General features: G+C 67.9%; 111 protein-coding genes, 16 pseudogenes and 2 riboswitches (2 of these 129 running past the window's edge). Of the genes and pseudogenes, 74 read left to right on the top strand and 53 right to left on the bottom strand.

The genetic code is table 11. The features are described 5' to 3' along the window. The 6 genes and pseudogenes from ACHMW8_RS05835 to ACHMW8_RS05810 all read right to left on the bottom strand — a co-directional run. Positions 1–281, bottom strand: the 5' portion of a protein-coding gene (locus tag ACHMW8_RS05835) for an acetyl-CoA C-acyltransferase (RefSeq protein WP_395445013.1). The gene continues 907 nt to the left of window position 1, outside the view; only the first 281 of its 1,188 coding nucleotides appear in the window; the start codon lies at positions 279–281; its stop codon lies beyond the left edge, outside the window. 95 nt (positions 282–376) lie between these two features. Then, positions 377–809 (bottom strand): annotated as a pseudogene (locus ACHMW8_RS05830) (DUF1330 domain-containing protein). Positions 810–939: 130 nt separating this feature from the next. Then, positions 940–1,641, bottom strand: a complete 702-nt coding sequence (locus ACHMW8_RS05825; protein ID WP_395445012.1) for a TPM domain-containing protein — start codon at positions 1,639–1,641, stop codon at positions 940–942. Positions 1,642–1,752: 111 nt separating this feature from the next. Further along, a complete protein-coding gene (locus ACHMW8_RS05820) occupies positions 1,753–2,445 on the bottom strand; it encodes a TPM domain-containing protein (protein ID WP_395445011.1) in 693 nt (230 codons plus the stop codon). A 1-nt stretch (position 2,446) separates the two neighbouring features. After that, on the bottom strand, positions 2,447–3,082 hold the full coding sequence (locus ACHMW8_RS05815; RefSeq protein WP_395445010.1) for a LemA family protein: 636 nt from the start codon (positions 3,080–3,082) through the stop codon (positions 2,447–2,449). 80 nt (positions 3,083–3,162) lie between these two features. Continuing rightward, positions 3,163–4,476, bottom strand: a complete 1,314-nt coding sequence (locus ACHMW8_RS05810; RefSeq protein ID WP_395445009.1) for an acyl-CoA dehydrogenase family protein — start codon at positions 4,474–4,476, stop codon at positions 3,163–3,165. 153 nt (positions 4,477–4,629) lie between these two features. Between ACHMW8_RS05810 and ACHMW8_RS05805 the strand changes: the two genes are divergently transcribed. From ACHMW8_RS05805 to sugE, 12 genes and pseudogenes are all read left to right on the top strand, one after another. Beyond that, a complete protein-coding gene (locus ACHMW8_RS05805; RefSeq protein ID WP_125155806.1) occupies positions 4,630–5,046 on the top strand; it encodes a hypothetical protein in 417 nt (138 codons plus the stop codon). Positions 5,047–5,327: 281 nt separating this feature from the next. Continuing rightward, positions 5,328–5,660 (top strand): CC_3452 family protein, encoded by a 333-nt coding sequence (locus ACHMW8_RS05800; RefSeq protein WP_125154981.1) that lies wholly within the window; start codon positions 5,328–5,330, stop codon positions 5,658–5,660. Positions 5,661–5,814: 154 nt separating this feature from the next. Continuing rightward, positions 5,815–6,054 (top strand): hypothetical protein, encoded by a 240-nt coding sequence (locus ACHMW8_RS05795; protein ID WP_125155807.1) that lies wholly within the window; start codon positions 5,815–5,817, stop codon positions 6,052–6,054. 192 nt (positions 6,055–6,246) lie between these two features. Further along, positions 6,247–6,801, top strand: a complete 555-nt coding sequence (locus ACHMW8_RS05790) for a F0F1 ATP synthase subunit delta (RefSeq protein ID WP_395445008.1) — start codon at positions 6,247–6,249, stop codon at positions 6,799–6,801. A gap of 49 nt (positions 6,802–6,850) precedes the next feature. Next, on the top strand, positions 6,851–8,383 hold the full coding sequence (gene atpA / locus ACHMW8_RS05785) for a F0F1 ATP synthase subunit alpha (protein ID WP_125154983.1): 1,533 nt from the start codon (positions 6,851–6,853) through the stop codon (positions 8,381–8,383). 10 nt (positions 8,384–8,393) lie between these two features. Next, positions 8,394–9,023, top strand: a complete 630-nt coding sequence (locus tag ACHMW8_RS05780; protein WP_395445007.1) for a pseudaminic acid biosynthesis-associated methylase — start codon at positions 8,394–8,396, stop codon at positions 9,021–9,023. Positions 9,024–9,030: 7 nt separating this feature from the next. Next, a pseudogene (locus ACHMW8_RS05775) lies at positions 9,031–9,907 on the top strand (F0F1 ATP synthase subunit gamma). A 46-nt stretch (positions 9,908–9,953) separates the two neighbouring features. After that, positions 9,954–11,582, top strand: coding sequence for a F0F1 ATP synthase subunit beta (gene atpD, locus ACHMW8_RS05770; RefSeq protein ID WP_395445006.1), 1,629 nt, complete (start codon positions 9,954–9,956; stop codon positions 11,580–11,582). Next, positions 11,582–11,833: a hypothetical protein gene (locus tag ACHMW8_RS05765; protein ID WP_125154987.1), complete on the top strand. Its 252-nt coding sequence runs from the start codon at positions 11,582–11,584 to the stop codon at positions 11,831–11,833. Before atpD ends, ACHMW8_RS05765 begins: the two co-directional genes overlap by 1 nt. Next, a complete protein-coding gene (locus tag ACHMW8_RS05760; RefSeq protein WP_066686484.1) occupies positions 11,833–12,093 on the top strand; it encodes an ATP synthase F1 subunit epsilon in 261 nt (86 codons plus the stop codon). The genes ACHMW8_RS05765 and ACHMW8_RS05760 overlap by 1 nt, the downstream gene beginning before the upstream one ends. A 225-nt stretch (positions 12,094–12,318) precedes the next feature. Next, entirely contained in the window at positions 12,319–13,071 is a 753-nt protein-coding gene (locus ACHMW8_RS05755; RefSeq protein WP_125154988.1) for a hypothetical protein, read from the top strand. A 132-nt stretch (positions 13,072–13,203) separates the two neighbouring features. Next, positions 13,204–13,527 carry a quaternary ammonium compound efflux SMR transporter SugE gene (gene sugE / locus ACHMW8_RS05750; protein WP_395445005.1) on the top strand — a complete coding sequence of 108 codons (324 nt, stop codon included), beginning with the start codon at positions 13,204–13,206 and terminating at the stop codon, positions 13,525–13,527. Here the strand turns inward: sugE and ACHMW8_RS05745 are convergent. From ACHMW8_RS05745 to ACHMW8_RS05730, 4 genes and pseudogenes are all read right to left on the bottom strand, one after another. After that, positions 13,524–14,273 carry an alpha/beta fold hydrolase gene (locus ACHMW8_RS05745; RefSeq protein WP_395445004.1) on the bottom strand — a complete coding sequence of 250 codons (750 nt, stop codon included), beginning with the start codon at positions 14,271–14,273 and terminating at the stop codon, positions 13,524–13,526. The genes sugE and ACHMW8_RS05745 overlap by 4 nt on opposite strands. 649 nt (positions 14,274–14,922) lie before the next feature. Then, positions 14,923–15,816: pseudogene (locus tag ACHMW8_RS05740) on the bottom strand (alpha/beta hydrolase); the annotation flags it as partial. A 23-nt stretch (positions 15,817–15,839) separates the two neighbouring features. Further along, complete coding sequence (locus ACHMW8_RS05735; RefSeq protein ID WP_395445003.1) at positions 15,840–16,328, bottom strand: RNA pyrophosphohydrolase; 489 nt, start codon at positions 16,326–16,328, stop codon at positions 15,840–15,842. 22 nt (positions 16,329–16,350) lie between these two features. Further along, positions 16,351–17,531, bottom strand: a pseudogene (locus ACHMW8_RS05730) (divergent polysaccharide deacetylase family protein). Between the two features lie 205 nt (positions 17,532–17,736). Then, a riboswitch (glycine riboswitch) is annotated at positions 17,737–17,827 on the top strand. Between the two features lie 383 nt (positions 17,828–18,210). Between ACHMW8_RS05730 and ACHMW8_RS05725 the strand changes: the two are divergent. Together ACHMW8_RS05725 and ACHMW8_RS05720 are read left to right on the top strand one after the other, a co-directional pair. Continuing rightward, a complete protein-coding gene (locus tag ACHMW8_RS05725) occupies positions 18,211–20,613 on the top strand; it encodes a TonB-dependent receptor (protein ID WP_395445002.1) in 2,403 nt (800 codons plus the stop codon). A gap of 56 nt (positions 20,614–20,669) precedes the next feature. After that, positions 20,670–21,890, top strand: a complete 1,221-nt coding sequence (locus ACHMW8_RS05720) for a dipeptidase (RefSeq protein WP_395445001.1) — start codon at positions 20,670–20,672, stop codon at positions 21,888–21,890. A 69-nt stretch (positions 21,891–21,959) separates the two neighbouring features. Here ACHMW8_RS05720 and ACHMW8_RS05715 read toward each other — a convergent pair whose 3' ends face one another. The 10 genes and pseudogenes from ACHMW8_RS05715 to ACHMW8_RS05670 form a co-directional block, all read right to left on the bottom strand. Next, the gene (locus tag ACHMW8_RS05715; protein ID WP_395445000.1) at positions 21,960–23,351 is read right to left on the bottom strand and encodes a S41 family peptidase; all 1,392 of its coding nucleotides are present in this window, start codon (positions 23,349–23,351) and stop codon (positions 21,960–21,962) included. Positions 23,352–23,464: 113 nt separating this feature from the next. Next, positions 23,465–24,521, bottom strand: a pseudogene (locus tag ACHMW8_RS05710) (murein hydrolase activator EnvC family protein). 118 nt (positions 24,522–24,639) lie between these two features. After that, a complete protein-coding gene (gene rlmH / locus ACHMW8_RS05705; RefSeq protein WP_395444999.1) occupies positions 24,640–25,104 on the bottom strand; it encodes a 23S rRNA (pseudouridine(1915)-N(3))-methyltransferase RlmH in 465 nt (154 codons plus the stop codon). A gap of 167 nt (positions 25,105–25,271) precedes the next feature. Further along, entirely contained in the window at positions 25,272–25,703 is a 432-nt protein-coding gene (rsfS, locus tag ACHMW8_RS05700; protein WP_125155808.1) for a ribosome silencing factor, read from the bottom strand. Positions 25,704–25,836: 133 nt separating this feature from the next. Then, complete coding sequence (locus tag ACHMW8_RS05695; RefSeq protein WP_099575446.1) at positions 25,837–26,487, bottom strand: nicotinate-nucleotide adenylyltransferase; 651 nt, start codon at positions 26,485–26,487, stop codon at positions 25,837–25,839. Next, a complete protein-coding gene (locus tag ACHMW8_RS05690; RefSeq protein ID WP_395444998.1) occupies positions 26,453–27,727 on the bottom strand; it encodes a glutamate-5-semialdehyde dehydrogenase in 1,275 nt (424 codons plus the stop codon). The genes ACHMW8_RS05695 and ACHMW8_RS05690 overlap by 35 nt, the downstream gene beginning before the upstream one ends. A 51-nt stretch (positions 27,728–27,778) precedes the next feature. Continuing rightward, positions 27,779–28,180 (bottom strand): type II toxin-antitoxin system RelE/ParE family toxin, encoded by a 402-nt coding sequence (locus tag ACHMW8_RS05685; protein WP_395444997.1) that lies wholly within the window; start codon positions 28,178–28,180, stop codon positions 27,779–27,781. Continuing rightward, positions 28,177–28,410, bottom strand: coding sequence for a type II toxin-antitoxin system ParD family antitoxin (locus ACHMW8_RS05680; protein WP_395444996.1), 234 nt, complete (start codon positions 28,408–28,410; stop codon positions 28,177–28,179). Before ACHMW8_RS05680 ends, ACHMW8_RS05685 begins: the two co-directional genes overlap by 4 nt. Before the next feature lie 52 nt (positions 28,411–28,462). Beyond that, the gene (locus tag ACHMW8_RS05675) at positions 28,463–29,302 is read right to left on the bottom strand and encodes an aldo/keto reductase (protein WP_395444995.1); all 840 of its coding nucleotides are present in this window, start codon (positions 29,300–29,302) and stop codon (positions 28,463–28,465) included. Between the two features lie 118 nt (positions 29,303–29,420). Next, positions 29,421–29,780: an MmcQ/YjbR family DNA-binding protein gene (locus ACHMW8_RS05670; RefSeq protein WP_395444994.1), complete on the bottom strand. Its 360-nt coding sequence runs from the start codon at positions 29,778–29,780 to the stop codon at positions 29,421–29,423. A 34-nt stretch (positions 29,781–29,814) separates the two neighbouring features. Between ACHMW8_RS05670 and ACHMW8_RS05665 the strand changes: the two are divergent. Continuing rightward, positions 29,815–30,666: pseudogene (locus tag ACHMW8_RS05665) on the top strand (NAD-dependent epimerase/dehydratase family protein); the annotation flags it as partial. Between the two features lie 6 nt (positions 30,667–30,672). Here the strand turns inward: ACHMW8_RS05665 and ACHMW8_RS05660 are convergent. The 5 genes and pseudogenes from ACHMW8_RS05660 to ACHMW8_RS05640 form a co-directional block, all read right to left on the bottom strand. Continuing rightward, positions 30,673–31,176 carry a YkgJ family cysteine cluster protein gene (locus ACHMW8_RS05660; RefSeq protein ID WP_395444993.1) on the bottom strand — a complete coding sequence of 168 codons (504 nt, stop codon included), beginning with the start codon at positions 31,174–31,176 and terminating at the stop codon, positions 30,673–30,675. A 78-nt stretch (positions 31,177–31,254) separates the two neighbouring features. Continuing rightward, positions 31,255–31,782 carry a hypothetical protein gene (locus ACHMW8_RS05655; protein ID WP_395444992.1) on the bottom strand — a complete coding sequence of 176 codons (528 nt, stop codon included), beginning with the start codon at positions 31,780–31,782 and terminating at the stop codon, positions 31,255–31,257. Positions 31,783–31,785: 3 nt separating this feature from the next. Then, complete coding sequence (locus ACHMW8_RS05650; RefSeq protein WP_125155008.1) at positions 31,786–32,139, bottom strand: VOC family protein; 354 nt, start codon at positions 32,137–32,139, stop codon at positions 31,786–31,788. Positions 32,140–32,185: 46 nt separating this feature from the next. Continuing rightward, positions 32,186–32,846 (bottom strand): annotated as a pseudogene (locus ACHMW8_RS05645) (class I SAM-dependent methyltransferase). A gap of 85 nt (positions 32,847–32,931) precedes the next feature. Next, positions 32,932–33,876, bottom strand: a complete 945-nt coding sequence (locus ACHMW8_RS05640; RefSeq protein ID WP_395444991.1) for a fatty acid desaturase family protein — start codon at positions 33,874–33,876, stop codon at positions 32,932–32,934. A gap of 66 nt (positions 33,877–33,942) precedes the next feature. Here ACHMW8_RS05640 and ACHMW8_RS05635 point away from each other — a divergent pair, with 66 nt between their 5' ends. Then, complete coding sequence (locus tag ACHMW8_RS05635; RefSeq protein WP_395444990.1) at positions 33,943–34,305, top strand: lysozyme inhibitor LprI family protein; 363 nt, start codon at positions 33,943–33,945, stop codon at positions 34,303–34,305. 3 nt (positions 34,306–34,308) lie between these two features. On the opposite strand, the pseudogene ubiA reads toward ACHMW8_RS05635, so the two are convergent. Next, positions 34,309–35,245, bottom strand: a pseudogene (gene ubiA, locus ACHMW8_RS05630) (4-hydroxybenzoate octaprenyltransferase). A 134-nt stretch (positions 35,246–35,379) separates the two neighbouring features. Between ubiA and ACHMW8_RS05625 the strand changes: the two are divergent. From ACHMW8_RS05625 to ACHMW8_RS05615, 3 genes are read left to right on the top strand one after another with little or no spacing between them, the layout of a single operon-like run. Continuing rightward, positions 35,380–35,625 carry a hypothetical protein gene (locus ACHMW8_RS05625; RefSeq protein WP_125155013.1) on the top strand — a complete coding sequence of 82 codons (246 nt, stop codon included), beginning with the start codon at positions 35,380–35,382 and terminating at the stop codon, positions 35,623–35,625. 38 nt (positions 35,626–35,663) lie between these two features. Beyond that, the gene (locus ACHMW8_RS05620) at positions 35,664–35,960 is read left to right on the top strand and encodes a DUF454 family protein (protein ID WP_125155014.1); all 297 of its coding nucleotides are present in this window, start codon (positions 35,664–35,666) and stop codon (positions 35,958–35,960) included. Between the two features lie 31 nt (positions 35,961–35,991). Next, on the top strand, positions 35,992–37,785 hold the full coding sequence (locus ACHMW8_RS05615; protein ID WP_395444989.1) for an ABC transporter ATP-binding protein: 1,794 nt from the start codon (positions 35,992–35,994) through the stop codon (positions 37,783–37,785). Here ACHMW8_RS05615 and ACHMW8_RS05610 read toward each other — a convergent pair whose 3' ends face one another. Further along, positions 37,786–39,576: a DUF4153 domain-containing protein gene (locus ACHMW8_RS05610; RefSeq protein ID WP_395444988.1), complete on the bottom strand. Its 1,791-nt coding sequence runs from the start codon at positions 39,574–39,576 to the stop codon at positions 37,786–37,788. It abuts the gene before it with no gap. 100 nt (positions 39,577–39,676) lie between these two features. On the opposite strand from ACHMW8_RS05610, the gene ACHMW8_RS05605 reads away from it, so the two are divergent. Then, positions 39,677–41,173 carry a S10 family peptidase gene (locus ACHMW8_RS05605; RefSeq protein WP_395444987.1) on the top strand — a complete coding sequence of 499 codons (1,497 nt, stop codon included), beginning with the start codon at positions 39,677–39,679 and terminating at the stop codon, positions 41,171–41,173. 67 nt (positions 41,174–41,240) lie between these two features. After that, positions 41,241–41,624, top strand: a complete 384-nt coding sequence (locus tag ACHMW8_RS05600; protein WP_395444986.1) for an iron chaperone — start codon at positions 41,241–41,243, stop codon at positions 41,622–41,624. On the opposite strand, the gene ppk2 is transcribed toward ACHMW8_RS05600, so the two are convergent. Beyond that, positions 41,621–42,382 (bottom strand): polyphosphate kinase 2, encoded by a 762-nt coding sequence (gene ppk2 / locus ACHMW8_RS05595; RefSeq protein ID WP_395444985.1) that lies wholly within the window; start codon positions 42,380–42,382, stop codon positions 41,621–41,623. The two genes, ACHMW8_RS05600 and ppk2, sit on opposite strands and share 4 nt — an antisense overlap. Positions 42,383–42,428: 46 nt before the next feature. Between ppk2 and ACHMW8_RS05590 the strand changes: the two genes are divergently transcribed. Then, the gene (locus tag ACHMW8_RS05590; RefSeq protein WP_395444984.1) at positions 42,429–43,145 is read left to right on the top strand and encodes a 16S rRNA (uracil(1498)-N(3))-methyltransferase; all 717 of its coding nucleotides are present in this window, start codon (positions 42,429–42,431) and stop codon (positions 43,143–43,145) included. A 133-nt stretch (positions 43,146–43,278) separates the two neighbouring features. Further along, positions 43,279–44,641, top strand: a pseudogene (locus ACHMW8_RS05585) (glutamate--cysteine ligase). A gap of 50 nt (positions 44,642–44,691) precedes the next feature. On the opposite strand, the gene ACHMW8_RS05580 reads toward ACHMW8_RS05585, so the two are convergent. Together ACHMW8_RS05580 and ACHMW8_RS05575 are read right to left on the bottom strand one after the other, a co-directional pair. Then, positions 44,692–44,829 carry a hypothetical protein gene (locus ACHMW8_RS05580; RefSeq protein ID WP_395444983.1) on the bottom strand — a complete coding sequence of 46 codons (138 nt, stop codon included), beginning with the start codon at positions 44,827–44,829 and terminating at the stop codon, positions 44,692–44,694. 84 nt (positions 44,830–44,913) lie between these two features. Continuing rightward, positions 44,914–45,441, bottom strand: coding sequence for a DUF427 domain-containing protein (locus ACHMW8_RS05575; protein ID WP_395444982.1), 528 nt, complete (start codon positions 45,439–45,441; stop codon positions 44,914–44,916). 91 nt (positions 45,442–45,532) lie between these two features. On the opposite strand from ACHMW8_RS05575, the pseudogene ACHMW8_RS05570 reads away from it, so the two are divergent. The 3 genes and pseudogenes from ACHMW8_RS05570 to ACHMW8_RS05560 all read left to right on the top strand — a co-directional run. After that, a pseudogene (locus ACHMW8_RS05570) lies at positions 45,533–45,601 on the top strand (hypothetical protein); the annotation flags it as partial. Between the two features lie 51 nt (positions 45,602–45,652). Then, positions 45,653–47,548: a peptide MFS transporter gene (locus tag ACHMW8_RS05565; RefSeq protein WP_395444981.1), complete on the top strand. Its 1,896-nt coding sequence runs from the start codon at positions 45,653–45,655 to the stop codon at positions 47,546–47,548. 276 nt (positions 47,549–47,824) lie between these two features. Beyond that, the gene (locus tag ACHMW8_RS05560; RefSeq protein WP_395444980.1) at positions 47,825–48,322 is read left to right on the top strand and encodes a GNAT family N-acetyltransferase; all 498 of its coding nucleotides are present in this window, start codon (positions 47,825–47,827) and stop codon (positions 48,320–48,322) included. On the opposite strand, the gene tldD is transcribed toward ACHMW8_RS05560, so the two are convergent. From tldD to ACHMW8_RS05540, 4 genes are all read right to left on the bottom strand, one after another. Further along, positions 48,319–49,764: a metalloprotease TldD gene (gene tldD / locus ACHMW8_RS05555; RefSeq protein WP_125155025.1), complete on the bottom strand. Its 1,446-nt coding sequence runs from the start codon at positions 49,762–49,764 to the stop codon at positions 48,319–48,321. The two genes, ACHMW8_RS05560 and tldD, sit on opposite strands and share 4 nt — an antisense overlap. 73 nt (positions 49,765–49,837) lie before the next feature. After that, a complete protein-coding gene (locus ACHMW8_RS05550) occupies positions 49,838–50,650 on the bottom strand; it encodes a GIN domain-containing protein (RefSeq protein ID WP_395444979.1) in 813 nt (270 codons plus the stop codon). Between the two features lie 19 nt (positions 50,651–50,669). Further along, positions 50,670–51,233: a DUF1700 domain-containing protein gene (locus ACHMW8_RS05545; protein ID WP_125155027.1), complete on the bottom strand. Its 564-nt coding sequence runs from the start codon at positions 51,231–51,233 to the stop codon at positions 50,670–50,672. Then, positions 51,230–51,556, bottom strand: a complete 327-nt coding sequence (locus ACHMW8_RS05540; protein WP_125155028.1) for a PadR family transcriptional regulator — start codon at positions 51,554–51,556, stop codon at positions 51,230–51,232. The genes ACHMW8_RS05545 and ACHMW8_RS05540 overlap by 4 nt, the downstream gene beginning before the upstream one ends. A gap of 368 nt (positions 51,557–51,924) precedes the next feature. Between ACHMW8_RS05540 and coxB the strand changes: the two genes are divergently transcribed. The 12 genes and pseudogenes from coxB to ACHMW8_RS05480 all read left to right on the top strand — a co-directional run bounded on the left by coxB (position 51,925) and on the right by ACHMW8_RS05480 (position 63,639). Beyond that, positions 51,925–52,842 (top strand): cytochrome c oxidase subunit II, encoded by a 918-nt coding sequence (coxB, locus tag ACHMW8_RS05535; RefSeq protein ID WP_395444978.1) that lies wholly within the window; start codon positions 51,925–51,927, stop codon positions 52,840–52,842. 25 nt (positions 52,843–52,867) lie between these two features. After that, entirely contained in the window at positions 52,868–54,535 is a 1,668-nt protein-coding gene (gene ctaD / locus ACHMW8_RS05530) for a cytochrome c oxidase subunit I (protein ID WP_125155030.1), read from the top strand. Between the two features lie 119 nt (positions 54,536–54,654). Continuing rightward, positions 54,655–55,677, top strand: a complete 1,023-nt coding sequence (cyoE, locus tag ACHMW8_RS05525; protein WP_125155810.1) for a heme o synthase — start codon at positions 54,655–54,657, stop codon at positions 55,675–55,677. Continuing rightward, on the top strand, positions 55,674–55,835 hold the full coding sequence (locus ACHMW8_RS05520) for a hypothetical protein (protein WP_199743331.1): 162 nt from the start codon (positions 55,674–55,676) through the stop codon (positions 55,833–55,835). The genes cyoE and ACHMW8_RS05520 overlap by 4 nt, the downstream gene beginning before the upstream one ends. Then, positions 55,813–56,478 (top strand): cytochrome c oxidase assembly protein, encoded by a 666-nt coding sequence (locus ACHMW8_RS05515; RefSeq protein WP_395444977.1) that lies wholly within the window; start codon positions 55,813–55,815, stop codon positions 56,476–56,478. Before ACHMW8_RS05520 ends, ACHMW8_RS05515 begins: the two co-directional genes overlap by 23 nt. Before the next feature lie 68 nt (positions 56,479–56,546). Beyond that, the gene (locus tag ACHMW8_RS05510) at positions 56,547–57,419 is read left to right on the top strand and encodes a cytochrome c oxidase subunit 3 (RefSeq protein ID WP_125155032.1); all 873 of its coding nucleotides are present in this window, start codon (positions 56,547–56,549) and stop codon (positions 57,417–57,419) included. Between the two features lie 127 nt (positions 57,420–57,546). Beyond that, positions 57,547–57,924, top strand: coding sequence for a DUF983 domain-containing protein (locus ACHMW8_RS05505; RefSeq protein ID WP_125155033.1), 378 nt, complete (start codon positions 57,547–57,549; stop codon positions 57,922–57,924). Beyond that, positions 57,917–58,603, top strand: a complete 687-nt coding sequence (locus ACHMW8_RS05500) for an SURF1 family protein (protein WP_395444976.1) — start codon at positions 57,917–57,919, stop codon at positions 58,601–58,603. The genes ACHMW8_RS05505 and ACHMW8_RS05500 overlap by 8 nt, the downstream gene beginning before the upstream one ends. Then, positions 58,603–60,000, top strand: a complete 1,398-nt coding sequence (gene thrC / locus ACHMW8_RS05495; protein ID WP_395444975.1) for a threonine synthase — start codon at positions 58,603–58,605, stop codon at positions 59,998–60,000. The genes ACHMW8_RS05500 and thrC overlap by 1 nt, the downstream gene beginning before the upstream one ends. 46 nt (positions 60,001–60,046) lie before the next feature. Next, positions 60,047–61,317 (top strand): annotated as a pseudogene (locus tag ACHMW8_RS05490) (M16 family metallopeptidase). Positions 61,318–61,357: 40 nt separating this feature from the next. Then, positions 61,358–61,936: a GNAT family N-acetyltransferase gene (locus ACHMW8_RS05485; RefSeq protein ID WP_125155037.1), complete on the top strand. Its 579-nt coding sequence runs from the start codon at positions 61,358–61,360 to the stop codon at positions 61,934–61,936. Between the two features lie 35 nt (positions 61,937–61,971). Continuing rightward, positions 61,972–63,639, top strand: coding sequence for a bifunctional diguanylate cyclase/phosphodiesterase (locus ACHMW8_RS05480; protein ID WP_125155038.1), 1,668 nt, complete (start codon positions 61,972–61,974; stop codon positions 63,637–63,639). On the opposite strand, the gene ACHMW8_RS05475 is transcribed toward ACHMW8_RS05480, so the two are convergent. Further along, complete coding sequence (locus ACHMW8_RS05475) at positions 63,636–64,235, bottom strand: YqgE/AlgH family protein (RefSeq protein ID WP_125155811.1); 600 nt, start codon at positions 64,233–64,235, stop codon at positions 63,636–63,638. The two genes, ACHMW8_RS05480 and ACHMW8_RS05475, sit on opposite strands and share 4 nt — an antisense overlap. A 129-nt stretch (positions 64,236–64,364) precedes the next feature. On the opposite strand from ACHMW8_RS05475, the gene ACHMW8_RS05470 reads away from it, so the two are divergent. Further along, a complete protein-coding gene (locus tag ACHMW8_RS05470) occupies positions 64,365–64,847 on the top strand; it encodes a peroxiredoxin (RefSeq protein ID WP_125155039.1) in 483 nt (160 codons plus the stop codon). On the opposite strand, the gene ACHMW8_RS05465 is transcribed toward ACHMW8_RS05470, so the two are convergent. Further along, positions 64,807–65,271, bottom strand: coding sequence for a MarR family transcriptional regulator (locus ACHMW8_RS05465; RefSeq protein WP_395445905.1), 465 nt, complete (start codon positions 65,269–65,271; stop codon positions 64,807–64,809). The two genes, ACHMW8_RS05470 and ACHMW8_RS05465, sit on opposite strands and share 41 nt — an antisense overlap. Before the next feature lie 195 nt (positions 65,272–65,466). Between ACHMW8_RS05465 and ACHMW8_RS05460 the strand changes: the two genes are divergently transcribed. Further along, on the top strand, positions 65,467–66,444 hold the full coding sequence (locus ACHMW8_RS05460) for an alpha/beta fold hydrolase (protein ID WP_125155041.1): 978 nt from the start codon (positions 65,467–65,469) through the stop codon (positions 66,442–66,444). A gap of 66 nt (positions 66,445–66,510) precedes the next feature. Here the strand turns inward: ACHMW8_RS05460 and ACHMW8_RS05455 are convergent. Beyond that, positions 66,511–68,269: pseudogene (locus ACHMW8_RS05455) on the bottom strand (acyl-CoA dehydrogenase). Positions 68,270–68,453: 184 nt separating this feature from the next. Here ACHMW8_RS05455 and ACHMW8_RS05450 point away from each other — a divergent pair. From ACHMW8_RS05450 to ACHMW8_RS05430, 5 genes are all read left to right on the top strand, one after another. Then, complete coding sequence (locus ACHMW8_RS05450) at positions 68,454–69,077, top strand: YceI family protein (protein WP_125155043.1); 624 nt, start codon at positions 68,454–68,456, stop codon at positions 69,075–69,077. Between the two features lie 72 nt (positions 69,078–69,149). Beyond that, positions 69,150–70,469: a YceI family protein gene (locus ACHMW8_RS05445; RefSeq protein ID WP_395444974.1), complete on the top strand. Its 1,320-nt coding sequence runs from the start codon at positions 69,150–69,152 to the stop codon at positions 70,467–70,469. Further along, positions 70,400–71,377 carry an L-threonylcarbamoyladenylate synthase gene (locus ACHMW8_RS05440; protein WP_395444973.1) on the top strand — a complete coding sequence of 326 codons (978 nt, stop codon included), beginning with the start codon at positions 70,400–70,402 and terminating at the stop codon, positions 71,375–71,377. Before ACHMW8_RS05445 ends, ACHMW8_RS05440 begins: the two co-directional genes overlap by 70 nt. Positions 71,378–71,433: 56 nt before the next feature. Further along, entirely contained in the window at positions 71,434–71,706 is a 273-nt protein-coding gene (locus ACHMW8_RS05435; RefSeq protein WP_395444972.1) for a 1-deoxy-D-xylulose-5-phosphate synthase, read from the top strand. 56 nt (positions 71,707–71,762) lie between these two features. Further along, positions 71,763–73,205 (top strand): FAD-binding oxidoreductase, encoded by a 1,443-nt coding sequence (locus tag ACHMW8_RS05430; RefSeq protein WP_395444971.1) that lies wholly within the window; start codon positions 71,763–71,765, stop codon positions 73,203–73,205. A 348-nt stretch (positions 73,206–73,553) separates the two neighbouring features. On the opposite strand, the gene ACHMW8_RS05425 is transcribed toward ACHMW8_RS05430, so the two are convergent. Beyond that, the gene (locus tag ACHMW8_RS05425; RefSeq protein ID WP_395444970.1) at positions 73,554–73,889 is read right to left on the bottom strand and encodes a hypothetical protein; all 336 of its coding nucleotides are present in this window, start codon (positions 73,887–73,889) and stop codon (positions 73,554–73,556) included. A gap of 290 nt (positions 73,890–74,179) precedes the next feature. Between ACHMW8_RS05425 and ACHMW8_RS05420 the strand changes: the two genes are divergently transcribed. Further along, entirely contained in the window at positions 74,180–74,578 is a 399-nt protein-coding gene (locus tag ACHMW8_RS05420) for a hypothetical protein (protein WP_395444969.1), read from the top strand. Here the strand turns inward: ACHMW8_RS05420 and ACHMW8_RS05415 are convergent. Together ACHMW8_RS05415 and ACHMW8_RS05410 are read right to left on the bottom strand one after the other, a co-directional pair. Beyond that, positions 74,575–74,871: a transcriptional regulator gene (locus ACHMW8_RS05415; RefSeq protein ID WP_395444968.1), complete on the bottom strand. Its 297-nt coding sequence runs from the start codon at positions 74,869–74,871 to the stop codon at positions 74,575–74,577. The two genes, ACHMW8_RS05420 and ACHMW8_RS05415, sit on opposite strands and share 4 nt — an antisense overlap. Next, positions 74,868–75,320, bottom strand: a complete 453-nt coding sequence (locus tag ACHMW8_RS05410; protein ID WP_125155050.1) for a hypothetical protein — start codon at positions 75,318–75,320, stop codon at positions 74,868–74,870. The genes ACHMW8_RS05415 and ACHMW8_RS05410 overlap by 4 nt, the downstream gene beginning before the upstream one ends. A gap of 126 nt (positions 75,321–75,446) precedes the next feature. Here ACHMW8_RS05410 and ACHMW8_RS05405 point away from each other — a divergent pair, with 126 nt between their 5' ends. From ACHMW8_RS05405 to ACHMW8_RS05365, 9 genes are all read left to right on the top strand, one after another. Further along, entirely contained in the window at positions 75,447–75,845 is a 399-nt protein-coding gene (locus tag ACHMW8_RS05405; protein WP_395444967.1) for a DUF1801 domain-containing protein, read from the top strand. Between the two features lie 42 nt (positions 75,846–75,887). Then, positions 75,888–76,655 carry a peroxide stress protein YaaA gene (yaaA, locus tag ACHMW8_RS05400; protein ID WP_395444966.1) on the top strand — a complete coding sequence of 256 codons (768 nt, stop codon included), beginning with the start codon at positions 75,888–75,890 and terminating at the stop codon, positions 76,653–76,655. Between the two features lie 88 nt (positions 76,656–76,743). Next, positions 76,744–77,541: a 3-hydroxybutyrate dehydrogenase gene (locus ACHMW8_RS05395; protein WP_395444965.1), complete on the top strand. Its 798-nt coding sequence runs from the start codon at positions 76,744–76,746 to the stop codon at positions 77,539–77,541. A gap of 10 nt (positions 77,542–77,551) precedes the next feature. Continuing rightward, positions 77,552–78,613, top strand: a complete 1,062-nt coding sequence (locus tag ACHMW8_RS05390; RefSeq protein ID WP_395444964.1) for a patatin-like phospholipase family protein — start codon at positions 77,552–77,554, stop codon at positions 78,611–78,613. Between the two features lie 11 nt (positions 78,614–78,624). Continuing rightward, positions 78,625–79,044 carry an NUDIX hydrolase gene (locus ACHMW8_RS05385; RefSeq protein WP_395444963.1) on the top strand — a complete coding sequence of 140 codons (420 nt, stop codon included), beginning with the start codon at positions 78,625–78,627 and terminating at the stop codon, positions 79,042–79,044. A gap of 33 nt (positions 79,045–79,077) precedes the next feature. Continuing rightward, positions 79,078–79,839: a site-2 protease family protein gene (locus ACHMW8_RS05380; protein WP_395444962.1), complete on the top strand. Its 762-nt coding sequence runs from the start codon at positions 79,078–79,080 to the stop codon at positions 79,837–79,839. 62 nt (positions 79,840–79,901) lie between these two features. Continuing rightward, positions 79,902–80,684 (top strand): SDR family NAD(P)-dependent oxidoreductase, encoded by a 783-nt coding sequence (locus tag ACHMW8_RS05375; RefSeq protein WP_395444961.1) that lies wholly within the window; start codon positions 79,902–79,904, stop codon positions 80,682–80,684. A 136-nt stretch (positions 80,685–80,820) separates the two neighbouring features. Continuing rightward, entirely contained in the window at positions 80,821–80,958 is a 138-nt protein-coding gene (locus ACHMW8_RS05370) for a hypothetical protein (RefSeq protein ID WP_199743333.1), read from the top strand. A gap of 138 nt (positions 80,959–81,096) precedes the next feature. Then, positions 81,097–82,062, top strand: a complete 966-nt coding sequence (locus ACHMW8_RS05365; RefSeq protein ID WP_395444960.1) for an NAD(P)H-dependent flavin oxidoreductase — start codon at positions 81,097–81,099, stop codon at positions 82,060–82,062. A 3-nt stretch (positions 82,063–82,065) separates the two neighbouring features. Here the strand turns inward: ACHMW8_RS05365 and ACHMW8_RS05360 are convergent, their stop codons facing one another. Continuing rightward, complete coding sequence (locus tag ACHMW8_RS05360) at positions 82,066–82,824, bottom strand: Crp/Fnr family transcriptional regulator (RefSeq protein ID WP_125155059.1); 759 nt, start codon at positions 82,822–82,824, stop codon at positions 82,066–82,068. A 122-nt stretch (positions 82,825–82,946) separates the two neighbouring features. Here ACHMW8_RS05360 and ACHMW8_RS05355 point away from each other — a divergent pair, with 122 nt between their 5' ends. After that, a complete protein-coding gene (locus tag ACHMW8_RS05355; protein ID WP_395444959.1) occupies positions 82,947–83,489 on the top strand; it encodes a hypothetical protein in 543 nt (180 codons plus the stop codon). Between the two features lie 4 nt (positions 83,490–83,493). Here ACHMW8_RS05355 and ACHMW8_RS05350 read toward each other — a convergent pair. Beyond that, positions 83,494–83,722 (bottom strand): annotated as a pseudogene (locus tag ACHMW8_RS05350) (hypothetical protein). Between the two features lie 159 nt (positions 83,723–83,881). Here ACHMW8_RS05350 and ACHMW8_RS05345 point away from each other — a divergent pair. From ACHMW8_RS05345 to ACHMW8_RS05325, 5 genes and pseudogenes are all read left to right on the top strand, one after another. After that, a complete protein-coding gene (locus tag ACHMW8_RS05345; RefSeq protein WP_125155062.1) occupies positions 83,882–84,322 on the top strand; it encodes a TIGR02301 family protein in 441 nt (146 codons plus the stop codon). Between the two features lie 86 nt (positions 84,323–84,408). Further along, positions 84,409–85,344 (top strand): SPFH domain-containing protein, encoded by a 936-nt coding sequence (locus ACHMW8_RS05340; RefSeq protein WP_395445904.1) that lies wholly within the window; start codon positions 84,409–84,411, stop codon positions 85,342–85,344. A 3-nt stretch (positions 85,345–85,347) separates the two neighbouring features. Next, positions 85,348–85,810 (top strand): annotated as a pseudogene (locus tag ACHMW8_RS05335) (NfeD family protein). Positions 85,811–85,937: 127 nt separating this feature from the next. Then, a complete protein-coding gene (locus ACHMW8_RS05330; RefSeq protein ID WP_395444958.1) occupies positions 85,938–86,864 on the top strand; it encodes an ABC transporter ATP-binding protein in 927 nt (308 codons plus the stop codon). Continuing rightward, positions 86,861–87,622, top strand: coding sequence for an ABC transporter permease (locus tag ACHMW8_RS05325; RefSeq protein ID WP_395444957.1), 762 nt, complete (start codon positions 86,861–86,863; stop codon positions 87,620–87,622). The genes ACHMW8_RS05330 and ACHMW8_RS05325 overlap by 4 nt, the downstream gene beginning before the upstream one ends. Here the strand turns inward: ACHMW8_RS05325 and ACHMW8_RS05320 are convergent. Both ACHMW8_RS05320 and ACHMW8_RS05315 read right to left on the bottom strand, forming a co-directional pair. Continuing rightward, positions 87,619–88,077 (bottom strand): recombinase family protein, encoded by a 459-nt coding sequence (locus ACHMW8_RS05320; protein WP_395444956.1) that lies wholly within the window; start codon positions 88,075–88,077, stop codon positions 87,619–87,621. The genes ACHMW8_RS05325 and ACHMW8_RS05320 overlap by 4 nt on opposite strands. Positions 88,078–88,139: 62 nt before the next feature. Further along, positions 88,140–88,985, bottom strand: a complete 846-nt coding sequence (locus ACHMW8_RS05315) for an SDR family oxidoreductase (RefSeq protein WP_395444955.1) — start codon at positions 88,983–88,985, stop codon at positions 88,140–88,142. A gap of 80 nt (positions 88,986–89,065) precedes the next feature. Between ACHMW8_RS05315 and ACHMW8_RS05310 the strand changes: the two genes are divergently transcribed. Further along, positions 89,066–89,467, top strand: a complete 402-nt coding sequence (locus tag ACHMW8_RS05310) for a helix-turn-helix domain-containing protein (protein WP_125155068.1) — start codon at positions 89,066–89,068, stop codon at positions 89,465–89,467. A 12-nt stretch (positions 89,468–89,479) separates the two neighbouring features. On the opposite strand, the gene ftrA is transcribed toward ACHMW8_RS05310, so the two are convergent. Further along, positions 89,480–90,433, bottom strand: a complete 954-nt coding sequence (ftrA, locus tag ACHMW8_RS05305) for a transcriptional regulator FtrA (protein WP_395445903.1) — start codon at positions 90,431–90,433, stop codon at positions 89,480–89,482. A gap of 87 nt (positions 90,434–90,520) precedes the next feature. Between ftrA and ACHMW8_RS05300 the strand changes: the two genes are divergently transcribed. Beyond that, positions 90,521–90,940: a rhodanese-like domain-containing protein gene (locus ACHMW8_RS05300; protein WP_395445902.1), complete on the top strand. Its 420-nt coding sequence runs from the start codon at positions 90,521–90,523 to the stop codon at positions 90,938–90,940. Positions 90,941–90,943: 3 nt separating this feature from the next. Here ACHMW8_RS05300 and rnhA read toward each other — a convergent pair. From rnhA to ispH, 3 genes and pseudogenes are all read right to left on the bottom strand, one after another. Next, positions 90,944–91,387, bottom strand: a pseudogene (rnhA, locus tag ACHMW8_RS05295) (ribonuclease HI); the annotation flags it as partial. Next, positions 91,384–92,337: a homoserine kinase gene (gene thrB / locus ACHMW8_RS05290; protein ID WP_395444954.1), complete on the bottom strand. Its 954-nt coding sequence runs from the start codon at positions 92,335–92,337 to the stop codon at positions 91,384–91,386. The pseudogene rnhA and the gene thrB, both read right to left, overlap by 4 nt. 42 nt (positions 92,338–92,379) lie before the next feature. Beyond that, a complete protein-coding gene (gene ispH / locus ACHMW8_RS05285) occupies positions 92,380–93,351 on the bottom strand; it encodes a 4-hydroxy-3-methylbut-2-enyl diphosphate reductase (protein ID WP_125155073.1) in 972 nt (323 codons plus the stop codon). A 142-nt stretch (positions 93,352–93,493) separates the two neighbouring features. Here ispH and ACHMW8_RS05280 point away from each other — a divergent pair, with 142 nt between their 5' ends. The 9 genes and pseudogenes from ACHMW8_RS05280 to ACHMW8_RS05240 all read left to right on the top strand — a co-directional run bounded on the left by ACHMW8_RS05280 (position 93,494) and on the right by ACHMW8_RS05240 (position 104,414). Beyond that, positions 93,494–94,210 carry a Tat pathway signal sequence domain protein gene (locus ACHMW8_RS05280; RefSeq protein ID WP_125155074.1) on the top strand — a complete coding sequence of 239 codons (717 nt, stop codon included), beginning with the start codon at positions 93,494–93,496 and terminating at the stop codon, positions 94,208–94,210. Then, positions 94,207–96,009: an arginine--tRNA ligase gene (argS, locus tag ACHMW8_RS05275; RefSeq protein WP_125155075.1), complete on the top strand. Its 1,803-nt coding sequence runs from the start codon at positions 94,207–94,209 to the stop codon at positions 96,007–96,009. Before ACHMW8_RS05280 ends, argS begins: the two co-directional genes overlap by 4 nt. 82 nt (positions 96,010–96,091) lie before the next feature. After that, positions 96,092–98,600: pseudogene (locus tag ACHMW8_RS05270) on the top strand (zinc-dependent metalloprotease). A gap of 58 nt (positions 98,601–98,658) precedes the next feature. Further along, positions 98,659–98,749, top strand: a riboswitch (glycine riboswitch). A gap of 163 nt (positions 98,750–98,912) precedes the next feature. Beyond that, positions 98,913–100,025, top strand: a complete 1,113-nt coding sequence (gene gcvT / locus ACHMW8_RS05265; RefSeq protein WP_395444953.1) for a glycine cleavage system aminomethyltransferase GcvT — start codon at positions 98,913–98,915, stop codon at positions 100,023–100,025. A 15-nt stretch (positions 100,026–100,040) separates the two neighbouring features. After that, on the top strand, positions 100,041–100,406 hold the full coding sequence (gene gcvH, locus ACHMW8_RS05260; protein WP_125155078.1) for a glycine cleavage system protein GcvH: 366 nt from the start codon (positions 100,041–100,043) through the stop codon (positions 100,404–100,406). A 69-nt stretch (positions 100,407–100,475) separates the two neighbouring features. Beyond that, positions 100,476–101,822, top strand: coding sequence for an aminomethyl-transferring glycine dehydrogenase subunit GcvPA (gcvPA, locus tag ACHMW8_RS05255; protein ID WP_395444952.1), 1,347 nt, complete (start codon positions 100,476–100,478; stop codon positions 101,820–101,822). Then, entirely contained in the window at positions 101,819–103,393 is a 1,575-nt protein-coding gene (gene gcvPB, locus ACHMW8_RS05250; protein ID WP_395444951.1) for an aminomethyl-transferring glycine dehydrogenase subunit GcvPB, read from the top strand. Before gcvPA ends, gcvPB begins: the two co-directional genes overlap by 4 nt. A 137-nt stretch (positions 103,394–103,530) precedes the next feature. Continuing rightward, entirely contained in the window at positions 103,531–103,950 is a 420-nt protein-coding gene (locus ACHMW8_RS05245; protein ID WP_125155081.1) for a hypothetical protein, read from the top strand. Next, the gene (locus tag ACHMW8_RS05240) at positions 103,947–104,414 is read left to right on the top strand and encodes a hypothetical protein (RefSeq protein ID WP_395444950.1); all 468 of its coding nucleotides are present in this window, start codon (positions 103,947–103,949) and stop codon (positions 104,412–104,414) included. Before ACHMW8_RS05245 ends, ACHMW8_RS05240 begins: the two co-directional genes overlap by 4 nt. A 429-nt stretch (positions 104,415–104,843) precedes the next feature. Here the strand turns inward: ACHMW8_RS05240 and ACHMW8_RS05235 are convergent, their stop codons facing one another. From ACHMW8_RS05235 to ACHMW8_RS05215, 5 genes are all read right to left on the bottom strand, one after another. Then, on the bottom strand, positions 104,844–105,353 hold the full coding sequence (locus ACHMW8_RS05235; protein WP_125155083.1) for a F0F1 ATP synthase subunit B: 510 nt from the start codon (positions 105,351–105,353) through the stop codon (positions 104,844–104,846). A 10-nt stretch (positions 105,354–105,363) separates the two neighbouring features. Next, positions 105,364–105,897, bottom strand: a complete 534-nt coding sequence (locus ACHMW8_RS05230; RefSeq protein ID WP_395444949.1) for a hypothetical protein — start codon at positions 105,895–105,897, stop codon at positions 105,364–105,366. A 125-nt stretch (positions 105,898–106,022) separates the two neighbouring features. After that, positions 106,023–106,247 carry a F0F1 ATP synthase subunit C gene (locus tag ACHMW8_RS05225; RefSeq protein WP_004615714.1) on the bottom strand — a complete coding sequence of 75 codons (225 nt, stop codon included), beginning with the start codon at positions 106,245–106,247 and terminating at the stop codon, positions 106,023–106,025. Between the two features lie 47 nt (positions 106,248–106,294). Further along, a complete protein-coding gene (locus ACHMW8_RS05220; protein WP_125155085.1) occupies positions 106,295–107,056 on the bottom strand; it encodes a F0F1 ATP synthase subunit A in 762 nt (253 codons plus the stop codon). A 5-nt stretch (positions 107,057–107,061) separates the two neighbouring features. After that, positions 107,062–107,442 (bottom strand): AtpZ/AtpI family protein, encoded by a 381-nt coding sequence (locus ACHMW8_RS05215; RefSeq protein ID WP_125155086.1) that lies wholly within the window; start codon positions 107,440–107,442, stop codon positions 107,062–107,064. A gap of 359 nt (positions 107,443–107,801) precedes the next feature. On the opposite strand from ACHMW8_RS05215, the gene ACHMW8_RS05210 reads away from it, so the two are divergent. Next, positions 107,802–108,191, top strand: coding sequence for a DUF6481 family protein (locus ACHMW8_RS05210; protein ID WP_125155087.1), 390 nt, complete (start codon positions 107,802–107,804; stop codon positions 108,189–108,191). Between the two features lie 84 nt (positions 108,192–108,275). Continuing rightward, positions 108,276–108,277, top strand: a 2-nt sliver of a protein-coding gene (locus tag ACHMW8_RS05205) for a TSUP family transporter (RefSeq protein ID WP_395444948.1). It continues 778 nt past the right edge of the window; just 2 of its 780 coding nucleotides fall inside the window; the start codon is cut by the window's right edge — 2 of its three bases fall inside, at positions 108,276–108,277; its stop codon lies beyond the right edge, outside the window.

The raw sequence follows: 108,277 nt of genomic DNA, 5'->3' as shown, positions 1-108,277 counted from the left end.
AGGCCCGACGAGCAGAAGCGGTTGACGGTCTGGCCCGAGGTGGTCACCGGCAGGCCGGCCCAGATGGCGGCGTTGCGGGCGACGTTCATGCCCGTGGCGCCTTCGGGGCCGCCGCAGCCCAGCACGACGTCCTCGACTTCCGGGCCGTCGAGACCCGCGCGGCTCACCGCGTGCTGAATCGCGTGGCCGGCCATGGCCGCGCCATGGGTGTTGTTGAAGCCGCCCCGATTGGACTTGGCCAGGCCCGTGCGGGCGTAAGAGACGATAACCGCTTCGCGCATAGAGGCGCACTCCCCGTTAAACGTTAGTTTGAATTGGCCTCACCCTAAACCGGCTTTCCGCGCGGCGAAAGATGACGCTTGCGTCAACGGCAGGTCTATTCTCCGAACCCTTCGCCTGGCTCCATCGGCGCCAGGCGGATCAGTCGCGAGTTCCTCGACCGCCGCCGTGCGATGCTGGACGAAGGCGCGGTAGTCCGGGTTCGTGACCATGGCCAGGAAGGCGCCGGCGTTCGGATATTCGGCGATGAAGGCCAGGTCCCAGCGCTCGTCGGTCGGTCCGGTGACCACGCCCTCGGGCCGTCCCGCCCAGACCTGGCGACCGCCCAGGCTGGCGAACAGCACGGCGGTGGTGCGGCCGTATTCGCGATAGGCCTCGAGGCCGCTCATGCCCTTGCCGTGGTTGGGATGGCTTTCGGGGTAGTGGGCGACCGCCCTTAGACGCACCAGGTTGAGCATCTGGATCGGCGTGTCGCGCGGCAGGGCCTTGAAGGCGTCGAACTGCTCGCGGGTGGGGTCGATGCTGGACAAGGGTTCCTCCGATGTCGGCGCCTCGGCGCTCTTGTTCTGGCCGCATGGGAGGCCAGAACCGGAACAACGCCAAGCTCAATATCGTGAGGGCGGCGGCTTCGGCGGAGCGCGGACGGCTGTCGCCCGCCCCTTATCGCTTCGGCAGGATGGTCAGGCCGTCGGGCAATTCGTTGCGGTCGTCGGAGCGAGGCGGGACGTGGGCGGCCAGGATGGTTCCGGCGCGGCTCACGGCGGCGACGAAGCCGTCGGCGATCTCGCCGCGCTTGAGGCCCGCGACCAGGTCGGCGACAACCTCGTCCCAGACCGCGTTGGGCGCGGCGGCGTAGATGCCCTCGTCGGCGATGACCTCGACCCGGTGCTCGGCCAGGGCGGCGAAGATCAGCACGCCGGTGCGGTCGCGGGTGACGTGCAGGCCGTGGCCGAGGAACTGCTCCATGGCCGCGCGCTTGACCCGGGCGGCCTTGAGCGAGCCCGGCGTGAGGGCGCGGCGGACGGGCGGGATCGACACCACCAGCGCGACGATGACGAAAACCACCAGCTGCAGGGTGATGTAGGTCGACAGGGCCGACAGGATCGCGCCGTCCAGCGCGGCCTGGTGGCCGATGCTCCAGCCGCCGAACAGGCGGGTCAGCATCTCGGGCCGGAAGCCGGCGAACAAGGCGCCGGCCGGCAGGACCAGGGCCGCGAACGCCGCCCAGGCCAGGGGCGTCTCGCGATAGTCCGACACCTCGGGCGCCAGCACGCAGAAGATCTCGCCGCTGGTGGTCTTCTCGGCCTCGGCCACCGCGCCGGCGATACGGTCGAGGTCCTGCGGGGTCATGAATTGCGCCATCTCACCAGTTCCCCGAACTGCCGCCGCCGCCGAACGATCCGCCGCCGCCGGAGAAGCCGCCGCCACCGCCGCCGCCACCGCCCCAGCCCCCGCCCCGTCGGCCGCTGTCGTTCAGCGCGCCCAGGATGATCCACGGCAGGGCCGAGCCCAGGCCGCCGCGACCGCGGCGCCCCTGAACAGGCTGGAGAAGACGAAGATGATGAACAGGAAGATCAGGAAGCCGACGATCGGCGAGCCCTTGGCCTTCTGCCGGTCGGGCTGGCTGGCCTCGGCGACGCGGGCCTTGGCCTGGTCGGCGGGCAGGCTGAGCTGCTCGACCAGCGCGTCGGTCCCGGCGACGACGCCGCCTTCCATGTCGCCGCTGCGGAACTTGGGCAGGATGACGCTCTGGATGATGACGCTGGACAGGGCGTCGGTCAGCACGGGCTCGAGGCCGTAGCCGACCTCGATCCGCACCTTCCGATCGTTGGGCGCGACCAGCAGGATCACGCCGGTGTTCTTGCCCTTTTCGCCGATGCCCCAGGTCCGGCCCAGCTGGTAGCCGTAGTCCTCGATCGGATAGCCGTCGAGGCTGGGCACGGTGGCCACGACCAGCTGGCGGCCGCTCGTGGTTTCGAGGTTTTCCAGCTTGCCCGTCAGGTCCTGCTCGACCTGGGGCGACAGGATCTGGGCGTCGTCGACCACCCGCCCGGTCAGGGGCGGGAACTTCGGTTCGGCGAAGGCGGGGAGGGCGAAGAGCATGGCCACTAGGGCCAGCAGCCACGTCCTCACGCGCGCCCGGACCTTGGGCGGGGCGAGTTGCAACCTAGTTGACCTTCGGGGGCGTCGCCGTCGGCGGGCTGGAGAAGTCCACCGTCGGGGCGCTCTGGGCCGAAGCCGTGGCCTGGAACAGCTGGGCCGGCTTCTGGCCGCTATAGACGGTCTTGGCCCACAGCACGCTGGGGAAGGTGCGCAGCGTGGTGTTGTAGGTCTGGGCGGCGCTGTTGTAGTCGCGGCGCGCGATCGTGATGCGGTTCTCGGTGCCTTCCAGCTGGCTCTGCAGGGCCAGGAAGTTCTGGTTCGACTTCAGGTCGGGATACTGTTCCTGGATGACCATCAGTCGGCCCAGCACGCCCGACAGCTTGTCCTGGGCCGCGGCGTATTGCTGGAACTGGGCCGGGTCAGTGATGGTCGAGGCGTCGACCTTGACCTGGGTGGCGCTGGCGCGGGCTTGCGTGACCTCGACCAGCACGCTCTTTTCCTGGGCCGCGTAGCCCTTCACCGTGGCGACCAGGTTCGGCACCAGGTCGGCGCGGCGCTGGTACTGGTTCTGCACCTCGGCCCAGGCGGCCTTGGTGGCCTCGTCCTGGGTGGGAATGGTGTTGATCCCGCAGCCGGCCAGCGTCGCGGGAATGGCGACGATCAGGGCGACGCGCGCGGCGTAACGGACGAGACGGTTCATGGAGCCTCCTGCGCGAACACGTATGTTCGCGTATCGCGGTTAGATAGCGCGTCCATTGATACACGTCAGGTCGCGACGGGTTAAACCTTATCCATGTCCGCCCGTTCCTGGGCGAAGGCCTGTTTGCGCGGACCCATATAGCCGAACAGCCAGGCGGCCACCTTGCGCATCTGGATCTCCTCGCTGCCTTCGGTGATCCGGTAGCGGCGGTGGTGGCGATAGATGTGCTCGAACGGTTTGTGGCGCGAGTAGCCGATCCCGCCGTGGATCTGCATGGCCCGGTCGGCGGCCTCGCAGCACAGGCGGTTGGCCCAGTAGTTACACATCGAGACCTTGTCGGAGAGGCGCTTTTCGACCTCCGGCTTGGTCATTTGGTCCATCTCCCAGGCGGTCTTGCGGATCAGCAGGCGCAGCATCTCGGCCTGGGTCGAGAGCTCGACGATCGGGAACTGGATGGCCTGGTTCTCGGCCAGGGCCTTGCCGAACGGCTTGCGCGCGCGCGCGTACTTGATGCTCTCTTCTATGCAGTAGGTCGCCGCGCCCAGGCTGGAGGCGGCCTGGCGGATGCGGTTCTCGTGCACGAAGTGCTGAGCCAGGGCCAGGCCGCCGCCCTCGGGTCCGAACATCGCCGACTCCGGGACCCAGACATTGGTGAAGCTGACGCGCGGGTGGTCGGTCGGCATGTTGAAGGTCCAGAGATACTCCTCGATCTTCACGCCGGGCGCGTGGGCCGGGACCAGGAAGGCGGTGATCCCGCGGGCGTCGCCATCCTCGCCGGAGGTGCGCGCGAACAGGCAGCAGTGGGTGGCCGCGTGCATGCCCGTGGTCCACATCTTCTCGCCGTCGATCCGCCAGCCGGCCTCACCATGGTGCTCGGCCCGGACCGCGCGGGTCTCCATGAAGGTGGCGTCCGAGCCGTGCTCGGGCTCCGTCAGGCCGAAGGTCGGGCGGAAGGCGCCCTTGTCGAGCATGTCGGTGATCAGCGACTGCTGATCGGGCCGGCCGAAGTCGCGGATCATCAGCACGAACGGATTGTTGCCGACGATCGAGTGCTCGTTCTGCAGATCGTTGAACAGCCCCAGGCCCTTGCTGGCCAGATGTTCGCGGATCACCGCCATCCACAGGTTGGAGCCGTCCTGGCCGCCATAGGCCTTCGGAAGGGCGAAGCGGTAGTGGCCGGCCTGGTCGGCCAGCTTGCGGGCCTTGGCCAGCAGCTCCTCCCACTCGTGCCGGGGCAGGCCGCCCATGTCCCAGTCGGTGCGGGCCCATTCGCGGCGGTGGTCGAAGAACCGGTCGTTGTCGTCGCGCGCCTGCAGGGGCGCGATCTCTCTGTCGATGAAGGCGTCGAGCTCGCCCAGATAGGCGGTCAGCTCCGGGGGCAGTTGGAAGTCCATGGCGAAGCCTCCCTAACCTGCGCTTCCTGGCGCGCATCTTGTGATTAGGGAGAGACTAAGCTCGGCGAGTGGCCGCGGCCAACCATGCCCCTGCGGAACGAGGTTTTAACCGGTCCTTGACCAGGGCGAGCCTAGGGTGTCGCCATGATCACCATGGCCGCCTTCGCGATCATTGGGGCCGCGCTCGGGCTGTTCGTCCGGCCGCGCTGGCTGGGCGTGCTGCTGCCGATCGTCCTGGCCGTGCTCGTCGAGGGCGGGGTCTACTGGGCCATCGAGGTCATGGAGCGCCAGCCGAACCGCGAGGTGCTGATCATGCGCCTGCAGGCGATCTTCGGCGAGGACTGGATCGGCATGAGCGGCCCGATCGCGGCCGCCGTGATCGGCGCGGTCATGTCCGCCCTGCTCGGCGCCTTCACCGAGCCCAAACCGGTCGCGCCGGTGCTCAGCGCCGAGGGCATTCAACGCCGCGCCGGCAAGGACGGCCGCTATGCCCGCGCCCAGGGCATGGTCGAGGAGCGCGCCATTCACGCCCAGGCCGAGAGCCGGATCGACCAGATTCTGGGGCTGTAGGGCGAGCGCCCTTTCACCGTTTCCGCGCGGCCTTCGCCGCGATCGATCCGAAATCCCCGTTTTCTGAAAATGCGAGGCGCGTGCGAATTTCCGCTTGCGCAATTTCTTATCACTGATATCTAAGCGATGCTTAGTTCGGATCCGAAGCACCGGTGGGGATACCGGTGCGGCCATGCCTAGATAGGGTGGCCCCAAGGAATTGGCAGGGTCCGGGCGGCCAGTACCGCTTTTCACCGATCAACGATCCGACCGCAACTTCCCCGATACCGGAGGGCTTTCCAATGAAGCTCCGTTCCCTGGCGGCCGCGGCCGCCCTCTCCATGCTCGCCACCTCGGCCTTCGCCGACGGTCGCATCGCCGCCGCCCTGGACGTTCCCGTGGCCGCCAAGACCAAGGTCGTCGCCGGCGGGGCCGTCTTCGTCTGCGAGGGCGCCGAGTGTGTCTCGGCCCAAGCTCCCTCGCGGGCTCTCACCGCGGTCGCCTGCAAGGCGCTCGCCAAGGAAGTGGGTCGCGTCTCGGCCTTCGGCGGCGAAGCCAAGTCGCTGGACGCCGACGATCTGACCCGCTGCAACGCCTCGGCCAAGGGTGGTTCGTCCCTGGCCTCGGCTAAGTAGGAACACGTACCGCGCTTTACCTGAGTACCAGACGCGTTGTGGGTCGCCGTTTCTCCGGCCCGGTCTGGCTGTTTCCTCGAGCATTCGCCTTCAAGGGCGGCGGAAACCTTCCGCCGCCCCTTTTCTTTTTCGGACCAGTGATTAGTTGACGCTGATGGACATGAGCTTGGCCGCCCAGCTGGAAACCGTTCTGCGCAAGGCCGCGGGCGAGGGAACGGCCCTGGCCTCGATGACCGTGGACTATGCCGGAGGCGGCGTCGAAGAGGGTCTGGAGCCCAAGGCCTGGATCGAACGGGGCACCCGCAGTCTGGTCTTCGCCCAGGGCGAATTGCGTCGTCCGGACGGCGCTCTGGCGGCTTCCGCCTCGGCCGTGTTTCGCCGCGCCGCGGACTGAACGGCTAACCAGCCTCGCCCCTTTGGTTGCGACTGCGAAAGGCCCGTGTTATCAGGCGCGCGGCTTCGGACAGGGCGGCGCGGACGCGTCGGCCGTCCATGTGCTTTTTATAAGCATGCTCAAGCCTTTAAGCCGCGATAAGGGTTAACCTTCTTGTTCGCGGCCATTTACAACGCACCGGGCGGATACCAAGTGGCGGACGAAACCAAGGCGACGGATGCGGGTCAGCGCTATGCGCAGTCCCTCTTCGAACTGACGATCGAGAACGGCTCCCTGCAGAAGGTCGAGGCCGACCTGAAGAGCCTGAAGGCCATGGTGGGCGACAGCGCCGACCTGCGCCGCCTGATCGCCTCGCCGGCCTTCTCCGCCGAGGACAAGGGCAAGGGCCTGTCCGCCGTCGCCAAGAAGGCCGGCTTCCAGCCGCTGACCATCAAGTTCCTGGGCCTCGTCGCCGCCAACGGTCGCGCTGGCGATCTGATGGGCGCGATCACCGCCTTCACCGAGCTTTCGGCCAAGCACCGCGGGGTCGTCACCGCCGAGGTCGTCTCGGCCGCCGCCCTGTCGCCCGCCCAGCTGAAGGGCGTGCAAGCCGCCCTGGCCGAGGCGCTCGGCAAGACCCCCGAAGTTTCCACGCGCGTCGATCCGTCCCTGCTGGGCGGCCTGAAGGTGCGCGTCGGTTCGCGTCTCTTCGATGCTTCGCTCCGTTCGAAGCTCGATTCCCTGAAATTCGCCCTGAAGCGCGCCTGAGCGTATAAGCGCGCCTTAAAAAATTAGATCGCAGAGAGCCCAGAAGACCATGGACATCCGCGCCGCCGAGATTTCGGCCATCCTCAAGTCGCAGATCGCCAACTTCGGCGAAGAAGCCGCCGTTTCCGACGTCGGCCAGGTGCTGTCCGTCGGTGACGGCATCGCCCGCATCTACGGCCTGGACAACGTCCAGGCCGGTGAAATGCTGGAATTCCCGAAGGCCGGCGTGAAGGGCATGGCCCTGAACCTCGAGCGCGACAATGTCGGCGCCGTGATCTTCGGCCAGGACCAGGAAATCAAGGAAGGCGACGAAGTCCGTCGCCTTGGCGAGATCGTCGACGTGCCGGTCGGCCGTGGCCTGCTGGGCCGCGTCGTCAACCCGCTGGGCGAGCCGATCGACGGCAAGGGCCCGATCCAATACACCGAGCGTCGCCGCGTCGACGTGAAGGCCCCGGGCATCATCCCGCGGAAGTCGGTGCACGAGCCCGTGCAGACCGGCCTGAAGTCGATCGACACCCTGATCCCGGTCGGCCGCGGCCAGCGCGAACTGATCATCGGTGACCGTCAGACCGGCAAGACCGCCGTCGCCATCGACACCATCCTGAACCAGAAGGCCGTGAACGCCGGCAAGGACGAGAGCGCCAAGCTCTACTGCGTCTACGTCGCCATCGGCCAGAAGCGCTCGACCGTCGCCCAGATCGTCAAGACCCTGGAAGAGCACGGCGCCCTGGAATACACGACCGTCGTCGTCGCCTCGGCCTCGGAGCCGGCCCCGCTGCAGTACCTGGCCCCGTTCTCGGGTTGCGCCATGGGCGAGTGGTTCCGCGACAACGGCCTGCACGGCCTGATCATCTATGACGACCTGTCCAAGCAAGCCGTCGCCTACCGTCAGATGTCGCTGCTGCTGCGCCGCCCGCCGGGCCGCGAAGCCTATCCGGGCGACGTCTTCTATCTGCACTCGCGCCTGCTGGAACGCGCCGCCAAGCTGAACGAAGACAACGGTTCGGGCTCGCTGACGGCGCTGCCGATCATCGAAACCCAGGCCAACGACGTGTCGGCCTATATCCCGACCAACGTGATCTCGATCACCGACGGCCAGATCTTCCTGGAAACCGACCTGTTCTACCAGGGCATCCGCCCGGCCGTGAACGTCGGCATCTCGGTGTCGCGCGTCGGTTCGTCGGCCCAGATCAAGGCGATGAAGCAGGTCGCCGGCCCGATCAAGGGCGAGCTGGCCCAGTACCGTGAAATGGCCGCCTTCGCGAAGTTCGGTTCGGACCTGGACGCCTCGACCCAGAAGATGCTGGCCCGCGGCGAACGCCTGACCGAGCTGCTGAAGCAGCCGCAATACGCCCCGCAGGCGGTGGAAGAGCAGGTCTGCGTGATCTACGCCGGCACGCGCGGCTATCTGGACAAGATCCCGACCTCGGCCGTCCGCCGTTTCGAGACCGAGCTCCTGGCCCGTCTGCACAGCCAGCACGCCGATCTGCTGGAAGGCATCCGCACCAAGAAGGCCCTCGACAAGGACCTGGAGAACACGCTGAAGAGCGCGCTCGACAGCTTCTCGGCGACCTTCGCCTAAGAGGCCGCAGATGGCTGACGCCCCCAAGACCCTGGACGCGTGGTCCGGCGAGTTCGGAGACCGCTACACCGAGCGGAATTCCGTGACCGTCGACGCCGTGCGCGGCCGGGCAAGGGCTTGGGGGCAAGTGCTGCCGCGTCTGGTCGGCGATCCGCCCAAGAGCATCCTGGAAGTCGGTCCGAACGTCGGGCTGAACCTGCGGGGTCTCCAGGCGATCACCGACGCCGAGCTGTGGGGCATCGAGCCCAATGGCGTGGCCCGCAAGCAGATCCTCGAGGATGGCGTCCTGCCGCCCGAGCGTCTGTTCGAGGGCTTCGGGCACAGCATCCCGCTGGCGGATGGCGCGGTCGACATGGCGCTCACCTCGGGCGTTCTGATCCATGTGGATCCGACCCAGCTCGAGGCGACGATGCGCGAGATTCATCGCGTTTCGGCCAAGTACGTCCTCTGCGCCGAGTATTTTTCGCCGAAGGCGGAAACGATTATGTACCGAGGCGAGACGGATCTTCTGTTCAAGAACGATTTCGGCTCGCTCTATTTGGATCTGTTCCCGGATCTGGTGCTGGTTGATTACGGATTCTTCTGGAGAAGAACGACCGTGATGGACGACACCACCTGGTGGCTGTTTAGGAAGGTCTGATAGGCGGATGGCAAGCCTAAAGGAAATGCGCAATCGGATCTCGAGCGTGAAAGCCACGCAGAAGATCACGAAAGCGATGCAGATGGTGGCGGCGGCCAAGCTGCGCCGGAGCCAGGACGCGGCGGAATCCGCGCGTCCCTATGCTCGGCGTCTGGCGAGCGTGATCGCCAACCTGGCCTCGGGCGTGTCCGGCGACGGCGCGCCGAAGATGCTGGCCGGCACGGGCCGCGACGAGCGACACCTCGTCGTCGTCGCCGCCGCCGACCGGGGCCTGGCGGGCGGCTTCACCTCGTCGATCGTCCGCGCCGCGCGGGTCCACATCGACAGCCTGATCGCCCAAGGCAAGACGGTGCAGATCATCTGCGTCGGCAAGAAGGTGACGGCCCAGCTCGCTCGCCCCTACGCCGGCAAGATCGTCGAGACCTTCGACCTGTCGGCCTATCGCCAGCTGACGCTGTCGGTGGCCCAGCCGATCGCCGACACCGTCACCCGCCTGTATGAAGCGGGCGAGACCGACGTGGTCACCCTGTTCTACAGCCGCTTCAAGTCGGTGGTGCAGCAGATCCCCGACCGGCTTGCAGCTGATCCCGGCCACCGTCGAGGGCGTCGAAGCCCCGACCGGTCCGGCGGCGGTCTACGAATACGAGCCCTCGGAAGAGGCCATCCTCGAGACCCTGCTGCCGCGCAACCTGACGGTCCAGATCCTGTCGGCCCTGCTGGACAACATGGCCGGCTTCTACGCCAGCCAGATGACCGCCATGGACAACGCCACGCGCAACGCCGGCGATATGATCAAGCGCTACACCCTCGAATATAACCGCTCCCGCCAGGCCCAGATCACCAAGGAGCTGATCGAGATCATCTCCGGCGCCGAAGCCGTCTGATCTAGCCTAACGACACAAGCACGCAGAGACCGAAAGACCGCAAGCCATGGCCAAGACCCCGACCGAAAAGCCGGCTACCGCCGCCGCCAAGAAGCCCGCCGCCCCCAAGGCCGCCGCCGCGCCGAAGGCCGCCGCGACCAAGGCTCCCGCCGCCGCCGCTAAGGCTCCGGCCGCCGCCAGGAAGCCGGCCGCTCCTAAGGCCGCCGCCGCGCCGAAGGCTCCGACCGCCAACCTGGCCGGCGCCACCGGCCGTCTGGTGCAGATCATCGGCGCCGTCGTCGACATCGAGTTCGACGGCGCCCTGCCGGCGATCCTGAACGCCGTCGAGACCGTCAACGAGGCCACCGGCCAGCGCCTGGTGTTCGAAGTCGCCCAGCACCTGGGCCAGAACACCGTCCGCGCCATCGCCATGGACGCCACCGAGGGCCTGGTTCGCGGCCAGCCGGTGCGCGACACGGGCGAAGCCATCCGCGTGCCGGTCGGTCCGGGCACCCTGGGCCGCATCATGAACGTCATCGGCGAGCCGATCGACGAGCAGGGCCCGATCCGGTCGGACATCAGCCGTACGATCCACCGCGACGCTCCGACCTTCGCCGAGCAGACCAACACCGCCGAAGTGCTGGTCACGGGCATCAAGGTCATCGACCTGATGTGCCCCTACACCAAGGGCGGCAAGATCGGCCTGTTCGGCGGCGCCGGCGTCGGCAAGACCGTGACGATGCAGGAACTGATCAACAACATCGCCAAGGCTTACGGCGGTTACTCGGTTCTGGCCGGCGTGGGCGAACGCACCCGCGAAGGTAACGACCTCTATCACGAGATGATCGAGTCGAACGTCAACGTCGACCCGAAGGCCAATAACGGCTCGACCGAAGGCAGCCGCTGCGCCCTGGTCTACGGCCAGATGAACGAACCCCCGGGCGCCCGCGCCCGCGTCGCCCTGACCGGCCTGTCGATCGCGGAATACTTCCGCGACGAGGAAGGCAAGGACGTGCTGCTGTTCGTCGACAACATCTTCCGCTTCACCCAGGCCGGCGCCGAAGTGTCGGCTCTGCTGGGCCGCATCCCCTCGGCCGTGGGCTATCAGCCCACCCTGGCCACCGAGATGGGCAACCTGCAGGAGCGCATCACCTCGACGAACAAGGGCTCGATCACCTCGGTCCAGGCCATCTACGTCCCCGCCGACGACCTGACCGACCCGGCTCCGGCCACCTCGTTCGCCCACTTGGACGCCACCACCGTTCTGTCGCGTGACATCGCGGCCCAGGCCATCTTCCCGGCCGTGGACCCGCTGAACTCGACCTCGCGGATCATGGACCCGCTGGTCATCGGCGAGGAGCACTACACGGTCGCCCGTCGCGTCCAGGAAGTGCTGCAGCAGTACAAGGCCCTGAAGGACATCATCGCCATCCTGGGCATGGACGAGCTGTCGGAAGAGGACAAGCTGGTCGTGTCGCGCGCCCGCAAGATCTCGCGCTTCCTGTCGCAGCCCTTCCACGTGGCCGAGCAGTTCACCAACACGCCGGGCGCCTTCGTCCAGCTGAAGGACACCATCCGCTCGTTCAAGGGCATCGTGGACGGCGAGTACGACCACCTGCCGGAAGGCGCCTTCTACATGGTCGGCCCGATCGAGGAAGCCGTGGCCAAGGCCGAAAAGATGGCGGCCGAAGCCTGATGACCGAAGACACGGAACTGGCCGGTTTCTGCTGCGAGGAGCTGGCGGAGGCGGTGTCTCCGGACACCTCCGCCGGTCTCATCGAGCATGACAGCGGCCTGATCCTGCTGAACCTCGGCGAGCGGGAAGAAGAGGGCGAGACCGGCCTGATGCTGGCCACGATCCACTTCTGCCCGTTCTGCGGGACCGAAATCCAGACCGACGAGGATATCGAGGCCGCTCTTGGCGGCGTCGAGGAGACCTTCAACTGATGGCCAAACTGCACTTTTCCCTGGTCGCGCCCGAGCGCGAACTGTTCTCCGGCGACGTGGACATGGTCCAGGCTCCGGGCGCGGAAGGCGACTTCGGCGTCCTGGCCAACCACGCCCCGTTCATGACCACCCTGCGCGAAGGCAAGGTGACCGTGAAGGACGGCGCGACGACCAAGGTGTTCGACATCCAGGGCGGCTTCGCCGATGTCGGTCCGGAAGGCCTGACGATCCTGGCCGAGCACGCCGTCGAAGCGGCCTGACGCCAAGCGCGATAGCCGAAAGTGGATACCGGTTTCGGCGACCATCGTGCGGCAAAAAGGGTTTCGCCCACGCGCTTTGAAACGCCCTCGGTCCCCCGGATCGGGGGCGTTTTCGCGTGCGGGGCGGCCGTCCATCGCGCCATGCGCGAGAAAATTACACTTGTGGCCCAATCTTGGTCTTAATCCGCACCCATAAGGGTTGCGAGGGACCGCCTGTCGGTTTTAATGCCGACCTCTCGTCTTGTTGGGGATATCCAGCCTATGCGCCTTGCGCTCGTCAGCCTGATCGCCCTCGGCGCGGTCTCGACCGCCGCCGTTGCTCAGGAGCAAACCACCGCTCCCGCCGCCACGCCCGCTCCGGCTCCGGCCGCCGCCCCGGCCCCGGCCCCGGCCGATCAGGCCGCTCCCGCCGCCGCCCCGGCTGATCAAGCCGCGCCGCCCGTCGCCGCGACCGCCGCTGGCGCCGCTCCGGCCGAAACCTACACCGCCCCGGTTCGTGGTCCGCGCACCACCGATCCGCTGTCGGTCCGCCTGATGGACGTGCTGGACAGGGTCTGCAAGCCGTCGGTGGCTGGCGGCGATTTCGCCCAGCTGGTCAAGGACTACGGCTTCAAGAAGAAGAAGGAGCAGTGGGTCTTCGCCCTCGAGAAGCCCTACAACATCACCCTGGACAACCCGGGTTCGAACAAGAACGTCTGCACGATCACCATCGACTACGCGCAGACTCCCGAGCAAGCCCAGGAACTGGCCAACGCCCTGCACGACTACGCCACCTGGGAAAACAGCCCGCAGCTGCGCCTGATCCGCAACGACCAGACGGTCGGCAGCGACTTCCGCCGCTTCACCGTGTCGTGGGACGACGCCTGGGCGGGCGGTCACGCCGGTCTGGTGTTCATGCGCCTGAAGAAGCTGGACGAGACCTCGGTCGGCAAGAACTTCGAACGCGCCCAGATCCTCTACAGCACCACCAGCCGCTAAGGCCGGTTGGTTGCCCTCCGGGGCGGCGCGATCTATCTAGGCGAGGCGCGGGGGACGACCCCCGCGCCTTTTGCTTGTCGCGAAGACCGATTGTCCGGGGACGACCCCACCTTTTCAGAAAAGGGGCTCGTCATGGCCTGGATCATCCTCCTTATCGCCGGCCTCTTCGAAGTGGGCTGGGCCGTGGGCCTGAAGTTCACCGAAGGCTTCACCAAGCCGATCCCGATGGCGCTGACCGCCGTCAGCCTGGCGCTGTCCATGGGCCTGTTGGGCTGGGCGGTGAAGACCCTGCCGCTGGGCACGGCCTACGCCGTCTGGACCGGCGTCGGCGCGGTCGGCACGGCCATCGTCGGCATCGTGCTGTTCAAGGAGCCGGCGACCGCGGCGCGGCTCGTCTGCCTGGGCCTGATCGTGGCCGGAATCCTGGGGCTGAAGGTCTTCTCGCCGACGGCCTAAGCCGCCGCCCGACCTTCGTCGCCGATGAACGCCAGGCAGCGCTCGGCGACCGCCTCCCAGCCGGGTTCTCCGGGCAGCCAGTGGCTCATCTCGGGGAACACCTCGACGCCGCCGCCCAGGCGCGCGGCTGTCTGGCGGACCGTGGCGGGCGGATGGATGACGTCCTGGCCGCCGGCGATCGCCAGCACGGGGCAGTCCGGCGCCGTGACCGAGGTGGTCATGAACGGATCCAGCCACCAGTTCAGCGTTTCCCAGAGGGCCCGGCCGCTCTCGGCTGTCATGCGCGCGAAGATGGCCTTGCGCTCGGGGCGCTGCAGGCGGTCGACGCTGTAGCGGCGCACGACGCCATAGTCCGGGGCGATGGCCTGCAGCCAGTAGGGGCCGAGAGTATAGAGGCTGACGGCCGAGACCGCCTCCTCCAGGCTCGCGCCCGAGACGCCCCAGGGCGCGGAGGGAGCCAGCAGGATCAGCTTGGAGGTCTTGGCGCGGCCGGCGGCCATCTGGGCGACCAAGCCGCCCATCGAGTGGCCGATCAGGATCGGCGGTGTCTCGCAGGTCTCGATCAGACGCGCGATCTGGCGTGCGTAGTCGCTCATCGAGGCTCCGGCGGCGCTGCTCTGGCCGTCATGCCCGATCAGGTCGGGCGTCAGCACGCGATGACCCGCCGCCTCGAACGGCGCGCGGAAAGCGTCGAAGGTCCAGCCGCCGCAGAAGGCGCCGTGGACCATGATCACGGGTGCGCGCATGAACGCCCTAAGAAAACCCCGCCGACGAAGCAGTCGGCGGGGATCAGCCTACACGCTCTACTTCGCCTTGGGCGAGGTTTTGGCGGGCGCCTTTGTCGCGGGCGCCTTGGCGGCGGCCTTCGGCGCGGCGGCCGCCTTCGGAGCCGTGGTCTTCGGGGCCGTCGGCGGCTTTCGGAGCGGCCGCCTTGGGCGCGGCCTTGGCGGCGACCGGCTTCGCGGCCGGAGCCTTCGGGGCGGCTTTCGGCGCGGCGGTCTTGGCGGGAGCCGGAGCGGCCTCGGCCTTCGGCTTGGCCGGAGCCTTGGGCTTAGCGGCCGGCGCGGCCTTCGCGGCCGGGGCCGGAGCGGCCTTGGCGGCGGGCTTCGGCGCGGCGGCGGCCTTGGCCGGAGCCTTAGGCTTGGCGACCGGAGCAGCCTTCGCGGCCGGCGCGGGTTTGGCGGCTGGCGCGGCCTTGGCCTTCGCGGCCGGTTTCGGAGCGGCCTCGGTCTTGGCGGGCGCGGCCTTGGCCGTCGCCTTGGGCTTCGCCTTGGCGGCGGCCTTGGGGGCCGCGGCCTTCTTCGGCGCGGGCTTCTCGGCCGCCGGAGCGGGAGCGGCCGCCACGGGGGTTGGCGCGGGGGCCGGGACCGGCGTTGGGGCTGGAGCCGGCGTCGGGGCAGGCTCCGCCGCCTTTACGGGCGTCGGCGCGGGTTCGGGCGGCTTGGCCGGAGCCGGAGCCGGAGCCGGAGCCGCGGCGGGCGCGGGAGCCGGAGCCGCCGTGGCGGCCGGAGCTTTGTTCTTGCCCGTCAGCCAGGCGATCACGTCGTCGAGGATCTTCATCGTGTTGGGCTCGTCTATGAGATAATGGGCGTTGTTGGGGTAGATCTTGAGTTCGGCCTGCGGGTATTTGCGGCCGAGACGCTGGACATCGTCCAGCGGCGTGGTGCGGTCCAGGGCGCCGGCATTGACCAGGATCGGCACGGTCACCTTGGTTTCATCGACATAGGCCGTCTTGTGGACGTCCTTGTGCGGCCAAGCCAGGTCGGCCAGCGCCTGGCCGCTGTCATAGACCATCGTGGCGTAGAGCGCGTCGTGACGCTCGGCCGGCACGGCGTTCATGACGCCGAACTTGAAGCCGGTCTTCCACATCTTGCCCGCCCGGGTCTCGGGCCTCGATTGGAGGGCCATGTTCAGGAAGGTGAAGACCGGAGAAAGCTTGGGCTTGCCGCGCGCATCGGCCGGCGAAGCCGGGGCGAACAGCACCAGAGCCGACGCATGGCCGGCCTCGGCGACCTTCTGGGCGATCAGCCCGCCCATCGAATGGCCGAAGACCAGCGGCTTCTTGCCGGTCTCCTTGGCCAGGGTCTGGGCCAGGGCGCTCATCTCGGCGACATAGTCGGCCAGGGAGAGGCCGACCAGGCCCGCGCGCGGCCCCTCGACCGTGCGCACCGCCGACCGGATGGTCGGCGCCACCACGCTATAGCCTTCGGCCTTCAGCCGCGCGGCGACGGGACCCCAGACATCCCCCGCGCAGCCGTAGCCGTGAATCAGCAGAACCGTATCCGCCATTCGGTACTCCCCAGCGCGGGAGATCAGCCGCCGCGCGCGAACCCCTGGAACGCGGCGACCACAGCTTCGTAGACCCCGCGCTTGAAGGGTACGATCAGTTCGGGTGCTTCGTCGAGCCTGCCCCATTTCCAGGCGTCGAACTCGACGTGCTCGTCCGCTTCCAGATCGATCTCGGCCTCGTCGCCGATGAAGCGATAGGCGAACCAGACCTGCTTCTGCCCGAGCCAGCCGCGCGAGCGCTTTTCGTTGGCCAGCACCTCGGGCGGAAAGTCGTATGTGATCCAGCCTTCGGTGCGGCCCAGGAGTTCGACGGAGCTGACGCCGGTCTCCTCGGCCAGCTCGCGGCGCGCCGCCGCCTCCAGGTCCTCGCCCTCGTCGACGCCGCCTTGCGGGAACTGCCAGTTGTAGGGCGGCGGCTGTTTGTGGCGACGACCCAGCCAGACGCGGCCGTCAGGATGGAACAGGACGACGCCGACATTCGGGCGGTGCTTGGGATGGTCGAGCTCGGTCATGCCGAGCCTTGTTCCACGAGTTCTAGTGGTGCGCCAGGGCCGACGCCGGGGCTAGCTGCATCCCGCGCGCCTGCAGGCCGGCGGCCCAGACGCGCACCTGGTTGATCGTCACCGGATAGGCGAAACCCGAGCCCAGCGACTGTCCGCGACCGGCCGCGCCCGTCTCCAGCGCCCTGAGCTGGGTGTCGATGGCGCCGGCCGACAGCTCATCGTCGATCACCCGGTCCGCCGAGGCGCGCGGGATCGGGCCGGCGCGGCGTGAGGCCAGGCCGTCGTCGACGAAGGCCAGGCCACGCGACTTGAGCACGCCATTGAAGGTCGCCATCGCCTGGTCGTTGTCGACAAAGCGGGCGCCCAGATAGTTCGACAGACCGAAATAGCCGGTGGCGCGCGACATCAGCCACTCCAGCTTGCGCACGGTGTCCTCGGGCCGGTTGGCGGCGATCAGGGTGTAGGGACCCGGATCGTTGGCCGGATAGTCGGCCGGCTCCATCGGGGTCTCGAGCAGGACCTCGTGGCCGTGGGCGCGGGCCAGGTCGATCCAGCCCTGCAGGCCCTCGGCATAGGGCGCAAAGGACAGGGTGATCTCGCCGGGCAGGGTCTCGATCGCCGCGCGGGTGGTTTGAGCGTTGAGGCCCAGCCCGCCGATGACCACCGACACCTTGGGGCGGCCGTTGGGCGTGAACGGGCGGGCATAGGCCTCGGCCGCGGTGCGGCCGTCGGCGCCGATGATCGGCAGCGGACCGCCGCCGGGGCCCGGCGCGGTCAGGCCGGCGATCGGCGCCTGGGCCAGGCCCGGGCCCTGCTGGATCGGCGGCAGGTTCTGAAGGCCCTCGGCGGTCGGGGCCTGGGCGTCCTCGGGCTTCACGGGCGCGAAGGGATTGGCCGACAGGCCCAGCTGGCCGGGGACCAGTTCGGCCTCGTGCGCGCCTTCGCCGCCCAGGCCTTCGCGCCAGCCTTCGGGCGCGTTCTCGTGGCGCCGATCTTCGTCAGCTCCAGCCGAATCACAGGCGAGCCGGCATGGGGGTCGCTGGTGATCAGGACCAGCGTCGCCAGCGAGGCCAGGAACAGGCAGGCCGCGCCGCTGGCGCCGATGAACGGATTGCTGACCGCGGCCATCAGCTTGGCGCGCAGGTCGCCGGACCCGCCCGGAGCGGGCGTGGCGGCGGCATAGGCGGGCTTACGCGAGAAGGAGACGGCCATGACCCGTTGAGGCTAGCGGGGAAGCTTCCAACATATGGTTAACGAGATATGGCCAGAGGACGTCCTGCCGGCCCTCGCGCTGCGACGCGGCGACGCGGGCGCCGCTGAAATTGGCGTTTTCTGCAATCGCGGCGGGCGCTGAACGATCACGGCGTTCGCGCGAGACCTGATCGGTTGACGGGCGCGCGCATGGCCCATCTCCTGAAGACCTCTCGCGGGAGAGATCGGGCCCCTGGCCCGGCGCTGAAGGCGAAACCACCCCGGAAACGCTCAAGCAGAAGGACCGCGCGAGACGTTGAACGCTGGAAAGCAGGGCGCGTACCGCCCTCGCCGAAGGAGCAAGGCGACCGCCCGTCCATCGGAGGCGGGGCGCTGAATCTCTCAGGCCCAAGGACAGCGGGGGTGTGAAGGCGAGCCGTCCCGGTTCGCTCAGACCCACGCGTGCGCCAATGTCGATCTAGCTGATCCCGTTTATCGATATAGCGAAATGTATTGAACGCGATCGTCATGAACGACTTTCGCGAAATATCTATTATAAGTTCACCTATCAATATTACCGATGTTCATAAATTCGGCAAAGCTGTGCAACGTTTTAACTTTGTGAATATTTGGCCCTATTCCTTACGTTTCTTGATTTACCGATGGTGTCGCCTTGATGACGTTGCCCTGGTCAAAATGATTGGGGATAGTCATGACCACTCACGGATCCGCACGCACCGCCGCCCGCCTTAGGGCGCTTCTTCTCGCAGCCACCGTCCTGGGGGGCGCGACGCCGGTCCTGGCCCAGGAGGCCGACAAGGCCGCCGAATTGGAAACCGTCGTTGTGACGGGCAAGCGCCTGTCGGAAGCCAGTGTCGCCATCGGCACCGACCACGCCACGGCCACCGTCTCGATCACCCGCGAGGCCCTGCTGTCGGCGCCGGCCGGGATCACCGGCCTGAAGATGCTGGAGAGCCTTCCGGGCTTCAACGTCCAGGCCAACGACGCCCTGGGCATGTACGAGTTCGGCAACTCGGTCTCGGTGCGGGCCTTCAACTTCCAGCAGATCGGCTTCCTGCTCGACGGCATCCCGATGGGCCGCAGCGACCAGTTCGGCGGCAGCCCGATCTATCGCTATGTCGACAACGAGAACCTGCTGCGGGTGACCGCCTCGGCTGGGGCCGGCGACGTCGCCCTGCCCAGCTACGCTTCGCTGGGCCCCATCGTCGACTACTTCACCCAGGCCCCGTCGCAAGACGCTGGCGGCGCGATCAGCCAGACCTTCGGCAGCGACGACCTGCGCCGCACCTTCCTGCGCCTGGAGTCTGGCAAGGTGGGTCCGCTGTCGGGCTATGTCAGCGGCTCGTGGATCAAGGGCGATCTGTGGCGCGGTCCGGGCACGATCGATCGCAAGCACTACGAGGGCAAGCTGAAGTACGACCTGCCCAACGGCGGCGACATCAGCTTCCAGACCGTCCACAACGACTATTTCGACTATGACAGCCCGTCGATCACCAAGGCCCAGTACGCCGGGACGGCGGGCGACGTGTTCGGCCGCCAGGGGCGCTATTTCGCCTATCTGGGCGCGGTGCCCACCTCGGTTCCGTTCGGTACGCCGCTGTCGATCCCGACGGGCAGCCTGCCGGAAGCCGTGGCGGGGGTGCCGTACTCCAACGCCAACTACGCCCAGTACTACAAGTTCGCCGTCAACAAGCGGAAGGACCACCTTTACGGTCTGACGCTGAACACGCCGATCACCGACAACTTCGACCTGACCACCACGGCCTATTACGAGGACAAGGGCGGCTACGGTGTCTCGCCCGAGGCCTATGCGACCTCTAAGTCCAGCTATGACGCCGAGGTCGGCAAGGTGGCCGGCATCGTCGCCCCGCGCGGCATCCAGTACGGCCTGTCGGGCATCGACGGGATCCGCAAGGGCGTCACCGCGAAGGTCGCCTGGCATCTTGGCTTCAACAAGATCGAGGCCGGCCTCTGGCTGGAGAACGACGACTATCACCGCACCCAGAACCGCTACAATGTCGAGAACGGCAATCCCGACGGCAAGCCGTTGTTCAACGAGCGGGTCCACGCCCAGCGCGACTACAAGTCGCTGCGCGAGACCCAGCAGTTCTTCGTCAAGGACACCGTCACCCTGCTGGACGCCAAGCTGAAGCTGGAGTTGGGCTTCAAGGCCACCGACATCGACTACAAGATCGCCGGCTATCGCAATCCGGCCGACTATATCAACGGCCGCCACCCGATCCTGAAGGACAACTGGAAGGACAGCTTCCTGCCCCAGGTCGGCGCGGTCTACAGCGTGACCGGCCGCGACCAGATCTTCGCCTCGTATTCGGAGAACATGGCCCTGCCGCGCGGCGCCGACGACATCTTCTCGGCCGCCAGCCCGACCGTCGCCGGCCCCGATCCCGAGACCTCGACCAACTGGGAACTGGGCTACCGCGCCAACCACAAGACGTTCAACGCCTCGATCGTGGCCTACCAGACCGAGTTCAAGAACCGCCTGCAGGCCTTCGCCTCGCTGGTGCCCGGCGGCGGCGGCACGACCGAGACCTTCTACCAGAACGTCGGGGCGGTGAAGGCCAAGGGCGTCGAGTTCAGCGGCCAGTGGAAGCCCGAACTGTTCGCCGGCAAGGCCTATTTCAACGCCAACGTCTCGTACAACGACGCCAAGTTCCAGGACGACGTCCTGAACTATCGCGCCAGCACCACGGCCGCGCCGACCACCCTGGCCGTCGCCGGCAAGAAGGTGCCGGACTTCCCCGACTGGGTGTTCCAGGGCGGCGTGACGCTGGAGCCTTTCGACGGCCTGCTGATGAACATCTCGGCCCGCCACCTGGAGAGCCGCTTCACCAACTTCATCAACAGCGAGAAGGTCGGCGGCTACACCATCGTCAACGCCTATATCGATATCGGCGACGGCTTCGCGGCCGGGCCGTTCAGCCAGGTCAAGGCGCGGGTCAACATCGATAACCTGTTCGACAAGGACTATCTGGGCACCATTAACACCACGGTGAACACGCCCGCCAGCTTCCGCCCGGCGCCGCCGCGCACGATCCAGTTCACGATCTCCGCCGACTTCTAGTCCCCGCCCTCCGGTCGGCCTCTGCAAAGGCCGGCCGGACCCTTTCGAGCGTACCCATGACCCGTTTCCTCCTCGCCACGACCGCCGTCCTGGCCCTGGTCGCCGCCACCACGCCGATGAGCGCTCAGGCCGCCGATCCGGCCGCCGCGCGCAAGCTGCACGAGGGCCTGCTGACCCTCGACACCCACCTGGACACCCCCGCCAATTTCGGCCGGCCGGGCTGGGACATCCTCGACCGCCACTCGGCCGACAAGGACGGCTCGCAGATCGACTATCCGCGCATGGTCGAGGGCGGGCTGGACGGCGGCTTCTTCGCCATCTTCACCAACCAGGGACCGCGCACGCCCGAGGCCACGCGGGCGGCCCGCGACGCGGCGATCATCCGCGGCGTCGAGATCCGCGAAATGGTCGCCAAGCACGGCGACAAGTTCGCCCTGGCCCTGAAGGCTGACGACGCCGAGCGCATCGCCGCCCAGGGCAAGCGCGTGGTGTTCGTCAGCGTCGAGAACAGCTATCCGATGGATGGCGACATCACCTTGCTGTCGACCTTCTATGCGCTGGGCGTGCGGATCTCGGGCCTAGCCCACTTCAAGAACAACGACATGGCCGACAGCTCGACGGACACGCCCGAGTGGCATGGCCTGTCGCCGCTGGGGAAACAGTTCGTCGCCGAGGCCAACCGCCTGGGCGTGGTGCTGGACGGTTCGCACTCGTCCGACGAAGTGCTGGATCAGCTGATCGCACTCTCGAAGACGCCGGTGATCCTGACCCACTCTGGCTGCAAGGCGGTGTTCAACCATCCGCGCAATGTCGACGACGCCCGTATCAAGGCCCTGGCGGCCAGCGGCGGCGTGATCCAGGTCGACGCCTATTCCAGCTACCTGATCGAGACGCCCAAGAACGCCGAGCGCGACGCGGCCATGGCGGCGCTGCGGGCCAAGGCGGGCGCGCGGGCCAAGATGACCGAGGCCGAACGCGCGGGCTTCATGGCCGAGATGAAGGCGATCGACGCCAAGTACCCCGTCCCGAAGGCGACCTTCGAGGACTTCATGAACCACCTGAACCACGCGCTGAAGGTGGCCGGTGTCGACCATGTCGGGATCGGCATCGATTTCGACGGCGGCGGCGGGGTGACCGGTCTGAACGACGCCTCGGACTACTGGAAGATCAGCGAGCGCCTGCTGGCCGAGGGCTACAGCCGCGACGATCTGGCCAAGATCTGGGGCGGCAATGTCCTGCGGCTGCTGCGCGCGGCCGAGGCGGCCAAGGCCGCGTAGGGCAGAAACGAAAAGCGCCGCCCCGGTTGCCCGGAGCGGCGCTGATTGGATCGAGGAAGGCGGAAAGCCTTACTTGTTTTCGCTGACCGGCTTGCCGGCCGCCGCTGCGGCGGCCTTGGCGGTGACCTCGGCGACCTTGGCCGCCGGCTTGGGCAGCTTCGGCGTATTGGCGACGCCGCCGGCGTTCAGCACGGCGATGGCGCGCTGCAGCTGGAAGTCGCCCTTCTTGTCGTCGAAGGCCGTCGGCGGGGCTTCGGCGGGCGTGTGGACGCCCACGCGGGTCTTGCCCTCGTCGGCGTTCAGTGCGTTCTTGAAGCTGGCCTCGCTGAACCAGACGCGGTTGGCGATGTCCTGGGCCTGGTCGCGGGTCTGGGCGACCTCGAGGTCCGGGGCGATGCCGGTCTTCTGGATCGAGCGGCCCGACGGCGTGAAGTAGCGCGCCGTGGTCAGTTTCAGGGCGCCGTCGGCCCCGCCGCGCAGCGGGATCACGGTCTGGACCGAACCCTTGCCGAAGCTGGTCAGGCCGACCAGTTCGGCGCGGTGGCGATCCTGCAGCGCGCCGGCGACGATTTCCGCCGCTGACGCGGAGCCTTGGTTGATCAGCACGACCATCTTCATGCCGTTCAGCAGATCGCCGGGGCGGGCGTTGTAGCGCTGGATATTGCGCGGATCGCGGCCGCGCTGGCTGACCACCTCGCCGCCGTCCAGGAACACGTCGGCCACACCGACCGCCTGGTCCAGCAGGCCGCCCGGATTGTTCCGGAGGTCGAGGATCAGGCCCTTCATCTTCGGGTTCTTGGTCTTCAGCTCGTTGATCGAGGCGACCAGGGCGTCGGTGGCCTTCTCGTTGAAGCCGGGCAGGCGGACATAGCCGTAGTCGCCTTCCATGCGGGCGATGGCGGCCTTGGGCTTGATCACCTCGCGGACCAGCTTGACGTCGAACGGATCGGTCTTGTCGCGAGCGATGGTCAGGGTGACGGCTTCGCCAGGCTGGCCGCGCATCTGCTTGACCGCCTCGTTGACGGTCAGGCCCAGCACGCTCTGGCCGTTGACAGCGGTGATGTAGTCGCCGGCCTGGACGCCGGCGCGCGAGGCCGGAGTGCCGTCCATCGGGGAGATCACCTTCACGACGCCGTCCTCGCTGGTCACTTCCAGGCCGAGACCGCCATATTCGCCGCGGGTGGTGTCCTGCATGTCCTCATAGCTGTCGGGCGACAGATAGCCCGAGTGCGGGTCGAGGCTGGTCAGCATGCCGTCCAGCGCCGCTTCGATCAGCTTCTTGTCGTCGACCTCGGTGACGTACTGGTCCTCGACCGTGCCCAGCACGTCGCCGAACAGCTCCAGCATCTTGTAGGTCTTGGTCTTGGGCGCGTTGTTCGCCTGGGCGATGGGACTGACATAGGCCATGGCCCCCGCGCCGAGGACGAAGGCCGAAACTCCGATGAGCAGATACTTGCGCATTAGGCCCAGAAGGCTCCCTGGCGACGCGCGGCGTCGCAAACCAATTTTAGCCCCATCCAACCACTGTCAGAAGCCGGAGGTATAATTACGGCCACCATTACTGAAAAAGCCGTCTACCGCGACTCCTGTTTGAGCCAACGCTCCGGATCGGCCGGCGCGCCGTTCTCCCTGACCTCTAGATAGAGTTCCGGCTCCGAAGATACATGATCCGGCATCTTGCCGATGGGGGCGCCGGCCGCGACAGATTGTCCGGGTGACGCGGTAATCTGGTCGAGGCCCGCCACGACCACGTGATAGGCGCCCTGGGCTCGAAGAATCAGCACCGCGCCCCAGCCGTTCAGCGCGCCGGCGTATTCGACCGTCCCCGCGACCGGCGCGTTGACGGTCAGGCCCTTCTCCGTGCGCAGGGTCAGGCCTGGCGACTTGCCGCCGGCCGGCATGTCCTGGCCAAAGCGGCGCACGATCTCGCCAGCCGCGGGAGGGCGCAGCACCAGCGGCCCGGTGGCCTCGACCCGACCCAGGCCGTCGGTCAGGGCGCCCAGGGTGCGCAGCTCATTCTGCTGGGTCAGGGCTTCCTGGGCATAGGCCCGCTCCAGCTGGGTCTTCTCGATGATCAGCCGCTCGATCTCGCCCTTGCGGTCGGCGACCGCGCTCTCGGCGGTGAACAGTTCCGCCGAGGCGGCGGCGGCCTCGCGGCGCAGGGTCCCGACCGCCACGGCCTGGCGGCCATAGGCCTCGGCGCGGCGCTGCAGCTCCGGTGTCATGGCCCGGATCAGGATCGCGGCCCGCACCGCGTCGCGCGCGTCGTTCGGCGTCACCAGCAGGGCCGGCGGCGGATCGCGGCGAAACAGCTGCAAGGCCGACAGCAGCAGCGACAGCCGCTGCCGGTTGGCGCCCAGGTCGGCCAGTATGGCGTTCTCGCGGGCGTTCAGGGATTCCAGCCGCGCCCGCTTGGCGTCGACATCGCCGCCGGCGGCGATGCGGGCGTGGTCCAGGCGGTCCAGCTCGGCCCGTAGATCCTCGATCTCGCGGCGGGTGTCGATGGCGGTCTGGCGATCCTTGGCCCGCTGGTCCTCGATCGCGCGATCGGCGCGCTGCCAGCCGACCACGGCCGTCGGGACGGCGAGGGCCAGGGCGCAGAGGGCGATGACGAGTTCGCGAGCGGGACATCGTCCAACCTCTAGAGCATTTCCCGACGAAGTGGATGCCGGTTCGTCGTCAGAAAATGCGCCAAAACAGAACGCTAGAGCATTTCACTGATCCAGTTGGATCGGAAAATGCTCTAGCCCTAATCGCGGTGATAGGGCGAGCCCGACAGGATGGTGGCGGCGCGATAGATCTGCTCGGCCAGCATGGCCCGGGCCAGGGCGTGCGGCCAGGTCTGCGGCCCGAAGGCCATGGTCTCGTGAGCGGCGGCCAGGATCGAGGGATCCAGGCCGTCGGCCCCGCCGATCAGGAACACCACCCGTCGCGCCCCGTCGTCGCGCAGGCGGGCCAGGTGATCGGCGAAGGCGCGGCTCTTCCAGGTCTTGCCATGCTCGTCGCAGGCGATGACGTGGGCGCCGTCGAGGTGCGGACGCAGGGCCTCGGCCTCGGCGGCCTTGCCGGGCTTGCGGGCCTCGACCTCGAGGATTTCGACCGGACCCAGGGCCAGGGCGCGGCCGGAGGCGGTGGCGCGGGACGCATAGTCCACGGCCAATTGCGCCTCGACCATGCGGCCGAGCTTTCCGACGGTGAGGATGGTGATCTTCATGAAGGAAGCTCTAGAGCCCTTTCCGATCTGATCGCATCAATCAGATCGGATAAAAAGGGCTCTATTTCAAAAGCTTAGAGCATTTTTCGATCCGATAACCGTTTCACACTTATCGGAAAATGCTCTAGGCCGTCACTCAGCGAAGAGCGACGGCCGAGCACGCGGGATCAGTTCGCCGCGGTGCGGTGCGGGGCGTCGACCGCCCAGATCTTCTCGATGTTGTAGAAGCTGCGCACTTCGGGACGGAACAGGTGGATGACGACGTCGCCGGCGTCGATCAGCACCCAGTCGCAGTGCGGCAGGCCTTCGACCCGCGCCTTGCCATAGCCGTTTTCCTTCAGCGCGCGCAGCAGGTGGTCGGCCAGGGCGCCGACGTGACGGTGCGAACGGCCCGACGCCACGATCAGGCTGTCGGCGACCGAACTCTTGTCCGCCAAGTCGATGTGGACGATGTCCTGGGCCTTGTCGTCATCCAGACGTTCCAGGATCAGGCGCTCCAGCGCCTTGAGATCGAGGGGCAAACTCAGGCCCGGGGATTCAGTCGAGGACTCGGCGCCGGCCGGGCCTTCGTGCGCATTAAGCGCGGGGTCGCTACGCAGCGGATTGCTCCTTATGGGGTCGCTGTGGATAGTCCTCATAGCACGGAATTGGGCGAACCGTGAGGGGGTGATGGTCGAACGCCGATTCGCCAGTGGCCCTGAGGCGTTCACGCAACGCTCGAAAGCTTGGCTTTCAGCCCTTTTGCCGCGCCCGCATGGCGGTCGAGGACGCGAAGTTCAGCGGTCCCGTGAGGTAGACCCAGGCCGGCGACTTGGCGTCGGGCAGCTTGGCCGCGGCGCTGGCGGGCCAGCGGGCGAAGGCGAAGCGGCGAGCGGCCGGCGAGGTGCGGGCTTTCAGCGCGATCCAGGGGCGGGAGATCACGGCCACCGGCACCTCGCGCATGATCTGGGTCCAGCCCCGCCAGCGATGGAAGGTGGCCAGGCTGTCGGCGCCCATCACCCAGACGAACTTCACGCCGGGATAGCGCGCCCGCAGCACCCGCAGGGTGTCGATCGTGTATTGCGAGCCCAGCCGCGTCTCGGCGTCGGAAACGATCATGCCCGAGCCGCGCGCCCAGCGGCGGGCGTTCGCCATCCGCTCGGCCACCGGCCGGGTTTCGTGCGACGACTTCAGCGGGTTCTGCGGCGACACCAGCCAGATGACGCGGTCCAGCTCCAGGCGGCGCATGGCCGTCTCGGCCACGTGGGCATGGCCCTCGTGCGCCGGGTTGAAGCTGCCGCCGAACAGGCCGACGCGCATGCCCGGCTCCAGATGGAAGCCAAGACGCTGAGCGTTGGGCCGGCCGGCCTCAGGGACGAGTCTGGCCGGTCCCGCGAACCACATATTTGAACGTCGTCAGTTGCTCGGCCCCAACCGGGCCGCGGGCATGAAGCTTGTCGGTGGCGATGCCGATCTCGGCCCCGAAGCCGAACTCGCCGCCATCGGCGAACTGGGTCGAGGCGTTGACCAGCACGATGGCGCTGTCGACCTCGGCCACGAAGGCGTCGGCGGCTGAGGCGTCCTCGGTGACGATCGCGTCGGTATGGCCCGAGCCATGGGCCGCGATGTGGTGCGCGGCGCCGGCCACGCCGTCGACCACGGCCACGGCCAGAATCGGGGCCAGGTATTCGGTGGTCCAGTCCTCAGGGGTAGCCTTCTTCATCGTAGGTTCGATGGCGCGGGCGGCGGCGTCGCCGCGCAGTTCGCAGCCGGCCCGGATCAGGGCGTCGGCGATCGGGGGCAGGAGCTTTTCGGCGGCGGCCTTGTCGACCAGCAGGGTCTCGGCCGAGCCGCAGACCGACACCCGCCGCAGCTTGGCGTTGACGACGATGTCGACGGCCTTCTTCACATCGGCGCCGGCGTGGACGAAGACGTGGTTGAGGCCTTCCAGGTGGCCCAGCACCGGCGCGCGAGCCTCGGCCTGGACGCGGGCGACCAGGCTCTTGCCGCCGCGCGGGATGATCAGGTCGATGGCCTTGTCCAGACCCGACAGGATGGCGCCGACGGCGGCGCGGTCCGGGGTTCGGACGATCTGGACGGCGGCGGCGGGAAGGCCAGCGGCCTTCAAACCGCGTTCTATCGAAGCGTGCAGCGCGAGGTTGGAGTGGATGCACTCCGACCCGCCGCGCAGGATCACCGCGTTGCCCGAGCGCACGCACAGCGCGGCCGCGTCGGCGGTCACGTTCGGGCGGCTTTCATAGATCATGGCGATCACGCCGATCGGGGTGCGGACGCGGCTGATATCCAGGCCGTTGGGCTGGGTCCAGCGCGCGGTGGCCACGCCGACCGGATCGGGGATGGCGGCCACGGCCTCGACCCCGGCGGCGACGCCCTCGAGGCGCGCCTCGTCCAGGGCCAGGCGGTCCAGCATCGGGCCGGAGACGCCGTTGGCCTCGGCGCGGCCCAGGTCCTTGGCGTTGGCGGTCAGGATGGCGACGGCGTCCTCGCGGATCGCGGCGGCCATGGCCTGGATAGCGGCGGTGCGCTGCTCTGGCGTGGCGAGGCGAAGCGCATGCGCGCCCTCGCGAGCCGTCCGGCCCATCCCCGCCATCGTCGCCTGCAAGCTGGCGCCCGCGTCGTCCATCGTCCCCGTCCTGATCCTGATGGTCCTGGTAAGTTATGCTCAGGTTGAGGCTTACCTAGGCGCTTTCAGGGCAGGATGAAACAAGGTTCGTCTGAAAACGGACGGAGTTTTGTTGGGCGGTCTCGCTTCAGGATCGGCGCCGGCCATCCAGGCCGGTATGTCGCTGGCTGGGTGCAGCACACGCCAGACGTCGATGTGATCCTCGCGGGCGATGTAGAAGACGACATAGGGATAGCCGCGCAACGGCCAGCTGCGCAGGCCGGGCAGGTCGAGTTCGTGGGCGTAGCGGCTCGAGCCGGCGTCCGGTCGTTCGCCGATCAACCGATAGGCCCGTTCGAGCGTGTCGATGAAGCCGAGTGCGACTTTCCGACTGGCTTCCGCCAGATAGAAATCCAGCGCGTCGTTGATGTCGCGCTCCGCCAGGGCGCGCGGTATGACGTCCTTGGACTTCAAGAGCGGTCGCGCACCCGCGCCCGAAGCGCGTCGAAGTACCTCGCGTCCGCCTTGGCGCCAGACGGCGTGGCCGCGCCGTCCAGCAGAAGGGTGCGGAGATGCTGGCGGTCCTGATCCTTGCGGATCAGGTCCCGGACATACTCGCTGCTGGTCCCGTAACCGCGGCCAGAGACTTGTTCGTCGACAAAGGCCTTCAAGGCGTCCGGCAACGAGATGTTCATCGTGGTCATGGGATCAGGATGCGGTTCTTGGCAAAAATTGGCAAGGGCCGCGCTTGACGTGCTACTCCGCGTCCCACGCATAAGCCTTGTCCAGCCAGTCCCCCAGCCGGCCGTCCGGCCGCGCCAGGGCGTGGATCCGGGTCATCTCGTCGTCGGACAGGGCGAAGTCGAGGATGTCGAAGTTCTCCTCGATCCGCGCCGGGTTCTTGGTGCGCGGGATGGCGATGATCCCCTGCTGGATGATCCAGCGCAGGGTGACCTGGCCGGGGGTCTTGCCGTGGGCGCGGCCGATCTCGACCAGCACCGGGTCCTGGGCGACCTTGCCCTGGGCCAGCGGCGACCAGGCCGTGATCGAGACGCCCAGCGCGTCGGCCTTGGCCTTCAGGGTCTTGATCGACAGGTAGGGATGGTACTCGACCTGGTCGTTGGCGATCGGGGCTTCCGACAGCTTCGCGGCTTCTTCCAGCAGGGCCGAGGGGAAGTTCGACAGGCCGATGGCGCGGGTCAGGCCCCGCGACTGGACCTCGTTCAACGCCTTCAGGGTTTCGGCCAGCGGCGCCTCGGGCTTGGGCCAGTGCAGCAGCAGCAGGTCGACATGGTCGACACCCAGCTTTTCCAGGCTCTTCTCGGCCGAGCGCTGCAGGTCGCCATCGTGGAACTTGTCGATCCAGACCTTGGTGGTCAGGAAGATCTCGTCGCGCTTGACGCCGCTGTTCCTGATGCCCGCGCCGACGTCGCGCTCGTTGCCATAGATCTGGGCGGTGTCGATGTGGCGGTAACCGACCTCCAGGGCCTTCTCGACCAGGGGGACGGCCGTGCCGTTCTCCAGCTGCCAGGTGCCGAAGCCGAGGGCGGGCATCAGGACGTCGCCCGAACGGATGGCGGGAACGAGCTTGGACATGGAGAACTCCTGGGAAGACGTCAGGCGCATATAGGCTCTGGCCTGGCCAGCGCCACCTTGGCTCGAACGCGCGAGAGGGCGATCAAGACCATGGCGAAGGCTCGCCCGGCGCGGATCCTCAAGGCGGGGCCGCCGTCGGATGGGCATCGTCCCAGGCCTTCAGCAGCTTCTTGGGCGCGGTCGCGCGCCATTGACGGAGGACCAGCCGCTCGACCGTGCCCGGATGAGCCTGGGCCAGGCGGACCAGGACATAGGGGTAGTTCCTGAAATGGTCGGTGAAATGGAAGACGTCCGGTTCGGCCTCGACCAGCATCTCGCGCTCGTCGAAGGGCACGGCGGGGCAGACCAGGCTTTCGCCGTCCTCGAACAGGCGGGTCAGAAACTTGCCGTGCGCCTTCAGGCAGGGCCGGCCATAGGCGATCCCATCCTCGACCCCGGGCAATTTGAACGCGAACGCTCTGACGTCGTCGTAGGTCATGGGCTCTCTTCCCCAGCGCGACTATATGTGGGGAATGGACGCTGAGAACACCCTGAAGACGCCGGTCCTGGTGCTGGGCGCGACCAGCCTGATCGGGGGGCACCTGTTGGCGCGGCTGAAGGCCGAGGGCCTGGACCCGACGGCGTTCAGCCGGCGCCCGCCGACCGAGGAGACCTGCTGGATCGGCGGCGACCTGAAGGATCCCGGTCTGGACGAGCGCCTGCCGGTGGCCGCGACGGTGTTCGCGTTGTCGCCTATCTGGCTGCTGCCGCCGGTCCTGCCGGCGCTCAAGAACCGGGGCATGGAGCGCCTGATCGCCTTCTCCTCGACCAGCCGCTTCACCAAGGTCGACTCGCCGGACGAGGGCGAGCGAGCGGTGGCGCGGACATTGGCGGAGGCGGAGGCGGCGGTCGAGACCTGGTGCGCCGAGCACGGTGTCGCCTGGACCGTCCTGCGGCCGACCCTGATCTATGACGAGGGTCACGACGAGAACGTCAGCCGCATCGCCCGCCTGATCCGCCGCTTCCACGTGATGCCGCTGTCGGGCGACGGCGCGGGCCTGCGCCAGCCGGTTCATGCCGAGGATCTGGCGGCTGGCGCGCTGGCCGCCGCCCACGCGCCGGCGACGAGGAACCGAGCCTATGACTTGGTGGGCGGCGAGACCGTGACCTACCGCCTGATGGTCGACCGGATCTTCGAGGGTATGGGCAAGACTCCGCGCAGCCTGCCGATGCCGACCTGGCTGTTTGGCCTGATCATGCGGCTGGCCAAGCCGTTCTACCCGGGCGCGACCGTGGCCATGGGCGCGCGGATGGGCCAGGACCTGACCTTCGACAGCTCGGCGGCGATGCGGGATTTCGGGTGGAGCCCGAGAAAGTTCCCACCCGCGGTTCTAGTCCGCGTCGGCCAGCACCATGGCGAAGGGCGTCAGGCCGCCGTCGCGTTCGACATAGCCGCTGACCAGCTTGCGATCGGGCGGCAGGACGCCCAGGTCGATCTCCTCGGTCGGGAACACCACGATGCGGCGGTCGCCGATGCAGACCACCAGCTCATACCCTTCCAGCGCCCGGCGCGACATGTTCTTGATGTAGGAATAGTACGGCTCGCGCCGCCAGCTGGCGGGCTTGCCGGCGTCGACCACCACGTTCAGGCGCTTGCCGTCGCGGTCGGAATACAGGACGAAGCCGGCCTTGTCCGGCCGCCAGGCGTCGCCCAGCCTTTCGGACGTGATCCACAGGCACATGAAGCTCCGGCACGCCTGGGGCCGTCGTTCGTAATTGCCGCAGCCGCCGCCCTTCCTGAAGTGCGAGCACCAGACGCCGTCGGCCTTGTTCAGGGCCTCGATGGCCAAAACCTTGCAGCACAGGCCGCAGTCGCCGCAACTCTTGTCGCCCATCCGCTCCTGCCCGAATTGAGCTTGATCGTCAGGAGGCGGACGGTAGCGACGCCGTGTGACGGTTTGATGGGGCGGCGGCTATGCCGGACAGGTCGTCCGGGCCAGGTCGTAGCGGGCGAACGGCGTCTCCTTGGCCCCGCTCTTCATCACGATCGTCCAGGTCAACTTGTCGCCGTCTCGCCGCCAGCGGTTGACGAAGCTGGCGTCCGGATAGGCGTAGGCGATGTCGAATCCGCCCGGCTGGGCCGCGCCCTGGCCGACGGCGGTGAAGTCGCCGCCGAAGCTGTCGGACCAGAAGCCAGACACGCCGGTGGGTTCGCCGCCTTTCGGCGCCGCGCCCCGACCGCCGAACACCAGGTGGGCGGCGTAGCGATCCTTGGGATCGGCCTTGGCGCGGCTGTCGGCGTCCACAGCCAACATCGTCCCCAGCGCGACGGGTTTGGCGGCGAGGGTGATCTCGACCGCCTTGCCCATGACGTCGCCTCCGCCGCGCCAGCAGCCTTGCAGCGCGCCAACCTCGGCCGGCACGGGCGCCGGCGGCGGATCTTCCGCCCAAGCGGCTCCGGCCATCGCCGACAGCAAGATGCTCACGCTCACCAGACGCATGGTCTACTCGATCCCCGTCGCGCTCCAGACGCCCAGCTCATTGCCGGACGGGTCGGTGAAATGGAAGCGGCGACCGCCGGGGAAGCTGAAGATCGGGGCGGTGACAACGCCGCCGGCCTTCACCACCTTGTCCAGCATGGCTTCAAGGTCGTGGGCGTAGAGGATCACCAGCGGACGGTCGGTCGCGCCCTCCTGCGGCTTGGCGAAGCCGCCATCGGCGCCCTGGCCCTCGAAGGCGACATAGTCGGGGCCGTAGTCGACGAAGCTCCAGCCGAAGGCGGCCGAATAGAAGCTCTTGGTCGCCGGCAGGTCGCCGCCCGGCCACTCGATATAGTCGATCTTGCCGTCCTCACGCATGGGTGCTCTCCCGAAAACGATGTTCTCTAAATGTTCTAGTTCGCCGCTAGGGCAGAGTCCAGACGCTCGTGCGCTTCACGGCGAAGTCCTCGAGCTCGCGGGTGGTCTCGACCTGATACTCGGCCAGCTTCACCAGGTCGTCCCTGCGGAAATAGGTGCGACCCGGGTCGCCGATAAACACCGTCGCGCCGCTGGCCCGGCCCTGCCGCAGCCAGTCCATCACCGCCTCGGCCATCGGCTTTTCGTAGCAGATGTCGCCGGCCAGCAGGACGTCGGCTTCCGGCGGCGGAGCGTCCAGAAGATTTCACATCGGTGAAGGCGACCACGACGCCATTGGCCTCGGCGTTCAGCCCGACGGCCGCCTCGCAGAAGACGTCGATATCGGCGGCCAGCACGCTGACCGCACCGGCCTTCATCGCCGCGATGGCGACGATGCCCGAGCCGGTGGCGAAGTCGATCACGCGCTTGCCGGCGACGGTGTCGGGGTTGTCGAGGATGTAGCGCGCCAGGGCCTGGCCGCCGGCCCAGGCGAAGGCCCAGAAGGGTGGCGGCAGGCCGATCTCTTCCAGCGCCTCTTCTGTCAGCTTCCAGATCGGCGTGATCTCGTCGGCCAGGTGAAGCGACAGTTCCGGCGCGTGTGGCGTCGGCTGGAAGCGGGTGTTGTCGCGGATGAAGGCCCGGCGGCCTTCCAGGGTCTGGACGATCATGCCGGCCTTAGAGCCTGTCCGGTTCAGATGTGAAACAGCGGAAACGGAAAAACAGGCTCGCCGACGAACAAGAGCGCGCCCCAGGCTAAGCGGCGACCGGTTTGCTCGAGGCGGCCTTCAGCACGGTCAGGTAACCCGGGGCGGTCAGCATGCCCGACGTCAGACCCTTCTTCTCCAGCAGCCGGTGCGCCATCGGCAGGTTCCAGCACGGGGTGTGCATGAACAGGTGGTGCTCGGCGTGGAAATTGACGTGATAGGGCGCGATCAGGGCGCGCTCGATCCAGTTGGCGTGGGTGGTGCGAGCGTGGCGGAACGGGTCGGGCTCGTCCTTGGCCACCAGGGCGTGCTCGGCGATGTTGCGCAGGCGGGTGACCAGCGGGAACCAGGTCGCCATCGGCACGATCCACAGGGCGAACCAAGCCCACCAGAGGCCGAGCGCCGACAGCACGATCAGGATGCCGAGGTTCCACAGCAGGAACGGCTTCTGCCGGGCCACCTCGCCGGCGAAGATCGCGCCTTTCGGCTGATCCCCCTTCATTTTGCCCAGCAAAGGCCCGAAGCGCTGCTTGAAGAAGGTCTGGCCGGTCAGGTCGCGGATGATCTTGCGGCGCAGGCTGGCCCGCGTGGTTGGGAAGGGCGCCGACAGGACGAGGTCCGGGTCCTCGGCCTGCTGGGCGTATTTGTGGTGGGTCAGGTGGTAGGGGCGATAGCTGGCGAGAGACGCACCGGTCGGGGCGGCGCACAACCACTCGCCCAGCCAGTCATTGACCTTGAGGTTCGGATGCAGCCCGCCATGCGCGGCCTCGTGCATCAGGATGGCCAGGCCCAGCTGGCGCGCGCCGATCAGCATCACGGCCAGGACGTAGGTCAGCGGGTTGGGAAAGAAGACGAACAGCGCCCCGGCGCCGATGATCACCGCCCAGGCGTGGACGACCATGAAGATCCCGCGCCAGGACGAGCGCGCGGAGATGCGCGTCCATTCGTCGGGCGTGAACAGGTCCTGCGGTTTGACGCGGGGTGCGACGGCCATGGAACGATCATCGCACATTCAGCTTAGGCCTGACAGGATGACCCGACGTCACTTTTTGGAGCCGCCATGCGCCGATTGATCCCCGCTTTCGTTCTGACCGCTGTCTGCGCCGGTGTTTTCGCCATTGGCGCGACGCCCGCCGCCGCCGCCAGCTTCGATTGCCGCAAGGCCCGCACCGCGGACGAGAAGGCGATCTGCGCCAATCGCGACCTCAACGACCAGGACGTGCGGATGGACCAGCTTTACGGGATCACCCGCCATCTCGTGCCGATGGGCGGTCGCGGCGCGATCATGGACGACCAGCGCGCATGGCTGGCGGCCCGCAAGGCCTGCGGCGGCAACCGGGCCTGCCTGGCGCGCAGCTACGACAACCGCATTCGCCAGCTGAACACGGTGATGGAGCGGGTGTACCAGCAAGGGCCGTTCTAGACGTCAGAACCGCACGCCCGGCTTCCACAGTCCGGCGACCAGTCCCGCGAACACGATCAGTCCCGCCACGGCGTTGGACTTGAACAGCTTCAGCGCGCCTTGGCCGTCGTCGACGCGGACGGCGGCCGCCTGCCGCGACAGGTGCAGGGCGAACAAGGCGGCCAAGGGCAGGAACAGTGGCCCGATATTGCCGACCCAGCCGGCCGCGACCACGCAGACGAAGCTCGCCAGGTAGAAGCCCGCCACGCCAATCTGGACGTGGTCGCCCAGGCGTCGGGTCGAGGACTTGATGCCGGCCAGGGCGTCGTCCTCGATGTCCTGGATGGCGTAGATCGTGTCGTAGCCCAGGGTCCAGAAGACGCCCGAGGCGTAGAGCAGGGCGGCCGACCAGGACAGGTGGTGAGTTCGCGGCAGCGTAGCCCAACAGGGCGCCCCAGTTGAAGGTCAGGCCCAGCCAGGCCTGAGGCCACCAGGTGATCCGCTTCATGAACGGATAGCCCGCCACCAGGCCCAGCGACAGCACGCCCAGCCCGATCGCCACCCAGCCCAGGGTCAGCAGGATCATCAGGCTGACCAGGCTGCAGCCGATCAGGAACAGCCAGGCCTGCTTGACGGTGATCAGCCCGGCCGGGATCGGCCGCATGGCGGTGCGGGCCACCTGGGCGTCGAAGTCGCGGTCGACGATGTCGTTGAACGCGCAGCCGGCCGCCCGCATCAGAGCCGCGCCGACGAACACCGCGAGAAGCAACAGCGGGTTGGGCCAACGGCCCTGCTCGGCGGCCGCCAGGGCGATGCCTTGCCAGCCCGGCAGCATCAGCAGCCAGATCCCCGCCGGCCGGTCGAAGCGTCCCAGCTTCAGCCAAGGGCGCAGGCGCTCCGGCGCGTGGCGGTCGACCCAGTTGGTCGCGACGGCGTCGGGGAGAACGGTGGTGGCGGTCATGTGGCGAGGCTTACCGCGCAAACCGCGCGGAATCCCATAGGGAAGATCGATCTCGTCCAGAGAAACAATCAATTGGATTTGTGGGCGCGACGAGACCAAGGTCTTTTTGCAAGTCATTCGCAGGAGCGACAATTATGACCACCGCCGCAATCCGTCTCTCCGGCTGGAGCCTGCTGCTGGCCGGCGTTGGCGCCGGCATCGTCCTGCCCCACCCTGTGACCACCCGCCTGTGGACCGCCGCCGGCAAGCTGTTCGCCCTCGCTGGCGACCACGGCATGGTGGCGCGGCTGACCTCGGCCACCAAGTTCGGCCCGAAGATCCGGCGCGGCCTGAACAGCCGTCCGCCGCGCCGCGTGGGCGGGGTGGCGGAGGCGTTCTAAGGCTTCCGAGCGCGAACGCGACGCGTTAGCTTGGGCGCATGACTCCTGAACCCGCCCGCAAGCCGCGCCGCCGCCTGAGCCGCGTCGAGCGCTGGGTGCTGGATGGCCTGGGCGGGGCGCTGCTGGCGACCGGCGCGGTGGGGATCGTCACGCCGGGCATGCCGACCACGGTGTTCTGGATCGGCGCGGTGCTGTGCTTCCTGAAGACCCGCCCCCACGCCGTGCGGCCGATGCTGCGCGTGCCGGTGGTCGGGCCGGCGATTGTCTGGTTTCTGCGATGGCGACCGTTCGGCGGCGGGCGCAAGCGTAAGCGTCGGGCCAAACGACAGGGCTGACTATGGGGCGGGAAACCCCTATCTCCCCGCCATGACCGACGCTTTCGAGGATGAAGACGAGATCGGCGCCCGCAAGCGCGCGCTGTCCAACCGCCAGGTGCTGGGCTTCGTGGCTCGGTTCTGGAAGCGGCGGCCGGTGCTGTTCGGCTTCGGCGTCAGCCTGACCCTGGTGGCGATCGCCTTCGACCTGGCCTTGCCCTACGCTTCGGGCCACCTGGTCGACACCGTCACCAGCAAGCCGCGCGGCGACGCCAGCGCCTGGTCGGCCCTGGCGATGTTCATCGGCGTCTATTTCGCCTTCGCGGTGATCCGCAACATCGCCCACCGGTTCTGGATCCCGCTGGCGGCCCGGAACATGGAGGAGATGACCAACGAGGGCTTCGCCAAGGTCCAGGCCTTCTCATCGGACTGGCACGCCGACAGCTTCGCCGGCGCGACCGTGCGCAAGCTGACCCGGGCCATGTGGGGCTATGACAGCGTCACCGACGCGGTGACCATCTGGCTGGGGCCGGGGATCATCGTGCTGGTCGGCCTGTCGATCGGCATGCTGCTGCGCCAGCCCCTGGCGGGCGCGGTGTCGCTGGTGGTGGTCGTGGCCTATCTGTCGGTAAACCTGTGGATCACCGAGCGCTATGTGCGGCCCAGCAACCTGCGCTCCAACGCCCTGGACTCCCAGATCGGCGGGGCCCTGGCCGACGCCGTGACCTCCAACCCGACCGTCAAGAGCTTCGGCGCCGAACAGCGCGAGGCCGCGCGCCTGGCCGAGGTCACCGCCGCCTGGCGCGACGCGGTGATGGTCACCTGGAGCCGCTTCACCGACGTCTGGCTGGGCCAGAACCTGCTGCTGGTCGTGCTGCAGGCGGGCCTGACCGGCGCGATGGTCTGGGGCTGGGCCAAGGGTACGGCCACGCCGGGCGACGTCGCCTTCGCCATCACCGCCTTCATGCTGATGAGCGGCTATCTGCGGAACCTGGGCGAGAATATCCGCATGCTGCAGAAGGGCATCGACGACACCGAGGACGTCGCCGCCTGGACGCGCCTTTCGCCGCAGATCGCCGACGCCCCTGGCGCGCCGGACTTCAAGCCGGGCGCGGGCGCGATCGAGTTCAAGGACGTGACCTTCCGCTACAAGGCGGCCGGCGCGCCGCTCTACGACCACTTCTCCCTGAAGATCGCGCCCGGCGAGCGGGTGGCGCTGGTCGGGCCGACGGGCTCGGGCAAGTCGACCTTCGTCAAGCTGGTCCAGCGCCTGCACGACCTGCAGGACGGGGCGGTGATCATCGACGGCCAGGACGTTTCGCAAGTGACGCAGGCCAGCTTGCGTCGCGCCATCGCGGTGGTGCCGCAGGATCCGGCCCTGTTCCACCGCTCGCTCTACGAGAACATCGCCTACGGCCGTCCCGGCGCGACCCGCGAGGAGGTCGAAGCGGCGGCGAAGAAGGCCCGCGCCCACGACTTCATCCTGCGCCTGCCCAAGGGCTACGACACCCTGGTGGGCGAGCGGGGCGTCAAGCTGTCGGGCGGCGAGCGCCAGCGCGTGGCCATCGCGCGCGCCTTCCTGACGGACGCGCCAATCCTGGTCCTGGACGAGGCGACCTCGTCGCTGGACGTCGAGACGGAAGGCCAGGTCCAGGCCGCCGCCGAGGCGCTGATGGAGGGGCGCACGACCATCGTCATCGCCCACCGCCTGTCGACCGTGCGCGGCGCCGACCGGATACTGGTCTTCCAGGGCGGCCGCGTCGTCGAGGAAGGCCGCCATGCCGAGCTGGCGGCGGGGGGCGGGGTCTATGCCCGGTTGAACGCGATCAGCGCGGGCGTGGCGTAGTCACTTCTTGTCGGGGTTGACACCGCCGTCCCTCGGCGGAGCGGCCGACGCGCCGCTGGCCTGGCAGTCCTTGCTCGCGGGCTGGAGGGGAAGGCGGCGACCATCGAGGATCAGGTCGCGACGGGCTACGGGCTCGCCCAGCGTGGGCGGGCCGGCCTTCATCCAGGTTTCGAGGTCATAGCTCTCGCAGCCCGCCAAGGCGATCGCAGTCAGGCTCCAGGTGTGATCCGCGCCTTCCGAGAACACCTTCAGGCGGTCGCCCTCGGCCAGCAGGACTTCGTCCCTGCCGTCGGCGTCGACATCGGCGACCAGGGCCGGACACTGCATGGCGGCGCCAGTGCAGTTCGAGCCGGACGGCTTCGACCAGTCCTGCGCGATGAAGCTCTTGGGCAGAGCCTTGCCGACCGGATAGACGGCCATCGCCTTGAAGTTGGGACGCGCTTCGCTGGCGGCGTAGCGCTTCTCCGTGCTGGCGGCGGCCTCGCGAGCACGCTTGGCGACCTCGGCGTCGGGATGGGCTTTCAGGCGTTCGAGCGCCAGGCGCCCGTACCGACCGCTGTCGAAGCGCAGGAACTGGAAGTCGAATTTCTCCGCCGCGACCTTGCCGCGCTCCAGTCGCTTCACCTGGCTCTCCACCGATAGGCGCGCCGGATCGGCGATCGGGGTGAACAGGGCGAGCAGCAGCAGCACCGAGACGGCGGCCATGATCAGGTTGGTCGGCTCCAGGGTCTTCATCCACGGGCCGGGCCTCAGGGCGGCGATCGCGTAGCCGGCCGTGAAGCCGATCGCGACCACCAGATAGGCGCCGGCGAACACCCGGTCGGGCGTCAGGCCGTACTGGTCGACCCGCAGCCACAGGGCGTAGGCGGCCAGGATCACGATCGGAATCAGCAGCAGGCCGGCGATCCGCGCCGCCCAGCGCGGGATTGTCGAGGGCGGCTCGACCCCGTCCTGATAGGCCGCGTTGACCAGGATGATCAGGGCGGCGGCGGCCGACAGCAGCAGGGACGCGGCGGCCTTGGTGCCCCACAGCGGGGCCAGGCCCGTGAAGGGCAGGGTGGCCAGGAACCCGCCGGCGATCACCACCATCAGCGGCGACAGCCAGGCCAGCAGGGTCAGGCCGACCGTGCGCACGCCGCGCACCAGGCCGGCGCGGGCTTCGGTCAACTGCACGGCCATGTGGACGGCGGCGGCGAACATCAGGCCGGTAGCCGGGAAGGCGAAGGCGGTCTCGCCGATCAGCTTCTGGATCGCCTGGACGCCGATCAGCTTGAACAGCGCTCCCGCCAGGAACAGCAGCAGCCAGAAGGCCCCGGTGAAAGCCAGCGACAGGAACAGCCGGATCAGGTTGGTGAAGGCCAGGTCGAAATAGTCCGCATAGGGCGCGAGCGGCTTGCGGGCGGCGTCGGCCGGCTGGACCAGGTGATGGGCGATGAACAGCAAGGCGGCCGCGGCGATGAAGATCGGCGGCGACAGAGGGCCCGCGCCCAGGCGTTGAGGCTCGGCTCCGGTCCAGGCGGCGTGGACGGCCAGGACCGCGGTCAGGCCGGTCGCGAGGACGGTCCAGGCGATCAGCGCCGCGCGTCGCATGGCCGACAGCGCGGCCAGCGGAATCATCGGGACCATCAGGGCGCAGACCAGCAGCGGCGCGTAGAGCATCGGCACGGTCGCCGGCCAGGCCTTCGACTCGTCGGCCTTCTGCAACAGGAAGAGGGCGATCCCCTGAGCCAGGCCGATGGCCAGGCGCGTCGCGGCCGTCTTTCGCGCCGTCATGGCGTCGGTCGAGCTCATCCGGCGTCTCCCCTTGTCGGCCTCAGACCATCACGCCCGCGCGCGGTTGTGAAGCTTCCCCGCTTGGCTTAGCAATTTCTCCCTCTTTGGAGGGGTAGTAATGAAAAAGCTTTTCCGGGCCGGCGTCGCGGCCCTTCTCGTCACGGCGGTGCTTGGCGGCGCGCCGGCCCTGGCCCAGGACAAGGGCGGCGACAAGCCGGCCGCCGAGGCCAAGTCCGACCTGCCGGCGTTTCCGGCCGACAAGTCCGTCAAGCAGACGGCGACGATCGGCGGCAAGGTGGTCGCGTACACCGCGACCGTCGGCGTGCTGCCGGTGCGCGACGAGAAGGGCAAGAAGGTCGCCGAGGTGGTCTACACCTCGTACATCGTCGACGGCCCGCGTGATCCCAACCGCCCCATCACGGTCGCCTTCAACGGCGGCCCTGGCGCGGCCTCGGTCTATCTGAACTTCGCCCTGGGCCCCAAGCGCGTGCAGTTCGGCGCCGAGGGCGACAGCCCCTCCTCATTCAGCAAGCTGGAAGACAATCCCGCCAGCTGGCTGGACTTCACCGACCTGGTGTTCATCGACCCGGTCGGCACCGGCTTCTCGCGCTCGCTGGTCGGCGAGGACGAGACCAAGAAGCGCTTCTATGGCGTCAAGCAGGACATCGACTACCTGTCGCGCATTGTCTTCGACTACCTGGTCAAGACCGAGCGCCTGGCCTCGCCCAAGTACCTGGTCGGCGAAAGCTATGGCGGCTTCCGCGGCCCGCGCCTGGCCTATGAGCTGCAGACGGACCTCGGCGTCGCCGTGAAGGGTGTCGTGCTGGTCTCGCCGCTGCTGTCCAGCGCAGGCCGCGCCAGCCAGGAGGTTTCGCCCCTGCCGGCCATGTGGACCCTGCCGTCCATCGCCGCCGCCAAGCTGGAGCGCGACGGCAAGCTGACGCCCGAGACCATCAAGGCCGTCGAGGACTATACGCGCGGCGAATACATGGTCGACCTGATGAAGGGCTCGGACCCCGCCGCCCTCGACCGTCTGACGACCAAGGTCTCGGCCATGACGGGCCTGGATCCGACCTATGTCCGCCGCGCTGGCGGCCGCCTGGAAACCCAGTCGTTCCTGCGCGAGGTGTTCCGTGACAAGGGGCGCCTGGGCAGCCGCTACGACAGCAACGTCACCGCGCTGGATCCCTTCCCCAACGCGCCCGAGCAGGAGGTCAACGACCCGATCCTCGACGCGATCATCGCGCCGACCACCAGCGCCATTGTCGACTTCACCACCCGCGTCGTCGGCTGGAAGCCCGAGGCCCGCTACGAGGCCCTGTCGGGCAACGTCAACCGCCTGTGGGATCGGGGTCGCGGCGCCGATACCGAATCGGTCACCGACCTGCGCAAGGTCGTCTCGGTCGATCCGAAGCTGAAGGTCCTGATCGTGCACGGCTACAACGACCTGTCGTGCCCGTTCTTCGCCTCGCGCCTGATCGTCGACGCCATCCCGGCGACGGCCAATGGTCGCGTGACCCTGGCCAACTATCCGGGCGGGCACATGTTCTACAGCCGCCCCGACAGCGGCGCCGCGTTCCGCCGGGACGTCATGGCGGTGTACGCCGGGAAATAAGGGCAAGCGATGTCGGCGGGGGACCGTCCCGGACGTTCTTTGGTCCAAGCGATCTGAGGAGCACCCGATGATGAAGCCCCCCGCCGCGTCCATCGACGACTATCTGTCCAAGCTGCCCGCCGAGCAGCGCCTGGCCCTCGAGACCCTGCGCGGCCAGATCCGCGCGGTGGTCCCGCAGGCCGAGGAGACGATCAGTTACGGCCTGCCGACCTTCAAGCTGAACGGCAATCTCGTTCATTTCGGCGCGGCCGCCAGGCATTGCGCTTTTTATCCGGGCGCGGTGATCGAGGCGTTCGCCGAGCGCCTGGCTGGGTTCGAGACCGCCAAGGGCACGATCCGCTTCCAGCCCGAGAACCCGCTGCCGCCGGAGCTTGTCCGGGACATCGTCACCTACTGCGTGGCGCGGAACCTCGAGATCGCCGCCGAGCGGGCGGCGCGAAAGGCGCGCTAACGCGCCAGCCGCCCATCCTTCAGCGCCGCCGGCTCGAACGAGAAGATCACGCTGGGATCGGGCTTGGCCACGCCCTTGGCCAGTTTCTTGTCGCCGGCCGCGTGCAGCAGCCAGCGGATGACGTTGAGCCGGGCTTCCTTCTTGTGGTCGGCGCGCACGCAGATCCACGGCGCGAAGTCGCTGTGGGTGCGCATGAACATCTCGTCGCGGGCCTTGGTGTAGTCGTCCCACTTTTCCTCGGCGACCTTGTCCAGGTCGCTGGTCTTGAACGCCTTCAGCGGGTCCTCGCGGCGGGCTTTCAGGCGCTGGGCCTGCTCTTCGCGGCTGATGTCGAGCCAGAACTTGACGTAGCGCAGGCCGTTCTCGACCAGCATCCGCTCGAAGGCGGGCACGTCGCGCAGGAACTGCTCCTGCTGCTCGGGCGTGGAGAAGTCCATCACTCGCTCGACCCCGGCGCGATTGTACCAGGAGCGGTTGAAGATCACCGCCTCGCCGCAGGCCGGCAGGTAGTCGACATAGCGCTGGAAGTACCACTCGCTGCGCTCGCGGTCGTTGGGCTTGGGCAGGGCCACGACCGTGGTGGCGCGCTTGGACAGGTGCTCGGTGACCCGCGCGATCGTGCCGTCCTTGCCGGCGGCGTCGCGGCCCTCGAAGACCACCAGGATCTTCCAGCTGTCCTTGATCGCCTTCTTCTGCATGGCGATCAGGGCCAGCTGAAGCTGGGCGAGTTCGTTCTCGTAGTCGTCGTGCTTGCTCATGCGCGGAGCCTACCCCCGGAAAGAGGAGTTGCGCTAGAAGAGCCGCATGATCCGTCTTTTCGTTCCCAACGATCTCTCCGCCGGGGCCGGCGTCGTCCCCACCGTCGACCAGTCGCGCTATCTGACATCGGTGATGCGTCTGGGCGTCGGGGCCGAGGTGGCGCTGTTCAACGGCCGTGACGGCGAGTGGCGCGCGGCCATCATCGAGTCGACCAAGCGCGGCTGCCTGCTGAAGGCCGAGGAACAGACCCGGCCAATGGAGACCGGGCCCGACCTCGATCTGATCATCGCCATGGTCAAGCGCGGCCGGGTCGAGACCATCGTCGAGAAGGCCGCCGAGCTCGGGGCGCGCCGGGTGCGGCTGACCGTCACCCGCCGCACCAACGTCGATTTCGTCAAGCTCGGCCGCCTGGACGCCATCGCCATGGAGGCCGCCGAGCAGACCGGCCGCCTGGACGTGCCCGAGGTCGCCGACCCGGTGAAGCTGGACAAGATTCTCGATGACTGGGATCCGGCCCGGCGTCTGGTGTTCTGCGACGAGGGCGGCGATGCGAAGCCGGCGATCGAGGCGCTGGCGGGAACAGGCGCGCCTGCGGCCATCCTGACTGGTCCGGAAGGCGGTTTCGCGCCGGAGGAACGCGAGCGGCTGCGGGGACTTTCCTTCGTCACGCCGGTGTCGCTTGGCCCTCGCATCCTGCGGGCCGACACCGCCGCGATCTCGGCCATGACCTTGTGGCAGGCGGCCGCGGGGGATTGGCGGTAAAAATATATGCTCAAGGTCGCCCCTTGAGGTTCGCAAAGAAAACGCCCAACTGGGCGAGACTGAAGTTCGCCGTCGGCGGAGAGAATGGGCCCTCTCCTCCCGCAGCATCGCACCCTGGGGAGGGACGGCTTGCATGGCCGACACCGCTAACGTCCAAGAGCGTCAACTGACGCTCGCTGATCTGACCGAATATTTCGCTCAAGGGTCCAAGCCCAAGGAGCGTTTCCGGCGTCGGCGCCGAGCACGAGAAGTTCGGCTTCTATCTCGGCTCGCACGCGCCGGTGCCGTACGAAGGCGACAAGGGCGTCCACGCCCTGCTGACCGGGCTTCAGCGCTTCGGCTGGAAGCCGGTGATGGAAGGCGAGGTCATTATCGGCCTGGAACGCAACGGGGCCAATGTCAGCCTGGAGCCGGGCGGGCAGTTCGAGCTTTCCGGCGCGCCGTTGGCGACCATGCACGACATTTGCGACGAGACCGGCCAGCACCTGGATGAGGTCAAGACCGTCGCCGACGAGCTGGGCCTGGGCTTCGTGGGCCTGGGGTTCTCGCCGCTATGGACGCGCGAGCAGGTGCCGGTCATGCCCAAGGGCCGGTACGTCATCATGCGAAACTACATGCCCAAAGTGGGCAATCTGGGTCTCGACATGATGCTGCGCACCTGCACGGTGCAGGCCAATCTCGACTTCTCCAGCGAAGCCGACATGGTCGCCAAGTTCCGCATGAGCCTGGCCCTGCAGCCCATCGCCACGGCCTTGTTCGCCAATTCCCCGTTCACCGAAGGCAAGCCGAACGGCTTCCTGTCAGCCCGGGCGAATGTCTGGACCGACACCGATCCGAACCGCACGGGCCTGCTGGACTTCGTGTTCGAGGACGGCTTCGATTTCGAGCGCTACGCCCGCTACGCGCTGGACGTGCCGATGTATTTCGTCAAGCGCGGCGACAAATACATCGATGTGGCTGGACGATCCTTCCGTGACTTCATCGAGGGCAAGCTGCCCGAACTGCCGGGCGAGATCGCCACGATCAAGGACTTCGCCGACCACACCACGACCGCTTTCCCGGAAGTGCGTCTGAAGACCTATCTGGAGATGCGCGGCGCCGACGCGGGCCCGTGGAGCCGCCTGTGCGCCCTTCCGGCGCTGTGGACCGGGGTGTTCTATGACGACGCGGCCCTGGCCGCCGCCTGGGACCTCTGCAAGGACTGGACGCTGGAGGATCGCGAGGGCCTGCGCCGCGACGTGCCGAAGCTGGGCCTGAAGGCGACCGTCGCCGGCCGCTCAGCCCAGGACGTGGCCAAGGACTTCGTGGCCATCGCCAAGTCGGGCCTGAAGAACCGCGCCAACCTGAACGGCGGCTTCCTGGACGAGACCATCTATCTGGGCGAGCTGGAGCAGATCGCCGACAGCGGCGTCACCCCCGCCGAAAAGCTGCTGTCGCTCTACAACGGCGCATGGGGCGGCGACATCAGCCGCGTCTTCACCGACTGCGCGTACTGAGATCGCGGGGGAGCGTGGCTGTCTCCAGCCACGCTCATGAGTCCGGCGCTCTAGAAAAGCGCCCGCGCGCCGACGATGAGGGCCGCCCAGAGGCCGATGGCGGCCGCGAGCGTGAAGAGCCGGCCCCAGGCGAGGTGGCGAACGGGATTGGTCGCGTGAACAGCCCGATCATATGAGACGTAGGCCATGGTTTCCTCCGCGCCCCTCTGACGGGAGCTGAACCGCATGGTCACGCTCCCAAAGGTTAAGGCCGGCTTAAGCTCGGCGCCGCGCTAGGGCGCGCCGACGCCCTTGTAGGGTTGGTCGATGTCCTGCTCGGTCCGTTCCGGATCGGGCATGTCGACGTTCGGCGGCCAATGATCGGCTTGGCTGCGGCCCGAACCGCTGTCGGTGTGACGGACCACGTCGTCGACACTGACCTTTTCGGTCTCGGTGGCCTTGAGCTCGCCCAGTTCGAACTCGACGTGCTCGGGATAGAAGGCCACGCGATTGGCGATCTGGCCGACCGCCGGGAACGGCGTCTCGTACGTCCAGACGGCGTTCTCGACCACCTTGGCGTCGCGATAGATCGTGAAGTAGCTGGCGTCGCCCTTGTAGGGACAGTGGGTTACCTTGTCCGTTCGGCGCAGGAACATCATCCGCACGTCCTCGCGCGGGAAGTAATAGACCGGCGGGTAGCTGGCTTCCTTCAGGACCAGGACGTCGTCGCTGTCAGCGATCTCGTGGCCCTCGAACAGGACGCGCACCGCGGCCGGCGATCGGTCGATGGTGATGGGGTGGCTTTCGTCGGGGATCTTCATGGCGGGTTCCCGTCTAAAGGGTTCGCCTAGCCAAACGCGCGGGGCGACCGCCAAGCTCCCGGGGCAAACATGGGGCCGTTCACGTCAACGGCAAGCCGTTGCTTGTGAAACCGTCAGCCGCGTGATCTTCTCCCCGCCAAATTGGGGTCGACGGGGATGATTTGACCGGGGGGTCAGGTTCCCGTCTCTCGTCATGTTTCAAGGCTAGCGTATGAATATCGTCATCGCCGCGGGGATCCTGGTCACGCTCGTGACCGGCATTCCCGTCCTGGTCCAGCTGCTGCGCGGCCACCCGCGCGGCCTGATCATCTGCTTCCTGGCCGAGATGTGGGAGCGCTTCTCCTACTACGGCATGCGCGCCATCCTGATCTTCTATCTGACTCAGCATTTCCTGTTCGACCCGAAGGTCGCGTCCGGTCACTACGGCTCCTACACGGCCCTGGTCTATCTGCTGCCGCTGATTGGCGGGTTCCTGGCCGACAAGTGGCTGGGCACGCGCAAGGCGGTCGCGTTCGGCGCGATCCTGCTCGTCGCGGGCCATCTGGCCATGGCGATCGAAGGCAAGCCCGCCGTGCAGACCCTGACCTATCAGGGCGCGACCTATGAGTTCCAGGCCGAGGGCCGCGGACAGGACCGCGTGGCCAGGCTGGTGGTGGCGGGCAAGCCCTATGACGTGGCCGCGACCAAGGCCGGCGACTTCGCGATCAAGGACCTGCCGGCTGGCGCGCCGCTGCCCGCGGTGCTCCCGAAGGCGGACTACAAGCTGGACGTGACGGGACGCGATCCGCTGTACCTGAATATCTTCTGGTTCTCGCTGTCGCTGATCATCCTGGGCGTCGGCTTCTTGAAGCCCAACATCTCGACCATCGTCGGCCAGCTGTACCCGCAAGGCGATCCGCGCCGCGATCCGGGCTTCACCCTCTACTACTACGGCATCAACCTTGGCTCGTTCTGGGCCTCGATCCTCTGCGGCCTCTTGGGCGTGAACGTCGGCTGGTGGGCGGGCTTCGGCCTGGCCGGCGTCGGCATGCTGGCCGGCTTCGTGGTCTTCGTGCTGGGCAAGCCCTGGCTGGAAGGCAAGGCCGAGCCGCCTCAGCCGAAGGTCCTGAAGGAAAAAATCCTGGGTCCCATCAACCGCGAACTCGTCATCTACGCCGTGTCCCTGTTGGGCCTGATCGGGATCTTCTTCCTCGTGCAGTTCAACGCCGTGGTCGGCGTCGCCCTGAACATCGGCATCCTGGCCTCGCTGGGCTACATCGGCTGGTTCATGTTCCGCAAATGCGACAAGCAAGAGCGCGAGCGCCTCGCCCTGGCCGTGTTCCTGATCTTCGGCGCGGTGGTGTTCTGGACGCTGTTCGAGCAGGCCGGCTCGTCGCTGAGCCTGTTCGCCGCGACCAATGTCCAGCTGGATCTCGTCCGCGAGCCCGTCCGGCTGTTCGACGGCGCGGTGACCCTGGCCACGCCCGAGCAGCTGGCCAAGGCCGGCATCGACGCGGCCTCGACCTTCTGGGTCAACACCAGCTTCAACGCCCCGCAGACCCAGGCCCTGAACGCCGGCTGGATCCTGATCTTCGCGCCCATCCTGGCCGCGCTCTGGACCTTCCTGGGCGCTCGCCGAAAGGATCCCAACCCGGTCGTCAAGTTCGGCCTGGCCCTAATCCAGGTCGGCGCCGGCTTCCTGCTGCTGCAATGGGGCTCCACCTTCGCCGACGGCGCCTTCAAGATGCCGCTGATCTTCCTGGCGCTAATGTACATGCTGCACACCACCGGCGAACTGTGCATGTCGCCGGTCGGCCTGTCCCAGATGACCAAGCTGTCGCCCGCGGCGGTGGTGTCGTTCATGATGGCCGTCTGGTTCATGGCCGTGGCCATCGCCCAGTGGGTCGGCGGCAAGATCGCCGGCCTGGCGGCCACAGAGACGGTCGGCGGCCAGGTGCTGGACCCCGGCGCGGCGCTCGCCGCCTCGCTGAAGGTGTTCAACATCATCGGCCTGGTGTCGGTGGTGATCGGGATCGGCTTCCTGCTGCTCTCGCCGATCCTCAAGAAGTGGTCGCACGGCGCCGACGACACCACCGCCCCGCAGGTCGCCGACGTCTCCGGAGCCTAGCCAAAAAGGAACGAAGGGCCCCAGCATGGACTGGGGCCCTTCTCACGAGGCGCGGAGGGGCCGCGCCTCGACCCCAGGTGGGACCGTCCTTCGCGGTGGCTCAAACCCCGAAGTCCGTTTCCGCTCCTACCCGAAGCTCTTTGGCGAAAACCTGGAGCCAGGGTGGCGCTCGCCGTGCCGCTAGGGAAGTTACAAGCCCGACAGGTGGATTAAACCTTTGCAAGGTTGCGCGGGGCGGGCCTGGCCCATAGGTCCGTGACTCGACGGAGGGGCCCGATGACCGACCTTGTGACGCCGCTGACGACCGACGACCTGACCGGCGCGGACGGCCAGGCCCTGCTGGCCCTGAACAACGCCCACGCCGTCGAGCTGTCTTGGCTGGAGCCCGAGGGCCTGACGCATCTGGTCGGCGAGGCCTTCGTCGCCCGCCGCGTGGGCGTGGCCGACGCCCTGCTGCTGACCTTCGACCAGGCGGCCGACTATGACAGCGTCAACTACCTGTGGTTCCGCGAGCGCTATCCGAGCTTCGTCTATGTCGACCGCGTCGTGGTGGCCGACAGCGCGCGGGGCAGGGGCCTGGCGCGCAGGCTCTATGACGCCCTGTTCGCGGCGGCCAAGGCGGCGGGCCACGACCGTATCGTCTGCGAGGTCAATTCCGATCCGCCGAACCCGGCTTCGGACAGGTTCCACGCCGCGCTCGGCTTCGTCCCCGTGGGGACGGCGGAGATCCACGGCGGGAAGAAGACGGTGATCTATCTGGAGCGGAGGCTCTAAACCGCCGTCCCGCCCACCGTCAGGCCTGTGATCTTCAGGCTCGGCTGGCCGACGCCCACGGGCACCCCCTGGCCGGACTTGCCGCAGACGCCGATGCCCGGGTCGAAGTCGAAGTCGTCGCCGATCATCGTCACCCGGGTCAGGGCGGACGGGCCGTCGCCGATCAGGGTGGCGCCCTTGACCGGGGCGGTGATCTTGCCGTCCTCGACCAGATAGGCCTCGGTGCACTGGAAGACGAACTTGCCGTTGGTGATGTCGACCTGGCCGCCGCCGAAATTGGCGCAGTAGAGGCCGCGCTTCAGCGAGGCGATCATTTCCCGGGGATCGTCCTGGCCGGCCAGCATGCCGGTGTTGGTCATGCGCGGCATCGGCATGTGGGCGTAAGACTGGCGACGGCCGTTGCCGGTGGCCTTCATGCCCATCAGGCGCGCGCTCATCCGGTCGTGCATGTAGCCGACGAGGATGCCGTCCTCGATCAGGATCGTGCGCTCGGTGGGCGTGCCTTCGTCGTCGATGGTCAGCGAGCCGCGGCGGCCGGGCAGCGAGCCGTCGTCGAACACGGTGACGCCCTTGGCCGCCACGCGCTCGCCGATGCGGCCCGAGAAGGCGCTGATGCCCTTGCGGTTGAAGTCGCCCTCCAGGCCGTGGCCGACGGCCTCGTGCAGGAGCACGCCGTTCCAGCCGGGGCCCAGCACCACGTCCATCTCGCCGGCCGGGCAGGCGACGGCGTCCAGATTGACCAGCGCCATGCGCAGGGCCTCATCGACCTGGTCTTGCCACTTGTCGGGGCTGATCCAGGCGGCGAAGCCGGCGCGGCCGCCGGCGCCGGACGATCCGCTTTCGCGGCGGCCGTCCTTCTCAACGGTGACCTGGACATTGACCCGCACCAGCGGGCGGACGTCGCGGAGCAGCTTGCCGTCGGCGCGCAGGATCTCGACCACGCGGCGCTCGCCGGCCAGCGAGGCCATCACCTGCACGACGCGCGGATCGCGGGCGCGGGCGAAGGCGTCGATCTCCTGAAGCAAGGACACCTTGTCGGAGAAGTCGGGCGCGCTGACGGGGTCGTCCTCGCCGTAGAGGCGCTCGTTGGTCGAGCGCGGACCCTCGGCGCTGACGCCGGCGTGGCCGCGCTTGGCCAGGCTGGCCGAATCGGCGGCGCGGCGGATGGCGGCTTCGGAGATTTCGGCGGCGTGAGCGTAGCCGGCCGTCTCGCCGGCCACGACGCGCAGGCCGAAGCCTTCGCCGCTGTCATAGGAGGCGCTTTTCAGGCGTCCGTCGTCGAAGACGAAGGCCTCGCTCTCCGAACGTTCGAGAAACAGTTCGCCATCGTCGGCGCCGGCGAGGGCTTCGCCGAGTATCGACTGGGCGCGGTCGCGGTCGACGCCGGCGGCGTCCAGAAGGGAAGGGGCGGCCAAGGAAGAGGCGGAGAGCGGAGCGTTCATAAGCCTACAGGTAGGCCTTCCGAACGCGTCCGTCACCCCGCCCCTTTTGTCGCGAGGACCTTCGCAGCCCTGATCAGTATTCGCGGCGGATCTCGCCCGAGCCGCTGATCTCGCTGGTCACCGTCTTGGGTTCGGTGCGCAGCTCGACGTCGCCGCTGCCGGAGATGTCGATCTTGGCCTTGTTGGTGGCGAACAGGGCGCCGCCGCCGCTGCCCGAGACGTCGAACACCGCGTCCATGGCCTTCAGGTCGGTCAGATTGACGTAGCCCGAGCCCGAATTGTCCACCGCGACGGTCTCGACCCGGCCGGCGGCCTCGACGTCGCCGCTGCCGCTGACCGACACGGCCAAGGCCGGGTGGTCGTACTTGCGGACTTCCAGGTCGCCCGAACCGCGGACGTCGAACTTGGTGACGTCCGGGGCGATGACCGTGATCCTCACCCGATCGGAGTCGCTTTCGACATGCACGCCGAACGCGTTGATCGTGATGCTGTCGTGGTCGACGCCGTCGTTGTCGGCCAGGGTGATGCGGCCGCCGTCGACGCGCAGGCGGTCGATGTAGCTCCTGGGGCCCGAGGCGACGATCTTGGCCTCGGCGCCCTGGACGAAGACCACGTCGACCGGCAGGTCGATGATCAGCTCGTCCTTGCCCGTCCAGGCGAAGGTGCGGTCGACGCTGGGCTCGGCGTGCCGGCCCTGGACGAAGTGTCGTCCGGTGCGGACCACCTTGCCGTTCTCGCGGATGACGATGGTCTCGTCATGCTCCAGCGGCAGGGTCCAGCCATTCTTGAGAATGTCGGGGCCGGCGAGAGCCGCCACCCCGGCGAAGCAGCCGACGGCGAGCACGAAGCTGGCCCCGGCGACGATGAGCGTATTGCGGATCAACATTGTCCCCTCCTAATGCCGCTCAGGCTTGGTCCATGGCCGGCTTCAACAGCCGGAAGTGAAGGCGGGCGTACCAGACGACCGCGTTGAAGACCCCGACGGTGGCCAGGGTCAGCAGGGCGCCGAGGCAAGTGGCCACGCCCATCATGCCCAGCCCCGCCAGGAACGCGGTGAGCGGTCCGCCGGGCGGTCCGGTCAGCGGGCCGGCGGCGAAGACGAAGCCGCCCGCGATGAAGATGGTCACGACCGCGACCAGCATCCCGAACAGGACGCCCAGCACGCCCATCAGCAGGGGCAGCAGGAACATCACGTCCAGGGCCCCCAGGCCCAGCAGGGCCAGGACGGCGGCCAGGGCGTTGGAGGGGTTCTTCTTCTCCTCCCACTGCTTGAGACCGTTCTCGGCGCGCAGTTCGCGGGCCAGGCGGTCGGGATCGCCGAGGGCCGCCGCCGTTTCGGCTTCGCTGCGGCCGGCGGCTTGCGCGTCGGCGAAGTGCGCCTCGTGATCGGCGACGATGTCGGCGATGGTGGTCACCGGCAGGCCGGCGAGACCCCGACGCAGGCGGGTGATGAACTCGGCGCGGTTCATGCGGCGGCTCCCACGATGTCGTTGACCGCTCGCGAGAACGCCGACCATTCGGCCTTCTGCTGCTCCAGGCTTTGGCGCCCGGCGGTGGTCAAGCGGTAGTATTTGCGCGGCGGACCACTCTGGCTTTCCACCAGGTAGGTCTCGACCAGCCCATCCGACTGCATGCGGCGCATCAGCGGATAGATCGTCCCTTCCCCCATATCGATGTCCCTCGTCAGCCTGCTGGCGATCTCGTAGGCGTAGCTGTCGGCGTGCGAGAGCAGGGCCAGCACGCACAGCGCCAGCACGCCTTTCTTCAGTTGGATTTCAATCGTTTCCGGCACGGCGTCCTTGCCTCCGTTGATGCTCTCTTCTACCGCCAGGTACTGAGTGGTGCAAGGTACCTACTTATGAAGGATACGTAATGATCCGGACGGACGTTTTTGGGCTTGATGAGAACGGTTCTCGACTGGAGCGGCCCTGGGCCGGGATAACGGGCAATCCCATGCCGCGCGCGTGGTCTCTGGCGCTTGGCAACCGCTAGGGATGCGCGTATGCAGCCTCCGGACCGATCCTTGGGCGGGCTGCCGTCGACGCGCGATTCTACGCAGCGCGTAGTCGATTGTGGGGCGCTCTGGGATCGTAATATGCAAGTCGGCGTGGCGCGGCCTTGATCGGGCTCAAACCGCCGCCGAAATGGGCCGTGAGGGATATGAAGGCGCAATTTTCGGGGATTCGGCGGATCATGACGGGCGCGTCCGCCCTCGCCGCCACGATGATGTTCGCGGGGAACGCCCTCGCCGAGGATCTGCTGGGCCAGCCGACGCCGGGAGCGATCGATCTTCAGCCGGCCGCCTCGGTCCTGAAGCACGACGCGATCCGCTTCCACAACCTGGTGCTGATGCCGATCATCACGGCCATCACCCTGCTGGTCCTGGGCCTGCTGATCTGGATCATCGTTCGCTATAACAAGAAAGCGAACCCGGTCCCGGCGAAGTTCAGCCACAACACCACGATCGAGATCATCTGGACGGTCGTCCCGGTGCTGATCCTGATGCTGATCGCGATCTTCTCGTTCCGCCTGCTGTTCGCCTATAACAACATGCCCAAGCCCTACATGACCGTGAAGGCCACGGGCTATCAGTGGTACTGGGGCTACGAGTACCCGGACCAGAAGATCAGCGAGATCGTGTCGCTGCCGCTCACCAAGGAGCAGGCCGACGCCAAGAAGGTTCCGTACCTGCTGGCCGCCGACAAGGCGATGGTCGTCCCGGTGGGCCAGGTGGTCCGCGTCCAGGTCACCGGCGCCGACGTGATCCACGCCTTCGCACTTCCGGCCTTCGGTCTGAAGATCGACGCCATCCCGGGCCGCCTGAACGAAACCTGGTTCAAGGCCGAGAAGACCGGCGTCTACTACGGCCAGTGCTCGGAGCTCTGCGGCGTCGACCACTCGAACATGCCGATCGAGATCCAGGTGGTCTCGCAGGGCGAGTTCGACGCCTGGGTCAAGGAAAAGGTGGCGCCGCCGGCTCCGGCCGCCGCGCCGGCCGCCGCCGTGACCCCCGCTTCCGCTCCCGCCGCCGCTCCCGCTTCCGCTCCGGCCGCGGCTCCCGCCGCGCCGGCGGCCTAAGATACGATCGTAGGATAGAAGTCCGATGGCTCACGCCGCAGACACTCACGACGCGCACGGCGGTCACGACGACGCCGACCACAAGCCGCCCTTCATCGCCCGCTGGTTCTTCTCGACGAACCACAAGGACATCGGCACGCTGTACATCCTGTTCGCCATCATGGCGGGCATCGTCGGCGGCGCCCTGTCGGGCCTGATCCGCTGGGAGCTGATGGAGCCGGGCATCCAGGTGTTCTCCGACACCGGCATGCTGGCGCAGATGGGCATCTTCAAGGGCAAGCACGGCTATAACGCCGTGGTCACCGCCCACGCCCTGATCATGATCTTCTTCATGGTCATGCCCGCCATGATCGGCGGCTTCGGCAACTGGTTCGTCCCGATCATGATCGGCGCGCCGGACATGGCCTTCCCGCGGATGAACAACATCTCGTTCTGGCTGCTGGTCGCCGCTTGGGTCCTGCTGGTCACCTCGATGTTCGTCGACGGCGGCCCGGGCCACGGCTTCGGCGGCGGCTGGACGATCTATCCGCCGCTCTCGACCATCGGCCACAAGGGCCCGGCCATGGATCTGGCGATCCTGTCGCTCCACCTGGCCGGCGCGAGCTCGATCCTGGGCGCGATCAACTTCATCACCACGATCTTCAACATGCGCGCGCCGGGCATGACCCTGCACCGCATGCCGCTGTTCGCCTGGTCGGTGCTGATCACCGCCTTCCTGCTGCTGCTGTCGCTGCCCGTCCTGGCCGGCGCCATCACCATGCTGCTGACCGACCGCAACTTCGGCACCCACTTCTTCGACCCGGCCGCCGGCGGCGACCCCGTCATGTTCCAGCACCTGTTCTGGTTCTTCGGTCACCCGGAAGTGTACATCCTGATCCTGCCTGGGTTCGGCATCATCAGCCATATCGTCTCGACCTTCTCCAAGAAGCCGGTCTTCGGCTACCTGGCGATGGCCTACGCCATGGTCGCCATCGGCTTCGTCGGCTTCGTCGTGTGGGCGCACCACATGTACACGGTCGGCATGAGCATCAACCTGCGCGCCTACTTCGTGGCCGCCACGATGATCATCGCCGTCCCGACGGGCGTGAAGATCTTCAGCTGGATCGCCACGATGTGGGGCGGCTCGCTGGACTTCAAGACGCCCATGCTGTGGGCGATGGGCTTCATCTTCCTGTTCACCGTCGGCGGCGTGACCGGCGTGGTCCTGTCGAACGCCGGCATCGACTACAGCCTGCACGACACCTACTACGTGGTGGCCCACTTCCACTACGTGCTGTCGCTGGGCGCCGTCTTCGCCATCTTCGCGGGCTTCTACTACTGGTTCGAGAAGATGTGGGGCGTGAAGTACAACGAGTTCCTCGGCTGCGCCCACTTCTGGGTGATGTTCGTCGGCGTGAACCTGATCTTCTTCCCGCAGCACTTCCTCGGCCTGCAAGGCATGCCGCGTCGCTACGTCGACTATCCGGACGCCTTCACGAAGTGGAACTACGTCTCGACGGTCGGTTACATGATCACCGTCGTCGCCGTCGGCATCTTCATGATCATGCTGCTGGAAGCCGCGATCCGTCGCCGCCCGGCGGAAGCCAACCCGTGGGGCGAAGGCGCCACGACGCTGGAATGGACCCTGTCCTCGCCGCCGCCGTTCCACCAGTTCAGCGAACCGCCGGTGATCAAGGAAGACGGCCACCACTAAGGCCGGCTTCGCTAAGGCCGGGCTTCCGGGTTTGACCTGAAGCAAAAAGGGGCGCGGTCGGGATCCTTAAGGGTCCGGGCCGCGCCCTTCGACCATTCAAGACCGATATGTTCACCCCGATGTCGAAGACCCTCGCCATGACCCCGGAGACCGTTCAGCCCGACACGACGCGGCCCGATCTGACTCAGGCCGCGCGCTGGCAGGACTACTTCCAGCTGATGAAGCCGCGCGTCATGTCGCTGGTGGTGTTCACGGGCTTGACCGGCCTGCTGGCCGCCCGCGCGCCGATCCATCCGGTCCTGGGCGCCATCGCGGTGCTGTGCATCGCCGTCGGGGCCGGCGCCTCGGGCGCGCTGAACATGTGGTACGACGCCGACATCGACCAGCAGATGCGCCGCACGCGCGGCCGTCCGGTCCCGGCCGGCAAGGTCAAGGGCGAGGAGGCCGCCTCGCTGGGCGTGGTGCTGTCGATCCTGTCGGTGATGTTCCTGGGCTTCGCGATCAACTGGTTCGCGGCCGCCCTGCTGGCCTTCACCATCGTCTTCTACGCCGTCGTCTACACGATGTGGCTCAAGCGCTGGACCGCGCAGAACATCGTCATCGGCGGCCTGGCCGGCGCTCTGCCGCCGGCCATCGGCTGGGCCGCCGCCACGGGCTCGGCGCCGCTGAACGCCTGGCTGATGGTGGCCATCATCTTCTTCTGGACCCCGCCGCACTTCTGGGCGCTGTCGCTTTACGTCACCACCGACTACGCCAAGGCCGGCGTGCCGATGCTGCCGGTGGTCAAGGGCGCCAAGGAGACCCGCAAGCAGATCCTGATCTACAGCCTGATCCTGATCCCGATCTGCCTGGCGCCGGTGCTGACCGGCCTGGGCGGCCCGATTTACCTGGCCGTGGCCGGCCTGGGCGGCGCGGTGTTCCTGATCCTCGCCTGGCGCGTCTTCGCCAGCAAGGCCGGAGACGCGGCCGATCCGCGCGTGGCCGACCGGGCCCTCTACGACGTCACCGAGGACGAGAAGGCCGCCGGCGCGAAAGCCGCCCGCAATCTGTTCGCCTTCTCGATCCTCTATCTCTTTGCGATGTTCGCCGCCCTGCTGGGCGAAGCCGTGTCGGGCGTCCACGCCCTGGAGCTGCTCAAGTGAATCAACCCGTCGACAACCAAACGTCCAGGGACGTCGCCAAGAAGGCGCGGGACGGGCGCAATATCGCGCTCGGCCTGGGCCTCGTGGCCTTCGTCATCATGGTCTTCGTCGTCACCCTCGTGAGGCTCGGCGCCAATGTCGCCCACCCGCACCCCTAAGCCGCGCCCGTCCAAGGCGGACCTGACCCCGCAGGAGCAGGCCGCGCGCCGTAACGGCAAGGTGGCCCTGATCTGCGCCGCCGCCTTCTTCGGCATGATCGGCGCGGCCTATGCGGCCGTCCCGCTGTATAAGCTGTTCTGCCAGGCGACGGGCTTCGACGGCACGGTCCGCAAGGCCGAGGCCAAGCCGGACAAGATCCTCGACCGCAAGGTCACCATCCGCTTCGACGCCAATATCCGCGAGCTGCCCTGGAAATTCCAGGCGGTGCAGTCCAGCCAGGACGTGCGGATCGGCGAGACGGGCTTGGCCTTCTTCAAGGTCACCAACCCCAGCGACAAGCCGATGACCGGCCGGGCGCTCTACAACGTGGTGCCGGAATCGGCGGGGCCGTATTTCCAGAAACTGGAGTGCTTCTGCTTCTCCAGCCAGACGATCCAGCCCCACCAGACGGTGGAGTTCCCGGTCGTCTACTTCGTGGATCCGCAATACGTGAAGGATCCCGAGACTGTCGGAAAGAACGAGATCACGCTCAGCTACACGTTCTTCCCCGTCGTCGATGACGGCAAGAAGACCAAAGTTGCCGCGGCGGCGACGCCTCGCATCGTGGAACCCCTTGGCGGCGCACCGTCGAGAGGGCTATAGCGTTCACAACGACCACGGCGCGGGGGACCAGCGACCGTGATCAGAGGGATATAAGGGTTAGCAGCAACATGGCCGGCGCCGTCAAACACGACTACCACATCCTTCCGCCCAGCCCGTGGCCCTTCGTGGGCTCGGCCGCAGCCACCGTCATGGCCATCGGCCTGATCGGCTGGATCAAGGGCGGCGTCCTCGGCATCGAGAAGGGCAACTGGGCCATCTTCGCCGCCGGCATCGCGGGCGTGCTCTACACCATGTTCGGCTGGTGGTCGGACGTGGCCAAGGAAGCCAAGGCCGGTGACCACACCCCGGTCGTCTCGATCGGCCTGCGCTACGGCATGATCCTGTTCATCGCCTCGGAAGTGATGTTCTTCGTGGCGTGGTTCTGGATGTTCTTCGAGATGGCGCTGTTCCATCATCACCGCACCCTGTCGGCGATCGAGGAAGTCCGCACCGCCTGGGCCACCTGGCCGCCCGCCGGCGTCGAGACCGTCTCGCCCTGGCACCTGCCGCTGGTCAACACCCTGACCCTGCTGCTCTCGGGCACGACGGTCACCTGGGCGCACCACGCGCTGCAGGTCGGCGACCGCAAGGGCGCCAAGTGGGGCCTGATCCTGACCATCCTGCTGGGCGTTCTGTTCACGACCATCCAGATCTACGAGTACAGCCACATCAACCACGAGAAGCTGTTCTACTCGGAAGCGGCCGCGAACTCGGGCCTCTATGGCTCGACCTTCTTCCTGGCCACCGGCTTCCACGGCTTCCACGTGTTCGTCGGCACCCTGTTCCTGCTGGTCTGCCTGATCCGCCTGCTGAACGGCGCCTTCACGCCCAAGCAGCACTTCGGCTTCGAAGCGGCGGCCTGGTACTGGCACTTCGTGGACGTGGTCTGGCTGTTCCTGTTCGCGTTCATCTACGTGATCTTCGGGGCCTCGCCCCACTAGAGCCCTTATGAGAGGGCTCTAGCCTCAAAGTTTGAGCGCGGCGACGCGCTCGGGGGTCGCAAGATCCTGAGGGGCCCGGAGCGCGGATCAGCGTTCCGGGCCTTTTTCGTTTCGGAGGCCCGCACTCATGACCCCTTCTTCCGCCCACAAGACCAATCCCTACGCCGCCGGCGCGCGCGGCCTCTGCCCCAACTGCGGGGAAGGCCATCTGTTCACGGGCTTCCTCAAGGTCGCCCCGACCTGCGAGGCCTGCGGCTTCGACCTGGGCAAGTTCGAGACCGGCGATGGCGCGGCGACCTTCGTCATCCTGATCGCCGGATCGGTCTGCGCCTTCGGGGCGCTGTTCTCGATGTTCGCCTGGAACTGGCCGATCTGGGCGCTGCTGATCGTCTGGCTGCCCGCGGTCGTGATCATCAGCCTGGGCCTGATGCGCCCCGCCAAGGGTCTGATGGTCGCCGCCCAGGTCGCCCACAAGGCCTCCGAGGCGGGGCGCGACCATGTCTGAGCCGCAAGCCGGCAAACCTGGTTTTCCGGTCGGTCTGACGATCGCCACGCTGATCGCCTTCGCCATTCTCTGCGGCCTGGGCGCCTGGCAGGTCCAGCGCCTGCATTGGAAGCAAGGCGTCCTGGCGCGGATCGAGGCCCTGAAGACGGCGCCGGCCTTGCCGCTGATCCAGGTGCTGACGGCCGAGGCCCGGGTCGAGGACCTGGCCTGGACCCGGGTGAGCGTCGACTGCGGCGACGTCGCCGGCCCGCCGCTGCCGCTGGTCTATGGCGTTCGCGACGGCGACGTCGTCTGGCGCGCCCAAGCCCCCTGCGCCGTCCTGGCCGGTCCCTACAACATGCTCCTGGCGGACCGAGGCGTCGTTCCGGCCCTGACGGGTCAGGTCGCGCCGCCGCCGCGGACTTTTGACGCGCCGCGGCATGTCGTCGGCGTGCTGATGCCGATCAAGCAGCTGGGCGGCGACCGGGCCGAGGTCCTGAAGCGTTTTCCTGGCCGCCAGCCCGCGCCGCTGGTGCTGATGGCCGAGAGCGAGACTCCCGCACCAGCCGGAATCACCCCTGCGCCGCTGCCGGCAGAAATTTCCAATCGGCACCTGGAATACGCCCTGACGTGGTTCGGTCTTGCCGTGACCCTGCTGTTTATCTATGCCGCCATGCTCTGGCGGAGATTGAAACCCTGATGCGCTATGTGTCGACCCGCGGCCAGTCCGCGCCCATCGGCTTCCTGGATGCGGTGCTGGCCGGCCTGGCCCCCGACGGCGGCCTGTACGTGCCCAACGCGTGGCCCAGCTTCTCGGCGGCCGAGATCGCGGGCTTCGCGGGCAAGCCCTATGCCGAGGTGGCCGCCGCCGTGGTCGGCAAGTTTGTCGGCGACGACATACCGGCCGAAGACCTGCTCGACATGTGCGAAGAGGCCTACGCCACCTTCGCCCATACCGCCGTGACGCCGCTGAAGCAGCTGACTCCGAACCGCTACCTGCTGGAGCTGTTCCATGGCCCGACCCTGGCGTTCAAGGACGTCGCGATGCAGCTGCTGGGCCGGCTGTACGACTACGTGCTGGAACGCCAGTCGCGGAAGATGACCATTATCTGCGCCACCTCGGGCGACACGGGCGGCGCGGCCGTCGAGGCGTTCCGGGGCCGCAAGAACGCCCGCATCGTCGCCCTCTTCCCGGAAGGCCGCATCAGCGAGGTGCAGCGCCGGTTCATGACCACGGCCGTCGACGCCAACGTGGCCTGCATCTCGGTGCTCGGCTCGTTCGACGACTGCCAGGCCATCGTCAAGCAGGCCTTCCAGGACGACCAGTTCCGCCACGCGGTCGATCTGTCGGGCGTCAACTCGATCAACTGGGCGCGGATCGCGGCCCAGAGCGTCTACTATTTCACCTCGGCCGTCGCCCTGGGCGCTCCGAACCGTGAAGTGGCCTTCGTGGTGCCCACGGGGAATTTCGGCGACGCCTACGCCGCCTTCGTGGCCAAGAAGCTGGGCCTGCCGATCCACTCGGTGACCGCCGCCACCAATTCCAACGATATCCTGGCGCGCGCCATCGAGACCGGCCGCTACGCGCGCGGCGCCGTGGCCGCGACCCAGAGCCCGGCCATGGACATCCAGGTCGCCAGCAACTTCGAGCGCCTCTATTTCGAAGCCGTCCGCCGCGACGGCACCGAGACCGGCCGCGCCTTCCGCGCCTTCGCCGACACGGGTCTGCTGGACATCCCGCCGGGCGCCCACGCCTGGATGCGCGAGCTGTTCCGCGGCGCCTCGGTCAGCGAGGCCGACACGGCCAAGACCATGCTCTCGACCCTGAACGAGACCGGCGAGGTCATCGATCCGCACACCGCCGTCGGCCTGGCCGCCGCGCGGGGCGTGGATGTCCCGGTCTCGGTCCCGGTGGTGGTGCTGTCGACCGCTCATCCGGCCAAGTTCCCCGAAGCGGTCCAAGCCGCCACGGGCCTGCTGCCCTCGACCCCGCGCGCCACGCCGGACCTGTCGAAGAAGCCGGAGAAGTTCGAGCGCTTGCCGGCCGACGGCGCGGCGGTGAAGGCCTTCGTGCGCACCTTCGCGGCGAATACCTGAGCCTGGGCTAGTGTTTAGGCGCGCGAGCGCCTAGATACCGCCGCTCATGACCACGATCCTCCGCACCCTGCCCAATGGCGTTCGCGTCGTCTGTGACCCGATGCCGGGCCTTGAAACCCTGGCCCTTTCCGTCGTCGCGGGGCGCGGGGCGGCCTATGAGGATCCGGCGCGGTCGGGCTGGTCGCACCTCTTGGAGCACATGGTGTTCAAGGGCGCGGGCGGCCGTTCGGCCCGCGACATCGTCGAGGTCATCGAGAATCAGGGCGGCTCGATCAACGCCGCCACCGGCTATGAGCGCACCAGTTTCCAGGTCCGGGCGCTGAAGGGCGGCCTGGACCTGGGCATGGACGTCATCGCCGACCTGGTCCGCCGCCCGACGCTCGATCCCGCCGATCTGAGCCGCGAGAAGCAGGTCGTCGCCCAGGAGATCGCCGAGGCCGCCGACGCCCCCGACGACTATGTCTTCGACCTGATCCAGCGCGCCAGCTGGGGCGACCACCCGGTGGGCCGTCCGATCCTGGGCAGTGACGCCACGGTCGAGGCGGCGACGGTCGAGGCCCTGTCCGACTGGCGCGGCCAGCTTTACGCCGCCGACCGTCTGGTGATCAGCGCCACGGGCGCGGTCGACGAGGCCGAGCTGATGGCCGCCGCCGAGCGCGCGTTCGGCGATCTGCCGTCGACGCCCGGCGCGCCCGCGCCGCCGCCGGCGGCCTTCATCGGCGGTCCTCAGGCCGAGACCCGCAAGCTGGAGCAGGCGCATCTGGTGTTCATGCTGCCGGCCTGCGGCGCGCGCGCGAGCGGGACTATTTCGCCCTGCGCATCTTCGCCGAGACCCTGGGCGGCGGCATGTCTTCGCGTCTGTTCCAGGAAGCCCGCGAGAAGCGGGGCCTAGCCTACAATATCGACGCCTATGCCGACACCTACGCCGACCACGGGGCGCTGGGCGTCTATGCCGGTTGCGCGGCCGGCGACGCGGTCGAGACCGCCAAGGTCTGCGCCGAGGAGCTGGTCAGGCTGGTCGAGCGCATCGACGACGCCGAACTGGCCCGCGCCAAGGCTCAGCTGAAGGCGCACATGTTCATGGCCCGCGAGCAGCCGCTGTCGCGCGCGGAGCAAGGGGCCGGGCAGGTGCTGCTGTTCGACCGCCTCTATCCGACATCGGAGCTCGCGGCCGAGGTCGACGCGGTGACCCCCGCCGACGTCGCGCGCCTGGGTCGGCGCCTCTTGGCCGGTCAGGCCGCCACCGCCGTGCTCGGCGCCAAGTCGGCGCTGAAGGCCGGCGAGGCGTTCAGCAAGGCGTTGTCCTCCAAGGCCTGACATTGGAAGGTGAGGGCGTGATTCAGACCGAGCGTTGTCCTTGTCCGCCCTGCTCCCATTCCTGAAGACCCGCCCCCGTCTCCAGTTGGAGGGTCGCGCCGTCTATCTGCGGCCGCCGCTTCCGCGGGACCATCACGCCTGGGCGGCCCTGCGCGCCAAGTCCCGTTCCTTTCTCGAGCCCTGGGAGCCGACCTGGCCCGAGCACGACCTGACCCGCGCCGCCTTTCGGGCCCGACTCGCCGCCTATGCCCGCGAATTGGAGCTGGGGGAGGCGTATCCGTTCTTCATCTTCCGTCGGTCCGATGACGTTCTGGTCGGCGCCGTGCGACTTTTCCACGTGCGACGTGGCGTCGCTCAGACAGGCTCGATTGGATATTGGATAGGTCAGTCCTTTACGCGGCAAGGCCTGATGAGCGACGCCGTTCAGGCGGTGATCCGCTTTGCTTTCACGGGTCTGGGCCTCCACAGACTTGAAGCCGCGTGCATGCCGCAGAACGCCGCCTCGGCCGCCCTGTTATTGAAATGTGGGTTTTCCGAGGAAGGATATGCGCCCGCTTATTTGAAAATTAACGGCGGTTGGCGAGATCATCGTTTGTTCGGCATGGTCGCGCCCGAGTAGCGCCGCGGCCCGACCGACGAGTTTTTGGGACGGGCATGTCTTTCAAGGCCACTGAACGACGGATCTGGGACACGACCGCCACGCTCGAGGCGTTGGGCGCGGCCGATGTCGCGCTGTGGATCTGGGAGCCCGAAGCCGATCGCCTGCGCCTGAACGGCGCCGCCCGCGCTCTGGGCCTGGGGCCGCTGGCCCCTGAGTGTTCTTCCGCCGCCTTCCGGGCGCTCGCCTTGCCCCAGGACCGCGCCCAGGCCGAGGAAGTTCTCAAGATGCGCGAGCCGGGCTGCGAGGTCGTCGCCCGCTTTCGTGTGCGCGGCGGCGAGACCTGCCTGTGGCGGGGCGTGTGGCTGGAGGAGGGCGTTCGCGCCGCCGGCGTCGTCGCCCCCGAAACGAAATTCTCGGCCTCGGAGCGCTGCGAGCTCACGGGCCTGCTGGATCGCCGCAGTTTCATCGCCCGCGCCCGCGAGCGCCTGCATCAGGACGGGGTTCACGAGTTGGTCGTCGCCGACCTGGATCGCTTGCGCCGCCTGAATGAGGCCCTTGGCCATGAGCGCGCCGACCTTGTTCTGGCCGCCCTCGGTTCGCGCCTGGCCGCCTCGTTCCCGGGCGACGCCCTGCTGGGCCGCATCGGCGAGGACGAGTTCGCCGTGCTGTGCGCGCCCAAGGGCTACGAGCCGGCCGAGATGCTGCGCTCGGCTCTGGAGCAGCCGCTGCGCGTGGCCGGGTTCGACATCCATCCGACCCTGTCGATCGGGGCGGTCTCCGCCGAAGGCGGTCTGGACGCGCCGGACGCCTGCGAACTGCTGCGTCGCGCTGAACTGGCCGTCGAGGCCGCCGCCGCCGCGGGCCGTGGCGGGGCCGCCGCCTACGGCCGTTCTATGGAAACCGACGGCCTCTCGCGTCTGGCCCTGGAGGCCGACCTGCGCGGCGCCATCGCTCGGGGCGAGATCAAGCCGTACTTCCAGCCCGTGGTACGCCTGTCGACCGGGGCCTTGTCGGGCTTCGAGGCCCTGGCCCGCTGGATCCACCCGCGCCGGGGCATGCTGCCGCCGGACGAGTTCCTGCCGCTGATCGAAGAGATGGGGCTGATGAGCGAGCTCGGGGCGCACATGATGCACACCGCCGCCAAGCAGCTGGCCACGTGGCGCGACAGCCATCCGGCGATGGGCGCCCTGACCGTCAGCGTCAACCTGTCGACCGGCGAGATCGACCGTCCCGGCCTTGTCACCGATGTGGCCGAGACCTTGCGCGTCAATCGCCTGCCGCGCGGCGCCCTGAAGCTGGAAGTGACCGAAAGCGACATCATGCGCGACCCCGAGCGGGCCGCCGTGATCCTGAAGACCCTGCGCGACGCCGGCGCCGGCCTGGCGCTGGATGATTTCGGCACGGGCTTCTCGTCGCTGTCCTATCTGACCCGGCTGCCGTTCGACACGCTGAAGATCGACCGCTACTTCGTCCGGACCATGGGCTCCAACGCCGGCTCGGCCAAGATCGTGCGCTCGGTCGTCAAGCTGGGCCAGGATCTGGATCTCGAAGTCGTGGCCGAGGGCGTCGAGAACGCCGAGATGGCCCACGCCCTGCAGTCGCTGGGCTGCGACTATGGCCAGGGCTTCGGCTATGCTCCGGCGCTGTCGCCGCAGGAAGCCGAGGTCTACCTCAACGAAGCCTATGTCGATGGCGCCGCGCCGGTGAAGGCGCGCGGCTAGGCCCGGCCCGCCGTCGCCGACAGGTGGTCGGCGGTGATCCCCAGTTTGGCTAGGGCCCGCGTCCACTTGTGTTCGTGGTCCTCGTCGAACAGCAGGTCCTCGTCGGCGTCGCAGATCAGCCAGACATTGTCGCGCAGCTCCTGTTCCAGCTGTCCGGGACCCCAGCCGGCATAGCCGAGCGCCAGGATCGCCCTGCGCGGGCGATTGGCGCTGGCCATGGCGTCCAGGACGTCGCGGGTGGCGGTCAGGCCCAGGCCGTCGGCCACCGGCAGGGTCGAGTCCGGCGAGGTGAAGTCGTCGGTGTGCAAGACAAAGCCGCGCTCGCGTTCCAGAGGCCCGCCTAGCAACACAAGATCGCTCGGAGCCTGGATCCGCGACTTCACGCCCAGGCGCGCCAGCAGTTCGAACACGGTCAGGCCTTCCACCGGACGGTTGACCGCCAGACCCATGGCCTGCTCCTCGTCATGGGCGCACAGATAGAGCACGGCGCGCTCGAAGCGCGGGTCCTCGATGCCGGGCATGGCCACCAGGAGCCGTCCGATCAGGAAATCGCCGTCCTCGTCGTCATGGGGCTCTTCGTCGATGAAGCTGTCCATGAGATAGAGCATTGGCCTTCGTCGCGACGGTTTCAAGTCGTCGAACGTTTCAAAGCGTGCTTGGCGTCCGCTCTCGCGAGGGATATTCGAGCAGGCGCGATTTCACACGCACACGAGGAAACACGGCCCATGGCGATCAAGGTTGGCGACACGCTGCCCGCGGCGACTTTCATGACCAGCACGGCCGAAGGGCCGGCGCCGATCACCAGCGACGACATCTTCAAGGGCAAGACCGTCGCCCTGTTCGCCGTTCCCGGCGCCTTCACCCCCACCTGCTCGGCCAAGCACCTGCCGGGCTTCAAGGAAAAGGCCGCCGAACTCAAAGCCAAGGGCGTCGATACGATCGCCTGCGTCTCGGTCAACGACGTCTTCGTGATGAAGGCCTGGGGCAAGGACCAGGGCATCGACGGCGAGGTTCTGCTGCTGGCCGACGGCAATGGCGACTTCACCCGCGCGATCGGTCTGGACTTCGACGGCTCGAAGTTCGGCATGGGCCCGCGCTCGCAGCGCTATTCGCTGATCGCCAAGGACGGCGTCGTGACCCAGCTGAACGTCGAAGAAGCCGGCCAGTTCAAGGTCTCGTCGGCCGAGTACCTGCTCGAGCAGCTTTAAGACCCGAAGGGCGCGGCGGTCCCGCCGCGCCCCTTACGCCCGCGCGATCGCTTCGTGCAGCGCCTGGATTCGCTTGTTGAGCGCGCCCAGATCCTCGCCTTCCATGCCCGACCGCTCGAGCAGGGCGTCGTTCAGGCATCCCGAGCGGCCCAGGAGCGCGCGTCCGGCTTCTGTCATTGTCACCTCGACCCGGCGCTCGTCCTCGAGTTCCGCGCCGCCGCGCGACCAGGCCGGCGGCCTCCAGCCGTTTGACCAGCGGCGTGACGGTGCTGGATTCAAGGTCCAGGCGTTCGGCAATGCCGCCGATCGTGATCCCTCCTCCTTTGCCTTCAGGCGCCTCGCCCAGCACGTTCAGCACCAGGTACTGCGGATAGGTCAGGCCCAGGGCGTCGAGCAGGGGCTTGTAGGCGCGCGTGATCGCCATGCTTGTGGCGTAGAGCGTGAAGCAGATCTGCTGGTCCAGCGGGCGCGGAGGCGGGGTCTTCGTCGTCATGATCCTTCTTACCACGAAAAATGATATCACGATAAATAAATTGCTGGACAGGCCCGCGGCGGCGCCTTAGACCGGTTCTCATTATCGCGATAACAATTATCGCGAGCAAGAAATGAGGGTTGATCCGTGAGCCAGTCGAACCAAGCTTCCCGTCGCGGCGTGATGACCGCCGGCTTCGGTCTCGCCGCCGTGGCGGCCGCCTCGCTGGGCCAGAACGCCCAAGCCGCGACCCCGAAGGCCGGCGCCGCGCCGCGCGCCGCCAACAGAGCCCAGAGCGGCTTCGTCACCACCAAGGACGGCGTCCAGATCTTTTACAAGGACTGGGGCCCGAAGGACGCCCAGCCGGTGGTCTTCCACCACGGCTGGCCGCTCAGCGCCGACGACTGGGACGCCCAGATGATGTTCTTCCTGGGCAAGGGCTATCGCGTCATCGCCCATGACCGTCGGGGTCATGGCCGCTCGACCCAGACCGATACGGGCAACGAGATGGACACCTACGCCGCCGACGTCATCGCCTTGACCGATCATCTGGACTTGAAGAACGCCATCCACGTCGGCCACTCGACCGGCGGCGGCGAGGCCATCCACTACGCCGCCCGCGCCAAGCCCGGCCGGGTGGCCAAGGTAGTGCTGATCGGCGCCGTGCCGCCGATCATGCTGAAGACGCCGGCCAACCCTGGCGGCCTGCCGATCGAGGTGTTCGACGGCTTCCGCTCCGCCCTGCTGGCCAATCGCGCCCAGTTCTTCCGCGACATCCCCGAAGGCCCGTTCTACGGCTTCAATCGTCCGGGCGCGAAAGTCAGCCAGGGCCTGATCGACAACTGGTGGCGCCAGGGCATGACCGGCGGCGCCAAGGCCCACTACGACTGCATTAAGGCCTTCTCGGAAACCGACTTCACCGACGACCTGAAGAAGGTCGATGTGCCGGTTCTGATCCTGCACGGCGAGGACGACCAGATCGTCCCGGTCGCCGACAGCGCCCATCTGGCCATCAAGCTGGTGAAGAAGGGCACGCTGAAGACCTATCCGGGCCTGCCGCACGGTATGGCCTCGACCCACCCGGAGATCATCAACGCCGACCTGCTGGCCTTCTTCAAGGCTTAGGTCTGAACGCGAAAAAGCCGTGTCATCCCGGCCGGCGCAGCCGATCCGGGATGATACGTTTTGTTGTCAGGCCCCCAGCACGTCCGGCGTCATCGCCTCAAGGTCGGCCGCGCCGAGCATGACGCCGGCCGCCGCGCCGGGAACCTGAGCCAGCACACTCTCGGCGAACACGCGGGCCAGGGCCCGCTTGCTGTCGGCCCAGGCTGCGTCGGCCTCGCCCGAGGCCGCCAGCGCCCCCTTAGCCAGCATCCACCCGCCGACGACGTCGCCCAGCAGTTTCAGATAGGCCGTGGCGCCGGAGAGGGCGTCCGGCATCGACTTGGCGCGGCGCTCGACCAGCCAGGCGGTAGCCGAGGCGGCGGCGTTCGAGGGCGGCGCCCAGGCGCAGGCCGACGGCCTTCAACTCCGAAGCGTTCAGGGCGTCGATGGTGTCGCGGATGTCGTCCATCAGGTCGGCCACGGCCTGGCCCTCTCCCATGGAGAGCTTGCGGCCGACCAGGTCGATGGCCTGGATTCCGTTGGTCCCCTCGTAGATCGGGGCGATGCGGGCGTCGCGATAGTGCTGGGCCGCGCCGGTCTCCTCGATGAAGCCCATGCCGCCGTGGATCTGTACGCCTTGCGAGGCCACCCAGACGCCGACATCGGTCGACCAGGCCTTGGCGATCGGAGTCAGCAGTTCCTCGCGCAGCTTGGCGCTCGCGCGGGTCGTCTCGTCGGCGGCGGCGCGCGACAGGTCGGCGGCGACGGCGGTCGACAGGCAGATGCCGCGCGCGGCTTCGATATGGGCCTTCATCAAGACGAGCGAGCGGCGCACGTCCGGATGGTCGAACAGGCGCGAGGGATAGGCGCCCGTCCAGGCCGAGCGGCCCTGGACGCGTTCCTGGCTGAAGTGCAGGGCCTGCTGGTAGGCGCGCTCGGCGATGGCCACGCCCTGGGCCCCGACCTGCAGACGGGCGGCGTTCATCATCACGAACATGTTCGGCAGGCCCTGGCCCAGGCCGCCGACCAGCTCGGCCTTGGCGCCCTCGAACAGCATCACGCAGGTGGGCGAGCCGTGGATGCCCAGCTTGTGCTCCAGCCCGCCGACACGCAGGGCGTTGGCCTCGCCCAGCTTGCCGTCCTCGTCGACCAGGACCTTGGGGGCCAGGAACAGCGAGACGCCCTTCACGCCGGGAGGGGCGTCGGGGGTGCGGGCCAGAACGAGGTGGACGATGTTGTCGGCCGCGTCGTGGTCGCCCCAGGTGATGAAGATTTTCTGGCCCGTGATCTTCCAGCCGCCGTCGCCATCGGGGGTGGCCATCGTGGTCAGGGCGGCCAGGTCCGAGCCGGCCTGCGGCTCGGTCAGGTTCATCGTGCCGGTCCATTCGCCGGAGACCAGCCTGGGCAGGTAGGTGTGTTTCTGGCTGTCCGTTCCGCACAGCTCCAGGGCCTCGATGGCGCCCAGGCTGAGCATCGGGCAGAGGCCGAAGGCCATGTTCGACGCCTGAATCATCTCCAGCACCGCGACCTCGAGCGTCTTGGGCAGGCCCTGGCCGCCGTGCGCGACGGGCGCGGCCAGGCTGGTCCAGCCGCCCTGGGCGAACTGCTTGTAGGCGTCGGCGAAGCCGGGGGCGGAGCGGACCACGCCATTTTCCAGCTTGGCGCCGACCAGGTCGCCCTGACGGTTCAACGGAGCCAGAACGTCGGCGGCGAAGGCGCCGGCCGCTTCCAGCACCGCCATGACCGTGTCGGCGTCCGCCTCGGGAAAGGCGTCGGCCAGCCGCCCGAAATCCGCCGCGTGCCGCAGCGAGAAGGCGAGGTCACGGACGGGGGCGCGATAGGTCATGGCCGACAAACTCCAGAGGGGCGGCGATCTGTTTAGGCGGGGTGACGCAACGTCGCCAAGCCATCCCCGTCTTTATGGCGAAGATCACGGCCTCGTGATCTTGCGCCCCTTCAAAGCCGTGCTGGAGTGCCTAAGTCGGGGAACTGCAACTAATGCTGTTTTAATTACGCCCTGGAGCGCCCCGATGTACAAGCCCTTCCTCTACGCCACGCTCGCCGCGGCCCTGCTGACCGCGCCGGCCGCCATGGCCGCGCCGTCGACCGATCCGGCCAAGATGCCCGCCGGCGTCTACGTGCTCGACAAGACCCACGCTTCGCTGACCGCCAAGCTCAAGCATATGGGCCTGTCGAACTACACCCTGCGTTTCACCAAGCTGGACGCTTCCTATCAGTACGACCCGGCCCAGCCGACCGCCGCCAAGCTGACCGTCACGGTCGACCCGGCCTCGATCGACACCTCCACGGGCGCCGACGAGTTCGGCCTGAAGTTCAACAAGGAACTGATCGGCGACGGCTGGCTGGAAGCCGCCAAGTACCCGACCATCACCTTCGTCTCGACCGTCGTGAACGTCGGCGATGGCCAGCATGGCACCGTGACCGGCGACCTGACCTTCCACGGCGTGACCAAGCCGGTGGTGCTGGACGTCACCTTCAACGGCTCGGGCCCGGGCATGAACCCGCTGCAGACCCGCGCGGGCTTCTCGGCGACCACGACCATCAAGCGGTCGGAGTTCGGCGTCGGCAAGTACGTGCCGCTGGTCGGCGACGACGTCACCCTGAACATCGAAGTCGAGTTCCAAAAGAAGTAAAACTGCGCTGGATCATGGCGGGCGAACCCCGCCATGATCCAGGTATAGGTTCAGGGGACCCGGGAGACTCGCATGGCCGCAAGCCGTACGCGCTACACGACGGTGGCGATCGTCATTCACTGGCTGATCGCCGCGGCCCTCATCTTCCAGATCATCCTGGGCTGGCGGATGGGCGACGGACCCAAGGGCCCGACGACCTACGCCCTGTTCCAGCTGCACAAGTCGATCGGCATCGCCATCCTGCTGCTCAGCCTGGCGCGGCTGGCCTGGCGGCTGTTCAACACGCCGCCGGCCGCGCCCGAGGGGCAACCCAAGTGGGAGCAGGTCGCGTCCAAGGTCGTCCACGTCGGCTTCTATGTGATCATGATCGGTCTGCCGCTGACGGGCTGGATCCTGGTCTCGACCAGCCGCGTGCCGATCCCGACCCTGCTGTTCGGGACGATCCCGTGGCCGCACATTCCCGGCCTGCCCGAGCTGGCGGCCGGTCCGAAGCATCTGTGGCACGAGATCGGCGAGCTGGGTCACGGCGTGCTGGTCAAGGTCACCTATCTGCTGCTGATCCTGCATTTGGGCGCGGTGGCCAAGCACCAGATCCTCGACAAGGACGAGGTGTTCGCGAACATGGCGCCCGGCGCCCGCCCCGGCTGGAAGGAGCCTCGCGCCTGGCTGGCCGCCGCCGGCCTGGCTGCCGTGATCGCCGCCGGCTATCTCTACATGCCCGCCGCCAAGGCCAAGCCCGCCGCGCCGCCCGCGCCAGCCGCGGATGAGGAAGCGCAGCTGCCGCGCACCCAGGAGGATCTGGAGAAGTTCAAGGGCGTGGCCGGAACCGTCTCCAAGGAGACCAGCGAGGCTTTCGTCAAGGCCGCCGAGACGCCCGCCGCGGTCTATTTCAAGGACCCCGTACACTGGACGGTTCAGAAGGGCTCGACCCTGGGCTTCAGCGCCACCTGGTCGGAGAACGCCATCGAGGGCCGCTTCAAGACCTGGACCGCCGACATCCTGTTCTCGCCCGAGGCCCTGGACCGCTCGAAGCTGACCGTCGCCATCGACACCGCCTCGGTCGACACCGGCGACGCCCAGCGTGACCAGAGCCTGCCCAGCGGCGACTTCTTCGACACCGCCGAGCACCCAAAGGCGACCTTCACGGCTACCAAGTTCCGCAAAACCGGCGAGGGCAAGTTCGTCGCCGACGGGACCCTGGACCTGCGGGGCGTGAAAAAGCCGCTCAGCCTGCCCTTCACCCTGAAGATCGACGGCGACACGGCGACCGCGCGGGGTGTAACCACCCTCGACCGGACGACGTTTGGAGTTGGGCAGGGCGAATGGGCGTCGACGGACGAAATCGCGGCGAAGGTGAAGGTCAGCTTCAACCTGACCGCCAAGCGGAAATAAGGGCCGCCGCCGTCGCCCTGCGCGACGGCGGGCTGGTCATTCTGCCGACCGAGACGGTCTACGGGCTCGGGGGCGACGCCGCGAACCCGGCGGCCGTGGCGGCGATCTTCGAGGCCAAGGGCCGGCCGCGCTTCAATCCGCTGATCGCCCATGTCGCCGACCTTGAGACCGCCGCGCGGATCGCCGAGTTCGACGATCGCGCCTGGGCCCTGGCCCGCGAATTCTGGCCGGGCCCGCTGACCATCGTCGCGCCGATCAAGGACGCGGCCGCCGTCTGCGATCTGGCGCGCGCCGGCCTCGACACCGTGGCCATCCGCGTGCCGGGCCATCCTCTGTCGCGGGCGGTGCTGGCGGCGTTCGGCGGCGCGGTCGTCGCTCCCTCGGCCAATCGCTCGGGCCGACCCAGCCCGACCACCTATGCGGACGCCATGGCCGAGACCGGCGACAAGGCCGCCGCCGCCCTGGATGGCGGCCCGAGCGCCGTCGGCCTGGAATCGACCGTCGTCTCGGTTCTGGACGGTCAGGCGCGCCTGCTGCGGCCTGGGGCCGTCACGCGCTTCCAACTGCAGCGGATCGTCGGCCCCCTGGCCGAGGCGGAAGACGACGCCAAGCGCTCGCCCGGACGCCTGGCCCTGCACTACGCCCCCGACGCGCCGGTGCGGATCAACGCCAAGGCGCCGGAGCCCAACGAGGCCTATCTGGCGTTCGGCGACGGGCCGGGAGGGCCGCGCGTGTTCAACCTGAGTCCGGCGGGCGATCTGGCCGAAGCCGCCGCCAACCTGTTCTCGTACCTGCGCGCCGCCGACCGTCTTCGCCCCTCGGCCATCGCCGTTGCGCCGATCCCGGAAGACGGCCTGGGCGAGGCGATCAATGACCGGCTGCGTCGCGCCGCCGGCTTCGTGGGATAGACCGATGAAGACGAGAACCCGGATCATGTACGTCGAGGACAAGTCCAAGGGCATCAATGGGCCGGCGCGGGATCGGGCGAGTCGTCTCGTCCAAGAGCGGCGAGACCCTGCACTACGCCGGCCAGACCTTCACGGCGCTGCGCCACTCGGGCCTGAAGGCCAATTTCCAGGACAGCGTGACCGGCCATCCGTACTGGATCGCCCGGGCGCGCAAGGACGGCGCCGACCGGCTGTTCAAGGGCGCGGGCGATCCGGCCGTGATCGACGACAATGCGCGCGAGGAATATTGGCGCGACATCCGGGGCCTTCCCGACCCCGCCCTGGGCTAATTCGTCGCCACAGCGGACACTGACATCGGCCCTATTCGGCGATTATACTCCGCGTCATGACCAAGCCCGTTCCCGCCGATGTCGTCTCCCGGATCAAGGCCGTGCTCGGCGAGGGCGGCTGGAGTCAGGACCCGGACGTGCTGGCGCCGCACCTCGTCGAATGGCGCGGCCGCTGGCGGGGCGAGACGCCGCTGCTGGTGACGCCGCGCACCACCGCCGAGGTCGCCGCCGTGGTGGGGATCTGCGCCGCCGAGGGCGTGGCGATCACGCCCCAGGGCGGCAATACCGGTCTCGTCGCCGGCCAGATCCCGCATGGCGAGATCCTGCTCTCGACCCGGAAGCTGACCGCGGTCCGCGACGTCGACCCGATTGACGACGCCATGGTGCTGGAGGCCGGCGTCACCCTCCATGAGGCCCACCAGCAGGCCGCCCGGGTCGGTCGTCGCTTCACCGTGGGCGTGGCCTCGGAAGGCTCCTGCACGATCGGGGGACTGATCTCGACCAATGCCGGCGGCACGGCCGTGCTGCGCTATGGCATGATGCGCGAGCAGGTGCTGGGCGTGGAAGCGGTCCTGCCCAATGGCGAGATCTGGAACGGCCTCAAGCGCCTGCGCAAGGACAACACCGGCTACGATCTCAAGCAGCTCTTGATCGGCGCGGAGGGCACGCTGGGGATCGTCACCGCCGCCTCGCTGAAGCTGCACGCGCCGCTGGCCTCGCGAGCTGTGGCGGTCGTGGGCCTCAATTCGCCGACCGACGCGATTCAGCTTCTCGCGAGGGCGAAGGACGAGACCGGCGGCGGCGTCGAGGCCTTCGAGCTGATGGGCCTGCTGGGCTTCGCCCTGACCATCCGCAACGTGCCGGGCCTGCGCGACCCGCTGCCGACCGAGCATCCCTGGTACGTGCTGATCGAGATCGCCAGCGGCGAGCCGGGGACGGCCGAAGCGGCGCTGGAACGCCTTCTGGCCAAGGCCCTGGGCGACGGCCTGATCGCCGACGCCGCCGTCGCGCAGACCGAGACCCAGATGAAGACCTTCTGGCACATCCGCGAGGGCCACTCGGCGGGCCAGAAGCCCGAGGGCGCGGTGTGGAAGCACGACATCTCGGTGCCGGTCTCGAAGATTCCCGCCTTCATCGAAAAGGCCGACGCGGCGCTGGATGAGGCTTTCCCCGGCGTGCGCATCATCGCCTTCGGCCACGTCGGCGACGGCAATGTCCACTATGACGTGCTCAAGCCCGTCGGCGCGGACGACGACGCCCATGACGCCCTGCGTGAACAGGGGGCCAGGATCGTCCACGACATCACCGCCAGCTTCGCCGGCTCGATCAGCGCCGAGCATGGCCTGGGAGCGATGAAGACGGCCGAGGCCCTGACCTACAAGGATCCGATCGAGGTCGCGGCCCTGCGGGCGATCCGAGGCGCGCTCGACCCCAAGCGGATCATGAACCCGCGGGGTTCTGTTCTGAGCGCTCGGCGTTTGCGGGCTCGCAGGACCTGAAGCGCGAGCACCCCGATCGCGCCGGCCGGGATCACGGCCTTATAGAAGCCCGGCTGCGAATTGGGGCCCAGCACGTTGATGGCGAGCGGGATGAAGCCCCACGCGCCGGTGCTCCGCTCCATCCAGAACGCGCCGATCCCGACGAAGCACATCAGCGCCCACACGATGCGGAACTTCAGGGTCCGGTCGCGGGCGACCAGGAACAGGGCTACGATCATCGGCAGCGGCCAGGCGAGAGCAGCCATCAGGCCTAGAAGTCTGGGTCATGGGCGCTGCATAGCCGTCTCGCCCGGATCGGTCGAGCCGCCTTCACGGTTACTCAACTCCTGGGCGTCATAAGCGAAGCCGTCAGGGGACGGGCGGGGAAATCATGAAGCTTGGTTTGGTGGTGTCGGCGTCCGCGTGCGTCCTGCTCTGCGCCTGCGCGTCGGTGACGCGCGGCTCGACCGATGCCTGGGAGGTCAACAGCGACCCGATCGGCGCCAAGGTCGAGACGACAAACGGCCACTTCTGCGAAGCGACGCCGTGCGCGATCCGGATGAGCCGCAAGAGCGAGTTCGTCGCCACAGTCACCAAGCCGGGGTACCGCCCGGCCGCCATCACCGTCACCCACAAGACCGCCAAGGCGGGCGCGGCCGGCATGGCCGGCAACGTTCTGATCGGCGGTCTGATCGGGGTCGGCATCGACTCCGCCACCGGGGCCACCCAGGACCTCGTGCCCAATCCGGCCTTCGTGAAGCTGGAGCGGACCGGACCCTACGACCCGCCCGCCGAAGTCCCGCAGCCAGAGCCGATCCCGCCGCCGCCGGCCGTTCGGCAGCCGGCCCACGCGCCCGAGCCGGTCGCGCCGCCGCCCTACACGCCGGCTCCGCCGCCGCCCCCAAAGCCGGCCTACGCACCGGCGCCGCCGACGGTCTATACGCCCCCCGCCGCTCTCCGGGGGGCCGGTCGCGCCGCAGCCGCCGGCGGCGGTCGTGAGCAGCAGCAACATCATCAAGGGCACGGCCTTCCTGCGCACGCGCAATGGCCAGACTCGCAGCTGCGCCGGCTCGCCGGTCCGTCTGTTCCCGCGCGGTCCTTCCACTATCGCCTTCGTGCGTCGCGCCTATGGCGCAGAGACGGGCGGCTTCGCCCGCCGGACGAGCTGGGAGCCGCAGCCGTTCGATCCGGTCGTCACGATCGAGACCTGCGACGCCCAGGGCGGATTCGCCTTCGACCGCCTGCCCGACGGCGACTACTACGTCGCCGCCGTGGTCAGTATCGAGAGCCCGGCCGGCGATGGCGGCGGCTACATGGTCCAGGAGGGCGGCACGATCGTCACCCTGGTCTCGGTCTCGGGCGGCGCGGTCAAGCCGATCGTCCTGACGCGTTAGGTGTCCGGCACGTTCGCCATCATCGCCTTCAACGCCGCCAGGTGGGTCTTCAGCGCCTTGCGACCGGGGCCGGTCAGCGAAAGCCAGGTGCATTGGCGCCCGTCGGACGCGGCCTTGCTGACCTTAACATAGCCGGCCTCCTCCAGGGTCTTCACGTGCTTGGAGAGCACCGACTCCGAGACGTCCAGCGCCTCGCGGACGGTGGCGAAGTCGACGATGTCCACCGCCGCCAGCATGCAGCACATCTGTAGGCGGTTGGGGGCGTGGATCACCGTGTCGAGTTCGGCGCTCATCGCGGGTCCCCGTCGCGCAGGTCGGCGCGGAAGGCGGCCTCCCAGACAAAGCCGCCGATCGTGACGATGACGGCGACGATCGCGCCAAAGGCGAGAGGCGCGTAGGTCAGTCCGCGTTCGCGCTCCAGCCAGACGGCGATCAGCATGCAAAGCATGGTGATCAAGGCGAGGCCGACGGCGACCCAGCGCGTGCGCCCGGCGCGATAGCCATTGATCCACATGCCGGTATGACGCTTGTAGGCGCGCATCAGCAAGGAAAGGCCCGCCGCGAACACGAGATAGCAGCCGATCTTGCCGATGATCGGCAGGCCCTGGACCGCCACCATGCCGCCGATCAGCAGGCCGAGGGCCGGGTGGTACCAGGTCGGCGCCTTGGCGCGTTCGGCCAGATCGGCATTGGCGGCTTCAACCTCGGCCAGCATCCGCAGGGCGTCTTCGTCTCGGGTCATGGCGACCTCCTTACTTTCCGTTGTGGAAAGTCATAGTCGATGACTTTCCGGCCTGGCAAGCGAAAACTTTCCAATGTGGAAAGTGATGGACTCGACAACCTCGACAGGGGCGAGCTTGATGGCGGCATGGGCACGCTTTTCCGGTTCGCCGGCGCCGTGCGGCGTCACGCCGGGGTCGAGACCTGGTTCTCGGCCGATGACCCGCTGCGCCAACTGGTTCAGGGCTGGTTCGAACGTCTGCGGGCCAGCGGCGAAGACGTTCGCGAGGTGTTGCATGATGGCCATCCGACAGCCTGCGTCGACGACGCCGCCTTCGCCTATGTCGACGCCTTCGCCGCCCATGCCGGCATAGGCTTCTACGAGGGAGCGTCGCTGCCGGATCCCGCCGGCTTGCTGGAAGGCGCCGGCAAGCGAATGCGGCACGTCAAGCTGCGTTGGGGCCAGCCGATCGACGAGTCGGCCCTGGCCGAGCTGATCGCCGCCGCCCATGCGGACATGCGGCGGCGTGTCGACTCAGGGGAATGACATAGCTGGCGCCGTCGCCCCTAAGTCTCTATCTCCCCGGCCATGCTGATGGTCATCTCGCCCGCCAAGTCGCTGGACTTCACCGCTCCCAAGGATGTGCTGCCGCTCACCACCCCGGCGCTGAAACCGCAGATCGTCGAGCTGGCCAAGGTCACGCGCAAGCTGACAGCCGCGGATCTGAAGCGCCTCATGCACATCTCGGACGCTCTGGCCAAGCTGAACCGAGAGCGGTTCCAGGCCTTCGACTCCGAGCTCGAGGACGGCCTGCAGGCGATCATCGCCTTTAACGGCGACGTCTATGCCGGCCTGGCGGCCCGCGAGCTGGATCGCCCGGCCCTGGAGTGGGCGCAGGATCACCTGCGGATCCTGTCAGGTCTCTATGGCGTGCTGCGCCCGTTCGACGCCCTGCAGCCCTATCGCCTGGAGATGGGCACGCGCCTGAAGACCAAGCGCGGCGGAAACCTCTACGACTTCTGGGGCGAGACGATCTCGAAGACCCTGAACGCCGCGGCCGAGGGCCACGACGACCCGGCCCTGGTGAACCTGGCCAGCCAGGAATATTTCGGCGCCGTGGACGCCAAGGCCCTGAAGCTTCCCGTCGTCACCTGCCACTTCAAGGAAGAAAAGCACGGCGAACTGCGGGTGCTCGGCTTCTTCGCCAAGAAGGCGCGGGGCCGCATGGCCCGCTACATCATCGACAACCGGATCGACCGCGCCGAAGGGCTGAAGGGTTTCGATCTGGACGGCTACGCCTTCAAGCCGAACCTTTCGACAGAGACCGACTGGGTTTTCGCTCGCCCGCAGCCCTGAATTCATCTATCGATGAATTTATAAGCGCTCGCCTCTCGCATGGGCGAGCTATATGCTGCGTCGCAGCAAATGCAGGGAGCGTGTGTGCATGGCCGTGGATTTCGGTTTGCAGGGGCAGGTCGCCATCGTCACCGGCTCGACCAGCGGCATCGGCCACGCCCTGGCCGACGCGCTCGCCGCCCAGGGCTGCAACATCGTCATGAACGGCCTGGGCGAGATGAACGCCATCGAACGGGCCCGAGCCGAGATGGCCGAAACCCACGGTGTCGAGGTGCTGTACCACGGCGCCGACATGACCAAGCCCGACCAGATCGCCGACATGGTCCGCGCCGCCAAGGCAGAGTTCGGCGAGCTGGACATCCTGGTCAACAACGCCGGCGTCCAGCACGTCGCCCCGATCGAGGACTTCCCGGACGACAAGTGGGACCTGATCATCGCGATCAACCTGTCGTCGGCCTTCCACGCCACCAAGGCGGCCGTGCCGATCATGAAGGAGCAGGGACGCGGGCGGATCGTCAACATCGCTTCGGCGCACGGTCTGGTCGCTTCGCCGTTCAAGTCGGCCTATGTGGCGGCCAAGCACGGCATCCTGGGCCTGACCAAGACTGTGGCCCTTGAGGTCGCCGAGCATGGCGTCACCTGCAACGCCATCTGCCCCGGCTTCGTGAAGACCCCGCTGGTCGAGGCCCAGATCGCCGACCAGGCCAAGGCCCGCGGCATCTCGGAAGAGGCGGTGATGAAGGACGTGATCCTGGCCGCGCAGCCGACCAAGCAGTTCGTCACCTTCGAACAGCTGGGCGGCATGCTGCTCTATCTGGTCTCCGACGCGGGGGCTTCGGCCAACGGCGCGGCGTTCCAGGTCGACGGCGGCTGGGTCGCGCAATAGGCTGGGCCGGGTGCCCATCCCGCCTTTCATCAAGAAGAAGTCCGGCCCCCGGACGCTGAGCCTGGCCCTGCAGGGCGGGGGCTCGCACGGGGCGTTCGAGTGGGGCGTGCTCGACCGCCTGCTGGAGGAGGACGATCTGGAGATCCGGGCGGTCACCGCCGCCTCGGCCGGCGCGATGAACGCCGTCTGCCTGGCCCAGGGCCTGATCGACGACGGCAAGGCCGGGGCCAGGAAGCGTCTCGACTCCTTCTGGCGGCAGGTGAACCGGCAGGGCGGGCGCAATGTCTTCGGCGACACCTCGATCTGGACCTCCGCCTTCAGCGGCGGGGCCGACTGGCTGAAGAACACCCCCGGCTGGCGGATGGCCGAGACCTTCGCCCTGTCGCTGAGCCCCTACGAGTTCAATCCGTTCAACCTGAACCCTCTGCACGACACGCTGGAGGCCGAGATCACCTTCAGCCAGATCCGCGAGAAGAGCCCGATCAAGCTCTATGTCGCCGCCACGGCGGTGCGGACCAGCAAGTCCGTGATCTTCCGCGAGACCGAGCTGACATCCCGCCACATCATGGCCAGCGCCTGCCTGCCGCAGGTTTTCCAGGCCGTGGAGATCAACGGCGAGCCCTATTGGGACGGGGGCTTCCTGGCCAATCCGCCGCTGTGGCCGCTGTTCTATGACGACACCCCCGACGACATCCTGATCGTCAGCCTCAACCCGTTCGTCCGCGAGGAGACGCCGAAGTCGCCGGGCGAGATCATGGATCGGCTGAACGAGATCACCTTCAACGCCTCCCTGGCCTCGGAGCTGCGGGCCATCGGCTTCGTGCAGAAGCTGCTGGACGAGGGCCTGCTGAAGGAGAACGCTCGGGGCCGCTACCGCCGGATGCTGGTCCACGCCATCACCGCCGACAAGCCGCTGGCGGATCTGTCGCTCTCCACCAAGTTCAACACGGAATGGAGTTTCCTGACCGACCTCAAGGCGCGCGGCCAGAAGGCTGCGGAGGCTTGGCTGGCCGACTGCGGAAACTGCATCGGCGTAAAGTCCAGCGTCGATCTCAAGGTCGGCTTCCCCTGAAGGACCCGGCCATGAACCACCCCGTGCCGACCGTTGGCGTCGTCTGCCTGCGTGGCGACGAGGTCCTGCTGATCCGGCGCGGCACGCCGCCCCGGCTGAACCAGTGGAGCCTGCCTGGCGGAAGGCTGGAGTGGGGCGAGACCCTGGAGGTCGCCGCCTTGCGCGAGTTGAAGGAAGAGACCGCCGTCGAGGCCGAGCTGCTGGGCCTGCTCGACGTGGTCGACGGCGTGTTTCCGGCAAGGCCGGGGGGCGAGATCACCCGTCACTACGTGATGATCGACTACGCCGCCCGGTGGACCGGTGGCGAGCCGGTGGCCGGCGACGATGCGGCCGAGGCGAGGTTGGTGACGCTGGACGAGGCCATGGCCCTGGTCGAGTGGGAGGAAACGCGGCGGGTGATCGCGGAGACGTATCAGCGGTTCGGGGCCTAGCCTCCGTTGAGGCGCTCGTGCTCAATCCAGACCATGACCGTTATTGAAGCCCGCGCCCCGCGCGCCTCTCTCAGCCCCAACGCCCTGATTCTGATCGCCGCGTGCGTCGGTCTGGGCTGGGCGGTGGCGGCCGAGCTGCCGCCCGCCGGACCGCTGACCTTCGCCTTTGTCGCCACGACCTGGATCCTCAGTGTCGGGGTCCACGAGTTCGGCCACGCCTTCATCGCCCACAAGGCCGGGGACACGACCATCGTCGAGAAGGGCTACCTGACCCTCGATCCGCTGAAATATTCGGACCTCGTCACCACCATCATCTTCCCGCTGCTCGCCCTGGCCCTGGGCGGCATCGGCTTTCCCGGCGGGGCGGTCTATCTGCGCGAGGACCTGATGCGGTCCAGGGGCTGGCGGTCGCTGGCCTCGCTGGCCGGACCGTTGGGGACGTTTGTGGTGCTGGTGGTCCTGGCCATCGCCCTGCCGTTCGTCGCCTCGGGTCCGCTGTACAACGCCCTGTCGCTGCTGGCCCTGCTGCAGGCCAGCGCCCTGGTGCTGAATCTCCTGCCGATCCCGGGGCTGGACGGCTACGGCGTCATCCGGCCGTTCCTGCCGAACGGTCTGCGCGCCAGGATGGTCAAGATCGAGCGGGTCGGCTTTCTCATCCTGTTCGCCCTGATCTTCTGGGTCCCCGGGGTCAGCGGCTTCATCTTCGGCGCGGCCCTGCTGGTCACCGACCTCTTGGGCGTTTCGCGGCCGGCCGTCGGCGCCGGCTGGCAGGCCTTCCACTTCTGGGGCTCTTGACCTTCCGCCCCTGACCGCCTCTCCTTCAAACAAATGTTTTAGGAATAAGAGGGAGGTTCGCCATGGCCTACGCGCCGTTCAATCTGTCGGGCAAGGTGGCCCTGGTCACCGGCGGCAATCGCGGCATTGGCCTCGGCATGGCCAAGGCGATGGCGGAGGCCGGGGCCGACATCGTCATCTGGGGCTCCAACCCCGAACGCAACCTCGCCGCCGAGAAGGAGCTGACCACCCTGGGCGTGCGGGTGAAGGCCCAGACCGTCGACGTCTCCGACGAGGCCCAGGTCCGCGAGGGCATGGAGGAGGCCGTGGCCGCCATGGGGCGGGTCGACTCCGTCTTCGCCAACGCCGGGATCGGCTACGGCTCGCCCTCCTTCGTCGACATGAAGACCGAGACCTATCGCAAGGTGCTGTCGGTCAATCTGGACGGGGTGTTCTTCACCCTGCGCGAGGCCTGCCGCCATATGGTCGACCGGGCCAAGACCGGCGATCCGGGCGGGTCGCTGGTCGGGGTGGCCTCGCTGGCCGCCATCGAGGGCGCGGCGCGCAACGAGGCCTATGCCGCCACCAAGGGCGCGGTGATCTCGATGATCAAGTCGGTGGCCGTCGAACACGCCCGCTATGGCGTGCGGGCCAACGCCATCCTGCCGGGCTGGATCGCCACCGACATGACGGCCGGGGCGCAGGAGAACGCCGCCTTCGCCGAGAAGGTCATCCCGCGCGTGCCGGCCCGTCGCTGGGGACAGCCCGAGGACTTCGGCGGCATGGCCGTCTATCTGGCCTCGGACGCGTCGAGCTACCATTCCGGCGCGACCATCGTCATCGATGGCGGATACTCGATCTTCTGAAGGTGCGTATCTTGGACTCTAAAGTCCAATAAAAGCCCAGGTAAAACAGGGTCTTGCGGAACTGCCCGTGCGGTGAGAAGCTTTCTTCACGGCAGCCTGGACATCAGATCCGGGCGCCGGCGAGGAAACAAAGACGATGACGCCCCAAGACGTTGTCAGCCTGGCGCCGCCGCGCGGCGTCCTGACGCTGATCGCCCTGGTCCTTACGGCCATGGCCAGCTGCTTCTGGACCGCCGAGTCCGACGTCGAGACCGAACTCGCCCGTCACAACTGATTAGCGCGACGGCCGAAAGTGGCCGCCGGTTTCGGCGGCCGTCGCGCGCCAGGTAAAGGGCCGCGGCTAACCTCGCGGCACGCTTGCGGGCGCGGGCGTGGCGCGAAATCCTCCCGGAAAACAACGGGAGGACCGGTCATGGGTCTGCGCACGCCGCTTTGCGATCTACTGCACATCGAGCATCCGATCCTCCTGGCCGGCATGGGCGGAGTGTCCTACGCGCCGCTGGCGGCGGCCGTGTCGAACGCCGGCGGCTACGGCGTGCTGGGCATGGCCGGGACCTCGCCGGACTTCATCCGCGCCCAGATGCGGGAGGTCAGAAGCCTGACCGACAAGCCGTTCGGCGTCGACCTGCTGGCCGCTACGCCCGACGCGCTCACCGCCAGCGTCGAGGTGATCATCGAGGAGGGCGCCTCGTCCTTCATCGCCGGTTTGGGCGTGCCTCTGCCGATCATCGAGCGCCTCAAGGCGGCCGGCCTGAAGGTCATGGTCGTCTGCGGCGCCGTGAAGCACGCGGTCAAGGCCGAGCAGGCCGGTTGCGACGCCGTCATCTGTCAGGGCGGGGAGGGCGGCGGCCACACGGGTCTCGTCGGCACCTTGCCGCTGGTCGCGCAATCGGTCGAGGCCGTGAAGATCCCTGTCGTGGCGGCGGGGGGGCTCCATGACGGCCGAGGCCTCGCCGCGGCCCTGGCCCTGGGCGCCCAGGGCGTCTGGATGGGCACGCGCTTCATCGCCAGCCATGAGGCCCACGCCGGGGACCTCTATCGCCAGGCGGTGGTCGAGGCGGCCGACGAGGACACGATCCGCACCCGCTGCTACTCGGGCAAGCCGATGCGGGTAAAGAAGAACCCCTATGTCGACGACTGGGAGGCGCGGCCGGCCGATATCCAGCCGTTCCCGCAGCAGGCCATGCTCTCGATCCGGAACGGGGCGATGGGCGGTATCGGCGGTCAGATCGAGGGGCTCGACCCGGCCAAGTCGTGCTTCGCCATGGGCCAGAGCGCGGGCGGCGTGCGCGAGGTGCTGCCGGCCGGCGAGATCGTGGCGCGGCTCGTCAGCGAGGCCGAGGCGGCGCTGGACCGGGCGTCGGCCTATCGGACCTAAATCCTAGCGCTCGTGCGGCGGCAGGATCCGCTGGAAGTGCGCCTCGACGGCCGCGTGGCACTCGCAGGCGCGCTTTTCCAGGCCCGGACGGTCCAGAACCTCGACCTTGCCGCGACCGATGTGGATGACCTTGGCGTCCTGCAGGACGCGGGCGACGGCGCTGACTGTCGTGCGCTGCACACCCAGCATCTGGGCCAGGGTCTCCTGGGTCAGGCGGATCGGTTCCTTGCCCGAGCGGTCGTGGGCGAACAGCAGCCAGCGGCAGACGCGTTGCTCGATCGGATGCAGGGCGTTGCAGGCGGCGACCTGCATCATCTGGGCGATGAAGGTGTCGGCGGCGCGATCGAACAGGTCGCCGACGACGGCGTGGCGGAGCTTGACCTCCTCCAGCTTGGCGGTCGGCAGGCAGAAGGCGTGGCCGGGCACGCGGACGACGGCGCGACCGTAGGCCGGCTTGAAGCCGGCGCTGACCACGCCGCCGATCGCGCCCTCGAAGCCGATGCTGGCGGCCTCGATCTCCTGGCCGTCCGCCGTCACGACCAGCAACGAGGCCTGGGTTGGGCCGCAGGGCAGGTAGGTGTGTTCGACGTCGTCGCCGACATCGAACAGGACGGCGTCGGCCGGCAGGTCGACGAGGACCATGTGCGCGGCCAGTTCGGCCAGGGCGTCCGGGCGCAGGGCGGCCAGCAGACGGTTGGAATCATAGGTCGGCGCGGCGTCGCCTTCGACGGTGCTGCGGACGATGCGGGTGATGGCGGTCATGCGTGTCTCCCGTGAAGCTCGACTGCATAAGCGCATGGCGCACGGCTTAGTTTCCCGTGGACGAAGAGACTCTTCCGAAGCACCCTCCCGGCGGGCCTGGGAGCCGAGCCTGGAGAAGGACCATGATCGCCAAGCGGCACTTGCGGCGGAGGTTGAGCCAGTACGGCGCGCTGTGGCTCGGATCGTTCGTCGTCACCCTACTCGTCATGGCCGCCATGGTGTTTGGCGTGGGCGCGCCCTTGGCGGAGACCGCCGACCTCGCCCTGCCGATCGCCCTGGCTCTGCTGGGCCTGGCGATGATCGCCGGCGTCGGGATCACCTTGGCCACGGACGTGAGTCTCTCGACCAAGTCGCTGATCACCGCCCTGGCCCTGCTGCTGATCCTGCCGCTGCTGTGGGCGCCGGTGCTGGCGGTGATCGTCACGGCCGCCATCGCCGGGGCGTCGGTGGAGTATTCCACCGCCTACGCCCAGTTTCGGATCGTGGTCAGCCACTTGATCTATCCGTTGGCGGAGATGCTGGGCGAGGACCCGCTGGTCGGCTTTGTCTGGCAGGCGTTCCAGGTCGTTGCGTCCGTGGTGGGCGCGGTCGCGTCGGTGCTCCAGGTGTGGCGGGTCATCAAGCCGTTCCTGTACGGCGAGGACGAGGAGACCGCGGAAGCCTAGGCGTTCAACTGAGCGCCGTCGGGCTGGGCAGCACCCAGTCCTCTTCCTGCTCGTGCAGCATCACATGCAAGCCCAGGCCGGCCGGATGTTCGGCCAGTCGTCGGGCCGCGGCGCTGGCTTGCCCGCGGGTTTTCGTAAGCGCCAAAGCGCAGGTTGTCGCCGATGATGGACCAGCGATCGCCGACCCGCACGACACCATAATGCACCTCAGTCATGACTAGACCTCCTTGCAGTATCCACAGGGAACGCCTGATCTGTGGCGATCACAAGGCCCTTATTGCTCAAGCTTTTTTTTGACACCGAGGGACATTTTGTCCCCAGGCGGAGGCCGCTCGCTCGCCCGTCAGGCGCGGGACGGTGACAGGCGGCCGCGGTTTGGCGATAACAGGCTGATGTCGCGTCCGTTCCTCCTCGGCGTCCTCCTCGGCGCTCTCGTCGTTTCGCCGGTCCTGGCCCCCAAGGCTTTCGGTCAGGAGCGGGCCGCCGACGAGCGCCAGCGCTTGCTGGACCTGGCCTATACGCTGGGCGAGAGCCATGCCCTGCGCCAGGCCTGCGAGGGCGTCGACGACCAGTACTGGCGTTCGCGCATGGTTCGCCTGACCGAGGTGGAGCAGGCCGATCAGGCCTTCGACGCCCAGATGCGCGAGCGGTTCAACACCGGCTTCGCCTCGCGCCGCAGCGAGTATCCGGTCTGCGACGACGCCAGCCGCAAGGCCGAGCAGGCCGCCGCCCGCAAGGGCCAGGCCCTGGCCCGCAGGCTTTCGCAGTCGATGCGCCCGACGTCGCCGCCGCCCGCGCCGGATTCCATGGCGTACGGCGAAGCGGCGCGCTAACCTCTACCCAGGTTTGTAGAGGAGCGTTGCTCTTGGGCACGTCCATCGTCGTGATCGTTCTGCTGGTCCTGGCCTTCGTGCTGGTGATGAGCGTCATCAAGATCGTGCCGCAGGGGCGCGAATTCACGGTCGAGCGGTTCGGCCGCTACACCCGCACCCTGAAGCCCGGCATCAGCATCCTGACCCCCTTCGTCGAGACGATCGGGCGCAAGGTCAACATGATGGAGCAGGTGCTGGACGTTCCCCAGCAGGAGGTCATCACCAAGGACAACGTGTCGGTGAAGGTCGACGCCATCGTCTTCATTCAGGTAATGGACGCCGCCGCGGCCGCCTATCGGGTGGACAATCTGATGTACGCCATCACCCAGCTCGCCCAGACCAACCTGCGCACGGTCGTCGGTTCGATGGAGCTGGACGAGGTGCTGAGCCAGCGGGACGCGATCAACACCCGGCTGCTCTCGACCATCGACCACGCCACCGGCCCGTGGGGCGTCAAGGTGGCGCGGATCGAGATCAAGGACCTGACGCCGCCGCCGGACATCACCAACGCCATGGCGCGCCAGATGAAGGCCGAGCGCGAGAAGCGCGCGGTGATCACCGAGGCCGAGGGCGAGAAGCAGTCCCAGATCGCCCGCGCCGAGGGCCAGAAACAGTCCGCCATCCTGCAGGCCGAGGGCCGCCGCGAGGCCGCCTTCCGCGACGCCGAGGCCCGCGAACGCGAGGCCGAGGCCGAGGCCAAGGCGACGGCCTTCGTCTCCGAGGCGATCTCGAAGGGCGACGTCAACGCCATCAACTACTTCATCGCCCAGAAGTACGTGGAAGCCTTCGGCGAACTGGCCCGCAGCCCGCAGCAGAAGACCGTCATCGTACCGGCCGACTTCTCGGGCCTGACCGGGACCGTCGCCGGCGTCGCCGAGCTGATCAAGAGCCTGGGCGCCGATACCCCCAAGGCGCCGCCGCCGTCGCGGAGCGCATCGACCGCGGCGCCGACCAGCCCGCCGCCCGCCAAGCGCGGAGCCTAGGTCATGGGCGCGATCGCGGGCTTCTACGCCCTGCATCCCTTCTGGCTGTGGCTGGCCGTCGCGGCCCTCTGCCTGGCTGTCGAGGTCTCGACGGGGACCGGCTGGCTCCTGTGGCCGGCCGCCAGCGCCTTTGTCGTCGGCCTGATCGCCCAGGCTCTGCACCCGGGCGTGGCGCGCAGAGATCGGGCTCTTCGCCGTCCTGACCATCGCCTCGACCTATCTGGCCCGTCGCTTCCTGCAGCCGGTGCTGGAGCCGAAGTCGCCTGACCTCAACGACCCGCTGCAACGGCTGATCGGCCAGCGCGGCCAGGTGCTGTCGACCTTCGAGCAGGGCCGCGGCCGGGTGTTCGTCGACGGCAAGGACTGGGCGGCCGAGACCGAGGAGCCGATCCCGGCCATCAGCCAGGAGGTCGTGGTCATCGGCGTCGATGGCGCGGTGCTGAAGGTCCGCAAGATCCCGACCTGACGGAGACCTGCTGACAGATCGCGGCGTCTGCCCCTGTTATCCGCCGACGGCGACACCATTTGAGCCCCGCATCAGCCACCTTGCAGGGCATGCGCGACGCTGAACCGTCGCGTTTAGGGGAGACGGCGTGACTTCAATCATATCGGTGAAGGGTCTGACCAAGACCTATGCGTCCGGCCATCAGGCCCTCAAGACGATCAACCTGGACATCGAGAAGGGCGAGATCTTCGCCCTCCTGGGTCCGAACGGGGCGGGCAAGACCACCCTGATCAGCATCATCTGCGGGATCGTCAATCCCAGCCTGGGCGTCGTTTTGGCCGACGGCCACGACGTGGTGAAGGACTATCGCGCCGCCCGCTCCAAGATCGGCCTGGTGCCGCAGGAGCTGAACACCGACGCCTTCGAGACAGTCTGGGCCACGGTCAGCTTTTCGCGCGGCCTGTTCGGCAAGCCGCGCAATGACGCCCTGATCGAGAAAATCCTCCGCGACCTCTCCCTGTGGGACAAGAAGGACAGCAAGATCATGGCGCTGTCGGGCGGCATGAAGCGCCGGGTGATGATCGCCAAGGCCCTGAGCCACGAGCCGACCATCCTGTTCCTGGACGAGCCCACCGCCGGCGTCGACGTCGAGCTGCGCCGCGACATGTGGGAGATGGTTCGCCAACTGCGCGAGAGCGGCGTCACCATCATCCTGACCACCCACTATATCGAGGAGGCTGAGGAGATGGCCGACCGGATCGGGGTGATCAACAAGGGCGAGATCATCCTGGTCGAGGACAAGTCGGTGCTGATGCGCAAGCTGGGCAAGAAGCAGCTGACCGTGCACCTGCGCGAGCCGCTGGCCGCCCTGCCGGTCGGTCTGGCCGACCCCTCGCTGAGCCTGATCAACGACGGCGCAGACCTCGTCTACACCTTCGACGCCCAGGCCGACGACACCGGCATCGCCGATCTGTTGAAGCGCCTGGCCGAGCACGGCGTCGACTTCAAGGACCTCAAGACCGACCAGAGCTCTCTGGAAGACATCTTCGTCAGCCTGGTGAGGACCCCGCAATGAACCTCTTTGCAATCAAGGCCATCTACCGCTTCGAGATGGCGCGGTGGTTCCGCACCCTGCTGCAGAGCATCCTGGCGCCGGTCATCTCGACCTCGCTGTATTTCGTGGTGTTCGGCTCGGCGATCGGCTCGCGCATGCAGTCGATCGACGGCGTCAGCTACGCCGCCTTCATCATCCCGGGCCTGATCATGCTGTCGCTGCTCAGCGAGAGCATCTCCAACGCCTCGTTCGGCATCTACATGCCCAAATGGGCCGGCACGATCTATGAGCTGCTCTCGGCCCCGGTGGCCTGGTTCGAGGCCGTCGCCGGCTATGTCGGCGCCGCCGCCACCAAGTCGATCTGCCTGGGCCTGCTGATCCTGGCCACCGCCCGGATCTTCGTGCCGTTCGAGATCGCCCACCCGTTCGTGATGCTGCTGTTCCTGGTCCTGACCTCAGTGACCTTCAGCCTGTTCGGCTTCATCATCGGGGTGTGGGCCGACAACTTCCAGAAGCTGCAGATCGTGCCCGCCCTGATCGTGACGCCGCTGACCTTCCTGGGCGGCAGCTTCTACTCGATCAAGATGCTGCCGGAGGTCTGGCAGAAGGTCACCCTGTTCAACCCGGTGGTCTATCTGATCAGCGGCTTCCGCTGGAGCTTCTACGGCCAGTCGGACGTCGGCGTTGGGATCAGCCTGGCCATGACCGGCGTGTTCCTGGTCATCTGCCTGACGGCGGTGGGCTGGATCTTCAAAACCGGCTACCGGCTGAAGGTCTAGTCGCCACCCTCGCCTTGGGAGGGCGGCGCGCCGGCCTTATGTCCCTGCGCGCCGCCGCCCTTGCTCACCAGGGCCGCCTCGGCGGCCCTGACCATGGCGCGCTCGGCGTTGAACGCCGTCAGGATTTCGCAGGTGGCGAAGAAGCCGGGATCGGCGTTGGTGTCGATCGCGGGTTGGGCCACGACCAGATGCAGGCCGCGGGCCTTGAGCTTCAGCACCGCCTCCAGCAGGTCCGTCGTCGTGCCGGCCAGGGCGTGCAGGCTGAGCACCGCCAGGGTTCCGCCGGGCGCCAGGGCCGCCAGGGCCTTGTCGAGGCCGGGGCGGATGATGGCGTTGGTCAGGCACCGGTCGCTGAACACCTCCTGGCAGCCCAGGAGCAGCAGGCGCTCCTCCTGGACCGGGCTGAAGAAGACGCCCCTGACGGGCGGCAGGCGGTAGTAGCCGACGCGGTTCATCGCGCCGGCTTGGCAAACCCGGAGAGCCTTGGCGAGGACTTTCCGGGACCGCCCACAGCTTCTTAAGCCAGCAAGTTCGCAACGAGGGCCGAGATCGGCGTGGTCGGGCGGCCGATCAGGCCCGACAGCTGATGGCCGTCATCGAACAGGCCGCCTTGCGAGGCGCCGACGTCCGACTGGGCCAGGATCGCGGCGAAGGCGGCGGGCAGGCCCAGACCTTCCAAGATCTTGGCGTATTCGGTCTCGGGCAGGTCGTTATAGGGGATGGTCTTGCCGGCCTTGGCCGAGATCTCGGCGGCCAGTTCGGCCATCGTGAAGGCGGTGTCGCCAGCCAGTTCGTAGGTCTTGTTCTCGTGGCCGTCCGTGGCCAGCACGACGGCGGCGGCCTGCGCATAGTCCGCGCGGGCGGCGGCCGAGATCCTGCCCTGGCCGGCGCTGCCGATCAGGGCGCCCGACGCCACGGCGCCATGGATCGCGCCGGCATAGTTCTCGGCGTACCAGCCGTTGCGCAGCAGGGTGTAGGCGACACCCGAAGCCTTCAGCAGCGCCTCGGTGGCCTTGTGCTCGTCGGCCAGGACCAGCGGCGACGTGTCGGCGCGCAGGATGCTGGTATAGGCGATCCGCGTCACGCCGGCCGCCTGCGCGGCCTCGATGACGGCGCGGTGCTGGGGCAGGCGCTGGCCGACCTCATTGCCCGAGATCAGCAGCAGGGTGTCGACGCCTTCGAGCGCCGGCCCCAGGGTCTGTGCTTTAGCGTAGTCGGCGGCGCGGGCGGCCACGCCCAGGTCGGCGGCCTTGGCCGGATCGCGGACCAGGGCCAGGATCTCGCCGGCCGGGACGCGCGCCTTGAGGCTTTCGACGACGAGGCGGCCCAACTGGCCGGTGGCGCCGGTGATGGCGATGGTCATGATCGTTCTCCCGATGGGGTGTGATGGGACCGATCTGGGCGTCTTGCTTACTTTTCGTAAGTACCCACATGAATGTAAGCATGAAAGAAAATTCGCCCCCTCCCGCGCCGCTCTCCGAGAAACTGCTACGCGGCGACCTGATGGCGCCCGACTGTCCATCGCGCGCCGTGCTGCAGCATGTGACCAGCCGCTGGGGCGTGCTGGTGCTAATGGCCCTGGAGACGGGGACACATCGTTTCAGCGAACTGCGCCGGGGCATCGGCGGGGTCAGCGAGCGGATGCTGGCCCAGACCCTGCAGCAACTGGAAGGCGACGGCTTCGTGCGCCGCGTGGCCTACCAGGTCGTGCCGCCGCACGTGGAGTACAGCCTGACGCCCCTGGGCCTGGAGGTCGCCGAGAAGGTGCGGGGCCTGGCCGACTGGATCGAGCTCAATCTCGACCGGATTCTGGTGGGCGAGCCAGAGGACGCGCCAGTCATCTAAGCGCTCTTTCCATCAGGCTTTGGCGAACCGCGCCCGGTAGGCGCCGGGCGTGGTCGAGAACTGGCGCCGGAAGTGATGGCGCAGGGCCGGGGCGCCCAGGCCCACGGCTTGCGCGACCTGCTCGATCCCGGCCGGCGAGGTCTCCAGCAGATCCCGCGCCCGGTTCAGGCGTTCGGCCAGCAGCCAGCGGGCCGGGGTCTCGCCCGTGGCGGCCTCGAACCGGCGCAGGAAGGTCCGCTCGCTCATCCCCGCCGCGCCGGCCAGGACCTTGATCGTATGGTCGCCGGCGAGATCGGCGCGCATGCGGTCGAGGATCGGGGAAAGCCGCGAGGCCTCGTGCGCCAAGGGCACTGGCCGCGCGACGAACTGGGCCTGGCCGCCGTCGCGATGCGGCGGCACGACCAGACGGCGGGCCACGGTGTTGGCGGCCTCGGGTCCGAAGTCGCGGCGGATCAGGTGCAGGCCAAGATCGATGCCCGCCGCGCTGCCGGCCGAGGTCAGCAAGTCGCCTTCGTCGACATAGAGCACGTCGGGCTGGACTGCGATCGCCGGATAGCGCTGGCGCAAGGCGTCGGCATAGCGCCAGTGGGTGGTGGCCCGGCGTCCGTCCAGCAGACCCGTCGCCGCCAGCACGAACACCCCAGAGCAGATCGACATCAGCCGCGCGCCCCTGGCGTGGGCCTTTCGCAGCGCCTCGTTCAGTGGCGTGGGCGCGGGATGATCGATCCCCCGCCAACCCGGGGCGACGATGACGCTGGCCTCGCTTAGTAGTTCCAGTCCGCCGTCGCCGACGATCCGCACGCCGCCCAGGCCCCTCAGGTCGCCCGGCTCCACGGCGGCGGTGGCGAAGCGGTACCAGTCCGGCCCCATCTCCGGACGCGGCAAGCCGAACAGCTCGACGGTCACGCCATACTCGAAGGTGCAGAGGCCGTCATAGGCGAGGGCGACAACGAGGGGATTTGGCATGATCTTCACGGTCAATGTCGATCTCGCCAGCTAACGCGGGCGCAGTCCGCGCGGCAAGTCTAGGGGCGTCCAAACCTGGAGAGCGCCATGAGCTTCGTGTCCGAGAGTCCCGCCGCCCCGGCCGCCGTCGCCGCCGCCCACTTCGCCGCGCGGCTGTCGCTGGAGACCGATTGCGCCGACGTCGCCGCGTCCATGAAGGCGGGCGAGGTCGACTTCGTTCTGCTGCATGTGGTGGGTTCGCCCAAGGCCTATGCGCGACGCCACCTGCCGGGCGCGGTCCACCTTCGCCACGCGGACATGACCGCCGAGCGCATGGCGGCATGGCCGGCGGACACGCTTTTCGTGGTCTATTGCGCCGGCCCGCACTGCAACGGCGCCGACCGCGCGGCGCTGAAGCTGGCTAGGCTGGGCCGGCCTGTGAAGCTGATGATCGGCGGGATCACCGGTTGGGAGGACGAAGGGCTGCCGTTCGCCACCGGCGAGGCGCCAGGCGCGTTCGCGGCTTAAACGAACCGGCGGATTGGCTTGGCGCAGGCCTTCATTGGCGAGGGCGTCGGCCCGTTCATTCAGCGGATGACCGGCGTGGCCCTTGACCCAGCGCCAGTCGACGTCGTGCCGTTCGCGGGCGGCGTCGAGGCGCTTCCAGAGGTCGTCGTTCTTGACCGGGCTCTTGTCGGCGGTCTTCCAGCCCCGCGCCTTCCAGCCCCGGATCCACTCCTGGATGCCCTTCATGACGTACTGGCTGTCGGTGTGCAGCTCGACCTTGCAGGGCCGGTTCAGGAGCTCCAGCGCCTGGATGGCGGCCATCAGCTCCATGCGGTTGTTGGTGGTCGCCGGCTCGCCGCCGCAAATCTCTTTCTTCTTGTCGCCATAGAACAGGATGGCGCCCCAGCCGCCCGGACCCGGATTCCCCTTGCAGGCGCCGTCGGTATAGATCGTGACCTTGGGCGTCATGCGAACAGCACGAGGCCTTCGCGGTGGACGGCCAGCTTGCGCTCGTACTCCAGCGGGTCCTTCGGCTTGACCAGGGCGCCGGCGGGCGTCGAACCCCAGTCGGCCAGTCGGGTCAGGAAGAAGCGCATGGCCGCGCCGCGTGCGAGAATCGGCAGGGCCTCCTTCTCGGCCGGGCTCAGCGGCCGGCGGCGCTCATAGCCGTTCAGCAGGGCCTTGGCGGCGGTGATGTTGAAGCTGCCGTCGGGTTCGAAGCACCAGGCGTTCAGGGTGACGGCCACGTCGTAGGCGTAGCTGTCTTCGCAGGCGAAGTAGAAGTCGATCGCCGCGGCGAACTTGCCATTCGACTGGAAGAAGACGTTGTCCGGGAAATAGTCGGCGTGGATCACGCCCGACGGAAGGCTTCGCGGCCACATCAGGGCCAGCTGCGCCAGGTCGTTGTCGATGGTCGCCGACAGGCCGGGCTTGAGGTCCTCGGCGGCCTTGCGGTGCTTGGCGAACAACGGCGACCAGGCGCTCTGGCCCAGGTCGTTGGCGCGGCGGCCCGGATAGCCCTCGCCGGCCAGATGCAGCCAGGCCAGTCCCTCGCCGGCTTCGCGGCAGTGGGCGACGGTGGGCTTGCGCACCGACAGGCCGGGCAGGAACTCGACGATGGCGGCCGGCTTGCCGCGCAGGCTCGACAGCGTCGCGCCCTCGCGCGTCGGGATCGGCCGGGCGCTGGGGTAGCCCTTGTCGGCCAGCCAGGTCAGCAGGTTCAGGAAGTAGGGCAGGTCGTCGGCCTTCACCCGCCGCTCGTAGACGGTCAGGATGTAGCGGCCCTTCTCGGTCTCCAGCAGGAAGTTGGAGTTCTCCACCCCCTCGGCGATGCCCTTGAAGGCGAGGGGCAAGCCCAGATCGTAGCCCGCCAGGAAGGCTTTGAGTTCAGCGTCGGTGATGTCGGTATAGACGGCCATGGCGTCGGGATGCTCGACGCGAGGCCTCGGGTCAAGCCGCCGCTAGGCCGTCAATAGCCTCGGCAGCTTGAACGTGATGGTTTCCCGCGCCTCGACCAGTTCCTCGACGGTGGTGTCGAAGCGCGCCGAAATCGCGTCGATGACGCCCTGCACCAGATCTTCCGGCGCCGACGCGCCCGCGGTGAGGCCCACGCGCGAGACGCCCTCGAACCAGGACCAGTCGAGGCCATTGGCGTCGTCGATCAGATGGGCGTCGCTGGCGCCGGCCTTCAGGCCGACCTCCATCAGGCGAACCGAATTGGACGAGTTCTTCGAGCCGACCACCAGAACGAGCTCGGCCTGTTCGGCCAGGTGCTTGACCGCGTCCTGGCGGTTGGTGGTGGCGTAGCAGATGTCTTCCTTGTGGGGGGCGGCGATCCCGGGGAAGCGCTCGCGCAACAGGGCGACCATGTCGGCGGTGTCGTCGACCGACAGGGTGGTCTGGGTCAGGAAGGCGACATTGGCGGCGTCCTTCGGCTCCCAGGCGGCGGCGTCCTTGATATCCTCGATCAGGGTGACCGAGCCCTCGGGCAGCTGGCCCATGGTGCCGATCACTTCCGGGTGGCCGGCGTGGCCGATCAGCACGATTTCGCGGCCGGCGTCGTAATGCTTCTGGGCCTCGACGTGGACCTTGGAGACCAGCGGGCAGGTGGCGTCCAGATAGATCATCTGGCGCGACTTGGCCTCGGCCGGCACCGACTTGGGAACGCCGTGGGCGGAGAACACCACCGGGCGATCGTCGGGGGCTTCGGACAGTTCCTCGATGAACACCGCGCCCAGGGCCTTCAGGCGGTCGACCACGTGGCGGTTGTGGACGATCTCGTGGCGCACATAGACCGGCGCGCCGAACTTCTCGACGGCGCGTTCGACGATCTGGATGGCGCGGTCCACGCCGGCGCAGAAACCGCGCGGGCTGGCCAGCACGAGCGAAATCGGGCGTCGAACCGGGGTGGGGGCGGGCGTATGGGCGTTCATGCGCGGAAGCTAGTCGTTCGGACGGTCAGGCGCCAGGAGTCTGCGTCGTTGCGACGTCACGCATATGCCTTTATCAGGCTGCATGACGCCGAAGGGGCTGCATGGTCCCGCTTGGCTCCTCTTTTCTCGAACCGGACGTTTCATGCGCCGCATTCTTCCGCTCGCCCTCAGCGCCATGATGGCTGTCTCGTTCGTCGCGACGGCGACGACTGCTCATGCGCAGATGGGACCTGGCGGTGGCCAGGGCGGCGGCCCCGACGATGACAGCGGCGCCGCCAAGAAGAAGAAGCGCGATGAGGAGTGGAACCAACCCAAGGCGCCGCTGCAGCAGCTGCGCAACGCCGGCCCGTGCCCCTATGTGAAGGTGCTTTACGACGCCAGCCGCTATGTCGAGTTCAAGGACGGCAAGGAAGCCGCCAATCAGGCCGGCTTCACCGGCGAGATCCAGAGCATCTCGTCGGGCTGCGCCTACAAGGCCAACGAGCCGATCAGGATCCGCATCGAAGCCCTGTTCCAGCTGGGCCGCGGCCCGCAGGCCGACGGCGACAAGCACGTCTATCGCTACTGGGTCGCCGTCACCGAGCGGAACCAGTCGGTGATCGCCAAGGAATATTTCGACCTGCCAGTGACCTTCGCGCCCGGCAAGGACCGGGCCTACGCCACCGACACGATCGAGCAGATCACCATTCCGCGCGCCGACGACAAGGTCAGCGGCAGCAACTTCGAAGTCCTGCTGGGCTTCGACGTGACGCCGGAAATGGCCGCCTTCAACCGTGACGGCAAGCGCTTCCGCGTCAACGCCGGCCAGACCGCACAGGCTCAGCAAGCTGGGCAAGCAGGGAACACCACCAAGCAATGAACGATTTGAAGCGGTCCCTGAGCGAGGCGGCCGCGGCCGCTTTCCAGGCCGCCGGACTGCCCCCCGAATTCGGACGCGTCACCGCCTCCGACCGTCCCGACCTGGCTGATTTCCAGTGCAACGGCGCCCTCGCGGCCGCCAAGAGCGCCAAGCGCAACCCGCGCGAGATCGCCGTGCAGGTTGTCGATATCCTGAAGGGCGACCCGCGCCTGGCGTCGGTCGAGATCGCCGGGGTCGGCTTCATCAACATGCGCGTCAGCGACGAGGCCCTGTCGGCCCGCGCCCGCGAGATCGCTTCCGACGACCGCGCCGGCGCCCAACTGCTGGAAAGCCCGCGCCGGGTGCTGGTCGATTATGCCGGTCCGAATGTGGCCAAGCCGATGCACGTGGGCCATCTGCGCGCCTCGATCATCGGCGAGTCGGTCAAGCGCCTGTACCGCTTCCGCGGCGACGACGTGGTGGGCGACGCCCACTTCGGCGACTGGGGCTTCCAGATGGGCCTGCTGATCAGCGCCATCATGGACGAGGACGCGTTCATCAACGCCCTGATGCAGAAGCTGCCGGAAGCCCCGCGCGGCTTCAGCGCCGCCGACGAGGCCAAGGTGATGGCCGAGTTCCAGAGCCGCATCACCCTGGCCGACCTCGACCGCATCTATCCGGCCGCATCGGTGCGCCAGAAGGAAGATCCGGCGTTCAAGGAGCGCGCGCGCAAGGCGACCGCCGAACTGCAGAACGGCCGCTTCGGCTATCGCCTGCTGTGGCGTCACTTCGTCAATGTCAGCCGCGTGGCCCTGGAGCGCGAGTTCCACGCCCTGGGCGTCGACTTCGACCTGTGGAAGGGCGAGAGCGACGTCAACGACCTGATCGAGCCGATGGTCCGCCAGCTGGAGGACAAGGGCCTGCTGGTCGACGACCAGGGCGCTCGCATCGTCCGCGTGGCCCGCGAGGGCGACAAGCAGGACGTGCCGCCGCTGCTGGTGGTGTCGTCGGAAGGCTCGGCCATGTACGGCACGACCGACCTGGCGACGATCCTGGACCGCCGCAAGTCGTTCGACCCCCACCTGATCCTCTACTGCGTGGACCAGCGCCAGGCCCTGCATTTCGAGACCGTGTTCCGCGCCGCCTACCTGGCCGGCTACGCCGCCGAGGGCTCGCTGGAGCACATCGGCTTCGGCACCATGAATGGTACGGACGGAAAGCCGTTCAAGACCCGCGCCGGCGGCGTTCTGAAGCTGCACGACCTGATCGAGATGGCTCGTGAAAAGGCCCGCGAGCGCCTGCGCGAAGCCGGCCTCGGCGCCGAACTGACCGAAGAGCAGTTCGAGGACACCGCCCACAAGGTCGGCGTCGCGGCCCTGAAGTTCGCCGACCTGCAGAACTTCCGCGGCACATCCTACGTCTTCGACCTCGACCGCTTCACCAGCTTCGAGGGCAAGACCGGCCCGTACCTGTTGTATCAGTCCGTGCGCATCAAGAGCGTGCTGCGCCGCGCCGCCGAGGCCGGCGCCGTCGCCGGCCGCATCGTGATCCACGAGCCGGCCGAACGCGATCTGGCCATGCTGTTGGACGCCTTCGAGGGCGCCCTGCAGGAGGCCTACGACAAGAAGGCCCCCAACTTCGTGGCCGAGCACGCCTACAAGCTGGCCCAGTCGTTCTCGAAGTTCTACGCGGCCTGCCCGATCGTCAGCGCCGACACCGAGGACCTGCGCGCCTCGCGCCTGACCCTGGCCGAGACCACCCTGCGCCAGCTGCTGCTGGCCCTCGATCTGCTCGGCATCGAAGCGCCGGAACGGATGTAGGGTTCGAGCCCCTCGCGGCGGTTGCAATCGCCGCGGGGGCGCACGACAGTCCCGGCCGCGTTTGCGTGCGTCGGGAGGGGTTATGAACAAGTCCGTGGTCGCCATGTTGATGGCGAGCGTCTGCGTCAGTGCGATTGGCGCACCGGCTTTGGCCGAGAAGGCCAAGTCCTCCGACAAGAAGACCGACAAGTACGCCGACGCCACCGCCGGCCTGGACCGCAAGGACGGCCTCCTGCCGGTCTTCGTCGACAAGAAGGACGGCAAGATCCTGGTGCTGCTGCCCAAGCCGGGCGCGGACGGGATCGCGGGGCGCTATATCTACCAGACCTATCTGCGGTCGGGTCTGGGATCGAACCCGACGGGCCTGGACCGCTCGGCGCCGGGCGACACCCAGATCATCGCCTTCCGCCGCGTGGGCGGGAAGGTCGTCGCCCAGTTCGAGAACTGGGGTTTTTCGGCCGCGCGTGGTTCGGTCGACGAGCAGAAGGCGGTGGCCGAACTCGTTCCCGATCTCCAGCGTCTGGTCGAACGCGATCGAGGCCGAGAGCCCGGACGGCGGCCTGCTGGTCGATGTGACCAGCTTCCTCACCCGTGACGCGCAAGGCGTCGCCAAGACCCTGAAACGCGCCAAGCAGGGCGACTTCCGACTGAACGACGGCCTGTCCTACGCCGACACCGGCGCGGTGAACGTCTTCCCGCTGAACGTCGAGCTGGAGGCGGTTGAGACGTTTGTCGGCGACGATCCGGGTTCGGAGGTTCGCGGCATCGTCCCGGATCCGCGCAACGTCACCCTGGCCCTGCACCACTCGTTCGTGGCCCTGCCCGAGCCCGGCTATCAGCCGCGCCAGAACGACCCGCGCGTCGGGGTGATCGACCACACCGTCGCCGACTATTCCGCGCCGCTGGGCGAACCGCTGGTCTATCGCCTGGTCCACCGCTTCCGCCTGGAGAAGACCGACCCGACCGCCGCCCGCTCGCCGGTCAAGAAGCCGATCGTGTTCTATGTCGATCGCGCCGCGCCCGAGCCGGTCCGCTCGGCCCTGATCGAGGGCGGTCGCTGGTGGAGCCAGGCCTTCGAGGCCGCCGGCTTCATCGACGCCTTCAAGGTCGAGCTGCTGCCCGAGGGCGTCAGCCCGCTCGACGCCCGCTACAGCGTCGTCAACTGGGTCCATCGCCAGACGCGCGGCTGGTCTTACGGCCACGCGGTGGTCGATCCGCGCACCGGCGAGATCATCAAGGGCGACGTGCTGTTGGGCTCCCAACGTGTCCGTCAAGATCGGCTGATCTTCGAAGGCCTGGCGGGCGCGGACAAGAGCGGCCAAGGCGGTCCCAACGACCCGATCGAGATCGCGTTGGCCCGTCTGCGCCAGCTGGCCCCGCACGAGATCGGCCACTCCATCGGCCTGCAGCACAATTTCGCGGCCAGCACCTACGGTGACCGCGCCTCGGTCATGGACTATCCCGCGCCCAGGATCGCCATCAAGAACGGCCAGCTGGACTTCTCCGACGCCTATGGGCGCGGGGTCGGCGCCTGGGACAAGTTCGTGATCGACTGGCTTTATGGCGTCGCCCCGACCGGCGTCGACGAGAAGGCCTGGCTGAAGGCCAAGGCCGACAGGAGTCAGGCCGACGGCCTGCGCTACGTCTCGGACGAGGACGCTCGATCCGCCGACACCGCCCAGCCGATCGGCGCCGTCTGGGACAATGGCTCCGACCCCGTCGCCGAGCTCGACCATCTGATGGCGGTGCGCAAGATCGCCCTGGACCGCTTCGGTCTGCCAAACCTGCCCAAGGGAGCCTCGGTGGCCGACCTGCGCCGGATCATCGCGCCGATCTACATCTTCCACCGTTACCAGGTGGATGCGACGGCCAAGCTGGTCGGCGGCGTCGACTTCACCTACGGCGTCGAGGGCGACGGCCACGAGGCCAGCAAGATCGTGCCGGCCGGGCGCCAGGCCGCCGCTATCGACGCCCTGCTGCGGACGCTGACGCCCGCCGCGCTGGATCTCTCCGACAAGACGCTCGACGTGCTGACCTCGGGCCAGTCGCAGGGCAATGACAAGGCCAATGATATCGAGACCTTCGGCCAGGGGCCGGTCTTCGATCTGCCGGCCGCCGCCGACGTGGCCGCCGATCTCGTCTGGGGCGACCTGTTCGCGCCGGCGCGCCTGAACCGCCTGATGGAGGCCAGGCGCCGCGATCCGGCCCAGCCGGGTGTCGAGGGGCTGCTGGACAAGTCGCTCGCCCTAGCCGCCTTCGACGGCAAGGCGACGGGCCGCCAGGGCGAGCTGGCCCGCCGCGTCCGCCAGCGGATGGTGGTGAACCTGGCCAACGCCCTGGGCGACAAGGACCTGTCCCCGACCGCCGCCGCGGTGATCCGCGCGCGTCTGGCCGACTGGGGCAAGGGCCTCAAGACCGTGACCGCTGGCGACGCCGCCGACCGCGCCCAGGCCCGCGTCCTGGCCGGTGTCGTCACCGACGAGAGCGGCGAGCGTCTCGCGGCGCTGATCGAGGATGGCAAGGCCAAGGTGGCCATCCCGCCCGGCCCGCCGATCGGCGAGGACGACTGGTTCGGAGACTTTTCGCGGTAAGGCGCACGGCCATCGCAGGCCGTGCTTGACTCGCATGGCCTGCTACCGCACTACGCCGAAGACCCTCGCGGGAGACATCGGGATTCGCTCCCGAGGCCGAAGGCGCAACCGCCCCGGAAACGCTCAGGCAAAAGGACCGCGCGGGTTTAGGAACGCTGGAAAGAGGCCCCCGAAAGGGCGGCTCGCCGAAGGAGCAAGGCCAAACCCGTCCGGCAGAGGGGCGAGGCCGGAATCTCTCAGGTCCAAGGGACAGCGGGGGCGACTTGCCGGCGGACGCCGGTCCCGTCGCCGACCCCGCTTGGAGCCCGTCCAGTGTCCGATCAAGACCTCAAGAAGACCCCGCTCTTCGACGCCCATGTGGCGCTGGGCGCCCGCATGGTGCCGTTCGCCGGCTATGCCATGCCCGTGCAGTACAAGGACGGGGTGCTGAAGGAGCACCTCTGGACTCGCGAACACGCCGGCCTGTTCGACGTCTCGCACATGGGGCAGGCGCGCATCCGGGGGGAAAACCCCGCCAAGAGCTTCGAGAAGGTGGTCTCGGCCGACTACCAGGGCCTGAAGCCCGGCAAGCAGCGCTACGGCGTGCTGCTCAACGCCGAGGGCGGGATCATCGACGACCTGATGACGGCGCGTCCCGACGACGACGGCCTGTTCGTGGTGGTCAACGGCGCCTGCAAGGACAACGACTACGAGATCATCGCCAAGGCCCTGGCCGGCGAGGCGACGGTGACCCGCCTGGAGGACCGCGCGCTGCTGGCGCTGCAAGGTCCGCAGGCCGCCGCCGTCCTGGCCGCTCATGTGCCGGAAGCCGCCGGCATGGTGTTCATGGACACGCTGGCCCTGACCGCTTTCGGCGTCGACGCCATCATTTCGCGCTCGGGCTATACGGGTGAGGACGGCTACGAGATCTCGGTCCCGGCCGACGCCGCCGGGCGGGTGTGGAACACCCTGCTGGCCGACGAACGCGTCAAGCCGATCGGCCTGGGCGCTCGCGACAGCCTGCGCCTGGAAGCGGGCCTGCCGCTGTACGGCCATGACCTAGACGAGACCGTCTCGCCGATCGAGGCTGGGCTGAACTTCGCGGTGGGCAAGTCGCGCCGCGAGGCCGGCGACTATCTGGGCGCGGCCCGGATCGCCAAGGAACTGGCCGGCGAGCTGTCGCGCGTCCGCGTCAATCTCAAGGTGCTGGAAGGCGCGCCGGCCCGCGAAGGCGCCGAGATCGCCGACGAAGCGGGCAATGTCATCGGCAAGGTGACCAGCGGCGGCTTCGCCCCCAGCCTGGGCTTCCCTATCGCCATCGGTTTCGCCCCGCCGGCCTATGCGGCCGTGGGGACGAAGCTCAAGGTCATCGTCCGTGGCAAGCAGGCCGCCGCCGAGGTGGTCGCGACCCCGTTCGTCGCCAACCGTTACGTCCGCAAACTCTAATCAAGGGCCCAGGCAATGCGTTTCACCAAAGATCATGAATGGGTCATCGTCCAAGGCGACGTGGCCACGGTCGGCATCACCGCCTACGCCGCCGAGCAGCTGGGCGACGTGGTGTTCGTCGAGACCCCGGAAGCCGGCAAGGTCGTCAAGCAGGGCGAGCAGCTGGCCGTCGTCGAGAGCGTCAAGGCCGCCTCGGACGTCTACGCCCCGGTGTCGGGCGAGGTCGTCGAAGGCAACGCCGAGCTGGGCGACGCGCCGGAAACCGTCAACGCCCTGCCGGAGAGCGGCGGCTGGTTCGCCAAGATCAAGCTGAGCAACCCGGCCGAGGTCGACGCCCTGATGGACCGCGACGCGTACGAAGCGTTCCTGAGCACGCTCTAGCTCCACCGCCGTAGACACTCCCATCCCCGACCCTTTCCCCATCGAGGGGGAAGGGAGAAGGACCGAAAGATGCGTTACCTCCCCCTGACCCCCGAAGACCGCGTCGAGATGCTCGGCGCGATCGGCGTGAATTCGATCGACGACCTCTTCATCGACGTGCCGGCTTCGGCCCAGCGTTCCGGAACCGTCGACCTGCCGCCGCACGCCGGCGAGATCGAAGTCGAGCGCGAGATGGCGGGCCTTGCTCGTCGCAACCGCGCCGCGGGGGAGGGGCCGTTCTTCTGCGGGGCCGGCGCCTATCGCCACCACGTGCCCGCCACGGTCGATCACATCATCCAGCGCTCGGAGTTCCTGACCAGCTACACGCCCTACCAGCCGGAAATCGCCCAGGGCACCTTGCAGGTGCTGTTCGAGTTCCAGAGCCAGGTCGCGGCCCTGACCGGCATGGAAGTGGCCAACGCCTCGCTCTATGACGGCTCCACGGGCGCGGCCGAGGCGGTGATGATGGCCCAGCGCGTCACCCGCCGGAACAGGGCGGTGATGTCGGGCGGCGTCCACCCGCACTATGTCGAGACCATCGAGACCCTGGCCCACGCGGCTGGCGTCGCGACGGAGGCTCTGGCCCCGGCGGTCGACGCCGAGGACGCGGTGATCGCCGCCATCGACTCAGACACCGCCTGCGTCGTCGTCCAGACCCCCAACGTGTTCGGCACGGTCACCGACGTCACCAAGATCGCCGAGGCCGCCCAGGCCGCCGGCGCGCTGCTGATCGTCGTGACCACCGAGGCCGTCTCGTACGGCCTGCTGAAGTCTCCCGGCGAGATGGGCGCCGACATCGCCGTGGCCGAGGGCCAGTCGATCGGCAACGGCCTGAACTTCGGCGGCCCCTATGTCGGCCTCTTCGCCTGCAAGGAGAAATTCGTCCGCCAGATGCCGGGCCGCCTGTGCGGCGAGACCGTCGACGCCGACGGCAGGCGCGGTTTCGTCCTGACCCTGTCGACCCGCGAGCAGCACATCCGCCGCGACAAGGCCACCTCGAACATCTGCACCAACAGCGGCCTCTGCGCCCTGGCCTTCTCGATTCACATGAGCCTGCTGGGCGAGACTGGCCTGCGCCAGCTGGCGGCGCTGAACCACCAGAAGGCGTTAGCCCTGCGCGACGCTTTGAAGGCCGTGCCGGGCGTCGAGATCCTGACCCCGCGCTTCTTCAACGAGTTCGCGATCAAGCTGCCGAAGGACGCCGCCGAGGTCGTCGAGACCCTGGCCGGCCACGGCGTCATCGCCGGCGTGCCGTTCTCGCGCCTCGACGCGGGCGCGGGCCTGGACGACGTGCTGCTGGTCGCGGCTACCGAGACCACGCTGGACATCGACATCACCTTCTTCGCCAAGATCCTCACCAAGGCGGTGGCCCAATGAGCATGAACAACGTCGGCCGCCCCACGCGCCCCGAAACCGCGAATGACGCCGCGACCGGCCACGAGACCCTGACCGGCGGTCGCGGTCTCCTGCAGGACGAGGCGCTGATCTTCGAGCTGGACGGCTGGAAGAAGACCGGCGTCGACCTGCCAGAAGCCGCCGCGCCGTCGGACGATCTGGCTGGCCTGCTGCGGTCCGGGCCGATCGGCCTGCCGGGCCTGTCGGAACCCGAAGCCGTCCGCCACTATGTGCGCCTGTCCCAGAAGAACCACGCCATCGATCTGGCGCTGTATCCGCTGGGCTCGTGCACGATGAAGCACAACCCGCGCCTGAACGAGAAGATGGCGCGCCTGCCGGGCTTCTCGGACATCCACCCGCTGCAGCCGCAGTCGACCGTGCAGGGCGCCTTGCAGCTGATGGACCGCCTGGCCCATTGGCTGAAGACGCTGACGGGCATGCCGGCCGTGGCCCTGACGCCGAAGGCCGGCGCCCACGGCGAGATGTGCGGCATGCTGGCCATCCGCGCCGCTCACGAAGCCAATGGCCAGGGCCACCGCAAGACGGTGCTGGCCCCGACCAGCGCCCACGGCACCAATCCGGCCACGGCGGCCTTCGTCGGCTACACCGTCGTCGAGATCGCCCAGACCGAGGACGGCCGGGTGGACATGGCGGACCTGGAGTCCAAGCTCGGCGACCACGTCGCCGCGATCATGGTCACCAACCCCAATACCTGCGGCCTGTTCGAGCGCGACGTCGTCGAGATCGCCCGGCTGACCCACGCGGCCGGAGCCTACTTCTACTGCGACGGCGCCAATTTCAACGCCATCGTCGGCCGGGTTCGTCCTGGCGACCTGGGCGTCGACGCCATGCACATCAACCTGCACAAGACCTTCTCGACGCCCCACGGCGGCGGCGGTCCGGGCGCGGGTCCTGTGGTGCTGTCGGAGGCTTTGGCGCCCTTCGCGCCGACGCCCTGGCTGGTCCAAGGCCACGACGGCTTCGCCCTGATCGAGCACGCCGGCGAAGAGGGGGCCGAGACCGCCTTTGGCCGTATGAGCGCTTTCCACGGCCAGATGGGCATGTATGTCCGCGCCTATGCCTACATGCTCAGCCACGGGGCCGACGGCCTGCGCCAGGTGGCCGAGGACGCCGTCCTCAACGCCAACTACATCAAGGCCCAGCTGCGGGACGTGATGAGCCCGGCCTTCCCGGACGGTCCATGCATGCACGAGGCCCTGTTCGACGACAGCTGGCTGGAAGGCACCGGGGTGACCACGCTCGACTTCGCCAAGGCGATGATCGACGAGGGCTTCCACCCCATGACCATGTACTTCCCGCTGGTCGTCCACGGCGCGATGCTGATCGAGCCGACCGAAACCGAGAGCAAGCAGGAACTGGATCGCTTCATCGAGGCGCTTCGCCTGCTGGCCGGCGCGGCCAAGTCTGGCGATACGGAGCGCTTCAAGGGCGCGCCGTTCCACGCTCCGCTCCGCCGCCTCGACGAGACCCTGGCGGCCCGCAAGCCCCGGTTGAGGTGGAAACCTGTGGCCGCGGCGCCGACTAGCCGCTGAATAGCAAATTCCATACCCCCCTTGCGACGGCAGGGCGCCTTTACGGCGCCCTGTTGTCTCCACATATCGGGGGGGCGCATCCGGGCTGACTGGCTTTTCCAGGGAGCAAGCGGCGCGCAAGCCCGTTCCGTCCTCCCATGACTGCTTTCGCACTCGCCATGCCGCGCGCCCGACGCACCGCCGATGACCTCGCCCGTGAGCTCGTCGCGCGTTTTCTGCGCGTCATTTTGGTGACGCTGGGCGTGCTGCTGGTCCTCGGCGGCATCCTGATCGCGCCGCTGCCTGGCCCCATGGGCCTGCCGCTGACCGTGGTCGGCCTGATGCTGGTGCTGCGCAACTCGTTCAAGGCCCGCAAGCAGTTCGTCCGCTTCCAGCACGCTCATCCCAAGCTGATCTTCCCGCTGCGCCGCCTGTTGCGCCGCGAGCCGGAGGTCGTGCTGGTGGCCTGGCAGCAGGCCCTGCGCGTCGAGCGCCTGATCGTGCCGCGCAAGTGGCGGGTGGCCGTTCGCTGGCGCAAGTCCCTCAAGCAGCGCGCCGTGAAGCGCAGCCAAAGGTGAGCGCGGTCGCCACGATTGACGATATTAAGCACAAGGTCCGCCGCCGCGCACGGCTGGCCCTGCTGCTGCGCGAGTCCGCCGCCCGCGCCTTCCGCTGGATCGCCATCGGCTTCGGCACGCTGGTGATCCTGGCCGGGGCGGTGCTGACGCCGCTGCCGGGGCACCTGGGCCTGCCGCTGCTGGTCATCGGGCTGATGATCGTGCTGCGCTACTCGTTCGCGGCGCGGAAGACCTTCATCCGCTGGCAGAAGCGCCACCCCAAGCTGGTCTTCCCGATCCGCCGCCTGATGCGCCGCGAGCCCGAGGTGCTGCTGGTGGTCTGGCAGCAGATGCTCCGCACAGAGAAAATGGTCCTGCGCCGCGCCCGCTGGCGTCTGCTGAAGAAGACCCGCAAGCGCGTGAAGAAGTACGTCGCGCGGAAGATGGCGAAGCCGGCTAAGCAAGGCGTCGGCCTTCGAGCCTGAGCAGACGTCAGGTACGTCGGCTACCGCGCAGGCGGCTTGCGCTCGAAGGCGAGATACAGATTATATCGGGAAGCCTTGATGCTTAGGAGAAGGGAAAGGCGTGGCGCATCCGTCTGACCTCTTGGTGGTATTGCTCCTTGTTGCATACGAGTGCTTCATCGCTTGGCTGGTTCTGCGTGGGCTGAGGACCGGTCAGTACGTAATAGTCAATGGTCTCACCATCCGAAGATCCGTTCGACCATTCAGCTATTGGACCTATTGCGCATTTCTTGTCTGCGTGGGCGTTTACTCGATCTGGCGCCCTTGGGAACACGTTTGACACCACCTTTCTAAGACACCTGCCGATTCCGCTTTGCCGAACGCCCCCAAACGAAAAGGGCGCGGACCTTGCGGTCCGCGCCCTCTTGTCTTGTCCGATGTCGCTCGCCGCTATTGCAGCTTGGCGCCCATCTGGCGGATCGCGGCGTCGACCAGGCCGTCGTTGGTCGAGCCGGCGAGGCGGGCGGCCAGGACGGTCTCGGCGGCTTGGGCGGCCAGATCGACCGCGGCGGCCTTCACGTCGGCGGCGGCTTGCGCCTCGGCCTGGGCGATCTTGCGTTCGGCCATTTCGGCGCGGCGCTTGATCTGCTCCTCGAGCTTTTCCTTGGCTTCCTCGGCCATCCGCTTGGCGTCGGCCTTGGCGGCGTCCATCATCGCGACGGCCTGGCGCTCGGCTTCCTCGCGCTGGGCCTTGACGTCCGCGAGCAGGGCCTGGGCCTCTTCACGCAGCTGCTGGGCTTCGTCGAGTTCGGCCTTGATCTTGGCGGCATAGCCGTCCAGCGCGCCGAACAGCGCGCCCGGCAGGACCTTCAGATAGACCAGAAGGCCAAAGAAGATCACCAGGGCGACCAGAACCCAGAATTCCGGGTTGGCGAGGCTGAACAGGGATTCGTGTTCCATCTTCAGCTCCTTAGGCCAGGGCCGACTTCAGCTCGGCGGCCGAAGCCGCCTTGCCGGTCAGCTTCTCGACGATCGCGCCGGCGGTGTCCTGGGCCACTTCGCGGACGTGGCTCATGGCCGCGTCGCGGGCAGCCTGGATGGAAGCCTCGGCCGCGGCCAGCTTCTCGGCCAGGACGGCCTCTTCCTTGGCCTGACGCTCGGCGGCTTCGGCCGAAGCCTTGGCCTTGGCGTCCGCAGCGGTCTTCTGGGCCTTGGCGCGGGCCTCGGCCACCTCGGCGGCCGCCGCGCGGGCCTGGGCTTCCGCCTCGTCCTTCATGCGACGGGCGTCGGCGATGTCGCCGGCGATCTTGGCGCCGCGCTCTTCGATCGCGCCGCTGACACGGGGCAGCAGGCCCTTCGACAGCACCGCGTAGAGGACGGCGAAGATGAGCAGCAGCCAAACGATCTGACCGCCCCAGTGCTCGAACTGCAGCTGCGGAAGGCCGCCGCTTTCGTGCTCGGGGGCTTCAGTCGTCTCGACCGCGCCGTGATGTTCCGTCGCCATGGGCGAAGGCGCCTCTCAGCTAGTGCGCTTGGAGCGGACCGTGATCCGGCCCGCTCCAGGAAGCGCGAGAAAACAAAAGCATGGAGCGCGTCGCTTCCGATGAAGCGCCGCGCTCCAGGGTCGGATTACGAGAACAGGATCAGGAAGGCGATGACCAGGGCGAAGATGCCCAGGGCTTCCGTCAGGGCCATGCCCAGGAACAGCATCGGGCGCTCTTGAGCGGCGGCCGTCGGGTTGCGCAGGGCGCCTTGGAAGTAGTTGCCGAACATCACGCCCAGGCCCACGCCCGCGCCGATCATGCCGAGCATGGCCAGGCCAGCGCCGATGTACTTAGCTGCAGCAGCGTCCATGATTGAGACTCCTTGGAAGGGTATTTGTTGGAAAGACTAAAGGTTGATCAGTGGCTGTCGAGGTGCACGACGTCGTTGATGTAGACGCAGGCGAGCACCGCGAACACGAAGGCCTGCAGGAAGGCCACCATGAACTCGAGGGCCGTCAGGGCGACGACCGAGGTCAGGGCCAGGGCCGAACCGGCCCAGCCCAGCACGCCGAGACCGCCCAGGGCGATCACAAAGCCGGCGAAGATCTTCAGCACCACGTGGCCGCCCAGCATGTTGCCGAACAGACGAAGGCCCAGGGTGATGGGGCGGATCAGGAACGACAGGATCTCGATCGGCACCAGCAGGAAGTACAGCGGCCACGGCACGCCCGACGGGGCGAACAGCTTGAAGAACTTGATGCCGTTCTTGGCGAAGCCGACGGCGACCACGGTCAGGATGACCATCAGGCCCAGCGTCAGGGTCACGGCCAGCTGCGAGGTGGCGGTGAACACCAGGAACATGCCCTGGAGGTTCATGAACAGCACGAAGGCGAACAGCGTGAAGATGAACGGCAGGAACTTCTTGCCGTCGTGGCCGATGATCGACTCCGCGAGCCCATCGACCAGTCCGTAAAGCATCTCGCCGACCGCCTGCAGGCGGCCTGGAATGACGGCCTTGCGCGCGGCCAGGCTGTAGAACGTGATGACCAGCAGGGCGGCCAGCATCATCGCGGCCACGGAGTTCGTGATCGACAGGTCGATCGCGCCGAGGCCGGGTACGGTCACGGTGGGCAGTTCCACGATCTTCTGGATCTGGAACTGGTGCATCGGATCGGCCATCGGCCCTAGTCTCTCTTCTGCTTGGGGACGGTTGGCCCGTCTCCCGTGTCTCCGTCGGCATTCCCTTGAGGGGACGGCGCCGACGCCTGCGCGCTCATTTTCGTCGCCTTGCGGACGACGGAGAAAATCGAGAGCCCCAGGCCGATCAGCAGACCGCCGACCATGCCCCAGGGGCTCGTGTGGACGTAATGGTCGAGAAGCCAGCCGAAGCCAAGACCCACCAATACGCCCCCGATCAAATCCGCCAGGAGGCGATAGCCGTCCTGGTTGGCCTTTTCGGACGCGGCCTTCGCCGGCTTCTCCGCCGCCTTCCTCGCCTCAAATGCGTCGAGCCGAGCGTCGAGGCTTACCAGAGCCTTGTCGTTCGGTTCGTCGGCCTTGGGCATAGGAGCGGCAGGTCCGAAAACGCCGCGGGCGCGCCAAAACAAGGCGCATTTCCGGCCGGCTTGATCGGCGCGGAACCTATAGACCTCGCTGCGGTGCGTCAAGGTAAGCGCTTCGCGGGCCAAGTAACGGGAATACTTAAGGATTTAGCCATTGACCTCAGGGAGGGGCAAAACCATCCCCATTTCGCCGGAGCGATCATCGGGTCGCGGCCCTATCGAAAGCGGGAACGGCTCCCTACATGTCGCGCGTTCTCTCGGCGCCACACCTCCCAGGCAAGGTGCGGCGCAGCCCGATGACGCATTGATTTTTTCGTCGATCTGGGCTTTAGAGCCGCCGCCTCCAAACAACACGAAGATTCATGTCGCACCTGAAGAACACCGGATTCGCCGATCGTATCTCCGCTCAGCAAGAGGCCAAGAAGGCCATGCTGGCAAAGTTCAAGGCCAAGCCGACCGTCCAGGACCCCGATTTCGACAAGCGCGAGGAACTGCGCGCCGCCGAACTCGAGGCTGTCCGCGCCGCCCGCGCCGAGGCCAAGGAACAAGCCCGTCTTGAAGCCCTGGCGCGCGAAGAAGAGCTGATGGCCGCCAAGCGCGCCGAGCGCAAGGAGCGCAAGGCGCTTGAAGCCGCCGAGATGCGCGTGCGCAAGGAAGAGAAGGCCAAGGAACGCGACGAGCTTCGCGCCCTGGGCAAGTCGACCAACAGCAAGCAGTCGCGCGCTCACCAGTGGGCCAGCCTGCTCGGCTAAGGATCGGGGCTCCTTCGGGGGCCCTTTTTCTTTGCCCGGTCCTTTTCCTTTGATCGGCGCCTCGAACGGGATCATGAGCCGCTCAT

Origin of the sequence: Caulobacter sp. UC70_42 (genome assembly GCF_044056025.1) — a bacterium.
Taxonomy (GTDB): Bacteria; Pseudomonadota; Alphaproteobacteria; order Caulobacterales; family Caulobacteraceae; genus Caulobacter.
This window is presented reverse-complemented; position numbering and strand designations above follow the sequence as displayed.

Bases quoted from the DNA above. Each gene is read 5' to 3' on its own strand.
- ACHMW8_RS05515 (WP_395444977.1), top strand. From the start codon at position 55,813: ATGTCGCCCACCCGCACCCCTAAGCCGCGCCCGTCCAAGGCGGACCTG.
- ACHMW8_RS05415 (WP_395444968.1), bottom strand. From the start codon at position 74,871: ATGAGCGCCGAACTCGACACGGTGATCCACGCCCCCAACCGCCTACAG.
- ACHMW8_RS05360 (WP_125155059.1), bottom strand. From the start codon at position 82,824: ATGACCGCCATCACCCGCATCGTCCGCAGCACCGTCGAAGGCGACGCC.
- gcvPA (WP_395444952.1), top strand. From the start codon at position 100,476: ATGCGTTACCTCCCCCTGACCCCCGAAGACCGCGTCGAGATGCTCGGC.
- ftrA (WP_395445903.1), bottom strand. From the start codon at position 90,433: ATGCCAAATCCCCTCGTTGTCGCCCTCGCCTATGACGGCCTCTGCACC.
- ACHMW8_RS05450 (WP_125155043.1), top strand. From the start codon at position 68,454: ATGTACAAGCCCTTCCTCTACGCCACGCTCGCCGCGGCCCTGCTGACC.
- ACHMW8_RS05365 (WP_395444960.1), top strand. From the start codon at position 81,097: ATGGGTCTGCGCACGCCGCTTTGCGATCTACTGCACATCGAGCATCCG.
- ACHMW8_RS05795 (WP_125155807.1), top strand. From the start codon at position 5,815: ATGGACATGAGCTTGGCCGCCCAGCTGGAAACCGTTCTGCGCAAGGCC.
- ACHMW8_RS05815 (WP_395445010.1), bottom strand. From the start codon at position 3,082: ATGAACCGTCTCGTCCGTTACGCCGCGCGCGTCGCCCTGATCGTCGCC.
- ACHMW8_RS05805 (WP_125155806.1), top strand. From the start codon at position 4,630: ATGGCCGCCTTCGCGATCATTGGGGCCGCGCTCGGGCTGTTCGTCCGG.
- ACHMW8_RS05475 (WP_125155811.1), bottom strand. From the start codon at position 64,235: ATGGACAGCTTCATCGACGAAGAGCCCCATGACGACGAGGACGGCGAT.
- ACHMW8_RS05355 (WP_395444959.1), top strand. From the start codon at position 82,947: ATGATCGCCAAGCGGCACTTGCGGCGGAGGTTGAGCCAGTACGGCGCG.
- cyoE (WP_125155810.1), top strand. From the start codon at position 54,655: ATGTCGAAGACCCTCGCCATGACCCCGGAGACCGTTCAGCCCGACACG.
- ACHMW8_RS05605 (WP_395444987.1), top strand. From the start codon at position 39,677: ATGAAAAAGCTTTTCCGGGCCGGCGTCGCGGCCCTTCTCGTCACGGCG.
- yaaA (WP_395444966.1), top strand. From the start codon at position 75,888: ATGCTGATGGTCATCTCGCCCGCCAAGTCGCTGGACTTCACCGCTCCC.
- ACHMW8_RS05380 (WP_395444962.1), top strand. From the start codon at position 79,078: ATGACCGTTATTGAAGCCCGCGCCCCGCGCGCCTCTCTCAGCCCCAAC.
- ACHMW8_RS05715 (WP_395445000.1), bottom strand. From the start codon at position 23,351: ATGCGCAAGTATCTGCTCATCGGAGTTTCGGCCTTCGTCCTCGGCGCG.
- ACHMW8_RS05465 (WP_395445905.1), bottom strand. From the start codon at position 65,271: ATGGCGATCACGCGCGCCTACAAGCCCCTGCTCGACGCCCTGGGCCTG.
- ACHMW8_RS05425 (WP_395444970.1), bottom strand. From the start codon at position 73,889: ATGCCGACCCCGATCAGACCGCCGATCAGAACGTTGCCGGCCATGCCG.
- ACHMW8_RS05245 (WP_125155081.1), top strand. From the start codon at position 103,531: ATGACTGCTTTCGCACTCGCCATGCCGCGCGCCCGACGCACCGCCGAT.
- ACHMW8_RS05720 (WP_395445001.1), top strand. From the start codon at position 20,670: ATGACCCGTTTCCTCCTCGCCACGACCGCCGTCCTGGCCCTGGTCGCC.
- ACHMW8_RS05395 (WP_395444965.1), top strand. From the start codon at position 76,744: ATGGCCGTGGATTTCGGTTTGCAGGGGCAGGTCGCCATCGTCACCGGC.
- ACHMW8_RS05385 (WP_395444963.1), top strand. From the start codon at position 78,625: ATGAACCACCCCGTGCCGACCGTTGGCGTCGTCTGCCTGCGTGGCGAC.
- sugE (WP_395445005.1), top strand. From the start codon at position 13,204: ATGGCCTGGATCATCCTCCTTATCGCCGGCCTCTTCGAAGTGGGCTGG.
- ACHMW8_RS05545 (WP_125155027.1), bottom strand. From the start codon at position 51,233: ATGAACCGCGCCGAGTTCATCACCCGCCTGCGTCGGGGTCTCGCCGGC.
- ACHMW8_RS05500 (WP_395444976.1), top strand. From the start codon at position 57,917: ATGTCTGAGCCGCAAGCCGGCAAACCTGGTTTTCCGGTCGGTCTGACG.
- atpD (WP_395445006.1), top strand. From the start codon at position 9,954: ATGGCCAAGACCCCGACCGAAAAGCCGGCTACCGCCGCCGCCAAGAAG.
- ACHMW8_RS05375 (WP_395444961.1), top strand. From the start codon at position 79,902: ATGGCCTACGCGCCGTTCAATCTGTCGGGCAAGGTGGCCCTGGTCACC.
- ACHMW8_RS05320 (WP_395444956.1), bottom strand. From the start codon at position 88,077: ATGAACCGCGTCGGCTACTACCGCCTGCCGCCCGTCAGGGGCGTCTTC.
- ACHMW8_RS05675 (WP_395444995.1), bottom strand. From the start codon at position 29,302: ATGTCCAAGCTCGTTCCCGCCATCCGTTCGGGCGACGTCCTGATGCCC.
- ACHMW8_RS05635 (WP_395444990.1), top strand. From the start codon at position 33,943: ATGCGCCGATTGATCCCCGCTTTCGTTCTGACCGCTGTCTGCGCCGGT.
- ACHMW8_RS05735 (WP_395445003.1), bottom strand. From the start codon at position 16,328: ATGACCGAGCTCGACCATCCCAAGCACCGCCCGAATGTCGGCGTCGTC.
- ACHMW8_RS05640 (WP_395444991.1), bottom strand. From the start codon at position 33,876: ATGGCCGTCGCACCCCGCGTCAAACCGCAGGACCTGTTCACGCCCGAC.
- ACHMW8_RS05210 (WP_125155087.1), top strand. From the start codon at position 107,802: ATGTCGCACCTGAAGAACACCGGATTCGCCGATCGTATCTCCGCTCAG.
- ACHMW8_RS05440 (WP_395444973.1), top strand. From the start codon at position 70,400: ATGGGCGTCGACGGACGAAATCGCGGCGAAGGTGAAGGTCAGCTTCAA.
- ACHMW8_RS05610 (WP_395444988.1), bottom strand. From the start codon at position 39,576: ATGAGCTCGACCGACGCCATGACGGCGCGAAAGACGGCCGCGACGCGC.
- thrB (WP_395444954.1), bottom strand. From the start codon at position 92,337: ATGGCCGTCTATACCGACATCACCGACGCTGAACTCAAAGCCTTCCTG.
- ACHMW8_RS05435 (WP_395444972.1), top strand. From the start codon at position 71,434: ATGGGCCGGCGCGGGATCGGGCGAGTCGTCTCGTCCAAGAGCGGCGAG.
- ACHMW8_RS05690 (WP_395444998.1), bottom strand. From the start codon at position 27,727: ATGGACGACGCGGGCGCCAGCTTGCAGGCGACGATGGCGGGGATGGGC.
- ACHMW8_RS05470 (WP_125155039.1), top strand. From the start codon at position 64,365: ATGGCGATCAAGGTTGGCGACACGCTGCCCGCGGCGACTTTCATGACC.
- ACHMW8_RS05755 (WP_125154988.1), top strand. From the start codon at position 12,319: ATGCCGACCTCTCGTCTTGTTGGGGATATCCAGCCTATGCGCCTTGCG.
- ACHMW8_RS05780 (WP_395445007.1), top strand. From the start codon at position 8,394: ATGGCTGACGCCCCCAAGACCCTGGACGCGTGGTCCGGCGAGTTCGGA.
- ACHMW8_RS05480 (WP_125155038.1), top strand. From the start codon at position 61,972: ATGTCTTTCAAGGCCACTGAACGACGGATCTGGGACACGACCGCCACG.
- ACHMW8_RS05225 (WP_004615714.1), bottom strand. From the start codon at position 106,247: ATGGACGCTGCTGCAGCTAAGTACATCGGCGCTGGCCTGGCCATGCTC.
- ACHMW8_RS05235 (WP_125155083.1), bottom strand. From the start codon at position 105,353: ATGGAACACGAATCCCTGTTCAGCCTCGCCAACCCGGAATTCTGGGTT.
- ACHMW8_RS05800 (WP_125154981.1), top strand. From the start codon at position 5,328: ATGAAGCTCCGTTCCCTGGCGGCCGCGGCCGCCCTCTCCATGCTCGCC.
- ACHMW8_RS05600 (WP_395444986.1), top strand. From the start codon at position 41,241: ATGATGAAGCCCCCCGCCGCGTCCATCGACGACTATCTGTCCAAGCTG.
- ACHMW8_RS05810 (WP_395445009.1), bottom strand. From the start codon at position 4,476: ATGGACTTCCAACTGCCCCCGGAGCTGACCGCCTATCTGGGCGAGCTC.
- ACHMW8_RS05505 (WP_125155033.1), top strand. From the start codon at position 57,547: ATGACCCCTTCTTCCGCCCACAAGACCAATCCCTACGCCGCCGGCGCG.
- ACHMW8_RS05680 (WP_395444996.1), bottom strand. From the start codon at position 28,410: ATGACCACGATGAACATCTCGTTGCCGGACGCCTTGAAGGCCTTTGTC.
- gcvH (WP_125155078.1), top strand. From the start codon at position 100,041: ATGCGTTTCACCAAAGATCATGAATGGGTCATCGTCCAAGGCGACGTG.
- ACHMW8_RS05670 (WP_395444994.1), bottom strand. From the start codon at position 29,780: ATGACCTACGACGACGTCAGAGCGTTCGCGTTCAAATTGCCCGGGGTC.
- ctaD (WP_125155030.1), top strand. From the start codon at position 52,868: ATGGCTCACGCCGCAGACACTCACGACGCGCACGGCGGTCACGACGAC.
- gcvPB (WP_395444951.1), top strand. From the start codon at position 101,819: ATGAGCATGAACAACGTCGGCCGCCCCACGCGCCCCGAAACCGCGAAT.
- ACHMW8_RS05215 (WP_125155086.1), bottom strand. From the start codon at position 107,442: ATGCCCAAGGCCGACGAACCGAACGACAAGGCTCTGGTAAGCCTCGAC.
- ACHMW8_RS05345 (WP_125155062.1), top strand. From the start codon at position 83,882: ATGTCGCGTCCGTTCCTCCTCGGCGTCCTCCTCGGCGCTCTCGTCGTT.
- ACHMW8_RS05340 (WP_395445904.1), top strand. From the start codon at position 84,409: ATGAGCGTCATCAAGATCGTGCCGCAGGGGCGCGAATTCACGGTCGAG.
- ACHMW8_RS05405 (WP_395444967.1), top strand. From the start codon at position 75,447: ATGGGCACGCTTTTCCGGTTCGCCGGCGCCGTGCGGCGTCACGCCGGG.
- ACHMW8_RS05325 (WP_395444957.1), top strand. From the start codon at position 86,861: ATGAACCTCTTTGCAATCAAGGCCATCTACCGCTTCGAGATGGCGCGG.
- ACHMW8_RS05445 (WP_395444974.1), top strand. From the start codon at position 69,150: ATGGCCGCAAGCCGTACGCGCTACACGACGGTGGCGATCGTCATTCAC.
- argS (WP_125155075.1), top strand. From the start codon at position 94,207: ATGAACGATTTGAAGCGGTCCCTGAGCGAGGCGGCCGCGGCCGCTTTC.
- ACHMW8_RS05565 (WP_395444981.1), top strand. From the start codon at position 45,653: ATGAATATCGTCATCGCCGCGGGGATCCTGGTCACGCTCGTGACCGGC.
- ACHMW8_RS05230 (WP_395444949.1), bottom strand. From the start codon at position 105,897: ATGGCGACGGAACATCACGGCGCGGTCGAGACGACTGAAGCCCCCGAG.
- ACHMW8_RS05625 (WP_125155013.1), top strand. From the start codon at position 35,380: ATGACCACCGCCGCAATCCGTCTCTCCGGCTGGAGCCTGCTGCTGGCC.
- ispH (WP_125155073.1), bottom strand. From the start codon at position 93,351: ATGAACGCCCATACGCCCGCCCCCACCCCGGTTCGACGCCCGATTTCG.
- ACHMW8_RS05575 (WP_395444982.1), bottom strand. From the start codon at position 45,441: ATGAAGATCCCCGACGAAAGCCACCCCATCACCATCGACCGATCGCCG.
- ACHMW8_RS05650 (WP_125155008.1), bottom strand. From the start codon at position 32,139: ATGCGTGAGGACGGCAAGATCGACTATATCGAGTGGCCGGGCGGCGAC.
- ACHMW8_RS05560 (WP_395444980.1), top strand. From the start codon at position 47,825: ATGACCGACCTTGTGACGCCGCTGACGACCGACGACCTGACCGGCGCG.
- ACHMW8_RS05315 (WP_395444955.1), bottom strand. From the start codon at position 88,985: ATGACCATCGCCATCACCGGCGCCACCGGCCAGTTGGGCCGCCTCGTC.
- ACHMW8_RS05660 (WP_395444993.1), bottom strand. From the start codon at position 31,176: ATGGGCGACAAGAGTTGCGGCGACTGCGGCCTGTGCTGCAAGGTTTTG.
- ACHMW8_RS05765 (WP_125154987.1), top strand. From the start codon at position 11,582: ATGACCGAAGACACGGAACTGGCCGGTTTCTGCTGCGAGGAGCTGGCG.
- ppk2 (WP_395444985.1), bottom strand. From the start codon at position 42,382: ATGAGCAAGCACGACGACTACGAGAACGAACTCGCCCAGCTTCAGCTG.
- ACHMW8_RS05280 (WP_125155074.1), top strand. From the start codon at position 93,494: ATGCGCCGCATTCTTCCGCTCGCCCTCAGCGCCATGATGGCTGTCTCG.
- ACHMW8_RS05615 (WP_395444989.1), top strand. From the start codon at position 35,992: ATGACCGACGCTTTCGAGGATGAAGACGAGATCGGCGCCCGCAAGCGC.
- ACHMW8_RS05825 (WP_395445012.1), bottom strand. From the start codon at position 1,641: ATGGCGCAATTCATGACCCCGCAGGACCTCGACCGTATCGCCGGCGCG.
- ACHMW8_RS05745 (WP_395445004.1), bottom strand. From the start codon at position 14,273: ATGCGCGCACCCGTGATCATGGTCCACGGCGCCTTCTGCGGCGGCTGG.
- coxB (WP_395444978.1), top strand. From the start codon at position 51,925: ATGAAGGCGCAATTTTCGGGGATTCGGCGGATCATGACGGGCGCGTCC.
- ACHMW8_RS05510 (WP_125155032.1), top strand. From the start codon at position 56,547: ATGGCCGGCGCCGTCAAACACGACTACCACATCCTTCCGCCCAGCCCG.
- ACHMW8_RS05580 (WP_395444983.1), bottom strand. From the start codon at position 44,829: ATGGCCTACGTCTCATATGATCGGGCTGTTCACGCGACCAATCCCGTT.
- ACHMW8_RS05410 (WP_125155050.1), bottom strand. From the start codon at position 75,320: ATGACCCGAGACGAAGACGCCCTGCGGATGCTGGCCGAGGTTGAAGCC.
- ACHMW8_RS05590 (WP_395444984.1), top strand. From the start codon at position 42,429: ATGATCCGTCTTTTCGTTCCCAACGATCTCTCCGCCGGGGCCGGCGTC.
- ACHMW8_RS05310 (WP_125155068.1), top strand. From the start codon at position 89,066: ATGAAAGAAAATTCGCCCCCTCCCGCGCCGCTCTCCGAGAAACTGCTA.
- ACHMW8_RS05620 (WP_125155014.1), top strand. From the start codon at position 35,664: ATGACTCCTGAACCCGCCCGCAAGCCGCGCCGCCGCCTGAGCCGCGTC.
- ACHMW8_RS05760 (WP_066686484.1), top strand. From the start codon at position 11,833: ATGGCCAAACTGCACTTTTCCCTGGTCGCGCCCGAGCGCGAACTGTTC.
- ACHMW8_RS05550 (WP_395444979.1), bottom strand. From the start codon at position 50,650: ATGTTGATCCGCAATACGCTCATCGTCGCCGGGGCCAGCTTCGTGCTC.
- tldD (WP_125155025.1), bottom strand. From the start codon at position 49,764: ATGAACGCTCCGCTCTCCGCCTCTTCCTTGGCCGCCCCTTCCCTTCTG.
- rlmH (WP_395444999.1), bottom strand. From the start codon at position 25,104: ATGAAGATCACCATCCTCACCGTCGGAAAGCTCGGCCGCATGGTCGAG.
- atpA (WP_125154983.1), top strand. From the start codon at position 6,851: ATGGACATCCGCGCCGCCGAGATTTCGGCCATCCTCAAGTCGCAGATC.
- ACHMW8_RS05430 (WP_395444971.1), top strand. From the start codon at position 71,763: ATGACCAAGCCCGTTCCCGCCGATGTCGTCTCCCGGATCAAGGCCGTG.
- ACHMW8_RS05220 (WP_125155085.1), bottom strand. From the start codon at position 107,056: ATGGCCGATCCGATGCACCAGTTCCAGATCCAGAAGATCGTGGAACTG.
- thrC (WP_395444975.1), top strand. From the start codon at position 58,603: ATGCGCTATGTGTCGACCCGCGGCCAGTCCGCGCCCATCGGCTTCCTG.
- ACHMW8_RS05370 (WP_199743333.1), top strand. From the start codon at position 80,821: ATGACGCCCCAAGACGTTGTCAGCCTGGCGCCGCCGCGCGGCGTCCTG.
- ACHMW8_RS05300 (WP_395445902.1), top strand. From the start codon at position 90,521: ATGAGCTTCGTGTCCGAGAGTCCCGCCGCCCCGGCCGCCGTCGCCGCC.
- ACHMW8_RS05655 (WP_395444992.1), bottom strand. From the start codon at position 31,782: ATGCGTCTGGTGAGCGTGAGCATCTTGCTGTCGGCGATGGCCGGAGCC.
- ACHMW8_RS05695 (WP_099575446.1), bottom strand. From the start codon at position 26,487: ATGTGGTTCGCGGGACCGGCCAGACTCGTCCCTGAGGCCGGCCGGCCC.